Raw genomic sequence first — 108,910 nt, 5'->3', positions numbered from 1 at the left:
CCTCGAAATCGAAGGTCTGCGCGGGGCCGATCGGCAACGCGTCGCCGAGGATCGCGTCGGCCACGCGGGCCTTGTGGAATGCGGTGTCGCCCCAGCTGCCGGACAGCGCCCAGATCCGTTTCATGAAAATCTGCAGGTCGAGCTCCCACGTGTAGCCGATCGCGCCGTGCACCTGCATCGTGTGGCGCGCGGCCAGTTGCGCGGCCGAGGTCGCCGCGAGCTTCGCGTGCGACACGAGCACCGCGCGCTGCGGGTGATCGTCGGCGATCGCCCGTGCGGCGCGTGCCACCACCGGACGCGCGAACTCGTAGCGGATCGCGACGTCGGCGAGCAGGTGCTTGAGCGCCTGGTACGAGCCGATCGCCTTGCCGAACTGCTTGCGCTGCGCGCTGTAGTCGATCGCGACGTCGAGCACGCGCTGCGTGAGGCCGAGCAACTGCGCGGCAACCGCGAACGCGCCGTGATCGAGCGCACGGTTCAGCAGCGGCGCGGCATCGTCGGCACTCGCGACGCGCGTGGCCGCCGACGGTTCCCAGTCGAGCGTGAACAGGCGCCGCGACGGGTCGACGCTGTCGACCGCCCGCCACGCGCACTGCGCGGGATCGACGCGATGCAGGTCGCCGCGGTGCTCGCACAGCAGCGTTTGCGCGACGTGCACGTCGGCCGCATACGGGTTCACCGGATGCACGAGCGCGACGCGCGCGCGCCCTTCCGCGATGTCGCGCAGCAGCGCATCGCGCCAGTCGCTTTCGGGCAGCCGCGCGAGCACGCCGGCCGACACGAGCGCCGTGTCGAGCAGCGGCTCGGGGCTGCCGAAGTAGCCGTAGGTCTGCGCGAGCAGCGCCCATTCGACTTCGGTCAGGCCAAGGCCGCCGTGCGCTTCGGGCACCGACACGGCGGTCAGCCCCTGCGACGCGAACAGCGACCACAGCGCGTCGGAGCGGCCCGTCGGCGTGGCCCACAACTCGCGGATCAGCTCCGGGGTCATCTCGGTCATCAGCAGGCGCTTCACGCTGTCCGCGAGCGCTTCCTGGTCTTCATCGAATACGAAATCCATACGATGTCCGTTCAGTGAGGTGTCGCCGGCGCGCTCACGCGCGCGGCATGCCGAGCATCCGTTCGGCGACGATGTTGCGCTGGATCTCGTTGGTGCCCGCGTAGATCGGGCCGGCCTGCGCGAACAGGAAGCCGTCGAGCCAGTGGCCGAGCGTCGCGTGCTGCGCGGCCGTCTGCGGGACGACCTCGCCGTGCGCGCCGAGGATGTCGAGCGCCGTCTGATGCATCCGCAGATCGAGCTCCGACCAGAACACCTTGTTGGTGCTCGACTCCGCGCCGATATGGCCGCCCTTCAGCAGCCGGCTCGCGGTCGCGTAGGTCGACAGCGCGTAGGCCTGCGCGTCCATCCATGCGGACACCACGCGTTCGCGCAGCGTCGGATCGCGGTCCGCGCTGTCGCGGTGCGCGAGATACAGGTCGCGCAATGCCTGCGCGGTGCGCTGGAAGCGCGCGGGCGAACGCAGCATCAGCCCGCGCTCGAAGCCGGCCGTCGCCATCGCGACCTGCCAGCCCGCGCCTTCGGCGGCGAGCCGGTTCTCGACCGGCACCCGCACATCGTCGAAGAAGATTTCCGCGAAGCCCGTCTGCCCGTTCAGCTGGCGGATCGGCCGCACCGTGATGCCCGGCGTCGACAGCGGCACCATCAGGAACGTGAGCCCGTGGTGACGCGACGATTCCGGATCGCTGCGGAACAGCCCGAACAGCCAGTCGGCCCACACCGCGCGGGTCGACCAGATCTTCTGGCCATTGAGCACGTATTCATCGCCGATGCGGATCGCGGTGGTGCGGATCGCGGCCATGTCCGAGCCCGCGTTCGGTTCCGACCAGCCCTGCGCCCACACGTGCTCGCCGGCCGCCATCGCGGGCAGGAAGCGCGCCTTCTGCGCGTCGGTGCCGAAATCCATCAGCGTCGGGCCGAGCAGGAAGATGCCGTTCTGGTTCACGCGCATCGGTGCGTCGGCGCGCCAGTACTCTTCCTCGAAGATCAGCCACTCGATCAGGTCGCAGCCGCGCCCGCCCAGCGCGCGCGGCCACGTGACCATGCTCCAGCGCCCCGAGTGCAGCGTGCGCTCCCATTCGCGGTGCGCGGCGAAACCTTCCTCGGTGTCGAAGCTCGGCAGCCGCTCGCGCGGCACGTGCGCGGCGAGCCATTCGCGGATTTCCGCGCGGAACGCCTGTTGCTGCGGCGTGTAGGTGAGGTTCATGCGCGTGCCTCCTGCGCGCTTGCCTGCGCGTCGAAGCGCGCGTCGCGCTTCTCGACGAACGCGGCACGCGCTTCCGTCGAGTCGTTCGTCATGTACGCCTGCAGCGTGAAGCCCTGCTCCCAGCGGTATTTGTCCTCGAGATCGCCGTCCTCGACGCCGTTCAGCGCCTCCTTCGCGAGCCGCACCATCGCCGGGCTTTTCGCCGCGATCTTGCGGGCGATCGCGAGCGCCGCGTCGCGCAGCGTGTCGCGCGTGACGACCTGCTCGAGCGCGCCAAGCCGGTAGGCTTCGGCCGCGTCGATCATGTCGCCGGTGAAGTACATCGCGCGTACCTTCTGCACCCCGAACAAGCGCTGCAGATGCGCGCCGCCGCCCATCGCGCCGCGGTCGATCTCCGGCACGCCGAAGCGCGCGCAGTCGGCCGCGACGACGATGTCCGCCGCGCCGCAGATGCCGATCCCGCCGCCGAGCACGAAGCCATGCACCGCCGCGATCACCGGCTTCGGGTTGCGGTGCACCGCGCGGAACGTCTCGTAGTTGCCCGCGTTCACCGCGACGATCCGCTCCGGATGCGCGGCCAGTTCCTTGATGTCGACGCCCGCGCAGAAGCCGCGGCCTTCGCCGCGCACGACGATCACGCGCACGTCGTCGTCGTCGCCGAGCGCGTCGAGCGCGCGCGCCAACGCGTGCCAGCCCTGCGCATCGAGCGCGTTCACGGGCGGTTGGGCGATCACCAGTTCGGCGATGCCGTCGGCGCGCTCGATCCGGAACGGCGTCGCGCCGCCCGGTTGATTCGATGCAGTCATATCCACAGCCTCCCTGTGATGTTTTTTACGCAGCCTGTACCGCTGCCGCGCCGCGCAACGCGGCCAGCGCATCCAGCCGCTCGCCGGCTTCCGCGACGATCCGCGCGATCAGCGCGTCGCACGATTCGATCGCGCCGATCATCGCGGCCGCCTGGCCGCTCGGCAGCACGCCTTCGTCCGGCCGACCCTCGACGATCGCGCGCTGGATCAGGAACGGCGCGTTCGCCGCCATCAGCGTCTGGCTCGCCGTGTAGTCATGCGAGCGCAGCGCCTTGATCGCGAGGCCGAGCATGTCCGTCGTGCTCAGCCCGTTCTGGCGACGCCACGCTTCGGCCGTCTTCAGCGCGAACCACGTGCGGCGCAGCGGGCCGAAGCGTTCGAGCTTCAGCAGATACGGGTTGTCGATCATTCGTTGCGGCAGCCCGTCGAGCGCGTCCGACACGCGAATGCGCGCCGGGTCACCGACCGCGACATAACGATCCAGCGTTGCGCGCGGCACCGGCGATTCGGCGCTCATCAGGAAACGCGTGCCCATCGCGATACCGGCCGCGCCGTATGCGAGCGCGGCAGCCAGCCCGCGCCCGTCGAAGAAGCCGCCCGCCGCGACCACCGGCACCCGCACCGCGTCGAGCACCTTCGGCAGCAGCAGCGTGGTCGGCACCGAACCGGTGTGGCCACCGCCTTCCGCGCCCTGCACCGTCACGATGTCCGCGCCGAGCTCGACCGCCTTTGCCGCATGCTTCGGCGCGCCGACGGTCGGCATGCAGACGATGCCGGCGTCCTTGAAGCGGCGGATCGTCTTCGCGTCCGGCCCGCGGCCGTAGCTGACCGCACGCAGCCGGTGCTTGATCGCGAGATCGACCACCTGTGCGGCGTTCTTCTGGAACATGTGGAAATTGATGCCGAACGGCTGGTCCGTCAGCGACTTCACCTTCAGGATCTCGGCCTCGACCTGCTCGGGTTCGAGCGTCGCGCCGGCCAGGAAGCCGAAGCCGCCCGCGTTGCTCGTGGCGGCGACGAGCCGCGCATCGGCCACCCAGCCCATCGCGGTCTGCACGATCGGGTAGCGGCAGCCGAGCAGGTCGCACAGCGGCGTATGCAGCGGGCTTTGAAGCGGGCTTTGAAGCGTCGGGCTCATGCGGCGGCTCCGTTGACGGCGACCGGTGCGGCTTCGCGCTGATCTTCGTCGCCGGCCTTGCGCTGCGAGCTGGCCATCTTGCGTGCGTCGTACCCGCCGAGGCGGTCGCCGCTGACCAGCTCGTTGTGCGCATGCGCGAAGTGATGCCATGCGAACGCCGCGTCCATTGCCGCGCGCTTGCCCTGCAGTTCCTCGACGTGGTTCAGCGCCTGCTTGGTCAGCGTGAGGCCGAGGCGCGGCATCGTCGCGATCTTCGCGGCGATCGCGTAGGTCGCGTCGCGCAGCCGCTCGCGCGGCACCACGCGGTTGACCATCCCCATCTGGTACGCGCGCTCCGCCGGCATCCGCTCGCCGAGAAACAGGAATTCCTTCGCGATGCGCGGATTCAGCTCGTACGCATGCGCGAAATACTCGACGCCCGGAATCCCCATCCGCACGACCGGATCGGCGAAGAACGCATCCTCCGACGCGACGATCAGGTCGCACACCCACGCGAGCATCAGCCCGCCCGCGATGCACGCGCCCTGCACCATCGCGACGGTCGGCTTCGGCAGGTCGCGCCAGCGCCGGCACATCCCGAGATACACTTCCTGCTCGCGCGCATAGAGGAATTCGCCGCCTTCCTTGTCGACGTGGTCGTACCACAGCGATGCGCGGTCGAACGACTCGTGGATGTCGCGGCCCGGCGTGCCGATGTCGTGGCCCGCCGAGAAATGCTTGCCGGCGCCCGCGAGCACGATCGCCTTCACCGCGTCGTCGTGCGCCGCGCGCCGGAATGCCGCGTCGAGCGCATACGTCATCTTCGAGTTCTGCGCGTTGTGATACTCGGGGCGGTTCATCGTGATCGTCGCGATGCCGTCCTCGACCGCGTAGTCGACGACACCGTCGCCGAACGTTTCCTGGGTCGCTTCCATATCGGACCTCATCCGCGGCGCGGCGCCGGGTTGTTGCGCACGATCGTCGCGCGCAGGTTGTGAGGGTCGAGCGCACGCACGATGCGGAGGTCTTCCGCGCTCGGTGCGGCCGTCGTGCCGAGCTCCGGCGCGGCGATCAGCGGGAAGCCGGTCGCGTCCTGCACCTCGTCGAAGCTCACGCCCGGATGCAGCGAGCGCACGCGGATCGCGTGGTCCGGCCCGCCGAAATCCATCACGCACAAATCGGTGACGATGCTGCGCAGGTCGACGAAGGTCTTCATCCCGGGCAGCCGGCGCGCCGGGTTGTAGCCCACCGTGCACACCATGTCGACTTCGCCCGCGACGAACGTGCGCTTGCCGTGGCCGCTGACGAAGAACGAGTTCGCGTGATTCGTCGAGTTGCCGGGGAAGCCGCGCGCGCCGAGCAGTTGCGTCTTCGGGCGTGCGTAGTCGTCGCCGAGCCACGAGATGTTCGCCTGGCCGAAGCGGTCGATCTGCGTCGGCATCACGAGCGCATGGCGGCGGCCGTGCCACAGACAGTCGAACACGCGTTCGTAGGTCATCCAGCCGCTCGCCTTCACGCGATAGCCGTCGGGACGCGGCCCGAGCGGAATCGGCTCCTCGACGAGATACGCTTCGCCGTCGGTCAGCATCAGCCCGTTGTTGTACGCGAGCCGTGCGAGGCCGGCCGCGAGCCGCGGGCCCGTGCCGATGCCGGTCGCCAGCACTTCGCCGTCGTCGCGCCAGAGTCGCGCGGACGCGACGATCATCAGTTCCGCGAGGGAATGGTCGAGAGATTCGCTCACAGGCGCTCCTTTACAGAATCGGCAACGGCAGCGTCGTCACGTGCGACAGGCCGCCGACGCCTTCGAGGTACTGGCGTTCGTCCTGGCCGACCACGTCGCGCAGGTACGCCGCCGTCTTCGCATCGTCTTCCGCGCTTGCGCAGTACGCGCGCAGGTGCGGCAGGTCCCAGCCGTAAGCCGGCCCGCACGAGGTCGGGTGCGCGCCGCCCGGCGCGTGCACCACGCCCGTGACGAGCGAGCGCTCGAACGGATTGCGGCGCGCGGCGTCGAGGTCGTCGCTCGCGAGCGACGCGTCGACCGTTTCCGCCGACACGTAGCAGCGCTTCGCCGCACGCGCCATCCACGCGTCGAAGAACGGATCGGGGCCGTCGATGCGCGTGTTGCCCATCCGGTCGGCCGCGTTCGCGTGCAGCAGCGCGACGTCGAGTTCGATCGCCGGCATCGCGAGCAGCGTCTCGCCGTCGTCGTACGGCGACTGCACCGTACGCAGTTGCGGTGCGTGATCGAGCAGCGCGGTGCCGAGGCCGGCGCGCGTGGGCAGGAACGGCAGGCGCGCGGCCGCCGCGCGCAGGCCGAGCTGCAGCATCCCTTCGTCGAGCTCCAGCACCTCGATGCGGCCCTGTTCGCGGGCCCGGCGGAAATGCGGTTCGAGCGGGATCACGTCGAGCGACACGAAGCCGAACACCGCCTTGCGCACTTTGCTGGCCGCGCACAGCAGGCCGATGTCGGCGCCGCCGTACGCGACGATCGTCAGGTCCTTCAGGTTCGAGCGCGCGATCTCGCGCACCAATGCCATCGGCTTGCGCCGCGGCCCCCATCCGCCGATGCCGATCGTCATGCCGTCGGCGAGTTGCGCGACCACGTCGCGCGCGGACATCGTCTTGTCGAGAGGTTTCATCGTCATCGTGCTGGCTTACCGGTATCCGATGCTGAAGTCGTGGCCCCACTGGCTCACCTTGGTCGCCTCGAACACCGCGTGCTTCGACCAGTCGACCGTGAGGCCGCCGAAGCCGTATTCGAGATCGAAGCCGCCGGGGGTCTTCATGTAGAACGAGATCATCTGGTCGTTGCAGTGCCGGCCGAGCGTCGCCGACAGCTTGACGTCGTGCGCGGCCACCCGATCGAGCGCGCGGCCGACTTCGTCCATCGAGTCGACCTCGGCCATCACGTGCACGCAGCCCGACGGCACGGCCATCTCGAACAGCGCGACGCTGTGATGGCGCGCGTTGCGACAGTGCATGAAATGAATGCGCTTCTCGGGTTCGGCGGGATCGGGCGTGAATTTCACGCGGTAGATGTCGGACAACTCGAAGCCGAGCACGCCGCGCACGAACGCGTCGGTCGCGTCGAACTGCGGCGCGGGCAGCACCGCGTGGCCGAGCCCCATGTCGCCCGTGACGAAACGCGCGACGCCCAGCGGCGACACGAAGCGGCGAAAGTCGCAGCGCGCGCCCCAATACAGCTCGTGGCGGTTGCCCGACGGGTCGGTGCACCACGCCATCGCCTGCACGCGGCGCAGCGCGGCGTCGTCGCGCGTGGCGCGCACCGCTTCGACGCCCGCCTGCTGCAACGCAGCCACCGCGGCGTCGAACGCGGCGCCGTCGGGCAATTCCCAGCCCGACGCGAAATAGCGGTCGGTCGAGCCGGGGACGATCACGTAGCGGAAATCGCGCTCGTCCATCTTCAGGTACAGCGCGCCGTCGGGCGCGTCGAGCGCCTGCATGCCCAGCACGTCTTCGGCGTAGCGGCGCCACGCGTCGACGCGGGTCGCCTCGACGACGACGTAGCCGAGTGCACGGACATCGATCATGTCGGCCTCCTCCAGGTTCAGAATCCGTTGTTCGTGAAAGGATTCTGGCCGCTCGGGGATGGCGTCACATCGTCTGTTGGGACGAGAGGCGGAGGGTCTTTTAGAACGGGACCGACGGGGAAACGACCGGGAATCGGACGCGCGCTAAAGCCCGGCGGTACGGGCTGCAAGCGGGCGATACGCGACGTAGGACGCGGCAGATGGAACGAAGCAAGCGGCGGGAGGTTGCCGCGCTGCGGCAACGCTGATCAGTCGAACGGGTTCAGCAGGCGGACGCCGGTGCGGGCGAAATCGTCGACATTGCGCGTGACCACCGTGAGATCGTTGATCAGCGCGGTGGCGGCGATCAGCTTGTCGAGTTCGTGGGTCGGATCGGGCACGCGCAGATGGCCCCACATCTGGCTGGTCTCGATATCGACCGGCAGGATGTTCGACGCATAGCCCGACAGGACCATCGCCATCCAGGCCTCGAGGACCGACGCCTGCTGGTGATCGCCGCGGTGACGGACCAGATCGACGCCGCGCCGAAGCTCGGCCACCGTGACGACCGACAGGTAAAGCGGGCTTGCGTCGGCCTCGGCCTGACTGAAGAACGCGCGCACGCCACGGTTGGTGCGCTTGCCCTTTCTGATCTCGCTGATGACGTTCGTATCAATCAAATAGGCCGGATGATTCACTGCTTTTTCTTTTGATTTCAATTGGTTAGATGCACATTTCGGCGGAAAATTATCGGCCAGAGTGTGCATCTTGCCGCCATAAGAATCAAGCACTTACCCATGTGTTCTGAACAGCCTTCGACGGCTGACTCATCGCCCGTCTCATCAATCCGGCTCTGGACATTGGTTGAAACATCCGACGCGAGTCAAACAGCATAGTTGTAGTGTTTGCTCGTTTCGTAGTCGTATAACGAAATCGAGTTCCCACTGACCGTGCCGCTGAAGTGCTTCCTAGAATCGTAGTCGTACCCATCGAAGTTGCTGTTCTTCAGGTTCAGATGTACGTGCTTCGAATTATGGTAGTCGTAAAAATCCAGCGAGGTGCCACTGCTTCCTGTGAAGTAACTTGACGTCGTGTAGTCGTACCCGTTCAGGGAGCCATTCCCCACACTGGCAGAAATGCTCTTATATCCTCCTGAAGAATAGTCGTAGACCGATGTCACATTTTTCCGAAGCGCCGCGGCTCCCACTGCCGCAGCAACGCGCGCGCGTGTAGTGTCTTTCATGATCTTCCCCGGTCATATGATCCTGAGTTTTCGACTTGTGCCGACAGCGCATCTGAGTACTCTATCTTGCTTGCGCGCGGCTGCCCGAAACACTACGCCCGGATCCGGAGAATGTCACTACGGATCCGACGTGGGCACCGTCCCGTCAGCCAGATAACGCTTCAGTATTGCCCGAGCCATGCAGACGTGCGACTCCAATCATTGCGACCTACAGGGTTTGGAGGACGATTCCACTGGATACAAGAACAGTTGACAGGCGCGAGAGCGACACGATACGGGTTTGTGCAATCGTCACCGTCGACTCACATGAATCGGTGCACCGCGGAGCCGTCTGCCTCCGTAGTGGGAGAAGCTCTATCCGCTGCCTTCGAAGTAGTGACTTCGCCTTACATCACATGCCAAGAACCACAAACCTACGCCACAACCTACGCTTATGGTTCCGTGAACGGGATCGTCTTTCATCGAACATGATAGTTCCGTCCTAAGGATTATCGTAGAATCTCACGAATTCGTCGAGCCGCTCTTGCGGGTCGCGGTTCTAAATATCTACCCGACGGGATACGCTCGGGTGCCGACGCATGGGGATAGCAGATGTACCAGAAAACTGAGGCCGCGTTCCGGGAGCAGAACAAAATTACTGAGGCCGAATGGGAAATAGCCAATATAGACTGGAACACACTTTCTGCGATCGGAAACCATCACGAGTCGCAAAAAAATTCTTTGTCGCGAATCGCTGAGGCGATGGCCCGCGATCTCCAGAGTATTGATCGGGTTCACTCCGTGAGATTTCGTGTCAAGGACACCGATCATCTTTTAGTCAAGATCATTCGAAAGCGCGTCGAAGGTAGTGATAAATATGCTGACATCAACCTCGAAAACTACCAAGAGAAAATTACCGACCTAGTTGGTGTAAGGGCCTTACATCTGTTCAAAGAAGACGTGTTCCGCATCGATGTCCGCATTCGAGAGGCGTGGCATTTGGCGGAGGCCCCACCGGTCGCCTACGTTCGCGGAGGTGATCAGGGAGAGAAGCTCGAGGACGCAGGGTTCGACGTCAAAGTCCACAAAGCCGGTTATCGGTCCGTTCACTACATTGTATCCACAAGTCCCGGGCGACAGATAGTCTTTGCAGAAATTCAAGTCAGAACAATCTTTGAGGAAGGCTGGGCTGAAATCGATCACACCGTGAAATACCCCAATTTTTCCGATGACGAGACTGTTGCTGAATTCTTGGGCATCTTCAATCGCCTAGCTGGTGCAGCAGACGAAATGGGCGGCTTCGTAAGACGCATGACCGAATCGGTCAGGGAAGTCAGCGCGATTGTGGACCGGGAAGCAGCTGCTGTTGCACACGTAATTAATCCGCCTCCTACATCGACTTACCTGCCTGAAAATTTGAGTAAGTACGCGACATTTCTGACCTTCACTGATGCCTTCAATAAAAACTCGTCCCGACGTAGCAAAAAGGGATTGACGCAAGCTTTTCGAATCTCTGATCCAACAGACAAGACCTCCGGAGACTTTGTAAGCTTCACGATTCTTGACGGCGATCGAGAACTGCCTGGCAGAATCTCGCGAACTGCTTTGGCTAATCTCCGGAACCATGGGGATGGCGACGACTTGGCCACGTTCGAAGCCCATAAAGAGCGGATTAGGCATGCCACCTATGTGATGCTCAGACTGAATCCATCGTCGAATCTTATCGCGCTCGGATCCAACAACTTTCAGCATCCGGGGTCAGAGGATTTACGCTCGTTTATCCACTGAAAATCACTTTGGTGCCGTCTCCATGTCGTCAGCCGGATAGAGCTGCAACATCACGCGCGCCGCCTCGACATTCGGTGTCGTTAGCCATTCCTCCCAGTCGTCCGGCCGCAGGATTACGACCGATCGCTTCTCGTCGTCAGGCTTGTGCATGCGCGACATGATCGGATGGCCGTCCGCATTGACAGTGATCATCGACATCGCATGGTGCACGTCGCCGTCCAGCCCCTTCAGGGTGCGCCAGATGCCGGCGACGCACATCGTCGGACGGCTGGCCACGCCGATCTTTTGCCATACACACGGACCCAAAGCCCACTTCCCCTCGCCATCCTGCCGCGCATCCGGATAGGACGGCTCGATCACGTAGCGAGCGGGAATCAGACAGCGGCTTCCCGACTGCCACGCCGGCCCGTAGAGCGGCGATTTGCCGAGGTTGTCGTCTCGCACATTCATCGTGCTGCGCATCATAGGAGGCTTGCGGCCCTGCTCCTTCGCCTTCTCGACATTGGCCTTCTGCAGCGCGCGCGGCCAGAAACCGAAACCGGCAATCAGCGGCTTGAATTGCCCGTCGACGAAGCCAACGATCGGAGCGTCGTAGTCCTGGTATATCTCCGGCTTCCACGGCGTCCAGCGGTACAGGTCGCGAAAATTGTCGATCTTCAGCTCGCTCAAGCCCGGATCCTCGCCGGGTGCAACGTAGTTCGTGCACATCGGGGCCCCCTATTTTCGTTCTTGACGGGACCATCTTACCTCGCGATACACTGTATAACCATACAGCACCATATCGCATCATGAAACCACGCTGGGCCTATACCTGGGAGTACACGGACCTCGAGTCTGGCGAGCGCCGGCGCACGTACGTCCCGGTTACGCGTGGCGAGTTCTTTTCCCTTACCGACCAGTTCCTCGACGAGTCGGATGCGCGCGCGATCGAGGAAACGCGAGTCGACAGGAACGTCGTGCCGCTCGCTGACCCGTATCGAAATCACGCGCCGACGATGCCTGACTTCGTCGCACCGTCGGAAAGCGAGCTGCGTGAGCTCTGGCGCACCAATCGCGACCCGGAGGTACGGCGCCTGATCCTCGAAATTGTGGCGCTCCGAAAATCGCTGGAGAAGGTGATGGACTGGTGGAAAAGCGCAGCCGATGCCGGAAACGACCGCGGCGTGCTAGGCGGCCCGTTCGGCCATTTCCAGAAGCTCTACCACCTGCTGCGGGAGGAAATGCGGCGCGCCGGGATGATGTAGCGCGAGCGCCCTCCTGCGATTTCCTGGGTCAACGTGCGGCCGCCGTCAATGCGTCGTAGTCGCGCTCGCACTGCTGGCCGGCGATGCGGGCAGAGTCAGCGTACTCTGCCAGCTCGCCCGCGCGCTGGTCAGCGCGGCTGAGCACGTCGGCAAGCAAATCGAGGGCGTCGCCGGCTGCCGGGCTTCCGGCTGTAGCGGTGGGATGGCGGGCGGCTGCGACGAGCTGATGGACGCGCTGCTGCAGGCTGCCAGCGGCAGCACGAGCAGCAAAAGCGTCCGCCAGAGCGGTCGTGCGTTGTTGGTTCGCATCATTTGCAATCTCCGATTGAGCCGCGGTGCGGCGTTGTTCCTCGGTGCGAGCGGTCTCGACCGCCCTCGTTTGCGCGGTCGCTGCCTCGGACTTCATATCGGCGATCCGGCGCGCGCTGATCAGGTGCTCGACCTCGAAGCCGGCCGACGCGCCGAGCAGCGCGGCGATCAGGTACGGAATGGCGATTCTCAGCATCACAGCCCCCTCTCGCAGAGCGCGCGCTCGTCGGCGCGCCGTTTCACGAGGCCGGGCAGCACGCGTCCGCCGGCAGTCACCCACTGCGGCCGGCCGCTGTCCGACTCGTTCATTGCCCGGCAAGCACCTCGCCAGTCGCCCGCGTTGAACCGGCGCGCGGTCGAGCTTGCGCAATACGCGCCGGCGCCGATGTTGTAAGCGAAGCTCACCGCGGCCGCGAGCTGGTAGGTGCGGCCCTTCAACACCGGCGTGCACTTCAGCACCGGCTCGGCATGCACGATCAGTTGCTGCTCGAGCGACGCGCGGCACTCGGCGTCGGAGTATTCCTGCCCGACGACGACGCTCGTCGTATCGCCCATGCACTTCGTCGGGATGCCGATCGGATCGCGATAGCCGACGTGCCGGATCCCCTCGAACTGCGGGACGACAGAAATGAGAAGGGCCGCTGTCGCGGCCCCCACTACCCCCACCAGAGTCTTCCTCGGCGCATTAGCCATCTGCTTTCTCCACGCGCGTCATACGCGCAAGCGCGACCAGCACAAAGCCGGTGGTTGCAATCCAGCGCGCCCAGCCGTGCGGCAGCGCGTCCTTCAGGTCGTCCGGCAGCTCATGCCAAGCGTCGAGCAGCGCCGGACCAGCGCCGATCGCCACGGCCATCAGGCTCGACAGCCGCACCGACGAGAGCTTGTGCGCCCGGCGCCAGTCGTCGATCAACTTCAATTTCATCGCGATCATTCCTTCCCGAGAATTGCCCTCGTCTTGCGACGAAGCAGGATTTCGATGTACTGCGAGCCGACGATGCCGAGAGCGCTGCCGATCCCGAGCAGCGCGAGCGGATCGAGATTCGGGATCTGCAGCAGCGCGACGCCGGCCACCATCGAGGTAGCCGAACCCATCAGCGCGCGACCGACGATCACGCGAAACGTGAGGTGCTCGCTGCTGACGAGCAGCTTTGCGATGCCGATGAGAGCGCCCATGATGATCAGCTCCAGAAACGTCTTCTCGTGCTCTTGCATTCCGTCTCCCCGGAAATGAAAAAGCCGCCACAGAGGCGGCTGATGTCTGGCGGATCGACGAGCGATCAGGTGGCATTGCCCCACTCGAGATAACTGAGCATCGGATTTTGTGCAGCGCCCCGGGCGACCATGCCAACGTATTTCTGAGTCAGCAGACCAGTCGAAGTGATGTCGATGACGCCGCCGACGTTGACGCCGTTCACGTAGAGGTAGACGCGCGTGCCGCGCGCCACGAAAACCACGTCGTCTCCCACGGCAGGAACGACGCTTCCGCTCGATCCGATCGCCGTCAACGTGCCATTCACGCACTTATAGATCTGGTACTTCGATCCTGACGACCAGCGCACACCGATCCAGTTGTTCTGATCGATCACGCGCACGGCCAACGGGAACGCGTTGCCGGTCGCGGGCACGGCTGCCACTGTGCATCGCGCATAGTGATCGACGCTGGACAGCGGGATCGCATAGACCGTCTGCGTAGTTCCGAGGAACGCGCAGGCGTTAGAGCGCACGCCGATCTGGTTGGCCGTACCGATCACGACGTAGGGCGCCGTTCCATCGAGGTAGGAATCTGCCCGCTGGAAGCTATCGCTGCCGGACGGTACCGGCTGCGCGACCGTCGAGTGCACGTCTTTCCCGGTCGCCGCCTGCCAGGCAGCCAGCGTCGAATACAGCACACCGTCCTTCTGAAACTGCGTCCCGAACGGATAGGTGTTGTTGTCGATCGTGCCGAGCGTGACCACGCCGCCGGCCGCGACGCTCGTGCCAAGGTTGTACAGCCGCGGCGCCGGGTTCCCGAGTGCCGGCAGCACTTTCAGGTTCTGGACGTTGAGCGCGCCCTTCGCGACTCGGATGAAATCGTAGGTGGCGTTCGCGGCGTTGATCGTGACGGTATCGCCATTGATCGTCAGGTTGAAGTTGCTGGCGGTCACGTCCGAGCGATACGCAGCGACGAGCGAGCTGAAGCCGAGCGTCGGGATCGTGAACGTGTTCCCCAATGAGGTTGCCGACACGTCGGCCGTCAGGCTCGGGTTGTACGTGATCAGGTTGTAGCACGTGCTGCCCGGCTGGCAGTACTGGAACGTGACGGCGCCCCCGGACAGCGAGACCATCGAATTGACGTTCGTGAACGTCGCGCCGGTGATCGTTGAGCTGGTCGCCTTCGACGTGACGCCCTGCTGCATGTTGCGGAACGTTTCGTTGAGGTGCGTGACAGTACCGAGCAGGTCCGATGCGCTCGCGCCGTGATAGTCGATGCCAGTGTAATTGCGCCCCCACGTTCCGTCGTATAGGTTCGCCTGTGTCGTCACTGTCATGCCGGCCACGGTAGCCGCGAAGATCACGACGCCGTTCGCCGAGCCTTCGAGATCATCGAACCCGCTGATGAACTGAGCATTTGAGAACGATGTGTTCGGGCCGAACAGCGCGCCGTGACGGTTGCCGCCGATCGTCTGGAAGTTGCGCACCGTATTGCCCGTGCCGTAGCACCCGATATTGCCATCCTGGTGCCCGTAGTGCTGGAACGTCATCCCGTCGAGCGTGATGTTGTTCCCGTTGCACGTGAGGCCCTGCGTGCGTGCCGAGTAGCTGATCGTGCGGCCGTTCGATGCCGGGTTCGAGCTGTCGGACAGCTGCACATAGAGCGTCGCCGTGGTGCCCTGCCAGTTCGAGCAGTATGCGGAGCCGGGCATTGCCACAACGTTCGCGATGCTCGTCGTCTGCACAAGCGCCGTCGTGCTCGAGCTGTCCCACACGTTGCCGGAGAACTTGACGTTACCCGGCAGCGCGATCGTACACTGGTAGACGTTCGTCTGGCCGGACGTGAGCGTCCATGCGCCGGTCGTGATGGTGTCCGCACCTTCGAACGTCACTGGGCCGGCGCTCGAGCTGCCGAAGCCGACGAGCGACAGATTGTTCTCGTTGCGCGTGAGCGTCTGCTTGAATACCGACCCGCGGCGGATCCCAATTATCGAGCCGGCCGGGATGGACGGAAGCGCGTTGAGCGGCGCGAGCGATGCCCACGGCTGCGACGGCGTACCCGGGTTCGAATCCGAGCCCGTCGTCGGGTCGATGACATAATTGAATGTCAGGGCGAGCGTGACGGATGCTGTACGTTTAAACGCCGGCTTCGGCGCGGCGCTGATCTGGTGCGCGCCGTTTCCGACGAGTGGCCCGACTACAGCGCTGAAGTTGCCGTTCGCGTCCGCCGTAGTCGACGACGCATAATTGCCGTCGATGTAGAAATCGACGCCACAGTTCGCGGTGACGCCGCGTCGCGAAATCACGCGGCCACTGACCGTTGGGCTGTCGGTTTCTGTCAGCGGATCAGTCGGCACGACCAGTTGAACGGTCGTTTCCGGAGCATCAAGAATTCCCATGGTGATCCTTCACGCAATGGTAATGGTGGGCTGCTGCGTAATGACCCCGGCAGAGTTTCGGGTAACCTGCGGCTGCGTGACAGTCTTCGTGACACTGCCCTGAACGTAGGTGGCATGCCAGGCATCCACCGCACCAGGGAAAGCGGTACTGGCGACGTCAGTCGTGAAAGTTCCCGTGGCGCCATCCGGCCAAACGATGCTGGCCGTGGCAAGGGCATTGTTTGAGTCGTACGTGGCACTGACGAGCCGAAACGACGTGGAGTATGCCCATTGAAGAAGCCGCTGATTCAGCGGGCTTTGCACGATGATGCCGCCTGGTGTCGATCCGTCATGCACGTGCAGCGTGCCATCATCCGTATTGTGGGTGACTTCGCTCAATGCGCCGGTGAAGGCTGCAGTCTGAGCATTGTTGCCGCGACGCAGCTTAAGCACGTTGCTCATGCGATTGATCCCATGTCGAAGGTTTGAATCGCCGGGTCGGAAATTGACCCGAGGTCAGTCACGCCAGCCGTAAAGAGATTGGCTGCCGCAGCACTAGTAGCAGCGGCCGCTGCGGATGCGGCCGCATTATTTGCTTGCTCAGTAGCATCTGCGAGAACGCCATCAGCCTGCTGATTGATCTCTTGGCTTTTTTGAGCCAGAAATTTTTGAATTGATGGAACCTCCACTTGTCCGCCGGTCGTGGTGTACGAATCCGTCGGACTACCGTTGACGAACTTGTCGATCCGCGCCGCATTCTGTTGGAAAAGCTGGTTAACTGCAGGAAGTTGATCAGGGGGAGTGCTCATCGTTTTCCCATCAAGCTCGAAGTCGGGTTAGGTGCCGGTGTACTGCACAAAGCACAGTGCGTAGAACGGCGGCAGAATGTCGATCGATTCGCCTTGGCCGGCGTTCTTCGTCGTAATACCTGTGCTTGCTGGTTTGACGGTCAGGCCTGTGCTTTCTGGGTTCACGGTCAGTCCAGTAGACGACGCTGACGTCGTATAGGTGTCGGCCTGGGCGTTGTTGTATGGTCCGTTGCCTTGGCCGTAAGTTGTATCGACGACACCGACGCGGCCGATCACAACCTCATGAGCGTGTGGTTCCTCGGTGGTACCGTGAGCGTGTGGTTCCTCGGTGGTGCCGTGAGCGTGTGGTTCCTCTTCTACGTCGTGGTTGTGCGCTGGCATTTGACTTACGTTCAGCGTCACCGAGGCATTGCCTCCCGTGTCGCCAACGGCATACGCTCCGCCGGCTCCGACGACGAACTTATCGGTCAGGTTGATCGTCCCATTCTGGCCATCGGCCAGATGCCACCCAGGGCCGAAACGAGCCGGAATGCCCGCCACAGAGCCTGCCCATATCTTGATGTCGCCCGGCTGCGGGCCAGCGGCGGCCTCGACCGCAGTCGAGATCATGTTCTCGATCGCGAGTGCAAGTTGATTCCGCTTCGTCTTGTCGGGCGTGACGTTGCCAGCCGAAAGCACGTTCAGCAGCTCCATCATCACCGTGTTCATGAACTCCGACCTCAACACGGTGCGCGGCACGCTCGTCTGCGGGTTGCCATCGGTGAAGAAGCCCGGCGTTCCCAAAGTAGACATCGCCGGCATTTCCGCCGCGACAGTCGGATCGTCGTATTGGTACATCGAATATCCTGATGTCAGAGAGACTGCAGCGCAGACGGAAGCTGCACATTCACGATTTGATCGAGAAGGCTGGCACCGTTAGGGTCCAGCATCCAATAGAGCACTGCTGAATCCGCGAATTGAACGACGGTGTGGGCCGGCGCCAAAGTCTCAAATTCACATTCGAGCACCGCGTTGCCCCAGTACTGCGCGGCCCCAGGCGTGTCATTGAAAGGTATCCAGACTGTCCAAACATGGGCCCATTCGGAACCTCCCATCGGGTCGCCCATACCCGAAGACCCCATCCCGAAGGGCGCTTGCTGTTCGATGATGATCGAGCAGCCGATCAGTGCGGCTTGGCCGTAATAAAACGCAATCGACTGGCCGCCGTTATTCGCCAATCGCATAACCACTTGCGCCTGGCGATTCGAAATCGTCGGAGACTCGCCGGCGCATGGATCAGGCAGCCCAAGGGTTTCCTCCCACTCCGGAAGCAACTCATAGGCGGTGCCAGGGAACGCGTCGACCAACAAGTAGTTAGCGCGGGCCGTCTGACGTTCGTAGCTGGGCGCCAGACCAGATAAAACCTGCGTTTGCACGGCGTCGTCCGCTCTGGGCCAAATCCGCCCACGCGGGAGCAATCCTTGCAGCGCCTTCAGGAAGTCGGCTGCAGTGAAGTTCGGTGCGAGCATGGATCCTCAGTCATACGTCACTGCTGCCAAAACTGGAAGCTGGCCGATGCCACTGGAGATATTTCCCGGATACGTCGTCGTAGTCGTACCAACCACGCCCTGAATCTGGTTAATCAGGAATCCGCTCGTACCAGCAACGGAGCGGATAGCTGCTGAAATGTCATCGCGATTGACTGTCCCAGCCTTAGGATCGCCGTCCCGGAAGAACACATCCGAAATCGCCGAGAAGACTGCCTGTCGGGTTGCTGTCGTTGCCGATGCAAGTCCGCCAAGGCTGATCGTTATGCTGTTTGCAATAGGCGCGCATGAATACAGGAGAGCTGTCACCGGCTGAACGGCAACGATCGCATCGGCGACAATCAGTTGATCCCCCGACGCGACGGTATCTCTAGGAACACCCCCGGGCCCTTGGTCGTACTGAGAGACACCATTGGTACCTTGCGGGAATCCTCCATGCGCAGCCTCGGCCGTGTCCCACATTGTGTAGAGCACCACCGTTCCAGCACCAAACCCGTTCGGCGCGCACCAGGCACGAGTCACGCCAGGAACGTCGGTCGCCCACTTCACGTAATCCCGCGGATCGCCCCCCTGCGGCGTATTCTGAAAGGCCTCAAGCATGCGGCCGCGCAAACTATCGTTCGTCTCAATGTCATCGCCGGCGGCCACATTTCCGGTAATCGTGCCGCTCGTCTGAATGCCGCTGACTGCGGCTCCGAGCGATACGGCTGTGCCAACGTCCGCATTGCCCGACGAGCCGGCGACGTCAGCTACGATCGTCACCGAGACCGTTCCGCCGGAACCGACTGTTCCAGTCGTCGATACCGTATATGAAACGCCATCACCGCGAACGACAGGCGTCCCCGAGCTCAAAACTGCGTCCGTTGCGCCCTGGAACTGAGCCGTAAGTTGCGCCTGAGATGCGACCTTTCGATAAACCTTCTTCAGCGCGGCCCAGCCCTCCAGATATTCGTCCTCTGCGGTAAACGGGACCGCCATCTTGGCGATCCAGTCCAGGTAGCCGTAGTGCAAGTTGGACATCCCGGCTTGCACTTTGCCGATGACCCGGAGCACTGCCATCCGGAGCAGCGCGTCGGCACCTTGGAGGGATGACGAAATGTCGGCCGCCACCTCCGACATCAAAGTGGAAAGCGTTTTTCTTTGGAATGGCATATCAGGAGAGCTGTTTCCAGGCCCATGCGTACGTCATGGAGATCTGCGAGCCGTTGGGTTGATATAGGACGATCTGCGCACCGAGAAACGTGTCGCGCACCCACTGCGTCTGCGCATCGATGCTGGCCACCACACCATCATCGACCAGCCACTGCAGGGCCTCGAAGATGTAATCGCGAGCGTCGCTAAGCACTTCCTGCGTTTGCTTTGACCGATCGAGCAACCATAGGCGTGATCCTATGGGCTTGTCCTCGCCAATATCGCCCCACCACCCGCGAGGATCGCCGGACCCATCTGGAATCGCGTCATCCGGATTGGCAGCGCGATCCGTGAAGAGGCTGATAAGTACGGCGCTCGGTAAATCATTGCCAGTAACGAGAGCCGGTGCGACGAACTCCCAATCACCACGGCTATTGTCCACGTCCCAGATAACGGTGATGTCGGGCATGTATTACTCCAGCTGATTCGGAGCGTTCGACGTACGCGTATCGCCGCCACCTTGCACACTCACAACATCGTGCGTATGCGTGTTTGCAACTTCTCGCATACCGGCCATCGTCCGCGTGTTCGTCTCGCAGTTGTCCAGCACGTCGCCCTTTACCTTGAGCAATTGTGTGTCTGCGAACACTTCCGGCGCGTTCGTCAGCGTGATTGGCTTGCCGCCACCATTCACGATGATCCCTGACGCTGTCAGATATACCGCCTGCCCCTTGTCGTCATGGATTGCGACCTCCCCTGTCGCGAGCCCCGTCATTCGAAATTTCGCATTCGATGTCGCGATCACGATTCCATCGTTGCGATCGCCATTTTTCGACCCGACGATCGCTTGCGATCCTGCCGGCGGGTTGGATACATACCCGTATTCGGCAAACCGCGGCAGGTCAGGAAGAAGCTCAAGCCCATTCACGCGGACCTGAACCATCTGCACTGGTTTTGTATCGTCGACAAGCGCGATCGTCCCTCGCGCCAGCATCAACAACACCCGGCGCGCAAGCCTGTTGAGATCTCCCAGCATCACCGCTCCGTAGGGGGCTGCGTCAATTCGTCCATCGGCAGCGTATCGAACGCTACTGGCTCAGGCAGGAAGCCCTGTCGCGGCCCGAACACCAGCTCTGCATGCGTTCCGTTCTCGTTGAGGATGTATGTCACCTCCGCAAGCAGGAGCATCGTGCCGTCGGGCACCCCGACAGCGGGCGCCGACACCGGGTAATTGATGTTTGGAGTCCACGGAACACCATCGGCGTCGCGCCAGTTATCCGCCAACACGCGGACGCGCCGAGAGCGGCCATATGAACGCGACGCCATCCAGTTCACGCGCTTCTCGATAAACCGAGGATCCGTCGCGCTAAGCTCCGCGACAAAGTAGATCGGACGAAGCCTATTCGTCGTGCTTTTTGCGATCACTGTGACGGCCGGTAGGTTCGTAACGCCTTCGTCTTCGGCGCCCATGCTGTATGCGCTGAGAACCGCATTGAACGTACTGAACGTGCCGAGCGTCGTCTTCGTGCACGTGATCGCCTCGGTGTTTTCGCCGACTGCGACGCCCGAGTCGCCCTGCTCGGCTCCGGCGATTGAGATCGTCAGCTCACCCTTTGCGCTCTCGAAGATCAAGACTCCGCAATAGCGTGCATACCGCTCGATCACCTCCCATGCGGTCTCGGTGATGCTTACAAGCTGACGCGGAAGTGCTGGAACCTGGTCGAGAATCGCTTGCGTGCCGTTGTCAGGCACAACCACACTTACCGAATATGGCTCCACGATCGTCTTGCACAGCGCAACAAGCGACGTATTCGGATTGATCTTGTCGATACGGCAGGAGCAATCGACTAGATCAGCCAGCTTTCCGCGGCCCGAAATGACGATGTCGTGCGTGCGCGGGGTCATGATCGATTCGACAGTCTCGACATACCCCGTCAACACGACATCGTCTCCGATCGAAATCGTGACCGGCGCCCCTTCACGCGATACCAACTTCAGCGTGTTTGCATCGGACGAGCACGTGAGGACGAAAAACGAGGTCGCAACTTCGATTGACCGTGTGATGCGAACGGCCTTCCACCCGGTGAGCATCAACCCATCTTGCGTAAGCAAGACGCGCACTTCAACTGCCGCGGGCTTAGGGCCCACGGCGTCGACGATACGGTCTGCATTCGGCATCAGAAACTACCAGGTGAGTATGCGTATTGATCGCCCAATGGCGCCTGCTGACGGTCCGTCTTTATGTCAGTTTCGACGTTCGACGTTGATGTCACGTTTGCGCTCGTTCCAGCCGGCGGATTCTTGTGGACGATCTCGATGCGGACCTTCCCTGGTTCGGCACTGGCAGCGGCCGGCTGCATATCCTCGTTTTGATCCGCGCCCTGGCTACGACTGCCATTGGTCGCGCCGTCGGCGCGGCCATACAACGGCGGGACGCGCACTTCCGCGAGCTGCGCATCAAGACCTTGAGCGATTGCCGCTCGGCGCACGTTCTCTTCAGGATTGCCGTGCCGCTCATACAGTGTTGAGATTCGCATCGCTGCGGTTGCGGCATCATTCGACTCTGCCAAAGCACGACCGGCATTCGACTCGTGGTGCTGCAGCTCCCAGAGCGAGTAGCCGAGCTGCTCGTCGCGAGAAGCAAGTGCAAGTGGCCGTCCGAAATTCTGCTCGTAGATCTTCTGCCGCGCCTTGTCCCACTGGAAGAGGCCAACATGTCCAGTATCATTTTCCGCGCGCTCATTGAAGCTGCTCTCGCGATAAGCGTTCGCCGCCATCCCTATCGCACGCTCACGCGAGAGGCCGTGGTTGACATACCACTCGACCATCGACCGAGCATCCTCGAGGCGAGCGCCATTTCCAACGATGGTCTTGTCGTTGAGCTGCGCCATCGTATAGCGGCCGTTCCCTCGAAGCGCGTTCCCGACGCGCTCGAATCCATCCCAGAGCCTCTGCTCGGTGCCGTCAGAGCCATTCGGCTGAGATGGCGGCCGACCGCGGCCGGCCGACGCATCGAAGAAGAACTGAATCCCGTTCAACAGGGAATTCAGTGCCGGTTCCAAGCCGCTCAAGATGGTCGTCTTCAACCGGTCGTATGTGATGCCCAGCTTTGCCGAGGCATCCGCATACTCGCGCGCACGCTGAATATCCTGCTCGTTCGGAATGTACGCCTTCGCTGCCTGCAGATCGGCCGCTACCTGGGCCGGCCCGCGATTCAGGAAGTCGATTAGCGATCCTGCCCCTGCCGCGTTCAGGAAATTCTGCGCGCCACCATATTTCCCTTGCTTCCTGAGCGATTCCGAATACGCAGCGAGCTTTTCCAGCACGGTCTCGATCGAATCCAGTCGAGCCGGATTGGTCGAGACACCTGCGGCCTGGTAGCGCTTCAGCGCCTCCCGGTTCCGATTGTTCAGAGCATCGCTGTAGGTTTGCCGGACCTGCTCGACGCCCGCATTCGCCTGCTCAGGCGAGAGACCCGCCAGGCGTCCCGCATATTGCACTCCATAGGCCGTCGTCGTCGGCAAGCCGGTTCGAATGCCGAGGTTGTTCATCGAACGTACCGAAGATGCCCATTGAGACTCGAGTTGCGCGATCTTCATCGTCAGCGCCGTAACACCGCCGATGATGCCGGCCTTGCCGACGAAGCTTGCGATCTCGGAAATCGCTCCGCTGTTAGACGACAAGCCGAGCGAGATCGTTCGCCCGAGGTTGCTCAGACCGCCCGTCCTCGCCTGCGCCTGGAGCTTCGCCAGGCTGTTCTGGACCTGAGCGATCGGGCCAGACGCCTGGTTCTTCGCGGTAATCGCGATCGAAATTCTGCTTGCCATAGAGCCGCGCAAAAATCAGTTCGAAAGAGCCTTGAAGGACGTCGGCATGAACGCCGGATGCACCGGGTTCGCCTGTGCAACGAGTTCATCTGCTCGCGTCGGATCACGATAGATCCGCGCCGCAAGAGCCAATGCAGGCATCGGCGCCGGAAATTGAAACGCCTCGATAGATGCCAAGCCGGCGCCACGCTTGTTCAGATCAGCGACGACCGCGCCACGTAACGTCGACAGCCCTTCATAGGTCTCGTCTTCCCCGTTGTCGCCAGCGATCGTCATCTCGGCGTCAATCAGTCCAGTGACAAAATCGCGCACGCGCGCCGCGTCGTCACTCGACGTCGGCTGATAGGAGGCAGACGCCTGGGCGACAGCACCGATCGATGCACGACGGAACAGGGAGCTGCACGCCGTCTGCATGCTCCCCATCGCCGACCCAATGACAGAATTCGTCGTTACAGCCGACGGAGTGAACGTCGAGAGCGTCGATAGAAGTCGCATCGAATCGCTCGGATCGCTCGTCGCCGCCAAAACAGCAGCCGTTACCCCTTGAACAGCCGCGGTGAAGCCATCAATCGTCGGCGCGCTGAAGCTGCGCGCTGCAGAATCGAGCGCTGCAGCAGCTGCGCTCACATTCGCCCTGGCACTTGTCGCACTGTCAGTTAATGACTGCACCGTCTGCCCCGATTGCGCGGGCGCACTTGGGCTTTTGCTAAACGTCGGGACGGTCGAGCTTCCGAAGAAACGGCCGAATTCGCCCGGCAAGCTGAAAAGCAGCTGAAACAGATTGCGCGCGTCTCCGACTATGCCGATCGCAAAGTTGTACCAACCCAGGGCAGTGTCCACGACAGCGCCAAGCACCGCGGCTCCGTAGGAGATCTCATTCAACGCCGCCTTCGCAAAATCGACCGCTGCCGCGACGTTGAGCCCGGTCACGGCATTCAGCACCGACTGGAGCGTAGCGGTCTGAGCTGTCGGATACGTGCGTTGTCCGCTCTGGACAAACTCGAAATGAAACTCGAAGTAACGTCCAGCTTCCCAGCGCTCTATGCTCCGGAATCCACCAATGTTCACGGTTAGACGACCAAGCGTTGGATGCACCAGCTCGCCATCACCGATAGTCTCGACCGCAGCGATCATCAGGTCGCGTTGCGCGATGACGTCGTCACCGATCACAAATCCATACATGCGGATCCGACGCGCGCCGCGGCCGAGATCCTCAATCCATGGCGTATCACGTTGCGGATACTCGTGCGTCTGATTGCGGCGCCCAAACGACGATTCACTTCCCAACGATACGAACGGAACGCCCCGATAAGACGCCGGCCGAAGCTGTTGGAAATAAGACTGAGCAGATCCACCCAGACGCCCCGCAAGCGACGATGCCAGATTGGAAATGCCCGATACCGTGCTCAGCACTGCACCAGCGGCGCCCCCGATATTCATCCACTCACCCCAATTCGCTTGCCGAGGCGTCGCGCTCTTTCTATCCAGCGCAGGGTCTCGGTTTCAGTCATGTTCTCGACCGCATCCGGATCGAACCGCATCATGTGAGTCAGTTCTGCAAGGCGGTCATCCCACCATTCCGGAATCGAGACGCAATCGGCGATCAGTCGTCCGAGTCCGGTGACCGCCGAACCTGAAAACCGCTGAAAAAGGCGACCGCCTCGAGGAAGTCACGCGCGCACATTGCACGCACCGAGCTTTTCGGCACCTTCCCGATCAGGCTGATCAACGCCACCATACGCGCGAATGGGCCGCCCGCAGACTCGGCCTTGCGCTTTTGCTGGTTCGTCGGCTCACAAAGCGTCAGCGACGCCAGATTCAACGCGCTATCTTCCTTGGTCAGCTGAACCGGCTTCGTCAACTGAATGACGATCTCGTCCGGGCTACGCTCTGGATTGCGCGCGGCATCATGACCGAAAGAAGCGATGAAATCTTCGGCCTCATCAATCTGGCTGCCGTACATCTGGTCGATGACGTCCACAGGAGCGCCGCTCAGCATCGCGATCAACGCGATCGACGTGCCATAGACGCCCGCCGACCGCTCGGCGGTCTCGTAATCGCCAGCGAGAGGCTCCCGAAGCGTGATTTCGGTCACGACCTTAGCGTCATCACCTTTTCCGCAGGGAATCGGCTTGCGCAGGACGATGGTTTTCGTATCGCTCATCGCCTACTGCTCCGTGACCGCGCCCTGCAGGCCTTCCCAGCGGCACGTGAATTTCGCTTCCGTCGTGTCGACTTCCTGCGCTTCCACGGTCCACATGTTCCGGCCGATGACGGTTTTCCCGTTTGCGAGTTCGAGGACCAACGTAACGCTTCGCATCGCATTGAATGCAGCGAGGCTCAGGCCGCCGGAATCGCGAATCGACGCGCTGATATACGGCGCCTTCGGCATTTCGCTGAAACCATGCACCGTGTCCTGGCCGGCTTTCGACTCACGCGTGACACTACCGACGTCGTACTTCAGCTCGGCTTCGACCTGATAGTTCACGCCATCTGCGGTCAAGTAGGCGGTGCCGGCAATGAGACCAGTGTTGTTCGCCATAAATGGCTCTCCAGAGATAGAAACGCCGCCCGGTTAGGGGCGGCGCATTGTCGTGAAGCGCAGAGCCGATCAGGTCTGGTTCACGGACAAACGGAACTGCGCGAGGAGCGCGAAGATACGCAGCTGATTGATCAGGGTCCCCGGCCACAGAACGTCGACACGGTTCGGGTTCGAAGCGTTCTGCTCGACGATCAGCGCTTGCGCAAAGACGTCACTGCCTTGGACGTACCCTTCGTACTCCATCTGGCGGTATTCCGCGATCTGATCCGCCTTGATGATCTTCGGCGTGACGATCGCGGAACCCGGCGCAAATCGTGTACCGTCAGCGGCCAGCTTCACCCGCGCGTACTTCGATGTGACCAGCGTGCGCAGGCGCCGCAGAACATAGGCAAGCAGGAACATCGTTTCGATCTCGAGGTAGCTGTTGTCCGGCTGTCCAAACGCGTTCGTCTGATACGTCGTGATCAGATTTTCGATCGCGACCGTACCGTCGTCGGCCACCGTGAACGTCGAAATGCCGTCGTACAGCAGTGTATTACGCTGGCTCAGGTTGAAGCGCGATTGCAGCGGCGGCGCCGAAATGCCAGTGAGAGCCACGGTCTGCATCGGGATCCCCGGATCGGCGCGCACGCTGATCGCGGTCACCGCTGCGACTGCGGCCGCCCATTGCCACGCAGGCGTCGGCGAATCATTGAACCCCATCACGGTTTCATGCTGATTGTTCCGTGCCGTGCCAAACGTCGTCAGACCGCCCCAGGTCGCGCGATACCCGTAGAACGCGTGGCCGAACACCTGCTGTTGCCAGCTCCAGCGACCTGTCGAGTCGTTGAGGAACGCCTTGATCGCATCCATCGATGCCGTGTCCGTGAACGCGCACGCGATGAAATCGAATGGCATGTCGAGCAGATTGCCGAGCGCCGTCGTGAGCGACGGATTCGTCGCGCCGCCCGCCATTGCGGTGATCGTCGCCGTCAAGCCAGTCGGAAGAATCTCGCCGCCCGGAGCGCCCTGCTTGTTGAACCGGATGTCGATGTCGTTCCCGACGAGCCCCTTGTTGTCGGCCGTCAAGGTGACGGTGTTCGTCGCCGCAACTGCAGTGACCGGCATCGATGGGATGAGGTTGATCGCCGCAGCGATGGCGGTCGCGATTTGCGCCGTCGTCATACCTTGCGTCACCGGTACCGAAACCAGCTGATCTGCGACATAGAGCGCGATCGTGCCATTCGCCGTCGGCGCTGCGGCGATAGAAATCGATCCGGTTGCCGCAACGGCGCCAGCGGCATCTGCTACCGGCAGACACCAGACTTCGCCGAACTGGTCATTTTGGCGATACGTCCCAGTCATCAACGCAAGCACGGAGCTCGCGCCGAACTGCGCGTTTGCATCGCCCGTGCCCGCCGAGAGCAACGGAATATTCGCCGTCGCAGCACCGGCTATCATCGGGCCGATCAGCAACGCGCGCTGGTTCGTCACCGCGGTATTCGCGCGCGAATTGTCGATTTCAGCGAAGAACAACGGCGTGCGGTCGCTCTGCGGAATCTGCTTGAAAGGGATAGTCATTGTTCGTCACCTCCGCCCACCGACGTCCCGCCAACTTGTTCGATCACGACGTCGCCATCATTGGCCACGCGCGTCCAGAAAATGTCGCCATCCGGAACCTCGATACCTTCGGGCGGCAGGAATTGCTTCGTCACCGGATGCCTCACTTTGAGGCCCGGTGCAGGTTTGACGATCATTCGTCGCTCCTATTGAGAAAATGTGGCTTTGACGAAGCCTTCGGCACGTCCGTCAGGACCTTCCGTCCGAGGCGCGGGCTTCACGGCATCTGGGAATGGGGGATTCGGATACGTGCCGGTTGGATCTGCGACATTGACCAAGTCCGCAGTCAGATCGATCTCCGCGAGCACTGCCGTGACGTCCGGATAGAACGTTTCGTACATCTGCACACCTAGAGCAATCAGCAATCCGCCGACATGCTGACTACCTTCCGCAGTCATTTCGGTTTTCGTCTTGACGAACGGGAAGTCCTGCGCAAGCGCGCGAAGCGGCACGCTCTTGAAAATCGCTGCCTCAATTTCGGCCTGGAGCCGTTCTAGCGCGAGAAGCACATCAGGGCCCGAATTTCCGGAAGCCTCTACGAGGATCTCGAAGACGCTCGTGGTATCGAACGAAGTCTGGCCGCTATTCCCCTTCGATCGCTTCTCTTCGGTTCCGTACCGCACCTTGACGGCAGGAAGTCTGTCCGAAGTGACGTTCCAATCGCCCGGCGAGAAGAGATTGATGCCTTGGATCGTCGCGAGAACCGACAGCAGGATGGCTCGAAATTCAGCTCTAGCGGTCGGATCAGACATCGCGCTGCCCCGTGACGTTTAGCATCAGGCGCGCTCCTCCCCGTCCGTCAGGATGAACTTCGCGCACCACCCATTGCTCGCCGGTACTTTCGACGATCAGCCAATCGCCTTGCTGCGGCTGCACATTCGCAGGGAACTGCGACAACTGGATGCCCAGCGTCGGTTGCGATGTCGACACCATCGATCCCGTTTCGACATTGACGGCGAAATACGACTTGTCGTACACACCGCTGATCTCGAATGAACCGCCGGTCGCAGGAAGGTATGTTGCCCGCTCGCCGAAAACTCCCTGCAGAGGACCGATCACCAGGGCATCCCAGTTGACAGGCATCAGGCCTCCGAGCGACCGCTGAACAACACTTCCGGACGCGTGCAGATGTGGAGCGGGTAGCTCGACACTTCCATCTTCCACCACTCGTTGCGGTCGCGATCCATGATCGGCACGACATAGACCGGCTTGCCCGGGGTGTTGACCCACTGGAACGATTCACCCGGTGCCAGAGCACGGCGGAAGATGCCCGGCGCGCCGACCGGGAAGAACTTCACTTTGTCGTCCGGAATCTTGATCGTCGTGTTGTCGTCCGAACCGCGATAGTTCAACCACGTGATGTCGCCAAACTCGAATGCCTTGAATGCGCCGCCAGCGCCGCCACCGCGAATATCACGCGCATCGCTCCAGTTCACGAACGTCCGGATGACGTCCGGATGGTTGACGAACGCGTCGTAGAACGCATCGCCAGCGAGCGCAAAAACCTTCGTCGACGGCGTGAAGGAGCCCTGCGCCTTACGTGCCATCGAACGCGTGATCTGATTGCAGATCGGACGCAGCGAGTTCGCCGTGCCTGCCCCGAGGTTGAAGCCGACTTCCGTCGGCTTCGTGATGCCAAACTCCTGAAACCAGTCGTAGCGAACGGTTCCGTCGGAATCCGTGAACAGACCTTGCACAGCCGCGAGACGCTGGAATTCCCAGGTGTACTCGATGTTCTTCAGCAAACCCGTTGGACCCGCGAGCCGGCGCGCGACTTCGTCCTGCACCTGCATCAGCTCCGATTCGGTGCCGAACGCACGGATGTTCTGCAGTTCGTTCGCGTAGATCGTGTCCGAGTGGCGCAGCCGCGGAACGTCGAAATAGCGCGCTTGCCGCTTCTCGGTCGTGCGCTGCGTGCCTTCTTCGCCGCGCTCGCTGAGCGGGATGACAACAAGCTGGCCCTGCCGTTGCTCGACGACGAGCGCGGTGGTACGGATCGGATCGTCTGCGAAGATATTCAGCTCGCCCAGCGCTTGCGGCTGATACGGGTACTTGTCGACCGCCGCTGTCAGCGAAACGGTCGAGAACGGATCCTGGTTGAAGATGTCAAGCGATGCCATTGAACGGCTCCTTCAAATGAAAAAGCCGCCCGAAGGCGGCCTGTCTATTCGTGTCGGGTTGGATCAGCGGGCGATGATCTGCTGGGTGAGTAGCTGCGCGAGCGCGGCCGCCTGTGCGGGTGCATCCATCGATGTGTCCCACACCAGTTCCGACGTGTTGATCTCGCATTCACGAACGACCACCGCGCCCGGCGTATCGTTCAGCGTGGCGTCGACGAGGCCGAAGGAGATCCCTGCGGCGACCTGCGAGCCATCGGTGGCAGTCTTCGTGCACGGCACCCACTTCCCGGATCCAGCGGCAACCGTTACCGTGAAGCTGTCGCCCGGAACGAAAGCCGTGCCGCCAGCGGTAATCGTGAAGCCGATCCCACCTGCGCTGAATGCAACGCCCGCCGTGCCATGTCCGATTTGCTTGCCCGTCGGATCGGAAACGACGAAATGAGTCGCGTCGTCGAATTCGACGGTATATGCGCCGGCCATCGCTGCAGCGACGGTGATCGCGCCGAACGTACCGTTACCGGTATTGGTGCCCAGGGCCGCTGCGACCGCCGTTGTGCCGACGGTCTGTTTGCCCATTACCGTGCCGGGATAGACCTTGACCGCGCCTGTGAAGGTGCCGCGATCGATATGGCGGTGTCCGCGAGGCTGCGAAACCAGAAAACCGCCTGGATGCCAGGATTCGTAAAGCGGAGCGCGAGAAACGTAGCTCATGAGAATTCCTTGAGAGGGTTGAGACGATTACGCTTACGCGCGCTTTCCGGTGACCTTGGAGAATGCCCGCTCCCAGCCGGAGGCCGCTTCGCGCTGCGGATTGCGGTGCACTTCGCCGCCCGCGCCGAGTTGCGGGTTTCGAGACGTACGCGCCTGCGATCGCGCCGAATGCAAGCTCGAGTCTGCAGCCGGCGATGCCCGAAGGATCGCGAGCGCTTCTTGACGCGTCATGCTCGTGTTGAAGGCGAGATTGGCCGCGAGCTCGACATTGCGTCCGGCTGCTTTCGAGCCCATGATCGCTGCGCAACGAGCGCGCTCGCGACGACGGGCGCGGGCGACAGCGCTCTTGCCGCGCATTTCTTCTTCGTCGTCTTCGTCCTCGGCTCGCTCCTCGTCTTCATCGTCAGCAGCGCACTTGCCCTTCTTGCCCTTGCCCGAGTCGTCTTCCTCGAGCTCGTCGTCTTCGGCGCCCTCGTCGTCGCGCTCGTCGTCCTTGCGATCGTCTTCGGCGCGCTTTCCCTTCTTGCCCTTCGAGCCGTTGCTGTCGCCGTCGTCGCGGTTGCGGTTGCGGTCGTCCGACTCGTCTTCTTCCGCGCGTTCGTCGTCGCGCTCGTCGTCCTTCCGATCATCTTCGGCGCGTGCTCCGCGCTTGCTGCCAGCGAGATGGGCGAACGTAAGCCCGCTCGCCATGAGGGTGCGAATACCCATATTTGAAACCTCTTGGGGTTTGGGAGATGTCAGCCCAGCTCGGCGAGCAGGGATCGAAACGCTTCGTCCGGCGCCATCACGGCGTCGGCAAAGCCGATCTCGACGCCAGCGGCACCGAGAAACGTTGTTGCCTGCGTCTTTCGAACGACGTCAGCAGAGAGATTGCGATTTCGTGCGACCGTGGTGACGAACAACTCGCCCATTTCATTGACGTCGGCCTGGAAACGCTCCAATGCCTCTTTCGTCAGCGGGCTGAACTGATTCCCATCTGCCTTCCGGTCACCATATTTGATGATCGTGACCGTGAGACCCGCCTTGTCGATCGCCTTACTCTGATCGAGATGCATGCAGATGACGCCGACGCTACCGGTGCCACCAGTGCGCGGCACTGTGATCTGCTCGCATGCACTCGCAAGCGCATATGCCGCGCTGTACGCGCATTCATTCAGGATCGCGAGCGTCGGTTTGATACTTCGCGAGTCGTAGATCAGGTCGGCCAGGTCGAAGCATCCGGCCACCTCCCCGCCAGGCGAATCGATCGACAGCACGATCGCCTCGACGTCTTCATCGTCCAGCGCCGCGAGGAAGTTGTGCCGGATTGCGTTGTACCCGAGCATCCCAGAATATGGGCGCAGATTGCTGCTTTTCTGGACCAGCGTGCCGGACACGTCTATTACGGCAATTCCCTGTTCCAAATCATATGGAGTTTCCGCCACCTGCTGACTCGGGCCGTCGTCCCACTCGTCATAAGCCATCGGCTTAACCACGAGCGGTGCGCCGCCTGCAAATTCGATGTCAGAGATACCGAACCGGCTGGCCAGCACCCTGGCGATCACTTGCCCTTTGCTGGGATGAATCGCCAATGGCACGTCGAAGACACGCGCTGCTGAGAACGGGTAATTTTTCATTGCGGTTGCGGTTCTTCTTCAGGGGAGGACGCTTCTTTAGCTGTTTGCATTCCAGCCCAGCTCGGCGGTTCCATGCCAAGGCGCCGGAACGCTGCGAGCTCGATCGCGCGCTGCGCCAACACTTCTTCCCAGTCGAGGCCCTGCTCGGCACATTCGCGCTTGAGCGTGGAAAGCCCAGCATCCATGCCGAGCACTGCGCCCTGTTTCTCCTTCACCGGATCTACCCAGCCGCGCGCCACGCCGAGCCAATCGCATCGTGAGTACGCAGTCGCCGCCTCGACGAATTCCGGTGCATCGCTCGGGAGCACGTCGTCAAGGTCGCCGCGCTCGATGACTTCCTGTAGCCATGTCGCATACAGCGGCGTCGCGGTACCGATCTTGTACTCGGCATTGCGACGACTCAGCGTCTTCCAACTTTCGAGAAGTGCGGCCCGCGCACTCGAATAATTGGTCTTGCTCCAGTCCTGCGTAATCTGCTCTGCTGATACGCCAAGCGCAGCGGCGATTGAGCGCAGCATCTCGTGCGCAAAATCTTCGAATCCGCTGTGCGGGTGCGCAGCAGCAACCTGCTTGATTTCTTCGCCCGGCGCCAGCGTCGGGACGCGGACGTTGTTGAGCATTGCGGGACGCTCTTTCGACCAATCGGCCCGGAGATCCTGGTAGAAGCCCAGATCCCCGCCGTCGCTATCCATCGCAGCCTCGATCATCGCCGGATCGTATGGGCTTGTGACATACGTGCCGAAGATCGTTGCCACCGTAGCAGCTTGGAGTTCGACACCGTAATAGCGCGCCAGCATTTTCGCGTGCGCAAGTACCGGCGTGAATACGCCGATACCTCTGTTCTGGCCAGCACGGTCACGCTCGAAGTCGTGAATAACGCGACGCCAGCCGTCATCGTCCTCGCGCTCAACGCGTTCCCATTCCATCGATTCGACGGCGTTGTACCAGTCGTTCTGGTGCGCCTTTCGAATGTGATACGCCAATGGCACGCCGTCATCGTCGATTTCGACGCCTCCGCGCAAATACTTCTGGTCGACCATCTGATACGGATTCGACAACCGGTCCGGATCGACGACCATGAACGCTGTCGCATATTGAGCCGCGCCGCGGCCGACGCGATCGGGCTTCCAGTAGTTGACGAACAGCGACTCGCCATCGATGAGCTTGTGTCGCAGCGACAGGCGCATCTGTTGCGAGACCGTCAGCTGTCGCGAGACGTCGTTGTAGCGCCCGATGTCTTCAGAGAATCCGCGCCAGAGCGATTCGATAGCCTGCCGAATCTCGTCCGCCCACAATGCATCGAACTTCTTGCTGAATCGCGAAAGCGCGCGCCAGTCTGGGTTTGCCGACAATCGAAGGTGCGCCCCAACTGTGTTGTCAAGGATCCGCGTGATGCCGCCACTCGCCCAGCCATCGTTCCGCACAAGATCGCGCTGACGCGCGACTATGCGATCCCGAAACTGGTTGATTTCCGAATCCGGCGATCGGATGTACGGAAACCACTGGCCCATCTCGGCCGTCTGGATATTCGATGCCTCGTACGGAAAGAGGCTCGAATACGGCGGTTGCGTGATGCCAGGCCCCCCCCATCCGACAGAATCCGCGCGCGCACGATCGCCGGCCGGCGCATCCCCGAAAGGCTGGCCCGAACTGTCGACGATGAGAGATGGCATTAAAACAGCACCCTACGTGCTCGGTGGTAGCGAGGAATGAGACCGAGAGCCATTTGCAGCATCTCGATCGCTTTTCTGATCTGTGCGAGATCGCTTTGCTGATATGTGACCGACTTCGTCCCGTCCCCCTGGTTATACGTGGCCGTCACGATCTTCGTGCCCGAGGAAAGGTCGAAATAGGCCGCCTGAAGTGCGGCCAATCTCGACTGCATATCCGCAGTGCTCATTCCGTCCGTGATTGCCATTGCTTTCCTATGCGAGACGATTCGTCAGTTTCTTCCTGGGCGGCTTGACGTCGGCCGGTGCTGCAGTCGGCGCGGCCGGTTGGTCAGATGCCGGTTGCGGCACCCAAGCCTTTTGTGAAGCGTCGTAATCGAGCGGCATCGCAACGAGGTCAGCGCGCCGGTTCAGCTTCAGACCGAGGTGAGTCAGCCCGCACAGCGCGGCATACGCGTACACGCGGCAGTCCAATGCCTCGTTTGCGCGCCCGGACGGCAGCTCCCAGATCCGGTACTTCTGCCCGTTCGTGACTTTCACAACGGACCGCTCCGACGTCAGCTGCTCGAAGTAGCCAATGTCCCGATCGTTCGGGAAGTGCATGTAGCCAGGCCCGGCCTCCTCGACGTGGAGGCGGTTCCGAATCGTGTCCTTTGCCGCATTCACGCCGATGATCACCGGCCGGAACGATGCCTTCGTCTTCCGCGTCGGCCGCTTCACTGGCCAGACTGGATTGCGCTTGCCGCTGACAGCCGATTCGCCCTTGATCGCCCAGACCTTCCGGCCAAGCCGCGCCTTCGAGAAGTCGTAGACCTTCTGCGTGTGGTGGCCGCCGGAGTCGATACAGACTGCCATCGCCTCGAACGGCCGGCCGTCCGCGCGATACCAGATGCGATTCAGCAGCGCATCGAGCCGCTCCCACGGATCGGGGGTTTCCATGTCGCCCTCGATCACCTCGTAGGCGATCGACCAGCTTTCCTCGTTGCGCCCCCAACCGACGACCTCGACTTCGAAGCGATAGTCTTGGGTGTCGACGCCGACGGTAACCACCGCGACGCCGTCCGGCACTTCCGCGCCCCATCGCTCGCAGCGCGAGACGAGCGCCTCGAGGCGGAGGGCCTTACCAGAGTTCGGGCGATACGGCAGGCCGGCCTGTGTGTTCCACCAGGTCTGCTTCTTGTCTTCGTCGCCCTGTGCCTTCAGCCATTTGTCCGCGATGTCGGACGGTTTGTCCTTCTGCCATGGGCTAAACAACTTGCTGGCCTGAAAGCCGGCATGCTCGTTACTGACGGGCCACGAGCCGCAGTCGGGGCATTTCGCTCGATAGACGGCGTAACGATCGTCCGCCCACCAGTCCCATATCGCGTCGACAGCTGCTGCATCGTCGCCATCGCGCCAGGCACGATCGTAGTCGTCGAGTGGTACGTGCCGGCTGCCGCAGCAGTCGAATGGCTTCGTCTGATGCCAGCGCGCCGACTGCAGCGCCCGGAGACGATCACCTTCCGACCAGCCGACACCGCAGCTTTCACAATAGACGCGCGCTGTCTTGGGATGGTGCTGGAGCACCGTTCCCTTGTCGTCCTTCGTCTTGTCCCACTCGACATGCTTGAAGAAGTCCGGGAACTGACGATGTCCGCAGTGCGGACACGCGAGCGACGCGCGCCGTTGATCTGATTCCTTGTAGCTGGCCTCGATCCGACTTTCGTCTTCGACCGTCGGTGAGCATGCGCGCACCGAAAGCCAATTCACGCCGAACGTCGCTGTCCGCTCTTCCGCGAGCGCGATCGGCTCGCCTTCGCGCGTCACCGGATATTTGTCGACCTCGTCGGCGAGGATGACTCGCACCGGCCGGCGCGCGAGGTTGTCAGGACTGCCGGCGCCCGCGAGTGCCAGAAAGCCACCGGGAAACGCCTTGAAGAGCAGCGTTTCGTCGGCATTGCGAGTCTTGCTCGTTCCGACGAGCTCGCGCAGCACCGGCGTCACCCGAATCATCGGGCTGATACGCTCCTTGCTGAACTGCTCGGCTGCGGCCTCTTTCGGTTGCAGCAGCAGGATCGGACACGGATCCAGATGCGCGAAGTAGCCGAACACGTTCTCGAGCAATGCAGTCTTTAGCAGCTGCGTGCTGACCATCGTCGTAATGACGTGCACGCCTGGCTCAGTGACCGCGAGCATCGGGCCGCGCGCGACCTCGACGGTCGACGTCTCCCAGTTGCCCGAAGTGCTGCCCGCCTCTTTCGCGAGCTTCCGGTACCGATCCGCCCACTCCGGTACGCTTATCCGTGGCGGCGGCGTCCACGCGCGGCGGACAGCCGCGCGAAGCCGGTTACCCTTCTCGCTCGGAGAAATTGGCTTCGGGCTCGCCGAGCTGGGCGATTTGCTTATGGACATGCGCGGTTAGAGCCTCGACAACTCGGTCGGCCTCGACGCCCAGATCGGCTGCCAACAGCGGTCCTACTCTGGTCGGCCAGTTAAGCCACGCATCGCGCTGCGCCCGGAACTCCTCGAAGAGGATTGCAGTTGCGGTCTCCAGATCAACGAGTGACCCGGACTTCTGTTCGAACTCGAGCTGCCGCAGCAGCGCGAGGTAGTTTTCCTTCTTCGCGAGCGCGTCCGCGTAATCCAGCATCTCGTCGCCGGAGTCGACGTGTCGACGCGCGGCATCGGCCGCAGTCTCACCGTCGCGGACCTCGAAACGCTCGCCGGTTCGCGCCGGCCGCGAACCGCGAACCGACTGCGAAGCCTGCGAACCAGGGTTCGCACTTTGGTTCGCACTGTTCGCACCTGCGACATTGCCTTCGCGCCACGCTGTTCCGACGAGCGCCGCATCGAGCGATTTATCGTCGAAGGCCTTGAGCCTATTGAGTTTCAGCGCTTTCCGGACCAGCGTGTCTGACACGCCTTCGCGACGCGCGAACTCGCGAATTGAAATGCCCTGGGGCATGGGTGCGAACCCCTTTCGAACTTCATAGCTGGGGAAAATTCGCGGTGCGCAGTGCCCGCGGCGTCAGAAGGGCGCCGGAAGGACCCGCCGGTCGGCAGAGCGCCCTGTCTCCGTTGCGCGAGCGCAACAATTGATGCCGAAACGTGTCATTTTCGCAACATTTCAGAGTTTCGCGGTCGCGATGGCCTGGCGCATGGCCAAGTCGAACTCGCTTTCGAACGTTTCATCGACGATCTCGAACGCCCGCTCGCCAAACTCGAGGTGCTGATGCACCGGACGGGCATCGCCGAATCGAATTAGGAGCTTGAGGTGCCCGCGAGGATCAGCCGTGCGCACGACTGATCCTCGCTTCCCTCGAACCTTCGTGACCCGCACCGCTGGCGGTCTCTGCCAAACACCGCCAATCGTTTCGCCTGATGACGTCTTGATGCTCCCGATGAAGACATCGGGCCGGGCCTGCAATCGCTTCAACGCAGTCTTGCTGAAGTTGCCGTATTGGTTGAGGAGCGACTTGTCCTTCGGGTTGAGCCATGTCTTCCCCGATCCAAGCAGCTTGTGATCGCCACCGAATTCATACGGTGCCAGGTAAGCAGCCGCGATGTCCTTCACAAACACGCGCGCTTCGAGGTCGCTTTTGCGCGCCCCCTTCACTGCAACCGAATTGACGGTGAAAGGCGTCGGCCGATCGAAGACCTCCGGCATTGCATATTTCTCGGCCGCCTGTGCCCTCTTCGCCACCGCGGTCAATGCCATGGCAGTGGCAAACGGAAGCTGGTCCCTCTCAAGCGCGGTCAGCGACTTCCTCAATCTCGCGATGTCGTCATCGACGATGATGTCGAACATGGCGCGCGCCTCATTTCAGCCATGCAGACGGCAGCACATCAGCACCGGGATCGGCGGCGTACAGTGGGACATCAAGCATCATCCTCGAGGGAGAGCCCGGCGGGAACGCCGTCACTGTCACGAGTGCGATCGATCCTTCGGGAAACAATGCCGCGTCGGTGGTCGCATCCGCGATGATCGCGGCGACTTTCCGCGTGCCGTTTTGCCAGATCGACGAGCGCACGAACGCAATCTCGGCCAACAACTCATCAGCACTGACTCGCGGGGCGCTCGCCTCTGCCTTCTTCGGAGAACGCGCCATTTCAGCACCAAAAATAAAAATGCCCGGCGAACCGGGCGGAAGTCGATCACTCGACACGAGGAGACCCAACGAGGCCGAAACGCAAAAGCAAAAAGCCCGCGAACCTTTCGGCTTGCGGGCTTTTGAAAGACGCATCTTCCCGGGACAAAATGTACGCTAGAAAAATTGAGACTGCAAGCACTTCATTCTCGTGTCCTTCGGGGCTAGGCAATCTTGACGACCTTCAGCGCGCCCAAGAAGAACAGTACGATCGAGGTGGCTGAGAGTATCCATACAATCCCGGAGCCTATCAAATAGCGCGTCGGCACTCGCAAATGCCCCAGCGGCTTCCGGTTCAGCAACACTTCAGCCCATCGGAGAGGCAATTTGAACAAGCAAAGGAATGCAATCAGGTAGGAAGCGACCATCGTTACAAGCGCGACCATCAAGCCGGCGACAAACAGGTGAACTGCCTGGAGCGCGACTGTATGGACAGTCGGATCATTACTATATGCTTGCGCAATTGCAGAAGCACCAGCGAGGCCGGCGCCGTTGAAAATCGCGAGGTGTTTCATCACCTCGAAGCCCCAGTCAATGACTCCCTGCGTCAAGGCATCGTTCGCTGATTCGATTCGCGCGCCTAGGAGGGTGCGCACCTCCTCCGGCAATTGGTTGTAAAACATCTTTGCGGCCAATTCTTTGTTCGCGTCCTTCACTCGCATTCTTTCATCCCCGTAACGATTGGAACATTGACACAGCAATGTCACGCAGCACTATCAGTTCCTAGACTGTCATTTTCGCGCGTCCTCCTATTTGGGCGGCTGCAATTCAACAAAATGACGGCGTAAGTGCGGGATATAGCGCTCATGACCGACGCCCGCGCGGTCAGTGTATCGGACAGGCCGGCCCGTGATGAGGCTCGTTCGATCCATCGTGCTCGGATGGAGGCAAAGCGCCATGCCCGGCGGCGGGACGGCGATCGGCACACGTCCGTCCTTCGGAGCCGGCGGGCGCGCGTTCCGATCATAGTATTGCCAGTTGACACAGAGCTTCATGCGGTCACTCCCTCTATGATTTCGACAGCACGAAAGACAGCGTGCCCCAGCGTCAGCGCAATCGTGTATTCGAGCGACGCTCCGCGCGATGTCTGCCACCCTTCGAGCATGGCGATCGCATCGCAATCGACAAGATGCTTGATGTCCGTCCGCATGCACTCTAGCCACCCAGCCGATGGGTCGGCGTTCAGCTCGGCTGGATTGATGACCTCATAGCCGAGCGCACGGAGGCGCGCGGCCTAGGCATGGAACGTTGGAAAATTGAAATGAGGATGGCCGGTCATTGGGCCAGCGATGTAGATTTTCACGCCGTCTCTCCCACCTTGACCAGATGCTTTGCCAGCAGCAGGGGCAATAGCGCATCCTTGGCTCCCTGATATGTCGCATGCTGCGCGCCGGCGCGGCCATTGCTCCAGACGTTCGCGCCGCATTCCTTGTTGCGCATGCTCACGGAGATCGCCGCGCGCTGCTCAGCAGCCAGCATGTCGACGCACAGCTGCACCTGCTCAGACTGTCGATCGTCAGCCCACTGATATGCATCCTCGTCATCCTCCTCGTCCGTCGTCGGCGTCACGTAGCCGCGGCAGGTCCGGTCCTCCGGACGGTAAAAGTGCGACAGCGTCTCGGCATGTGACTGGCGGATTTGCCAGCGGTACCAGGTCAGCAAGAGTTCTTCGATTTGTTGGCTCTGATCGGGCGTCATGTTCGTCCTGGTGTCGAATTTGGATTTATCGCAATCCGGCTGCGGCGCGGTGCTTGGAATACGGGCCACGGATGTACTGATCGAACCGGGCTTTTGCGCGGGCGTCGTGGTCGAGCTCGGCGCGGCTTTCAATGCAGCAGCGGGCTCGGACGAACTCGGCGGCGTCGGCCGGCGTGTTCGCTGGCTGGCCGATCGATCGCATCCACTCAAGGAATGCAGGCTCGTTCGCCCAGAGGCCCGCGAGCCGCGCCAGCGGGCCGCCCTTTGGATGTTGTGCCGTGCTCATCACGGCATCACTCGAAAAGGAATGCCCCAGTACAGCATCCAGTCGATGAGCGACTCGCGCAGCTCGACGCCGCGCGGGAACGGAAATTCGATTTCCCCGTTATCAACCTCGCGCCCGACCACAGGGCAACCGCTAAACGCGACCAGTCGGTCCCCCGATACGTCGTCAGCCCGACGCGTTGCACTGTCTGCCAGCGGGGCCGGAATCGACGACAGTTCGATGCATGTGATTTCGCTCAATTGCCACCTCCGACGTTCCATTCGAGATCGCCGCTCGCCAGAAACGGAGCCAGCGTCTTCGCGTTCCAATTCACCGGCACCTCGACCGGATACGTGCCGTCCGGATTCCACGCGTGCGGCGCTGCCTGATTTCGGTATTGCTCCGGCACGATCACGTCGGCATAAATCCACGCGGGCGCTGGTTTCGCCGGTGTTCCTTGGCGAACCGGACCGCGGAGGCGAACCGCGCGACATTCGAACGTCACCCAGTTCGCACGGCAGTAGCGCCAGTGCCGTACGGCCGGCAGAGACATCTTCACGACAAGTCGCACGCGTCCTCCACGATTCCCATCTTTCGGGCGCGCACTGGCGCCCATTCCTCGTATGCCCGGTCCCACACATCGAACTTGACCTGTCTCGGCGTGCCGACGTGGTTCTGGTCGATCCAGGCGTGGCATGCGCCGCAGCCGGGAACCGTGAACTCGTTCTTTGCCTTCAGCCAGCCAGCTTTCCCGTGGCGCGATTGGTTCGAGTGACACGGCACCACGGTTTCGTCGATCGGGTTCCGCCGACAAAGGCCCGGCACGCGCAGGTAACACGGCTCGCCGCGGCAGGCCGCCAGATACTTCGAGCCTTCGGCAACTGTCGGCCGCTTCGCTCGATGCTTCATCGCGGTCTTTCGCGGGGCCTGTTCTGGCAGAGGTGAGCTTTTCCGGGACCACGAACCACGCGCCATCGGAGTCTTGCGCGGCCCGAAACCTGAGCGCTTCATGCAGTCGCTATCCCAAAGAGCGCGCTGGCCGCGATGTCCCGTTGCGCCGCGCCGGCGCGCTTCGAGGCATTCGCGCGTCGCCGCGCCATCACTCGCATGTATTCGTCTGGACGGTTATTCCGCAGATCCGTCATGCGATCGCGGAATTTCTGACCAGGCGTGCGTGGCACCGGCCGGGGCGCATCCTTCCGCTTGCCGACGGCATAGACACGCGCCGGGTATCCGCTTGGGCAGAATCGCTCCCACCGCGCGATATGGACCTTCCCGGACGCATGCAATGCCTTCAGGTGCTTCATGACAGTGCGTCGGGAGATGCCCGTTTTCGCCGACAGTTCAAGCGATTCCATGGGGCCTTGTGCCAATACACGCAGGATTGCCGACGCGTTCGGATCACGGACCCGAGCATTCCTGTTCGGCCGAACGCCCAAGCCGATTTGCAAACCATGCGTCAAGACGGCCTCGACGCGCCGGCCGTTGAAGAGATCCAGGTATTGCTTCATCGGGCCGTCTGCAACCCATACGCGACGCAGATCCGCCTCTTCCTGCTCGCTCCATTTCCGCCACGGGCGCTTGCCTTCCATCAAACCTCCTTGATCGTGATCCCATGCGTCGCCAGCATGGTTTTCCGCTTTTGGATGTACGTTGCGTTCTTTCGGGTGATCGGCGACTTCACGTCCTCGATCACCTGCTTTCCCGTGGCACCGTCGACGTAGACGAAATCCGCCACGTATTTCGAGGCGCGTTCCCACGTCCCGTTGTCTCGCTGCATTCGCGCGGTCAGAACGAACGGCACCTGGAGCCGCAGATCCCGGATCAGCCCAGCCGCCTGCATTTGAACGAGCTCGAAATAGCGCGAACGCTCTTTCTCGCTATCGAAGCGAATGCCGTCGTGCTCGCACTTCCTGTTGTGGTACTTCGCAGCCGTGGCCGGCCTCGTCAGACCCGCGATGGCCTTCGACAGGGGCACCGGGGCACCGATCTGCGCCGCCGCGCCCGCTGAGCGAGCGATGCTCGAGGCGATCGCGGGGGCGCCGACGCCGTCCGCGATGTCGTCGAATTCGGACGGCGGCTGAACGCCGGTCTGCTGCATCAGCTGCCGCGCCGCTGAGCTGCGGCCTACGGCCCAGCTATCCCGCACCCGTGCCGTCCCTACCGTTTGCACATCAGCGTCGATCCGCATTGGCCAAGTTGTTCGCTTCGTCATGCCTTCTTCTCGCTGTCGACGTATTTCCGCAGCTCACGGCGCGCAATCTCCGCCGCCGCGTCCCCGTGACGCTCGCGCACCGACCCGATCAGCGCACGCGCCTTACCGTTTCGGCCCACGCGCGCATCGCGCACTGCAGCCATGAACCGATCGAGACATTCCTTCGGCGTCATCTCTGGCTCGGCTCGTCGTTGTAGAAACGCCAGAGGCGCTCGTACACCTCGCCCCCGTACTTCGATTCGGCAGCAAGATCCTGATCGCGCCACACGCCGGGCCCTGCCGCCTTGAAAACGCGACGGCGATACGAAACCGCGTTTTCCTCGTTGCCGCGGACGATGCCGAGCTCCGCCCCGCGCGCCTCGATGCCCTGCGGCGTTTCATGCCACGCACCGCGGGCGCCGGGCGCAGTGCTCGCCGCCTTGGCGATCCGCATGCGACCCGTCGTGTCACCGAACCCCTTGGGGCTGACCAGGTAGTCGAATCCCGCATGCGGCGGAAGATCGACCTTGTCCCGAACAGCCGGGAAGTAGCGCGCCGCCGCCTCCAAGTCGCCTTTCAGGTGCGTCAGGAATGCGCGGATGGCGCCCGCCCTGGCCTCGACGAACACCGCGGCGTCCACCGTGCCGACTCGCTCCCCGAGCGCCTCGTTGAACGCGCGGATCACGGCAAGTTCGACATCGCTGTACGCGGTCTGGAATTCGTCCATCCAACCGCCCGCGTTCAGCCAGGTGGCCGCATGCGGGATGAATTGCGGGTTTTGCCACTGCTCCGAAGTCTTGGCCCGCCCCAGACCTGCCATCAGGTCGTTGAAGAGCTGCTCGTCCGGGTTGCGCTTGGCAAACGCCTTTTCCGCCTTGTCCTTCGATCGCTTCTTCGGGTAGGCCGCCCAAAAAATATCGAAGCGTTCGCGCAGCGAGCGCGAAAGGGTTTCTCTTGGAGTTGTCTCTTGGTCTTTTCTCTTGGAGTTGTCTCTTGTGGTTATTGAATCGATAACCCCTTCCTTATCGTTTTGATAACCCCCCGTGTTCGTTTCGATAACCCCACTGTTATCGTTTTGATAACCCCCCAGCTTCGCCAGATCGACCTTCGCCTTGCCCAACCACTGCGACACATCCTTGTTGATTGCCAGGCTCGCCGCATATCTCCCGGCCATCTTCAGGACGACGCGCATGTCGACCAGCTCATCGATCGCACCGGATACGTTCGGAGGGAGCACCCCGGTCTTGGTGTGAAACTGCGTCAGGCTGATCTCGTCACTGGCCTTGTCATAGCCATACGTTTGACGCATCAGCACCAGAAGCACCTTGTAGTGCCGCTTGCCGAGATCGGCCAGCGCAAGCGCTTCGAGGATGCCGTGAGACACGCGGGTGTACCTTTCTTCCGATTGAGAGGACCGTGGGCGTTCGGATAGCTGGATTACTTCCGCCAGCGCCATATCACGCCACCGGAAGGCCGAGTAGCTCTTGCGACTTGCCCGTTGCCATGCACTTGCGCAGGCCGCGCTTCACCAAGCGGCCGGCATCGAGCAGTTCGCGTGCGCGACCGCACACGCTGGACAGTTTGAGATTCGTGCGCGCCGAGACGTCCTCGCGGGTGAGCAATGTCTCGGGCGAATCGAAGCAGTCCATCACCATCTGCTGCGTAGCCGAAAGCTTGGCGACCGAAATGGAGTGGAAGCTGTCTTGTTGCGTCTCGGAGACGCGGTGCCCGGTTCGGGCGCTGAAAAAGTCATCCATGCGGCTCTCCTGCGGCCGTAGCCGCTCAGGACTACTAAATCGGATCACAAGAGCTCGAGCGAGAACGCTTGTGATCGGATTCAGTACGCCGGCCGGAGCCGGCGTGCCTTACTGCTTTGTTGCCTTGTTTGCCTGAAGAAACAGACACCCGGCTGTCACGAACGCCTGCATCTTCTCCGTGCTTTTCTGTGTGCCTTTCTCCAACTCCTGTAGCAGTGCGTTTCGGTCATTCCCCACCCGTCGCCGGGCGTCCTCTACGGCCTTACGGCCTATCCGAAGCGCCTGTTCCTCGGTCATTTCATATTGGCCCTCTGCTGAATCACCTCCTCCATCAACGTCAGCATCGCCATGCGCGCCAGATATTGCGATATGGCTCGATTGCCGACGACCCCTTCAAAGCCCGCGATCAATCGAGCCGGCAAGTCCTGGCGCGCCTTCCCATGACGATCAACCGAATTCCGATTGAGCATGTTGGAAAGGTGCGACGCCGGGACCTCGAGGCGCTCGGCCAGCGTTCTTTGCGTCATGCCGCGTTCGACTCGCTTTTCCCATGCGAGACACACGGCATCACGGAAGGAACGGCATTCCGCGATCGATTCCTGCGGCACAAACTCAGCCTGCTCCGCACGGGCGCCGCTTGCAGGCTGGTGGTGAGGCTGTAAAAGCATCAAAGCTCCATAGAAAGAAACAACCGGATTACCACTGGAATTACGACTCGGCCGAGGCGCAAAATTTTTTGCATCAACCGCCAACCTGGATGCGAACCACCGCCATGCGAGAATCGAAGCCTCTGACCTCTTCAACCACCACACAACGGGGTTCGCATGACCGTCGCCACACAACAGCAATTAACGAAATCACCCCTGTTCGCGCTTCAGGTCAGAATCAAACCGCTTCCGACCAATCCGCAGGCACGCCTGCTAGAGGCAGCGGTCGCACACGGACTTACGTTCTCGTCGACTCCATCACGCGCAGTAGCGTCTTTCGTTCGACATCTCCGCGAATATCACTGGGACGTGCTCGAGGTTCTCATCTGCAAAGTGACTGTTCCGGAACAAGCGCACGGGCATCCGCATCTCGAACGACTTCTAGCCGTCGCGCTGCAACACGGCGTAGCCGCCGAAGTCGCACCTGCTGCGTTTTCGTCAGATCCTGGCCAAGCATCGTGAGAACGGAGAGCGTCGAAAGCTCAGACGCTCTCGCGTACGACCCACAAAAACCGACGACTTCGGGCGATGCGCTCATATCAACCGCCTTTTCGCTGATCACCGCAGTTGTAGCCTTTTGGCACGACGCGCCCGGTCGCCAAGCACTCGACAACGAGCAGCATGGCTTTCGGGTCGCGGCAGCCGTAGACCTCGATCGGAAATTCGCGGCCTGGCGCCCGCATCTCGATGACGAAGCTCGAACCGATCTTCACGGTGATCGAACAGCCTTCGCGCGGGTAGTCGTCGCCGCAGTACACGTCGGTAACGCCATCGGACATTTACTCGCCCTCCTTTCGATCCGGCACGCCGGCCGGTGGCTGGACATCGTCAGATGCGTCGGCGCGCCCAGACAAATCGGCCAACTCCGGCCAGATCAACTGCCAGTCGCTCGGACGGAGATCTCGGCGACTCACTTCTCCTGCCGTGATGCGTTCAATAGCAACGCACTTATCGATGGCGACCGGCCTCCGGCCGGTGAGCCACTGATAGATCAACCCTTGGCTAACGCCCAGTTGCTGGGCGAACGAGGCCTGAGTGACCTTTCGCGACGAGAGATAAGTTGAGAGATCCATGGACCGATACTAGCTACGCTATTACGTCGTGTCAATAGCAAGGCTAGTTGAGGCGGGTAATAGCATTGCTACACTTCAGCCATGTCAGAAAAGCGCAAAACCGAAGACAAAGAGACTCCTCCCTGGCAAGCCGGGGAGGCAGAGGCGCTGGCCAAGCTATTCGAAGAGAACAGCGAACTATCGCAAGGGGAATTTGGGGCTCGCTATGGCATCGGCACCCAAGGGATGGTCTGGCAATACCTGAACGGGCGGCGGCCATTGAATATCGCCGCGGCCACAGCATTTGCCATCGGCCTCGGCGTCAAGATTCCTTCATTCAGCCCGAGACTCGCCCAAGAAATTGAGCGCGCCTATTCGCAAGTTGCGAACGATGGGCGCCACCAACTCAGCGATGCGGCGGCCCAGGTTATCGAAGCCGTTCGGCGCGCCGACGAAGCCGGCGAACCCGATACGACGTTCAAGTTGATACTTCGCATGCTGCCGGCTCCGGACGAGCCGTTCGATATGGACGAGGATCCGCGCTGATCGGGGTAAGGCTGCAGTCCCGAAGCACTGCACGCGTTCTATTCATTACGATACCCGTAGTCACACCGGGAGCAACAATCCCGCGCCCTGAAAGCTCGACGAGCCAGTCATATGCGGCATCGGCGCTTGGCTCTATTACGCGCACCAGCAACCCCAGCCTCTCCGACACGCGACAGCTCGTCACAATCGCTAAGTCCCCGGGCCTGCAGCGCAGGCGCTTCATCGCTTCTTGTTTCATTCGCCGCCCTCGTCTTCGCCAGCACCAAATCACTGTATGAATGTACAGTAGTTTGCCAAGAAAATGGGGAGCTTTCAACTGGGTCGGCATGCCGCCAATGCCTTCAGCGCGCAGCAGACGCATTGCAGAAAATTTCCTAAAATCGCCTCGAAAAAGTGCTCTCTTGGGCCTGCGAGCCTTACTGCGCTTGGTGCGTCACGATGTCAACAACATCGCTGAAATTTCCCATGTACAATGCTTCCCAATGAGGTTGGAATGTGTTGTGTTACACAATCCACTCGACGCCGTTCCCTCCTGCCCTCGCCAAGCTCTTCTTCGAGGTGGCGTTGCATCCGTGTGGAGGGCTTGTCGACCAACTGGAGGGCGTCGCGGACGCCATTAGCCAGCTCCAATGAGGGCTTCGAAGGAGGATCTTCATATGGATCAAGACTTTATCTCAAGCGTTCAGAAGGTTTTGGAAGCTGATAAGCGCTTCAGCAAGAGCGTTGCTGAAGGCATCCATATGGCATTCGACTCCCTTCGTGAGCGGCAACGCACGTTCGAGAAAAAGAAGAATTCAATCCAAGAGGAAATCGACCGTGGATCAAGGCTCACAAAGCATCGAATATCTTTATGACTTCGCATACCTCGATAGAGGACGCATCGATTTTTACTTCGCACAATTATTCGAAGACGGGGTCCTGACACAGACGAAGCGAATTGCGAAAGATTCGACCTCTGATACAGCCAAACTGGGCGGGTCGATCAAGGTTGTCTCCGGCGAAACGGGTAGCACCGAGGTGGTGGAACGTGGGCTTGAACGGCTTTTTGATCCCAGTTGGCTCGCCCCTATCGAGGTGCTCAATCGCCTAGATGAACTCAAGTTTGTGCACCGTGATTTCACGAAAACGCCCATCGGCGGCTTGTTCCTTGCGAGCGGCATGCTGAGCGTGATCGATATTCGAATGCTGAAGGAGATGTGGTCGGACTTCGCCGATGCATTCCTGCATAACGAGCTTGACGGCCTCGCTCTTCCCCCAAAACAAAAGCAGAAATTTATGGCAGACGGGAAGAAAACCTACGATCGGCTTGCAAAAATTCTTCAGAAGTTGCCGCACGCGATCCAAGCATCATTCAAAATCGGTGAAGATACCCTATGGTCGACATTGCGGGCGGAAAGCATGCTGATCAACCCGGACGACCTCGCGCTGAAGCACGGCTCCCAAGTGCCGGGCCAATGGTTTGTTTTGGGCATCATCGATGCTCAACCCGGCGTCGCTCGGGCCACGGATAACCCAAGTTCTTCCGGACTTGATTCCGCGATGTCACAGATGTTGGAGGGCCTTCGAGAAATGATGGGCCGTCCGGCTGTTGCATATGGCGTTACCCCCATTGCCATCTTTCGCGCAGTGCGGCCTAATTCGGCATAGTCCTCGTTAGAGCGAAAATTCCCCAGCCCCGCCCTGAGCGGGGCTTTTCATTTCTGCCGACGCTCGAATCCCTCCCTCCAGAGCGTTGCACCCACAGACGTTAGTAGCGCGATCTCGTCATCGCTCAACCGATTCCACGCGCCGGCCAGCCATCCGGCGAAGCCCGCGCACGTATGGCCAAGATCAACCGTCGCCCTGCCCTCGATGTTCAAACGTTCGAAAATTGTGATCACGTCGGAAGGGGTCATGGTGGAATCCTTTACGGTGTTCGTCGCACTTCGGCGCAGCTAGCTCGGCTCGACTTTATCGCCCATATCCGAGCGGAATCGAAGTAACTGCGCCGGGTCGTCACTTATTGAAACCATCCTGCGGGCCTTCAGCTCATCACGAATCTCGCGCAGCAGCTGAACCGCCTCATCGATCTTCCAGTACCAGAGTATCCCCTCTCTGAGCGCCAGGAAGACAAGGATGCCGATGACCACGGCGACGGCCAGCCACACAAAGCTCCACATATGCGATCCCCCGTGTTTTGTCCGATCTTACACCGAGGTGGCGTTAAGGCTCCTCAAAGGGACTGCAGCGGCGGCTGATGCTGTTACAAATTTCCTCTCAGCCCAACTAGCGTAGCTATTGCATTAGTCGAATAGCGTAGCTATTATTCAATCCAACGCAGCCCGAATCGCTGCGCCACCGCCCAGGCGGATCGCTCCTTAGACGGCCCGGAGATGTTGCGCCGGCATCGTGAAGACAATCGACGTTTTTGATCCGGGACCCTCTAGGGAGCAACCGGACGGCTCCACGGTGTGGCCGAGAAACGGGGTAGCGCCCGACACCTAGCAACTTTCATGAGATGGGCCCTGTTGTGGCGGACGTGGTCTGGCCGCGGCGAGGGAGCCAGAGGACGCCAGAGTCGGTCGCGACGCACGTGGCGGTTCGCGAGATAGCTGGAGTACGGACCGGAGGGGAAAGCGAAGCCGGAAATCGCAGCAGCGGCCCATGCCATGAAAGCTGCTCTCTCAAGAGCGCGGAAGCAAGGATTTGACCTAATGAGCATTCAGGAATTGCGGCCCGACGATGTTCCGTCGGGCCGCGCATCCTAGGTGAGTTTATGGAACAACTGGACCAACGCGATTGCGAGCTTTGCAACTCTAGTCGCCAAGTCCAACCACTTCCCCACCTCTTCTACGTTTGAGCTTTTCATGGTGTTACCCAAGAAATGCCCGTACCGGTACAGGCGTTTGACCTGTGTGTACTTGTAGCGCGCCCTGGCTGGCGCGTGCGAGTCACTTCCTAGGATCGCTCCTCGCAACGTCATCGAAGGTGGATAAGGCATCGCCTCATTCCGGTGACAACGTTCGGCATTCGGATTGGCACGACGACGTCTCGCCCGTTACGGCCGGCGGCGCCGATTTGTCATCGGACTTCTCCAAACACCTTTAGCGGCTTGCGGGGCCGCAACCGGGATTCGCAGTCCCAGCGCGCCTAGCATAGCAAACTCGGCGACTGCCGCCAGCAAACGTACCCCCCGCGATCTAGAAAGCGCTGATCGGGCGACATTGACTGCCAGTGCCCCTCGTTGAGCGCTGTCTCAGCTTCGCATTCCTAATCGGAACAACCAATTCCGCTACGGCGGGCAATCACACCACACCGGGGAAATCGTGAGCCAAATCGCACGCGACCTTATCGAGCTGCGCCGTGACGCACCGGACTCATCTGAGCTTCGACGCCTGGCACTGAATCTCATCGCACCTGGCGTCGCGAGCCAGCTCGGCGGCATCTGACCACAACCACATCGAGGACCGACCATGAACACGACGGACCAACCGACGGCTGAATCCCTGATCACCTGGAAACGCACGAAGCCTGACTCGCGCGCCCATCGCCTCGCACGAAAGGCATTCCGGATCACCCGCAACGTGCTCGCGGTCCTCGGCGTGTGCTTCGTCTACCTCCTCGTTCTCGGCTACTTCCAGTATCAGGACCAGGCGGCGCAATACGAAGTCCAGTGTGCAGTCTCGCGCTGCATGTGAGCCGATCATGAACTCAATCAAGCACACGCCCGGGCCGTGGATGCGGCATGCGCTCTACCCGGAAATCCTCGTTTCATCGCATGCGCCGACGCTTTCCCTGCTCACGGTGGATTCCGCTGGCGCCGCCCGCTTCATCAGCCCGCATGATTGCCGGCTGGCAAGCGCCGGCATCGACACTGCCGAAGCGCTGCAATTGGTCCTGCAGGAGATTCCGTCCGAGTCACTGAAATCCAGCATCCGGTTCGTGGCCGAAGCCGCACTCGTGAAAGCTGGCTATCTGACCGTCGAGCGCCCGCGCGATCCACCGACTCACATCCGAATCTGCGGGGAGAATCTGTGATGCACACTGATAACAGTCCCCAGCTTGTATTTCGGAAATACAGACAATCGCCTGTATTCAGCAAAAGACGCCATTGGACGCCTTTCGTGGCGCTGGCGGTGTTCTATCTGCTCGCGGGCGCGATCGCGCAGCCGATCGAGCGACTGATGGGGATCTGGTCATGAAAGACCTGCTGATCCTCTGGGCCCGCGCGTTCGTCGCGCTCGCCGCCGCCGTCAGCCTGTACGCCGCCGTGCTCGCGCTTCTCGATGACGACGCGCAGCCGGCCGCTGTCAGCACTCAGCGAGGTGCCTGACATGGTGACGTACCACTACAACTACGGAGTTCCTGCGCTCGCGGTGGCCTCTGAGGTCGTGGACGACTTCGGGAATCTGTGGGATCTCGGCCCGCCCGACCCGGTGTTCTGGCTTTGGAACGCGGAGCCGATGCTAGCTGCAATGGATTTCGTCCGCTCGGGCGAGGTGCATTGACCATGGCCGGCCCGCTTCCCGTCACCGACGCCATGATCGCGCGCGAGTTCCGCCTGCAGCGCTGCCGCGGATCGGCCGTCGACGCGATCACGAACCCGCTCGTCCGCCGCTGCCTCGCGCTCGGCGCCGAAGCACGCGCCGCCCGCGAAGCTTCGGTCGAGTCTTCCATGTATCGCGACGCGAAGTCTCGCGCCGCCAACGACATCGACTAGACCAAGGGCGGAGAAAGATGCCCCGATGCCACGTTCGTTGCCTCCACTGCCAAGCTCGTCGCTGCCTCCCTCGCCTGCTTTCCCAATACGTCCGGCCACCCCGATGTCGACTCTGCGGGAAGCGGCTCTACAGGGTCGATCGCTGGATGAATCGGCGAGACACCCGAAAGACGCGCTGCGACTGCTCCGGCTACTGGTTTCCCCACCGCCGCGGCTCCCTCTTTTGCTGGTTGCGTACCGACGGATCGGAGCGCTATCCGGGCGATCCGGATTTCGCCGACCGCAATTACGACCCTGTTGCCGCCTGATCTCAACCTCCTACACAGAGGACACCATGTCACTTTTCACGTCGCTTTATCCGCTCGCGCAAAACGCCTCGCTGACGATCCTGGTCGTTGCCGAGGGTGACCAGCTGCGCGTCAATGTCATGCCGAAGTCGAAAGACGAAAAGGCCGAACAGACGCTCTACCCGCTGTCGCTCCTGGCGTCCCCCGAAGAACTCGATCGCGACTTTGCCGAGGCAGTGCAAATCTACGCGCCCGGCTCGCAATCGGTGCTCGAGCAGGCGCGCGCCGCGAGCGCGGCGAATGCCGATACTGACGCGCCGCGGGCCCTCCCGGCTCCCGCCAAAGGAAAGCCTGGCCGAAAACCGAAGGCGCAGACGGCCGCAGCGCCGAGCAGTAGCGACAGCCAGGCGGCGAACGCGGGCGCACCCGACGACGGCGCGACGGAAGTCGATCCCCGCCAAACGTCACTGTTGGAAACCGGCGACGGCGAAGCGGCCCAGACGGGCGGCGGCGACACGGCTCCGGCCGCGCCGACCGACGCCGCGCCTGCCGCGGCCGATGACGAAGGCCTCGATCTGCTCTGAGGAAACGACATGCAAACCGAAACTCTCATCCGCGAATTCCGCTACAACGGCGCGCGCCTCACCGATCCTTCGCCGGCCTTTAGCCTCCATCAAGTACGCGACTTCTACGGCAACACCTATCCCGAGATAGTGAACGCCGAAATCGAGGGTCCGGAAGTCATCGGAAATCGCAACGTATATACGTTCCGCCGCGCCGTCGGCACGAAGGGCGTGGCCATGACGCTCGAACAGCTGCGCGTCGAGCTGGTCGGCGGCACGCTACGCAAGGGCGCCGAGCACCTGCTCTCGCCGGCCGAAGCGTCAGTCGATCCGATGCGGCGCTTCATGCTCGCCGCGACGTCGACGGCCAACGGCACCCGCTTGACGCCGCCGCTCACCCATATGCCGGTATTGCCGTGAGCTTCGCGCCGCTTGCCATTCCCGCGCTCGACGACGTGCCGGCCAGCTACACGATCGGCATCGGGCGGACCTTCGCACGCGAACTGACGCTCTCGCTGCTCGATACGCACGTCATCACCGAGGCGGATCTCGAAAAGCGGCCGAAGAGCGAACTGGAGATCGCCTCCCGCGCGCTTTCTCGCCGGTGGACGCACATCACCGACGGCATGCGGTATTTCGACTGGCAGCTTCACATCGATCCGAAGCCCGACGGATCCTTCTACCACTCTCCCGACACGCCCGACAGCTTGTGGGCCTCGATCCGGACGACGGACGGCCCGGTATCGTGCCGCCACGTCTACATTCGCGACGGAATACAGGCTCTTGAAAATGTCCGCGCCGGCCTTGGCCAAACCGTCCTCGCGGCGCTCTATGACGCGTTTCGCATGTTGCCTGCCTCCATCACGCCGGGCCATGCCCTGGGAATGGCCGAGTGGTTGTATTGGTACGGCGAGGCCGATGAATCGCTGGCACTCGACGAAATGATGGCCTGCTACGACGTCAAGTCGGTGGACGAACTCAAATCGGTAACCGACGTCTTCACGCGCTCCCAATTCTTCGACGTGATGCCCGAGTGGGTCGCACTCCCAAAGTGAGTGCTGACACGTCGACAGGTTCAGCTCGCTGCGAAGCGCGACGACTATGCGCAAGAGGTCGTCGACGCGATGGATTCGCTTTGGAACATCGTTCGTTTCTACGGTCCGTTTGCCGACCTCCGCAGCGAGGACATTGGCGCCGAACTCATCGACTTTGCGCTTCTGGTTCGGTGGAGTGACGACGACGAGATAACGCGCGTGGTCGACGATTTCCTACATCAGGCGGCCGACGGCGACTATGTCACCGCAGGATCCGTCACGCCGCTGAAGATTGTCGGAGACGAGTTCGCAAACTGGTTGAAGGCGATGGAATCGACCGCGCTGCTCGCGAAGGCCGTCGAGCGGGTTCTCACGCTATTCGAGGCCCGCGAACGCCAACTCTCCCGAATCATGGTGCGCGTATGAAGACAGTCACGATCAGCCAGGAAGGCGACGACCAGCTCGAGCTGGATTCCGGGTTTCTCTTCTACAAGTCGCGGACGAGCTCGCATATCTATGCCACGCGCCACCCCGCGCGCGTCGTCGACGGAAAGCCGATGCTTCTGGCCGGTACGCCGATCACGCTCGAGCAGCTGGCCGACATCGCTGAAATCGCGGCGCGCAAAACCAGTTACCGAGGCTTCGTGCACGACCGAGTGATTTACCTCGGTCCGAACAAGCTCGCATGGTGGGTGCCCGCGTGCAAGCGTCAGGTGTGGTTTCAGACAAAGGACGCGATTGGCGAGCGCGCCGGCGACGCCAATCACCCGCCACTTGTGTTCATCGTCGATCGCAACGACTGGTCCGTATTCGCACTGCGAGAAAACACCCGGCCAAGCGCGGAGACGCGGCTGTACACCGCGCCGTATTACAACGTCTGGGAAGACGGTGACATCTGCGTCGGCAACGTGACGACTCCCGAGCGAATTGACATGGACAGCATCAAGCCGTTCGAAGACGCGTTCTTTCGCAGTCGCTTCACCCACCCGAATAACAAGCAACTTATCCACAGACGCGGGGGCGCCGAGCGCCTGTGGCTCGATTTACTTGATGGTGCCGAATTCCCACTTGACCGCCTGATCGACGCGAAGAAAACGCTCGCGGAAGCGATCGGCACTACTTCCGACAAGGATTGAAAATGGAAAAGCTGCTCGCTGAATTTCAGGACGCAACTAAAGAAGGGCTGCAGGGCATCGCGGCTGCACTGGAGCGATTCTCGGCCGGAGTCGCCGACGAGATCCGCCGCGCTCAACCACGCGCGATCGCCGCGGCCGAGGATGACGAAAATCTTCCGCTCGACATCGCGCTGTTCGACAGTGCCCCGATCGTCGCCGTGCCGAAGCACGCGAAATTCGTACCGTTGCAGGACGTCGGCCACCGATTCCTCGCAACCGCCGAAGGCATTTTCGTCGAAGTGCGCCGCCCGTGGCTCCACGTGATCCAGCTGTTGACGAAGCTCCCGGATAATTCGCCGCGGCCGCCGTATGGTCTGATCATGCCGAAGATCGAGCTCGCATTCGGCCGGCTCGGCGTCGCGATCCCGTTTGTTCAGGGCTTCGCCGAGGAAGCGCGCGCAGCGCTGCCGAACGAACACGCGGCGTGGATCGTATGGGACGCCGAGGCGAAAAAACTCGAATACAAGGCGTTGCACATCACGACGTCGTCGCCCGGCGCAATTGCCTTCGAGCGTCCGGAGTTGCAGCCCCACGAGTCGCTCGCGATCGACCTGCATAGCCATGGAACGGGTCCGGCGTTCTTCAGCGGCACCGACGACGAAGACGACGCAGGCGAGGTGAAGATCTCAGGCGTGATCGGTGGCCTCGGCGACGGCAACACGCCGAGCGTCGCCTTCCGTCTCTGCGTGCTCGGCATCACGATCCCGCTGAAGGTGCCGGCGGAAGCCGTCTTCAAGGTACCGGAGCCCGCATGACGCACATCACGCCCGCTCACTTTCTCGATCGGCGTGTCGACGTCGTGCTGGTCGGTTGCGGCGGCAACGGCTCACAAATGCTCACCGGCCTTGCGCGACTCAATCACGCATTGACGGCGCTCGGTCATCCCGGCCTGCGCGTGACGGCGTTCGACGGAGATACCGTGAGCGAGGCGAACATCGGCCGGCAGATGTTCAGCCCGGCCGACGTCGGCCAGTTCAAGAGCGTCGTTCTCATCCACCGCCTCAATGCGTTCTTCGGGCTCGACTGGATCGCCCGGCCGGTGCCCGCCGGCCCTCAGGAACTCGTCCACACCGGGCCCGGGATCGCGATCATGTGCGTCGACAGCGCCAAAGCGCGCGCAAAGCTCGCACCCGTCCTGCACCGCACGGCGGCATACGTGATGGACCTCGGCAATCGTGCGAGTGACGGCCAGGTGGTGTTCGGGACCGCCAGAAATCATGAGGGGTGCGGTGCGCAGCTGCGCTGGCCCTATGACGTGCTGCCCGAGCTGGTCGATGAATGGGCCCCCGAGGACAACACGCCGAGTTGCGGACTTGCGGAGGCGCTCGAGCGCCAAGAGCTATTCATCAATCAGGCGATCGTCACGCCGGCGCTCGGCATCCTGTGGGAGTTCTTCCGCCATGGGCGGCTCACGTGGTGCGGCGCGTTCGTCAACCTGAAGACCGGGCACGTAAGGCCGCTGCCGGTCCCTGAAGAGGAGAGCGCTCAATGAGCTTCGAATACATCCGCAAACACTACGGCGTGCCGGCCGAGCGTGGTCGCCAAGTGAAATGCTACGGCGAACTTGGGGTCATCACGAATGCCGATGGCCACTATCTCTGCGTCGTCATCGATGGAGACAAAAGAGAGGAGGAGCGCCGCTATCACCCCACTGACCACGTCGAATACGGGGAGCTCGTCGACGCGCCGGCGCTCCGCGAGTGGCGCTGCCTCGCGCCATGGCGCGACGAATCCGAGAGCGATGCTTGGTTCACGGTAACGGCCAGTACGCGCAGCAAAGCCAGATACAAAGCCTTCCTCGACCTCCGCGACGTATGCGATATGACCGGGAAAGACATGATCCGGATCCGCGTGCGCGCCGATCCGAGGCTGAAGCCGGGTCGCGTGGTATTCGTGCCGCCATCCGACGATCCGGACGTGCCGTTCTAGAGAGGCTCGAAATGAAATGCCTCGAGCTCGAACTCGTCGGCGGCTTCCACGTCGGCCCGCTGTTCGTGCCGGTGAAACGTCGTGCGCCACTCATCACCTCAGGAAAAACCGCCGGCCGTCGGCGCCGCATGCGCGAACGCCGCGCCATGCCGCCCTGGGTGAAGCTGTCCGATCTCCGTCCCTTTTACCGCGAGGCAAAACGCCTGACGCGTGAAACGGGCGAGCTACACGTCGTCGATCACATCGTGCCGCTCGACGGCGAGATCGTCTGCGGACTCCACGTGCCTCACAACCTGAGAGTCACTCACTGGCGCGTCAATGCCGTCAAGGCGAATCGCTATTGGCCTGACATGCCCTTCGAACAACTGGACATATTCGAGTGAAAAAGATCCTTCTGGCGCTCGCTTGCGCCTCCGCATTGGCTGGCTGTAATGATGCCGACGTCGCATCTAAGAACCTGTCGACCGCCGCCGACAACTTCGAAATTAATCGCCGCATCGTGTTCTACAACGGCTTTACCGGCGAATACATGCTGACGATCGAGGGAATGTGCTCGAAGGACAATTCCAGCACCGACGGCAAGCTGGCGATCATCTGCAAGACCGGTCCGAACGAATACAAAAAACACTTCCTCGGTCTTTCGAACAACGTGACCTATTTCATCGAGCAACTCGATGCGGCGCCGGCCAGCACCTACCACTACAAAGTGGTCTTCAAACCTTCGGTAATCGTTCCCGACATAGTGGTTCGGTAATGCCACCTGGCCCGTGCTAAGGCTGCCATATGCGAGCCGAGCACCCACCCTTGAGGCCATACCTCGAACGCGTGAGGACACGCATGACGGAAGACATCGAAACGTTCCTCGGCACTGTGGCCGAGGCGACAGCCAAGACGGTCGCGACGCGTATTGGCCTGCCGCATTTTGACGTCGTGAAGGCGATCAACAAGATGCACGCGGCCGGCCAGGTCGAGCGCGAGAAGCGCGCGGGCGGCGGCAATGAGTACGTGTACTGGCTCTCGCGCAGCGCGGCACCGGCACAACAGGTTGTCGAGGCCTCGCCCGAGACCGCGGCACCGGTCGCGGAAACCCCGGCCGCGCTGCCGCCGATCGACACGCACGACACCGCGCGCTTCATCGACGATCTGCGCGCTGAGATTCAGCGCCTCACCGCTGAGCGCGACGCCGCGCAGCTGAAGGCGGAAACCTGGCGCGCGAACGCTGCGACGCTCGAGGCCCGCATCGACGAGCTGACGCTCGGCCCGGTCGGCGCACCCGCGCCGCTGTTCGTGACCGTCGGCCGCAACAGCAAGCCGCAGCGACACGAATCGCTCGAGAAGGCCCAGCGCCGCGGGCGCGCCCTGGTGCGCAGCGAAAAGGAATCCGAGGTGCTAGTGCTCGAGCCGGTCGGCCGGATCGTGCGCGGCACGGAGTGGATGCCCCGATAACTTCAGGACCACACCATGACCACCCCCTCTTTCCTCCAGCGCTGGCGCGCCGCCATCTTGGGAAGTCCGGCTATTGCCGAAAAGATCTCGGACGCTGAGTGGCTTCGGCGATGCGCCGCACGGTTCGTCCAACGCGCCGGCGTCGAGCAACAGATCGCCGATTCGTTCGCCGAATCGTGCTTCGAAAATATCGCCGACTTCGGTTTCGAGAACGACCCGGAAGGTGCGGCGGATTGCGAAATGTCCTACTGGAGCGAATGACCATGACCACCGATAAGAGCTGCGCTGATGCGCTGACGGACGGCCAGATCGACGAACTGTTCTTCGCCGCGAAGAAGCACGGCATGAAGGAAGCGTTCCGCCGAACTGCGCGCGACCTCCTCGCCGCGCCCCCTGTCGAGCAGCCCGCAGCAGCGCCGATCGACGACGAACTTCGCATCGAGGCGATGGCCCGCGCGATGAACATCGCGACGGACGGCCACGATCGCTACTGGACCGGCTTCGTCCCGTCGGCCGGCGCAGCCCTTCGCGCACTGCTCGAGCTTCAGGCCGCACCCGCGCCGGCGGACGAGCGGGAGGCGATCCCGGCCGGATGGAGGCTGATGCCGCCATCGCTGACGCAATCAATGCGCATGGCAATGGCTAAAGCCGCCACCGAATACATGCAGCGCACTGGCGGAAACAGCCCGGACGTGATCTATGAGGCTGCACTCGCCGCCGCCCCGCAGCCTCCTGCGCAGGCAGACGCTCGCGAGGGGCTGACGGACGAGCAGTGGGAAGAACTGCGCCTCATCGCGCGCACGTACAACGAGAAGGGTTTCCCGAAACATGCCCGCGAGTTCTTTGCCCGCGCCTTTCTCACTATCCATCCGGCCCGGTCGGAGCCGCGCGCCGAGGTGACGGCCGCTGCGCGCGACGTGCTCGTCGAGCGGCGCCGCCAGATCGAGCGCGAAGGCTTGACGCCCGCGCACGACGACCAGCACAACGATTGCGAAATGGCACTCGCGGCGATCGTCTACGCCGAGAGCGCGGTCGGCTATCACCCCAGTTGCCCCGACACGTGGCCGTGGTCGCCGGATTGGTTCAAGCCGACCACGCCGCGACGCGATCTCGTGAAGGCCAGAGCACTCATTCTCGCCGAGATCGAGCGCCTCGACCGCGCCGCTCCCGCAGGAGGTGCGTGATGGCGAATATTGCACCGCGAGCCACGGTCGAAGTGCGTGCGCGGATGGACTTCAGCGAAAACGAGCTCCGCGCGCTCGAAGCACTCACCGGCTATGGCATTCACTCATTCCTCGAAGTCTTCTACACGAAACTCGGTAAAGCGTACATGCAGCCGCACGAAGCCGGCCTGCGCGAGCTTTTCGCTTCGGTCAACGCTCACGTTCCCCCAATACTGCGCCGAGCCGACGCGGCGCGCGAAGCGTTTGGAGAGAAGAAATCATGACCGTCTACGTCGACGACATGTATCGCCACCCGATCGGCGAATTCAAAACGGCAAGCGGGCGCGTCTACAAGATGTCCCACCTCATCGCAGACACCTCTTACGAGCTGCTCGCCATGGTCCGAGCGATCAACGTCAACCCGAAGTGGATCCAGCACCCCGGCACGCGCGACGAGCATTTCGACATCGCGATCAGCAAGCGCGCCGCCGCGATTGCCGCCGGCGCAGTGCCGATCACCTTCGAGCAGTGCGGTGCGATGAACAAACGCCGAAAGGTTACCGGCGCGCTCGGTTCGCCCGACGACGCGATCGATTGGCTCAAACAGTTTGTTTCGGCCCGTCGGGCGGCTCGCGAAGCAGCATAGCCGGTCATGGGAGACGCATCATAACGCGCGCCACCCGCATATCAGGCGCGCTTCAGATCGCCAGTCCAGTTTTCGGCGTACTCGTCGAAGTTGTCGTAATCGTGATGGCCTTCCACGTCAAACCAACCGTTGCGCGATGCTTGGCTAATCGCCTTTCGACAAACGGTCTCCAAACCGCCTTCCTTCGCTGGGCGCCAGAGTTCGGGAGGGAGATTGATACCAAACGTGATCCGATCGCGCTTGCCGGCAGCGCTCCATCCATTGAAGTGAATGCTGGTGGGACGGCCGTCTTGCCTGCAAACGACGTCGGCGTGAAACGTGCGTTCATCACCGTTCACGTCGATCTTGAAAATGTATCCGCTTGCGAAGAGTTCGTCGGACATCTGGGTCTCCTTGGTTTTGTGTCTCGAGGCAATCGTAGCATCGCCGATCGGCCAATTTGGCTCAGAAGATTATCAGATCCCGCCATCCTCGACGCCCATCTCATCGAATGGAGCCGCTCGTGAAAGAACGCCCGATCCTCTTCAGCGGCCCGATGGTGCGCACCATCCTCGAAGGCAGGAAGACGCAGACGCGCCGCGTGATGAAGCGCCAGCCGCCCGACGACGTCGCGCCGATCACCGTGTCGCGCTACCACCCCACGATCGTCGACCGGCGCGGCGAGGAAGCACCGGGCGCCGAGATATTCGGTGCATCCAGCGATGACGGCGAATGGGGCTGCAAGTCGCCATTCGGCGAGCCCGGCGACCGCCTGTGGGTGCGCGAGTCGCATGTGCAAGTATTCGAGGTCGACATTCCTGCAGGGCGACCAACGGGGCCGATCGGCACGATGGGGTCACCGGCCAAACCCGACTGGAATAGCCGCTTCGTCTACTCGGCAGATGGCCCGATGCCGAATGTGCAATGGCATCACGTCGGCGACAGCCAACCCGTTCGTTGGACCCCGAGCATCCACACGCCGCGCGCCGCCTCGCGCATCACGCTCGAGATCACCGGCGTGCGCGTCGAGCGTCTGCAGAGCATCAGCGAAGCGGACGCCATCGCAGAAGGCGCCGTCTACACGGACTTCGGCATCGAGCCGCCGACGGGATCACTCAGCCTCGACGGCGGCCGCACCTTCCATCCTGTCGTGCGCGGCACGCAGCGAAACGGTTGGCACATGGGCGACGCGACGAGCCATACGCGGTGCATGGGTTCTGCCAAATACGCTTTCGCGAACCTGATCAATCGGCTGCATGGCGGCGAAAACTGGAATCTGAAAGGCCCTGGACTGTGGGAAGCAAACCCGTGGGTCTGGGTCGTCGAATTCAGGCGCGTCGCCTGAACCTCTCTTCCGAAAACTTTCTCGTTCTCAATGGGGATGAATATGAAAATCCGCCTGAGCGATTGGCTCACCCGGGAATTCAGCCCGGCGCCCGCGATGCGCACGGCCTCACGATGGATCAAGGATGGCAAGATCTATCCACCCCCGATCAAGGTCGGGAACGCGTACTACGTCGAGCAGAACGCCGTGTATCAAGATAGCGCCCGCCCTCGTCTCGCCCACAGGATTGCATGATGGCAGCACGCCCTCGCGTTCGCACTCGTGCGAACTGGCCCGCGCACCTCCACGAGCCGCGCCCGGGCTACTTCACCTGGTACGACCCGCGTACGAAGAAAACACACATTCTCGGCCGCATGCCCCTCGCACAGGCGATCTACGAGGCGACCGAAGCGAACATGCTCGTCGCAACCGGAAAGTCAGCCAAGACGCTTGCTGAGAGAGTCGAGAGCGATTCGCCGACGTTCAGCGAGCTGCTCAAGAAGATGCCGGTCTCCGAGAAGTACAACACCGCCCAGAGTCGGAAACTAGCAGATGGTAGGCTCGAAGCGAAGATCGGCAAGGTCAAGTGCGCTGACCTGACGACGAAGCACTTCGCGGACATCATTGAAGCAATCCTCGCAGAGGGTAAGACCGCGATGGCGAAGGTCGTGCGCGCGCGCGCAACGGCGATATGCCGGCGCGGCGTGTCGCTCGGGTGGATGAACACTAACCCCGCGGCCCTTACCGAAGGCGTGAAGTTCAAGACGAAGCGCAGCCGGCTGACGCTGGAGTCGTTCCGGAAAATCCTGGAGCAGGCGCCGAGGGTGACGAGCTGGCTGGAGAACACGATGCTGCTCGCCCTCGTGTCGGGACAGGACCGATCCACCTGCGCTCGATGGGAGCGATCGTGGATCAAGCACGGTTACGCGCGCGTGACGCGACAGAAAACCGGGGTTGTCGTCGAGATCCCGACGTCGCTACGGCTCGATGCGATCGAGTTGACGCTCGCCGACGTGATAGCGCGCTGCAAGAAGACCGGCGTTATCAGCCAGTATCTGATCCACTACACGGGGACGAAAAACGGGACAGTGCCGGGCGCAGCGGTCGGCCTCGGCGTCATTTCGGCAGCGTTCGCGCGCGCTCGCAAGAAGGCTGGTATCCCGGATGAGAACGCACCGTCGTTCCACGAAATCCGGAGCCTTTCGAAGCGGCTGTATGACAAGCAGGGGAACGTCGACACGAAGGCGCTGCTCGGCCACATGTCGGACACGTCCGCCCAAACCTACGCAGATGCGCGAGGAATTGAGCCTATTCGCGTGAAGGTGAGTTCTTAACGAATTCTGAACAGATTCTGAACACGCCCTTGTGCGACAAGGGTTTCAGGCCGATCGAATGTTTCAATCAAAAACACACCTGACCTCGCCGGAATCCTGAACACGTTGGAAATCCGCGTCTTCGCCGACGTCCGGCATGCTCATCAGCACCTGCGCGAATGTCCGTCGCTTCGGCCGGCCGAGCGCATCGGCCAGAATGGCCCGATGTTCGGCCTCGGCGCTCCTGCCGTTGGCCGCAGCCTGCTCGCGCAGGCTCTGAACGATACTGTCATCCACGTTACGCACCAGAAGATTTGCCATGGGTTCCTCCATCCAGATTGCTATCAATGATAGCGCGTCGACGGTGAATTGCAAGCATTGCTATCATCGTCGCGACCGGAAGGAAGACGGTGGTCGGCGTTGGCCGGCGGCAGCGGACGGTATGAATCTACCCGCCCTCCGCCACCGGCCGACGCGTCGAACTGCTGTGACACAAGGTAAGCGCGATCGACGCGGCAAGAAAGACGGCCGAATGGCCAGTCATTTTTACTGACGGGCCGCCGAGGCACGCGCAACGTCCGGCGCGGAGCGAAGCGAAGCGGCCCCGATCGTCGCGCGGCCCGGACCATCGAGGCCCGCTCTCGACCGGCCCCGGGAAATCAACGGCTTGCCGCCGCGTGCCCGACGCCGGCGCGCGTCGAACCCGCGGCCCTTCGCACGATCACCGCCAGCACCGCGATCAGGACCACGGATGCAACCGGCCACATCGTGCCGGTGATCACCGAGACGAACGCCTGCGCCGGCGCGATCCACGCGAGCGCGATGACGGCGATGTCGATGCGGTCCGGCCGCACGTTGCGGCAGTCGAGCAGCAGGAAGATGACCGGCAACACCAGCCACAACAGGTCGTAGTACATGTAGTACGGCTGCACGAGCAACGTCGCCGCGGCGAGCGCCGCCGCGCGCAGTTCGTAGCGCGCGGCGCGCATCCACACGTACGCGACGGCTGCGACGGTCATCACGGCAACGCTCGCATGCACGCCGTACGCGAGGGGAAGCGGCGCGCCGGCGGCCCGCACCATCGCGAACAACGACGGCATGCCGCGCCAGAACGTCACGCCGTACTCGACGACACCGCGATTGAAGATCGGCAGGAACGCGATGAATGCCGTCCACGCATCCGTCCCGAATGCAGCCACGGAAGCCGCGACGAACGCGACGCTGAACATGCCCGCCGAGACCAGCGCTTTCCAGTGCCGCCCGCACATCAGCGCAAGCGGGAACAGCACGCCGTATTGCGGCTTCATCATCAGCAGCGCAATGCACGCACCCGCGACGATCGGCCGCGAGCGGAGCAGCAGCAGCGCCGCGCCGGCTGCTGCGACGGTCAGGAACGCATTCTGCATCGTGAGGACGGCGCCGATCAGGCCAGGGAAAGCGGCGATGGCCAACTGCCGCTGCGCATCGAGCGGCCGCGCCAGCCGCGCGACGACCGCCGCGTAGCAGCCTATCGTCAGCAAGCCGAACACCACGATCGCGCGACCGAAGGAGAGAAGACCGAACGGCATCACGACGAGCAGGAAGGTCGGCGGATACGGCCACGGTGCGAACTCGCCGGAGGGCCGCAGTGCCGCCTCGATCGGCTGAAGCCATTGCGGCGAGAAGATCGCCGTCGCGCCGTGTTCGAGCGCGACGCGCGCCGCGGCCCAGAAAATCGCGAAGTCCGACCCGACCATCGGCGCGGACCGATCGTGCAACCGGTAGTAGCGGATGATCCAGACGACGACGGCAATGATCTGCAGCGCCAGCGCCACGGCCGCATACGTGCCGACGCGTCGCGCGTCGACTGCACGCTCGCCCCCCGATCCACGCATCGTCTCCATCCGCCACCCCGTATTTTGTTCCGATGAAGTATAGGTGTTGCCTTTCGCGCTGAAACATCATGTTGCACATCGGTCCGCAGCGGTCGCGACCGTTTGATACCATCGGAACACAAGACCGGCGATCAACGCCGCGCGACGCGCGCAGAGACCTTGCATCGACGCGGACCATCCGTGCCTGACATCCCGATCCAAGCGATCCAAGACACGAGACGCCCTTCTGTGGACCCGATTACCCCTTCTCTGCACAGCCTGTTCTCCCCGACACCCGACAAACTCTACTTCCCGGCATGCGTCGCGGCCGTCGCGATCATCGCGTGGCTCGTCGCGCGCCAGGTGCCGTTCTACCGGTCGGCCGTCGACAAGTCGCTGTCGATGCGCTACCACAACCTGGACGGGTTGCGCGGCATCCTGGCCACCTCCGTCGTGTTCCATCACTTCGCGTGCAACCAGGATTTGCTGTCGACCGGCACCTGGGGTGCCGTCCCCGGCTTCCTGTCCAATCTCGGGACGATCCCCGTCGCGATGTTCTTCATGGTCACCGGCTTCCTGTTCTGGGAACGTGCATGCACGGGCACGCTCGATGTACGCACCTTCTTCGTCGGTCGCGTGCGCCGACTCGCGCCGCTCTACCTGTTCTACGCGGCCATCATCGTCGCATGCACGTTGTACTGGTTTCCCGGCAACGTCGTCGGCGCGCCCATGCAGTTGCTGGCCGACCTGCTCAAAGCCGTTTCGCTCGGCTGGTTCGGCACGTTCCCGATCAACGGCGCGGAGCAAACCAGCCATGTGAGCGGCATCTGGTGGACGCTCGCGTACGAATGGCGCTTCTACGTCGCCGTTCCGTTTCTGGCCTGGTTCGTCGCCACGCGCGCGTGGCGCAAGCTGCTCGCGCTCGCCGTCGTCACGGCCTGCGCCGCGCTGTTCGGCAAGCCGGGCAGCATGGCACTGCTGTTCGCACTCGGCGCGGTGGCCTACGAGGTCGCGCGGCACCGCGCGATCCGCGCGCTGCTCGGCACGAAATCGGCGGCCACCGTCGCGCTGCTGATCCTCGCCGTCTCGCCGTACCCGGCCGAACGCTATTCGATCGAAGGCGCACTGCCGCTGCTGCCGGTGTTCCTGTGCGTCGCGTGCGGGAACACGTTCTACGGCGTGCTCAGGACCCGCCCGCTCGCGCTGCTCGGCACCGCCAGCTTCAGTATCTACATGATCCACATGGTGATCGTCTATCTGATCGTTCATGCGTTCAACAAGTTCGTATTCCCGATCGATTCCGCCAACGACGCGAGCATCTGGGCGCTTGCGCTGGCATGCGCGCTGATCGCCGTCTTCTGCTCGCTGCTGACCTACCGCTACATCGAGCATCCGTTCATCGCGAAGCGCAGCCCCACGCGCGCAGCACGTCCGACGGCCGAACCTGCACCTGAGCGTCGCACGGCTACGCTGTGACAACTCGCGTGACACACGCGGCTCAGAACCGGTACGAGATCCCGATCTGCAGCACCGGATACCAGCGGTAGCGCGACATCATGCGATTCAGCTCGTCGAGACCGCTGGCCGCGAGGATCTGGCTCTTCTGTGGACCGGCCGCGGCGGCGAGCGCCGGCGACAGCGTGTACGAACATCGCGGGATGCCGTATGCGACGCCCAGGTCGGCGACGAACCCGAGCCCCTTCGATGCCGGCCGGTGCCCGTAGCCGATCCCGAAGTACGGCATCACGTCCGGATAGCGCGCCTTCGCGACCGCGAACATGCCGGGGAGTGCCGGATACGTCTTGCCGGCGAACACGTACGTGCCGTTGGTCGGCACCGATACGCCGGTGATTTCGTCGTCGTTGAAGCGCAAGCCGAGCGTCGCGCGAAAGCCGCTGCCGCGCCACGGGAAGATATCCGCGTACAGCCCGCCTTGCCGCAGCTTGATGTCGTCCTGATAGCGATTGCCGGCGACCGAGAAGTCATGCGACAGGTTGATCGCATTGAAATCCGCGTGTGCACCCAGGATCGAATTGAAGCTCACGGCCGCGCCGACCCCAACCCCTTGCGTGCCGCCCTGCAGGTAGATCTCCTGCGCGTGTGCGCTGGCCGCGAACAATACCGCCAGCGCTGCCCATTGGTTCACTGTCATTTTCATGAGCGTCTCCCCGACTCGCGCCGGGGACGCGCCGCCCCGCCGCGTGCGGTCTCCGCCGCCACGCGTGACGCGTTCCCCGGCACGACACCCCGCAAGCAAGCTTGCTGTTTGACGGATCGAACGCACACTGCCCTTCGTGTCGCCGATACGACGCATCACGCGTCCGACGCGACGGGCGTCAACCCGCGGCCCGATCCGATCCCCGATGTTTCGATGTCGTTGCGTGCCGCTCCCGCGATGCGTTTTTCCGACCCGTCGCGGTACGAGCGGCACCGACGTCATCGCAATGCGTGTGCCATGCGGCGCAGACCCGTGCGGAGCGGGGCTTCGCATCAAACATCTGTTGTTATGCGTAATCGGGTTGGAGGAAATGTTTCAGGCGTGCATCGTTTTCTCGGCGTTTCGTCGCAGCACGCGTGATCGGGGACATCCCGCAGCGAACGCCGCAAGCACGTCAGGCAAGCGTGGGAGGTCGTCGAGATGTCTGCGTCGCGGCGGAATGCGGGCGAGCGAGATCGCATACAGTCGCCGAAACGTTTCATCGACGCGACGTCGGGCGCGGCCGCGCGCGAGCCGGACGTATGATCGCTTTGCGCGAATCAGGGGGAATACGGAGGGCAAGCCATCGGATCGCAACGCACACCGGAGGGATCCGAGCGCTCGCGCGCGCGGCGGCTCAGCCGCGTGACGAAACGGATGAGGTCGCCAAGGTAGTAGCGCTGCTCGAAGTCGACCGGCCGGTGCGCGTGCGTATGCGATGTCCGTTCGATCAGGAAGACGGGACTGCCGTGCGCGATCGGCAACGCGAGCTGCCGCGCGACGGCGGCGTCGGGTTCGACGCCTCGACGGTCGACGAGCCGCGCGCTCGGCGTTCGTCCGAGCGCATGGATGTCCTCGACGAAGCGGTCACGATGTCAACCGCAGATCCAAGCGCCGATCCAAGCGCCAAGCGGCAGGCTATAACCCGTACCCGCCGGACACATTCAGCTGCTGCCCGGTCACATAATTCGCGCGGTCCGACGCGAGAAACACCGCCGCGCGCCCGATGTCGTGCGCCTTCCCCCAGCGCTTGAGCGCGAGCATCTTCTGCGTGTCGTCGATCCACGCCTGGTCGAACTGCCCCTGCGCCATCAGCACCGGAAACATCCCGGCCTCGATCACGCCGACGAGGATCGAATTCGCGCGAATCTCGTAGCGGCCCTCCTCGCGCGCGAGCCCTTTCACGAGCGCCTCGTTCGCGGCTTTCGGCGCGACCGACAGCCCGTCGCGATCGGGCCAGCGCAGATGGCCGGCCGAACCGAGCGTCACGAACGACCCGCCGCCCGACGCGCGCAGATGCGGCAGCGCCGCCTTCGCCGCGTTGAAGAAGCCGACCGTCTCGACCTCGATCGCGCGGCGCCAGTCGTCGTGCGTCATGTCGCCGATATGGCGCTGGTTCACGAACGGGCCGGCGGCCCACACGATCGTATGCACGCGGCGGTGCACTTCGATTGCCGCGGCGAGCGCCGCGTCGACCTGCGCGGGGTCCGTCACGTCCGCGCGATGCAGGCTGACCGCAACGCCTTCGCCGCGAATGTCGCGCGCGACGCGCTCAGCCACGTCGGCCTTGCTGCGATAGCCGAGCGCGACCGGCACGCCGGCGCGCGCGAACTCGAGCGCGACGCCCTGCCCGATCCCGCCGCTACCGCCGAACACGAGCACCGCGCCCTGCGGAAATCCGTTGTCGTTCATGCGTTGATCCCGTTGATGTGTGGCAGCGCCGTTCAGGCCGCCGCTTCGGTGGCCGCACGCAGCCGGTATTTCAGCACCTTCCCGGCCGCGCTGGTCGGCAGTTGTTCGACGAACGTGAAGTGCCGCGGCACCTTGTAGTTCGCCATGTTGCGGCGTGCCCAGTCGTTCAGTTGGTCCGCGTCGGCATGCGCACCGGGACGCAGCACGACGTACGCATGGCCGACCTCGCCGAGGCGCGTGTCGGGCACGCCGACCAGCGCGACCTGCGCGATCGCCGGATGCGCGGCGAGCAGCCGCTCGATCTCGGCCGGATAGCAGTTGAAGCCGCCGACGATGAACATGTCCTTGATCCGGTCGGTGATCTTCAGGTTGCCGTTCGCGTCCACGCAGCCGAGGTCGCCGGTGTGCAGCCAGCCGTCCGCGTCGACGGTTTCGCGCGTCGCGTCGGGCTGGTCGAAGTAGCCGCGCATCACGTTGTAGCCGCGCACCCAGATCTCGCCCGTCTCGTCCGGCCCGAGCGCCACGCCGCCGGGCCCCGCGATGCGCAGCTCGACGTCCGGCATCGGCCGGCCCGACGTATAGGCGACGGTTTCCGCATCGTCGCCTCGACGGCACAGCGTCGCGAAGCCGCACGATTCGGTGAGCCCGTAGCCGGTCAGCACCGTCTCGAAGCCGAGTTCCGCGCGCATCCGCTCGATCAGGCTCGGCGCGATCGCGGCCGCGCCCGTCACCGCAATGCGCAGCGACGACAGGTCGCGTGTCGCGCGATCGGGCGCATCGAGCAGCGCGTAGTACAGCGTCGGCGGCCCGGGCAGCACGGACACGCGCTCATCGGCCACGCGCCGCAGCACGTCGGCCGGCTCGAATACCAGATGCGGCAGCACGGTCGCGCCGCTCGACAGCGCGGCGAGCCAGCCCGCCTTGTAGCCGAACGTATGGAAGAACGGATTGACGATCAGGTAGCGGTCGTCCTGACGCACGCCGGCGATCTTCGCCCACGCCTGCGCGGCGCGCAGGTTCTGCCCGTGCGCGGTCATCACGCCTTTCGGGCGGCCGGTCGTGCCGGACGTGAACATCAGGTCCATCACGGTGTCGGGCGTCACCTGCGCTTCGCGCTCGCGCACCGCGGCGATCGATACCGCCGCGCCGCGCGCGAGAAAGGCGTTCCAGGTCTCGTCGTGCGCGCCGGACGGCGGCTCGCCGTCGAACACGACGACGCGCTCGAGCGTCGCGGGCCGGTGCGGCGCGAGCATCGCCGGATACGATTCGCCGAGGAACGTGCCGCAGCAGAACAGCAGCCGCGCGCCGCCGTCGTGCAGGATGCCGCCGACTTCCATTCCCTTCATCCGCGTATTGACCGGCACGAGGATCGCGCCGACGGTATGGATCGCCAGCGCCGCGACGATCCATTGCGGCAGATTCGGCGCCCACACGGCGACCCGGTCGCCGACATCGATGCCGCTCGCGAGCAGCGCACGCGCGGCTTCGACGCGGGCGGCGTCGAGCTCCGCATAGGTGAGCCGGCCGTGCGCCGACTCGATCGCCGGATGCGCGCCGTGGCGCTCGGCGGCCCGTGCGATCAGCGCGGGCGTCGTCAGGATTTCGTTGTCCATCGTCATTGGAATCGCAACAGGGTTGCCGGGCACGCCGTCGGCGCGCCGCGGCTCAATCGGGGAACACCACGCGCAGCACGTCGCTCGCGGGCCGTGCGCAGCAGGCAAGCGTCCAGCCCGCGGCGATTTCGTCGTCGTCGAGCACATGGTTGCTGTCGAGCGCCACCTCGCCGCGCTCGATCCGGCACATGCACGCGCCGCATTGCCCCATCCGGCAGGAATTCGGCGCGGGCACACCGGCGCGCAGCATCGCGTCGAGCAGCGTTTCGCCGGGCGCGCTGTCGAACGTGAACGCGTCGCCGTCGAGCACCGTCTCGATCGCCGCGCCGTCGCCGGTCTCGGCCGCCGTCGCGGCCGACGCCGCCGTATCGCCGTCGGCCGGCGTATCGGGCAGCGACGCGAAGCGCTCGACATGCACGCGCGCCCGCGGCAGCCCGAGGCCGAGCATCGCGGCAAGCGCGCTCTCCATGAACAGCGCGGGCCCGCAGATGAACGTCTCCTGCTGGCTGAACGGCCGCGCGAGCTCCTCGAGGTGCCGCTGCTGCGGCACGCCCTGCACGCTGTCGAGCCAGTGGATCACGCGCAGTCGACCCGGATGACGGTGCGCGAGCTGCTGCAGCTCGTCGCGGAAAATCACCGAGCGCTCGTCGCGGTTCGCATAGATCAGCGTCAGCATCCCGCGTCCGTGCACGAGCGCCGATTTCACGATGGACAGCACCGGCGTGATGCCGCTGCCGCCCGCGAACAGCAGCAGGTCGCCGTCGAGCGTGCGCGGCGTGAAGACGCCGGCCGGCGGCATGACGTCGAGCGCATCGCCCGCACGGATGCGGTCGCACAGCCAGTTCGACGCGCGGCCGTCGCGCACGCGCTTGACGGTGATCTTCGGCGCGGCATCGATGCCGGGCGCGCTCGACAGCGAGTAACAGCGTGCAACGGTCGCATCCGCGCACGGCACGTTCAGCGTCAGGAACTGCCCGGGCCGGTACGCGAACGCGTCGCGCAACGCGGCAGGCACGTCGAACACGAACGAGCACGCGTCGTCGCTTTCGGCAATCACGTCGGCAACGGTCAGCCGGTGGAAACGGGAATCGTTCGAGGCAGTACTCATCGCCGGTTCCTCATGCCAAGCCGGCATCGTGCCGGCCCGCTTCGCGTGCGGCGGCCCGCGCCGGGCTCGACGCGCGCGCCGGCGCGATGCACGCGAATGCGTTCAGCACCTGCGCTACCGCGCCGCCGATCAGTTGCATGAGCGCATGCATGATCGTTGTGTACACAACCTTGCCGATGCTGCGGTTCATGGTGCATGTCATGGGTGGTCTCTTTCCGATGCGGTAAAACACACGCGCCGCCGTCACGCGGCCACGCGGTTCGCGGGCGCGCCGGGCGTCGTGTATGCGCCGTCGAGATAGACGAGCGGATCGACGTCCCCGCTCATCAGCACCTCGCGGATCCGGCCGATGAACACCGTATGCGTGCCGTATTCGAAGCGGCCGTCCTGCTCGCACACGAGGCTCGCCTGCGAATCGTGCAGATACGGAACGCCGAGCGGCGACGTGTGCCAGTCGCCGGTCGTGAAACGCGCTTCACCCTTCAGGCGGCCGCTGCAATCGATCGCGATGCCTTCATGACGCGCCGACAGCACGTTCACGCAGAACGGCGCACCCGCGTCGAGCGGCGGATACAGCGACGCATTGCGATTGATGCAGATCAGCAGCGACGGCGGATCGGTCGACAGCGAATCGACGGCGGTCGCGGACATCGAGTAACGCCGGCCGGCGTGCGCGCTGCTGATGACCGTGACGGAGCGCGCGAGGCGGCGCATCGCGAGCAGCATGTCGGTGCGCAGTGGATGGGTATTGAGTTCGCTCATGATTGGACTCCGTCAAGTTCAGTCGGGGACGGCCAGGGTGCCCGGCCGCCGGCGTCGGCCGCTTGCGCGGCCAGATGGTCGGCGGCGATGAATCCGAAGGTCATCGCCGGACCGAGCGTCGAGCCCGCGCCGGGATAGCTCGCGCCCATCACCGATGCGCTGGTGTTGCCGATCGCGTAGAGGCCGTCGATCGGCGCACCGTCGGCGCGCAGCACGCGCGCATGCGCGTCGGTGACGAGCCCGCCTTTCGTGCCGATGTCGCCCGCGTCGATCCGCACCGCGTAGAACGGCGCTTCGTCCACCGGCCCGAGGCACGGGTTCGGCTGGTTCTGTGGATCGCCGTAGTACGTGTCGAACAGGTTGTCGCCCTTGCCGAACGCTTCGTCGACGCCGGTGGCCGCATAGCGCGCCATGTCGCGCAGCGTGTCGTGCAGACCCGCCGCATCGACGCCGATCCGCGCGGCGAGCGCGTCGATCGTGTCGGCCTTCACGAGCACGTCGCGGAACGCGTGCGGAATGCGCGCGTCGGGCATCATCGATGCCGGCATGATCGGCCCGCACGGATACTTGCGGCGAAAGCGCGCGTCGAACACCATCCACGCCGGCACGCATGCGCCGGTGCGCGCATGGTCGCGATACATCGCCGGCACGAATTCCGAATACGGTGCGGCTTCGTTGACGAAGCGCTTGCCGAGGCCGTTGACGATCACGCAGCCCGGCAGGTTGCGTTCGACGAACAGCGCGCGCTGCTTCTCCTCGCCGGCGACCCCGACCGTCGGCGCGCCCCACACGTGCTCCATCAGCGCGAGCGCGCCGCCGAGCCGGTGGCCTTCGGCGATCGCGTCGCCGGTGTTGGCCGGCGGCGTCGCGCTCCACTGCATCTGCGTCGGGTGCGGCAGATAGCGTTCGCGCATCGGCTGGTTGCGCTCGAAGCCGCCCGCGCCGAGGATCACGCCGCGCCGCGCCGCGATCGTCACCGGCTGGCCGAAGCGCTGTGCGCGCACGCCCGTCACGCGGCCGTCGACGTCGAGCAGGTCGCGCATCGGCGTGTCGAGCCACACCGGCACGTTGCGTTCGAGCAGCGCGCGGCGCAGCCCGCCGATCAGCGCGTTGCCGAGCGTCAGGCGCCGGTCGCGCCGCGTGCGGCGGCGCACGCCGACATCGAGCCAGTAGCGGCCGAACTGCGCGATCGCGAGCTTCATGAAGCCCGGCCCGCGCGAGAACAGCGTATGCGCCTCCTTCGACGTCACCGCGACGCGCCCGCCGATCAGCGTGCCGGGCGACGGCGGCCGCAGCCGGTCAAACTCGTCGCCGAGCAGCGCGCCGTCGAACGGCAGCGGATCGAGCGCGCGATAGCCGGGCATCGCCCCCGGCAGCTTCTGGAAATAATCCGCGTACTTCGGCAACGCCTGGTAGCGCACCGGCGTCTTCGCTTCGAGGTAGCGCAGCATCTCGGGCGCCTGGTCGAGATACGCATCGAGCCGCTCGGGCGACGATGCGCCGGCCGTGCACGCGTCGAGATAGCGGCGCGCGGCTTCGCGCGTATCGGTCGCACCGAGTTCGGCGATATGGTGGTTGCACGGTATCCAGATGCCGCCGCCCGAGACCGCCGACGTGCCGCCGTACAGCGCCGTCTTCTCGATCACGACGACGGACAGCCCGCGGTCGGCCGCGCGGCAGGCCGCGAGCAGCGCGCCCGCGCCGGAGCCGACGACCACGACGTCGGACACGTATTGCTGCGCTTGCGTGTCGTTCATCGCCGCCTCGTCAGATGAAATAGTCCGTGTTCTCGCGGCCGAGCATCACGGCGCCGAGATTCTGGCCGAAACGGTCCACGTTGTTCGCGTAGTGCGCACGGGCCGCATGCAGGTCGAGGAAACGGCGCACCAGCGGATTGCGGTGATAGATGCCGTTGCCGCCCGCATAGCGCAGCAGCGCGTTCGCGGCCTGCGCGCAGCGCTCGGCGACTTGCGCGGACTGATAGCGGAAATGCACGCGGCGCTCGATCGACACGGCCGGGCCGCCCGTCACCGACGCCATCAGTTCCGCGAAATTGCGCTTGAGCAGCACCTTCATCTCGTCGATCGCGACGGCCGCGTTCGCGCAGGCGTTCTGCGCGCCCGGATCGTCGGTCGTCTTCGCGCCGCTGTTGGCCGACACGCGCGTGGCCGCATAGCCGGTGAAATCGTCGAGCGCGCCCTGCAGCGCGCCGATGCACGACGTGCACACCGCCCGCACGAAGATCTGCGCGAACGGCAGCTTGAACAGCGGCGCGTCGTTCACGGCGAGGCCGGGGCTCGTGCCCATCATCCCGTCGATCGCCTTGTGCGTGCGGTAGGCGGGCACGAACACGTCGTCGACGACGATGTCGTGGCTGCCGGTCGCGCGCAGCCCGAGCACGTCCCAGTCCTGCTGGATCCGGTAGTCGGACTTCGGCAGCAGGAACGTGCGGTATTCCGGCGGCTGGCCGGCTTCGGCCGGCGGCACCAGCGCGCCGAGGAACACCCATTCGCACAGTTCGCTGCCGCTCGAGAATTTCCAGTGGCCGGACAGCCGGAAGCCGCCTTCGACCGGCGTCACGCGGCCGACCGGCATGTAGGTCGACGCGATCAGCGTCGCCGGATCCTTGCCCCACACGTCCTGCTGCGCGCGCTCGTCGAACAGCGCGAGCTGCCAGTTGTGCACGCCGACGACGCCGTACACCCATGCAGTCGACATGCAGCCGCGCGCGAGCGCCATCTGGATGTCGAAGAAGGTCTGCGGATCGAGCTCGTGGCCGCCGTAGCGCTTCGGCTGCAGCACCTTGAAGAAGCCGGCGGCCTGCATGTCGGCGATCGTCTCGGCCGGGATGCGTCCCCGGGCTTCGGCTTGCGCGGCGCGGCCGGCGAGCGTCGGCGCAAGCGCCTCGGCCCGGGCGATCAGCGTGGCGGCCAGTGCGTTCGAATCGTTGTCGCGATGCACGAATGTCTCCTGATATGCGGAGCGCGCGCGGCGGCGCTCACCCCGGTCTCTGTCTAAGTGATTCGCAGCGGCGGGCGCCGCGAGCATGGATTGCTGCTGCCGATGGTCGGCCGCGCGCGGCCGCGCCGCATCGTCCGAAGGGACGACGAGCGCGATCCGGCCCGCATTACGCGCACGCGCGCTCCTGCTCCTTGTTGAAGAACGGGATCACGTGTTCGCCGATATTGCGGATGGTTTCCATCTGCGCGTCGTGCGGTACCGTACCCATCTGGCACAGGAACAGCACTTCGTCGACGCCCGCTTCCTGCAGGCGGCCGACGTAGCCGATACAGTCGTCGACCGTGCCGTACGCGTGGTTCGGGTTCATCATCGCGAGCGCCGGATCGGCGAAGTTCACGACGACTTCCTCGGACGCGAAGCGCGACCGGATCACCATCTCGCCGGTGTCGGCCTGCACGAGGTCGTCGCCCCACTTCGCCGGGTCCGGACGCTCGCCGCCCGTGTACCAGTACGCGAGCGACTCCATGAAATAGCGCTGGCCGCGGATGCCGATCTTGCGGGCCTTCTGGCCGTCGGCCATCACGACCGTCGGGCACAGCGCGGCGAGGTGCTGGGTCGGGCGGAAGCCGACCTGGTCTTCCGGCTTGCGGTTCGCCCACGCTTCGCGATACACCGCGTTCTTCTTCGCGACTTCATCGGGGCCGCCGAAGCCGAGCACCAGCGCACCCATCCCGCGCTGGCCGGCGCGCAGCAGCGCATCGGTGTTCGTGCACGCGAGGTACATCGGCGGATGCGGATCCTGCATCGGCTTCGGGTGGATCGGACGCTTCGGAATCTTGATGTATTTGCCGTCGTGCTCGATCTCGTCCTGCACGAACATCTTCGGCACGAGGTACATCGACTCGTCGATCATCGGCTGCAGTTCGTTGAGGTCGTAGCCGAACGCGCCCGCTTCCTGCTGGCTGCCGCCCTTGCCGACGCCGAAATGCACGCGGCCGCCCGACAGGATGTCGAGCAGCGCGACACGCTCGGCCACCTTGATCGGATGGTTCATCGCCGGCGGCAGGCACACGACGCCGTGACCGAGCCCGATGCGCGTCGTGCGGCCGGCCAGGTACGCAAGGAAGGTTTCCGGCGCGCTCATGTGCGCATAGTTGGTCAGCGACGTGTGCTCCACGCACCAGATCGTGTCGAAGCCGACCTGCTCGGCCAGCAGCGCCTGTTCGACCGTCTCCTTGAACACCCGGTGATCGCCCTCGCGCGATGCGTCGGTGGTCTGGGCTTCGTAGATGAGGGAAAACTTCATTGCGTGCGTCTCCATGTATGTTGGACGAGTCGGGGTCGTGCAGCCGCCCGCACGATACGGACGAATAGCGACGGTCCACGGATGGGAGTGTCGGCGCGCGGGCGCACGGAGGCATCGTCTGTTCGGAGTATCGGCACGCGTGCGGGGACAGAGGGCTTTCACCGTCATCCGAACAGACTGCGTCGCGGCCGGCACCGCGCGCTAGCATCGAACGACGGTGCAGTACGAGCCGCACACATCACGACAAGGGAGAGAGGAAATGAAGGTATCGATGCTGCTGTATCCGGTCGACGACATCGACACGGCCTTGCCGCTGTTCGTCGACGGACTGGGGCTGAGCGTGAAGTTCCGCGACGGCGACCGCTATTGCGCGCTCGACGGCGGCCCGCTGACGATCGCGCTCGTGGCCGGCGACGAACAGATCGTCGAGCGCGCGGCGCTCACGCTGCGCGTGGACGAAGACGACGATCTCTATGCGGCGATGGCGCGGGTCGTGAAGGCCGGTGCGTCGGTGCGCGTGCCGGTGCAGGCGGGGCCGCACGAATACCGCGCGGTGCTGGAGGACAAGAACGGCGCGCTGCTCGTGATTTCGCAGAAACGCGCCGCGTGACGCGCGCGCGGTGACGACGCGGGTTGTGCGGCCGGGCCCGCGGGACACCGGCCGGATCCCGCGCGGGCGCCGGGCCGCTACTGCTCGGGCGGGTTCCGCCGGGCCGTGGTCATCGCAGTCATCGCCGTGCAGGCGCTGAAGATGGCCGTCGACCAGGTAGTCGACCTGATCGCGGTGCGGACGATCCAGATGACCATCGAGCTCGGGAACTGCGCACATCCGGCTAACGGCAATCGTGTGAAGAAGCTCGCGATGGTGTAGTCCGTATCGCCCTCTGAGCCAACGGGCTCATTTCGCCTCGCCCAGGCCAAACGCGGATGCGGTGCTGGGCGATATCCGAACCTTGATCACCCCTCAGACCGCTCTACGACCACCTCGCTGATTTGCAGCACGGGTTGGATATCCGTGTAATTGGCTATGTCGGCCATGATCTCCTGCGCGTGCGGGTCGCTGGCAGCCTGGAAGGCTTCGACGGACGTGCAGACGAAGTCGCACTTGGCCACGTAGACAGGATCAGTGCCGGGAGCACCGCCTGCGATGCCCTTGTCCACCGTGTAGTACAGACACGCAGCGCCGAGCCGCTGTTTCACCATGGGCATATGCCGCTCGCGGTAGTAAGCATGATCGAATCGCGCGCCTGCGGCGTACGGGTACATGACACTGACTTTGATCATCGGGGTCTCCTGTTGCTGGTCAGCAAAGCGGTGGAACAATTCAGCGGCTCCGAAATATGGCGTCCATTATGCAATTGGAGGCGAGCAGCACGAGCCAGGTGTCGTCGAGGACCGGTTCCAAGGGGGAATGCCGATCACATGTATTGGGATGAGTGCGTCGATGAATTCATCGCGGAGTGGCCTGTTGCTTACAGTTCCCGGGATGCAGAACGCCAACGAGCGGGAAGGAAGCACTGCCGTCCTTGAAGTGCACGCCCAAAATTACCTTGCCGCCCCCGGCGCCCGCAAGTCGCTGGTCTCCAGCAGCTCGAGCAGCGTGCCGGCAGGCTGGCTGAGCCGTTTCGCGGCGAGCGCGATGAATTCGACGTCGGGCAGCGTGGGCAGACCGTCGCCGTTGACGGGCGGCGCCAGCCCGCGCGCCGACAGGTACTGCGACGTCGCGGTGAGCCCGAGCCCGGCCCGCGCGGCCGCGATGCAGCCCGGCTGGCTGCTGCTCGAACACACGACTTCCCAGCCGATCCCCTTCTCCGCGAGCGCGTTCAGCACCACCGCGCGCGTGACGCTCGGCTCGGCCACCAGCACGAGCGGCAGCGGCCGCTCCAGGTCGACCACCGTGCCCGGCCGCGCGACCCATTCGAGCCGCGCGCGCAACAGCGGCGTGCCGCGCCGCTCGCCGAGCCGCCGCTTGCCGATCATCAGGTCGAGCGCGCCCGCATCCATCAGTTCGTAGAGCCGGCTCGTCATGCCGGTGGTGATCTCCAGCGCGACATCCGGATGCGCGGCGCGGAACGCCGCGAGCACGTCGGGCAGCGCGACCAGCGCGAGATCGTCCGACGCGCCGAGCCGCACGCGCCCTTGCAGCCGCGGCTTGCGGAACTGCGATTCGGCACGGTTCAGCGCCTGCAGGATCACGTTCGCATGCACGAGCAGCGCCTCGCCGTCGGCCGTCATCGCGATCGAATGGGTGTCGCGCACGAACAGCCGCCGCCCGACGCTCTCTTCGAGGCGGCGGATGTGTTCGCTGACGCTCGACTGGTTGAGCCCGAGCTGCCGCCCCGCTTCGGTGAAGCTGCGGCAGTTCGTGACGGTGGCGAACGTCTTGAGCCAGACGGGATTGAGCATGCCCGCATTCTCATCGGCAATTCCGATGACAGTCAATGTCTTCAGGCCGCTTCCCGATGACGACCGGAATCGGTACCATCGGACGCTTGTAGACCGGCCGTGCGCCGACGCGGGCCGCCGCGCCGCCGCCCGGCCACGGTCGCCGCCCCTCGAATCACGTCATGTCCCGCGAACCCTCACACTCCGCGCTGCTGTGGATCGTCGCCGCCGCGTTCTTCATGCAGTCGCTCGACACGACGATCGTCAATACCGCGCTGCCGTCGATCGCGCAAAGCCTGCATGCGTCGCCGCTCGCGATGCAGCCGATCGTGGTCGTCTACACGCTGACGATGGCGATGCTCACGCCGGCGTCCGGCTGGCTCGCCGACCGGTTCGGCACGCGCCGCGTGTTTTCGCTGGCGATCCTCGTGTTCTCGCTCGCATCGATCGGTTGCGCCGCATCGCACACGCTCGGCCAGCTCGTCGTCGCACGCGCGCTGCAGGGCATCGGCGGCTCGATGCTGCTGCCGATCGGCCGGCTCGCCGTGTTGCGCCGCGTGCCGGGCGAACAGTACGTCGCGGCGATCGCGTTCGTGTCGATCGCCGGCCAGCTCGGGCCGATCGTCGGGCCGACACTCGGCGGCTGGCTCACGCAGGCGATTTCCTGGCACTGGGTGTTCATCGTCAACGTGCCGGTCGGCGTGGTCGGGTTCATCGCGGTGCAGCGCTACCTGCCGCACGACCACGCGACGCAGCCGCCGCCGTTCGACTTCGTCGGCTGCGCGCTGCTGTCGGTCGCGATGATCGCGCTGTCGCTCGCGACCGATCCGCCGATGCCCACGCATCGCACCGGCTGGGCGATCGCGCTGGCCGTGCTGGGCGTCGCGAGCGCGCTCGCTTACCTGCCCCATGCGCGCCGCCGTGCGCAGCCGCTGTTCCGGCTCGGGCTGTTCCGCGAGCCGAACTTCGGTTCGGGATTGCTCGGCAACCTGCTGTGCCGGATCGGCACAAGCGCGGTGCCATTCATGCTGCCGCTGCTGATGCAGGTGCAGCTCGGCTACACGCCGCTGCAGTCGGGGATGATGATGCTGCCGGCCGCGATCGCCGGCGTGATCGCGAAGCGCTGGATCGCGCCGCTCGCCAGACGCTTCGGCTATGCGACGTTTCTGGTCGTGAATACGGGGATCGTAGGCTGCGCGATCGCCGGGTTCGCGCTGATTTCGACGCGACCGGCGCCGGTGCTGGAGATGGTGCTGCTGATCGTGTTCGGCGCCGCGAACTCGATGCAGTTCGCCGCGATGAACGCCGTGACGCTCAAGGGGCTGTCGCACGCCGACGCCGGCAGCGGCAACAGCCTGTTCACGATGATGCAGATGCTCGCGATGGGGCTCGGCGTGTCGATCGGCGGCGGGCTCGTGAACCTGTTCGCCGCGCATTGGGGTTCGATGGCGAACGGCTTCATGCTGTCGTTCGCGTGCATGGGCTCGGTCACGCTGCTGTCGTCGCTCGTGTTCCGGCGCATCGACACGGCCGCGCCGCCGCGCCCGATCGCGCCACGCCCGTCCGCGTAAGCGGCGCGGCGAGCCAGCGGGCGCCGCGCCGTCAGTTCGCCTGGCGGCGCTCGACCACGCGCTTGAGCACCCAGCGAATCGACGAGCCGTCGGCCGGCGGCTGCGCGACGCGGTATTCGTCGACTTCCAGCACATATTGATAGCCCGGCTGGTACGCAAAACCCTCGATGCCGGCGTACCACAGGCTCCACGGCTCGGCCGGGCTGCTGCGCACTTGCAGGCAGTCCATCGGCGCGACGCCGGTGCAGCGCGCGGGCTGCGGTGCAACATACACGGTTTTCGTCACCGGGCGGCCGTCGGCCGGGCGCGCCGCGCGCGCGTCCGTCGCGGCCGTTGCGCCCGTCGCCGCCGCGTCGGTCTGGCAGGCGGTGAGCAGCGTGCTGCCGGCAATCACGGCCGCGCCGAGCAGCGTTCTGGTGTGGCGATTCATCTGATGATGTTCCTCTGGAAGCGTGGGCGGGCCGATTAGACGAGCGCCGCTTCGCGATAGTTCACAAATAGCTTACAGATGGCGTGCCGCCACCCTCATTCGTAGGATGCCGTGCGCGCGTCGACGCGCTACCGTATCCTCGTGCAGGTGTGTGTGCCGCCGCGGGCGGTCGGGCCGCACACACGCGTATGCATACGCACCAGCACGCCCGGCGCACCGCGACCCGGCGGCTGCAACAGGAGACAACCCGAATGACCACGGCGCCCCCGGCCCTTCCCCCGAGCCTCGCGCAATCGACGCTGACGCTCGAGCAATTCGACGCACTGCTCACGAAAATCTACGAAGGCCCGCTGGAAGACGTGCCGTGGGGCGGCGCACTCGAACAGATCCGCGTGCACCTCGACGCGAACTACGTGACGATGATCCTGCGCTGGCCCGCCAGCGGTCACGCGGGGCTGATGATCAATGCGTCCGAGCACAGCGCGCCGCTGCCGGGCGTCGCGTCGTACAACAACTACTATTACGCGCTCGATCCGTTCGTAAACCTGCCGAGCGATCGCGTCGTCACCGTCGACGAGCTGCTCGGCGTCGGCGTGTGGCGCAGCAGCGCGATGTATCGCGAGTTTCTCGAGCCGTTCGACGTGGGCCACCTGATGGGCGCCGACCTGCGCACGGCCGACGGGATCGAATGCCGGTTTCGCGTGTGCCGCTCGCATCGCGGCCGGGCGTTCTCGACGACCGACAAGGCCGTCTGCAACGCGCTGCTGCCGCACCTGAAACGCGCGGTGCGGCTGCATGCGAAGTTCGGAATGGTCGAATCGGAGCGCACGCTGTACGCGACCACGATCGACCGGATGCTCGTCGCGACCGCGATCCTCGACGAGCGCGGCGCGATCATGAAGACCAATTGCGTCGCGGACGAGATCTTCGCCGAATGCGACGGGCTGCGCGTGCGCGCCGGCGTGCTCGAAGCGTCGTATCCGCTGGAAGACCGCAAGCTGCAGAAGCTGATCCGGCAAGTGCTCGCCGAGCGCGCGGGCGGTGCGCCGACGGTCGCGCAGGCGATCGCGGTCACGCGCCCGTCCGGCAAGCCGCCGCTCGGCGTGCTGATCCGCACCGTGCCGCTCAGCGAATGGTCGGAGGACAATCCGCGCCGGCCCGCCTGCGCGATCTTCATCCGCGACGCGGAGCGCAAGTCGCAGGCGTCGCACGACATCGTGCGCAAGCTGTTCGATCTCACACCGGCCGAGACCACGCTGGCGCTCGCGCTCGTCAACGGGGCGACGCTCGAGGAAGCCGCCGACGAGCTCGACATCAGCAAGAACACCGCGCGCTCGCATCTGCGGGCGATCTTTTCGAAGACGGGCGTCACGCGGCAGGCGACGCTCGTGCGGACGTTGCTGAACAGCGTGTTGTCGCTCGGGTAACGTGCGCGAAACGCGGACGGCTCGGCCGCGTCCATCATGCCGCGGCATGCGTTGCGTTCTTCGAAAGCAAAGCGTGGTGCTTGCCCGATCGGTCGCTGTAGACGCGCTACGTTTCGGCATTCCCTTCTCCGTCGAATCCGCCTAGTCCGTTTCAACGTCGAAGCGCACGCCACCGCGCCCTAATCTGTCGTTCCGTACAACGCCGCAGGAGACCGGCATGGAAAGCTTCGCAGGAAAAGTCGCCGTCGTGACCGGCGCGGCCACCGGCATCGGACGACAGGCCGCGCTGTGTTTCGCGCAGGCCGGCGCGCACGTCGCGCTGCTCGACACCGTCGTGGCCGCCGCCGAAGACACCGCGCACGCCATCACGCAGCTCGGCGCGAAGGCGATCGTGCTGCGCACCGACGTCTCGATCGCCGACGACGTACGCGCCGCGATCGATACGACGGTCGACACGTTCGGCCGCCTCGACGTCGCGTTCAACAACGCGGGCATCGCCCCGCGCGGCGCGCCCGTCGCCGAACTCGACGAAGACGAATGGGACCGCACGATCGCCGTGAACCTGAAGGGCGTGTGGCTGTGCATGAAGCACGAATGCCGGCACATGCTGCAATCGGGCGGCGGCGCGATCGTCAATACGTCGTCGATCATGGGGCTCGTCAGCGGCCCCGGGCTGTCCGCGTATTCGGCCTCGAAAAGCGGCGTGATCGGCGTCACGCGCGCGGTCGCGATCGACTACGCGCGCCACGGCATCCGCGTGAACGCGGTATGCCCGGGCGGCATCGCGCATACGGCGATCACCGACCGTCCGGAGAACCGCGCCGACATGGCGCAACTGGTGCAGGCCACGCCGATGGCGCGGCTCGGCGAACCGCGCGACATCGCGGAAACGGTGATGTGGCTGTGCTCGCCCGCCGCGCGCTTCGTCACCGGTCAGGCGGTCGCGGTCGACGGCGGCTTCACCGTGTGGTGATCGTGTATTACCATCGGCGCTTCCTCGACCGCTTCGTCGCGCCGCCCGCGCCCGCCCGGCCACGGGCGAGCGCCACGCCTCGCTTCGCATGACCTCACCCGTTCCGTCCGACGCCGCGCTGCGGCCGCTGCCCATCGATTCACTGACCGTGCCGGCCGCGCTCGACGGACGCGCGGGCACGAACCGCTCGACCAGCGCACATCCGCAGATCGCGGCGACCAACGATCTCGACGCGGTGCGCGCGTGGCTCGCGCGCTTCGTCGATACGCCCACCACGTTCCAGAACTATCGGAAGGAAGCCGAGCGCCTGCTGCTGTGGGCCGTGATCGCGTGCGGCAAGCCGCTGTCGTCGCTCACGCACGAGGATCTCGTCGTGTACCGGCAATTCGTGCTCGCGCCGGCGCCCGCCGATCTGTGGTGCGCGAACGGCGGCCGCAAGCATCCGCGCGGCGACCCGCGCTGGCGGCCGTTCTACGGGCCGTTGTCGGCGGCCAGCCAGCGGCAGGCGATGGTGATCCTGAACGTGATGTTCTCGTGGCTCGTGCAGGCCGGCTACCTGGCCGGCAATCCGCTCGCGCTGTCGCGGCAGCGGCAACGACGGCCCGCGCCGCGCGTCGCGCGCCATCTCGGCGCGCCGCTGTGGCAGGCGGTCAAGGATGCGATCGCCGCGATGCCGCGCGACGATGCGCGCGCGTCGTTTCATGCGGATCGCGCGCGCTGGGTGTTCGCGCTGCTGTATCTCGGCGGGCTGCGCATCACCGAAGCCGCCGACACGACGATGGGGCATTTCTTCGCGCGACGCGACGCAAACGGGCGCGATCGCTGGTGGCTCGACGTGACCGGCAAAGGCGGCCGGCAGCGGCTCGTGCCGGCCACGGCCGAGATGATGGCCGAACTCGCGCGCTACCGGCGCGCGCACGGCCTGCCGCCGCTGCCCGCCGACGGCGAGCCCACGCCGCTCGTGCTGCCGGCCGGTCGCACGCGAAAGCCGCTCACGCGCGCGGCGCTGCACCGGATCGTGAAGCAGGTATTCCGGTTCGCCGCCGACCAGCTGCGTGCGCAGGGTGAAGCCGGCGCAGAACAGGCGCGCGTGCTCGAACAGGCGTCCGCGCACTGGCTGCGCCACAGCGCGGGCTCGCACATGGCCGACGGTCGCGTCGACCTGCGGCTCGTGCGCGACAACCTCGGGCACGTGTCGCTGACGACGACCAGCCAGTATCTGCATGCGGACGACGACTGGCGGCACAGCGAAACCGAGGAGAAGCACCGGATCGACTGGTAGCCGCAATGAGATGGAAAGTTTCATGAAAGACTCCGAAGCATCGCGCTCGGCCGGAAGCGGCCGTTCATTTCCTTGAACGACGCGTGCGGAAGAAATCCGTCGCGTGATCGGCAAATAAATTTGCGCCGCGCGCTGGAGGCATCGATGGACGCGCGCGCCGCGTTGTTTCCCGTCTGTCACAACCCGGCAAAACTGCCCTTCGACAATACGCATCACCGGGATCCCGCTCGTTTCCGGCCCACGCCCGGCCGCGCACGCGCACGCGCAGGCCGGGCGGTTCCTCATCTCGCGTCCCAACAACGAAACTACGATCATGTCGAACCCGGACAACTTCCCAGCCGAGCCGAACGAGCCGGCCGCTTCCGTGTCGCGTCGCGGCTTCCTGAAACTGGCCGGCGTATCGAGCCTCGCGACCGCCGCGGGCGGGCTCGCAGCCGCCCGTGCCGCCGCGTCGAACCCCGACGGCACGCCCGAACAGGTTCACCTGACGTGGGGCAGCGACCCGACGTCCGAAGTCACGATCTCGTGGGCATCGCTCGCGCCGGCCGTCAATCCGCGCGCGCGCATCGTCGCCGACGGCGACGCGGCGCACACCGTGCACGGCGTGCAGCGCCTCTACACCGACGGCCTGAACGGCGAGACGGTGTTCACGTATCACGCCCGCGTGCACGGGCTGAAGCCGAACACGCGCTACCGCTACGAACTGACGGCCGACAACGACAGCAACGCCGCGCAACCGTTCTCCGCGACCTTCACGACCGCGCCGCGCGGCCGCGCGCCGTTCCGCTTCACGAGCTACGGCGACCTCGCGACGCCGAATGGCGCGTGGGTGCTGTCGTCGCCGCAAAGCCGCTTCGCGGTGCAGGCCGTCGAGCAGTTCCAGCCGCTGTTCCACCTGCTGAACGGCGACCTCTGCTACGCGAACCTGAACCCCGCGCATCAGCCCGAGGTGTGGCGCGACTTCGGCAACAACAACCAGACCTCGGCCGCGAATCGGCCGTGGATGCCGTGCCCGGGCAATCACGAGATCGAGTTCAACAACGGCCCGCAGGGCCTCGACTCGTATCTCGCGCGCTATACGCTGCCGGAGAACGGCACGCGCTTCCCGGGCCGCTGGTACAGCTTCCGCGTGAGCTCGGTGCTGTTCATCTCGCTCGACGCCGACGACGTCGTGTACCAGGATGCGGCCGCGTTCGTCGGCGGCCCGGATCCGCTCGTGCCGGCCGCGAGCACCGGCCGCCCGCCGATCGCGCCGGGCACGTCGTTCTACGTGCGCGGCTACAGCAACGGCGAACAGACGCGCTGGCTCGAGCACACGCTGCGTCACGCATCGCACGACGACGACATCGACTGGATCGTCGTGCAGATGCACCAGGATGCGCTGAGCTCGTCGAAGACGGGCAACGGGTCGGACAAGGGCATCCGCGAGGCGTGGCTGCCGCTGTTCGATCGCTACGGCGTCGATCTCGTGCTGTGCGGTCACGATCACGACTACGAGCGCAGCTATCCGGTGCGTGGCTGCAATCACCGTACGGGCGTCGATGCGGCGACCGGCGAAGTCGTCGAGACGCTGCAGCCGCGTCCGGTCGGCACGGCCGATCCGACGCGCACGACGTTCGACACGAGCGACGGTACGATCCACCTGATCCTCGGCGGCGGCGGCACCAGTGCGCCACTCGATGTATACGGCGAGAATCCGGCGACGGGTTACGCGCAGGCGAAAATCTTCACGAAGCCGAACCGGCCGGTACCGGGCACCGCCGCGAACACGTTCGTGCGGCACGGCGCCGATGCGCTCGAAGACGCGATCTGGTCCGCGCGCCGCGATACCGGCACGGGCTACGGGATCGCCGTGTTCGACCACGATCCGGGCCAGCCGGGCGGCCAGACGACGATCACGATGCGCTACTACCACGCGCCGGGCGCGGATCAGAAACCGACCGCGCAATACGAGCTGTTCGAGACGATCGAGTTGAGCAAAAAGCGACGCGGGCATTGATGCGTCGATCGCCCGCTGCGCGTGATGGTGTAGCGGGCGGCGGAGCGCTCATGCCGCGCATCGCGGATGAAGCCCCCCTTAGCGTCGCGCGACGCGTATCGGGAATTTACGGAAGGGTCGCGGCGGTCGGCTGCCTCAGCGCCCGAGCGCCGTCGCCTAGCTTCGCGATTCCAGCGCGATACGCACGGCCAATCCGGCCAGCACCGTGCCCATCAGCCAGCGCTGAACCAGCGCCCACACCGGTCGACCGGCAAGAAACCCCGCGATCGCACCGGCCATGCACGCGATCAGCGCGTTGACGCAGAGGCTGACCACGATCTGCACGCAGCCCAGTGCCAGCGATTGCGTCAGCACGCTGCCATGCCCCGCTGAAATGAACTGCGGCAGCAACGACAGATACATCACCGCGATCTTCGGGTTCGCGAGGTTCGTCACGAAGCCCATCGCGAAAAGTTTCGCACTGCTGTCATGCGGCAATTGCCGGACCTGGAACGCCGAGCGGCCGCCGGGCTTGAGCGCATTCCACGCGAGATACAGCAGGTAAAGCGCACCGCAGAAGCGCAACACGTCATATGCATACGGCACGGTCAGCACCAGCGCGGTGATGCCGAACGCTGCGCAGAACATGTAGGCGACGAAACCCAGCGCCACGCCGCCGAGCGACACCAGGCCCGCGCGGCGGCCCTGGCAGATCGAGCGCGAGATCAGGTAGATCATGTTCGGGCCGGGCGTCAGCACCATGCCGAGCGACACGAGTCCGAATGCAATCAGGGTAGGCAAGGCCGGCACGGCGATCTCCTTCGAGGCGATAGAATCAGCGGCGAATGTCCACCAATGTATTGCATGTCGACATGCGTCGGCATGAATAAATTGCAAGTGCATGATGAGCGCGTTTCATCGCGCCGCGTTGCTCGCTACTTGCCGTTTTTCGCCCGCGGCCGGGTCGCCTTGCCTGCCTTGCCCGCGTTGGCGCGCTGCGCGCCGACCAGCTTCACGAATTCATCGGCGACCGCGTTGCCGGTCGCGCTCCACGCCAGGCGCACCGAACGACGCAGCCGGGGCGACAGCTCCAGCACGCGTCCGCCGAATCGCGTGTAGGTCAGCGTGATGCGCGGGACGATCGACACGCCCATGCCCGCCTCCGCCATCGACAGGATCGTCCGCATCTCGACGACGTTGAACGCGGCGCGCAGCGCCGCACCGTTGCGGGCGAAGTAATCCGCGATGACCGGCCCGCACCCGGCTTTCGAGAAAATGAACGGCCCCGCCGACAACACTTTCGCCGACACGCTCTTGCGGCCGTCGAACGCGTCGTGCGCGGCCACCGCGACAAAATCCTCGTCGAGCAGCGGCAGCTCGTGCGCGAACGTCTTGGTGCCCGCTACGACGCCGATGTCGGCCGTAGCGTCGTCGATCCATCCTTCGACTTCCGCGTCCGTGCCTTACATTGCTGCTTGCCGGCCGACACCCTCGTCGGCGAAGGCACGATTTCAAAGGCGTGAAATGGAAACATGGGTGTTGCTGGGCTGCGGGCTCGGTGTCGGTCTGCTGATTGCGATCTGGGGCGTCTGGTCGCTCAAGTGAAGGCGCGTGCGGCGAAGTCTTCGCATTGACGCCTGCATCGGCACGAAGCGCGCGGCACGCTACGCCGGCCGCGCCGCCCCCGCCATCCGTTGCCGTTCCGCCGTCACTCCCCGCCCCATTCGCCAAGACGCGTTAGACTGCACGGATGGAACAATGCCGCTATTGCCAGAGAATCCGCGATGAATGGGATTGCCACGGGGACGAATGCCGCCGTGCGATCGCGAAGGCACTGCGCCGACAGCGTGCGGGCCTGCCGATGGTGCCCGACCGCATCCGCAACGAATTGCCGTCCGGCGCGCCGACCCAGCAGGTGATCGCCGTCCTGTCGCGCCAGCGCCTGCGCGCGCGCCGCGGCAACGAGGAACGCCGCGAGCGCAAGGAAATCGACGACGCCGACGGCGTCTGATCCAGCGCAGCCCCCGAGTTCCCTCCCGTCTACCGGCGCCGAGCCGCCGGGCGCCCGCCCATGCACGAACGACGGATCGCCGCCTTCCTCCGCTGCACTCGCAGATCCCGCAATAGCGATTGGGGTCGGAGCGAGTCTATCCCAATATTATTGCCTCGCCGGCAATGATCTTTCACCGGAATGCAGGTTTACCCTAGGTCCGCCGAAGCCTACGATGTAATCAATCGCTTACGACATGGTGTCGCCGGCGAAGTCAATAGAACATCGGAGGTCATCATGAAATCGCTCGTTTCCGCAGTCGTCGCCGCTGTCGCCCTGTCCGCCTCGTTCGGTGCATTCGCCCAAAGCACCGTGACCCGCGCGCAAGTGCGCAACGAACTCGTCCAGCTCGAAAAGGCCGGCTACAAGCCGAGCCAGTCGAGCCCGTACTACCCGGCCGACATCCAGGCCGCAGAAGATCGCGTGCATGGCGCAGACGCCACCGGCTACGGCGCACAGCCGGCTCCGGTCGTCCAGGGCGGCGCGCCTGCCGTCAAGGTGCAGAACGCACGCGACTCGGTCTACTTCGGCCACTAAGCGTGCCGCCACCGCGCGCTTCGCGCGCGGTTCGCGAATGCAACGAGCCCGTCCCGCGACGGGCTCGTTGCGTTTACGCCGCTTGCCGGCTCGACCGTCGACCATCGACCGCCAACCCCGCGAGCCATCAGCCGGCGCCGCCCGACGCAATGTGACCGTCCGGTTCCGTGCCGAGTGCGCCACCCAACAGTTCCTGATAGCGCACGCACGCACGCTGCGCGGATCCCTTCGCCGCATACATCGCCGCATCGGCCTTGACGAGCAGCTCCTCGGCCGACGTGCCGTCGGCCGGATATTCGCTGACGCCGATGCTCGCGCCGACGGCCAGGTGCCTGTCGCCGAATTCGAGCTCCTCGGCCATCACGAGCTGGATGCGCGACGCGATATCGCCGATCACCGCAGACGAGCGCACGTCGGAAATCAGCACGATGAATTCGTCGCCGCCGAGCCGCGCGGCCATGTCGCCGCTGCGCAGCACCTGGCTCAGCCGTTTCGCGACGGTGACGAGCGCCCGGTCACCGGCCGCGTGTCCGTGCTGATCGTTGATCTGCTTGAAGCGGTCGAGGTCGACGAACATCACGGCCAGCCCTTGCCCCATCGCGGCCGCATGCCGGATTGCCGCGTCGAGATACTCCATGAAGAGCAGCCGATTGGGCAGCGCCGTCAACGGATCGTGGCCGGCGAGGTGCGTGAGTTCCTGCTGCTTCGCACGCAGCATCGCGACCTGCGTGCGGATCTCGACACGCATGCTGTCGAAACAGCGCGCGAGCACGCCGATCTCGTCCGAACGCGCAACGGGCAGCCGCTCCGCGGCCGGGTCGTCGAACACGTGCGTCGCCGCGCGCGCGAGCATCTGCAGCGGCCGCGTGATCGCGCTCGCGAACAGGATCGCCAGGATCACCGCCAGCAGGCTGGAGATCAGCACCATCCGGATGATCCGGTCGCCGAGGATCGCGGCCGGCGTCAGCACGTCGGCGAGCGGACGCGCCATCCCCAGCACGACGAAGCGGTTGCCCTCGTTCTTGCCGAACGGCGTTCGCACGAACGCGAACATCTCGCCCGGCGCCTGGTCGGGTTGCAGCAGGCCGTTGAGCGTCACGTACGTGCGCGGGCCGGTAAATAGCGTACGCGTGCCGGCAAAACTGTCCTGCATCAGCACGCGCCGCCCGCGATCGAAGCCGAATGTCTGCGATGGATCGGGATGCACGAGGAAATCGCCCCATTCGTTCGCGAGGTACACCGAGTAGTCCTCCGGCAAATCGCGTTCGAGTCGCTGGAATACACGCGAGAGCGCAATGTCGACGATCAGCGCGCCGACGACCCGGCCGGACGCATCGACGACCGGCGTCCCCACGCGCAGGATCGGCAGCCCTTCGGCCGCATGCGAACCGGTCTCGTGATTGATCGCGATCGGCGACAGATAGATGTGCCCGGGTGCGGTCGCGAGCGTATCGAACACGTAGGAAAACTGCCCCTTCTCCTGGAACGCACGTTCGGGCAGCACGACGACGCCGCGCGTGTCGCGATCGACGCGGATGCGCTCCAGCCCGAATTGCCCGCTCGCGATCAGGCGGATCTGCAGGTATTCGGGGTGATTCTTCATGAAGCTGTAGTACACCTGTTCGAGCCGCGTGCGCGCGCCCCGATCCGCGTGTTCGTCGCGCGCGACGAGCGACGACGACGGCAACTGCGCGAGCACGAGCGCATCGTCGGCGACGTCGGCCAGTGCGGTCGCGAAGCGCTGGCCGAGCAGGTGGGTCGACATCAGCAGGCTGTGCTGCGCTTCGTCCACGAGCATCGTCCGGTTCGCGCGATACGCGTAGTAGCCGGTCGTGCCGGACGCGATCACGCCGATGCACGCGAACAGCACCGACAGTTTCGACGTGAGCCCGAGCCGGATCATTTTTCGAACCGCTCCGGGCGATCGCCCGACACGATGCGGCTCCACAACGACTCGCGCCGCGCAATGTCCTCGACCGGCTGAATCCACACGAGATGCGGATGCCCGGCCGCGAGACCGGGCGGCGCTTCGAGCGTGTTCGCGAGCCCCTGGCGGGTGGTCAGCAATGCACCGACCGCCGGTTCGAGCATATAGTTGATCCACGCGAACGCGAGTTCGCGACGCTGCGCACCGCTCGTGACGGCCCAGCAGTCGAGCCACGCGAGCGCGCCCTCGTCCGGAATCACGTAGCCGACATCCACGCCGGCGCGACGCAGCAGTTCGACCTGCTGCGTGCCGTAATTGCCGAACATCAACGCCGCGTGATGCTGGACGAACAGCGCGGTCGCTTCTTCAGGCAGCGTGTAATACGTGAGCAGGTTGCGGCGCAGGTCGACCAGCTTGCGCGTGACGGCCAGCGTCTGCGCGGGCGACAAGTGGAACGGGTCGGGATAGCCGAGCGCGAGCGCGGTGAACGAGAAGTTGTGCTGCGCGCTGTTGAAGTCGAGCACCCTGCCGCGATAGCGGGAATTCCACAATTCAAGCATCGAGCGCGGCGCGACCGCCACCTGCTTGCGATCGTAGATGAGGCCCATCGACGAATACGTGAACGGAATCCCGTAGGTCCGGCCGTCGTGCACGAGGCCGCCGATCAACGCGACGTGCTGGAAATTCGGCAGTTGCCGCCGGCGGTTCGGGATACGCGACAAGTCGATCGGCGCGAGCAGGCCTTCGCGCGCATAACGCTGGAGCTCCGCCGTGTTGGCCGCGAGCACGTCGTACGGAGGCGGGGACGCGCTGTGCATGTGACTCCACAGCGATTCGTCGGAATCGACGAACGTCACCTCCACATGCGCATGAAATTGCGTCTCAAATGCATCGACCACATCCTGGTCCGCATAGCCCGGCCACGCGAGCACGCGCAGGATGGTGTCGGCGGCACTGCCGGCCGACGCCGCGGTTGCGGCCCACGCCGGCACGCAGCACGCGCCGAGCGTCGCGACGAGCAGCAGCCGACGCAAAACGCGGCGCGCACGCCGACGCACACCAGTAACCGTGACCAGTGGCTCCCCGTATAGATTCCCGGCCTGCATTCGACTGTCCTTTTTTGAGCCGATGCGAGATCGTCAACGAGACCATAAAAAATACGGCCGCGCAATTGGAAGAAGCCACACGCGAATCGGGAACGCACGTCATTCGTCGGATCGTATTGCGTGCATTCGCATCGATGCGAATGCGAATACGAATCAGCGCCAGGCCTGCGTGAACTCCGCGATCACGCGCGACAGATGCGCACGCATCGCGTCGCGCGCACCATTCGCATCGCGCGCCATGATCGCCGCGAAGATGCGCTGGTGATCCTCCTGCGACGCTTCGCGCAGCGCGGTCGAGTGAAAGTGTTCCTCGATCTTGTCCCACAGCGGATCGCTGCGCGCGCAGTCCCACATCGCCGTGACCATGTGCAGCAGCACGGTGTTGCCGGTCGATTCCGCGATTCGCAGATGGAACTGACGATCGGCTGTGTCGTATGCAGCCTTGTCGTTCATCTGCTCGCGCATCGTCGTCAGCGAGAAAAACAGCCGGTCGAGATCGGCGTCCTTGCGCTCGGTCGCCGCGAGCGCCGCGACTTCCGCCTCGATCAGCCCGCGTGCGCGCAGCGTCTCGATCGGACCGGGGCCGCGCGGCACCTCGAACGTCACCGGGCGCGCTGCGTCGGCCGCCGACACGTAGATGCCCGAGCCGACCCGCACCTCGACGATCCCCTGCACCTCGAGCGCGATGATCGCCTCGCGCACCTGCGTGCGGCTCACGCCGAACTGGTCGGCCAGACTGCGCTCGGACGGCAACCGCGCCCCGGCCTCGAACGCCCCGGCCGCCACCATCGCGTGAATCTCGCGCGCAAGGCCGATATAGGAGCGGTCCGCGGCTTCGGTGTCGCGGCTGGCGGGCAGGCTGGAAAGATCGGTCATCGAATGGGCTCGCAACGGCTTGCCGGCGCACGTGCGGCGCCAGATCGACAAAATGGTACACCAATTTTGCCAGCTGGCCACCAGCCGCGGTGCCGGGCCTAAGGTACGCGCGTGCGGGATCCGCAGAAAGACGGTGGACAACCACCGAACAACTGGTAAACCACTATCCCGCCGAACTGGCATACCAATCATAATGCGCTCACACCGACGACGGAACCGGCATGCCGCCGCCGGTCGTCCGATGCATGAACCGCCAGTCAGGAGCTGCTCCAGTGAAGATGTCCTTCCGTTGGTACGGCGAGTCCGATCCGGTCTCGCTGCAATACATCCGTCAGATTCCGGGCGTCACGCAGATCGTGTCCGCGATCTATGACGAACCCGTGGGCGAAGTGTGGCCCGCCGACAAGATCGCCGCGCTCAAGGCGACGATCGAGCAGGCCGGCCTGCGCTTCGAGGTGGTCGAATCGGTGCCCGTCCACGAGGACATCAAGCTCGGCAAGCCGAACCGCGACCGCCTGATCGACAACTACCGGCAGACGATCCGCCATCTCGGCGCGGCCGGCATCCGCGTGATCTGCTACAACTTCATGCCCGTGTTCGACTGGACGCGCACCGAGCTGTTGAAGACGCTCGACGACGGTTCGACCTGTCTCGCGTTCAGCACCGCCGCGGTCGACCGGATCGACCCGAACGACGGGATCGCGCTGCCGGGCTGGGATTCGAGCTACCGGCCCGACGAGCTGCAGGCGCTGCTCGCCGACTATCGCAACGTCGACGAAGCCGCGCTGTGGGCGAACCTCGAGTACTTCCTGAACGCGATCATTCCGGTGGCCGAAGAAGCCGGCGTGAAGATGGCGATCCACCCGGACGATCCGCCGCGCCCGATCTTCGGGCTGCCGCGCATCGTGAAGAACCGCGACGATCTCGCGCGGATCCTGCGCATCGTCGACACGCCCGCGAACGGGCTGACGCTGTGCTCGGGCTCGCTCGGCGCGGGCCCGCAGAACGACGTCGAAGCGCTCGTGCGCGAATTCGGCGCACAGGGCCGCATCCATTTCGCGCACATCCGCAACGTGAAGGTCGACGCGAACGGCGACTTCGAGGAAACCGCGCACCTGTCGAGCTGCGGCTCGCTCGACATCGCGGCGATCGTGAAGGCGTATCACGACACGGGCTTCACCGGCTACGTGCGTCCCGATCACGGCCGCATGATCTGGGGCGAAACCGGCAAGCCCGGTTACGGCCTCTACGACCGCGCACTGGGCGCGGTGTACCTGAACGGCCTGTGGGAAGCGCTGGCGAAGTTCGATGCCACGCCGCACGTGCAAACGCAAACGCAAACGCAAACGCAAATGCAAATGCAAATGCAAACGCAACTGCAAGCGTCGCGCTAACCCGCCCCTCCCGAGGCGGCCGGCGCAGCGGATCGCCGGTCGCCCGTCACGACATTCCGCGCGGAGACTTCAATGCCACGCATCCGATGGACCATGATCCTGATGTGCTTCCTGGCCAACGTCATCAACTTCATCGATCGCGCGAACCTCGCGATCGCCGCGCCCAGCATCCGCGCCGATCTCGGGCTCGATGCGGTCGGCATGGGGCTCGTGCTGAGTGCGTTCTTCTGGACGTATGCGTTCCTGCAGTTGCCGGCCGGCTGGTTCATCGACAAGGTCGGCGTGCGCGTGAGCCTCGCGCTTGCAGTTGGATGGTGGTCGGTATTTACCGTCGCAACCGGCGCCGCGCGCGGCCTCGCGCAGCTCGTCGGCGTGCGCTTGATGCTGGGCGTCGGCGAAGCGGCCGCGATCCCGTCGTTCGCGAAGGTCGCGTTCAACTGGTTCCCGCGCAGCGAACGCGGGCTCGCGAGCAGCATCTTCGACAGCGGTTCGCGCGTCGGCTCCGCGCTGTCGCTGCCGCTCGTCGCGTGGCTGATCTCGATCGTCGGCTGGCGCGGCTCGTTCGCGATCACCGGCGCGATCGGCATCGTGTGGGCGCTCGCGTGGTGGTTCATCTACCGCGACCCGGAACGCTATCGCGCGATCGCGCCGGACGCGGTCGATGCGCTGCTCGCGCAGCGCGGTGCGCCGGTCGTTGCGAACGCAACCGACGGCCCGAAGGTGTCGTGGCTCGACCTGTTCCGCTACCGCACCGTGTGGGGGATGATGATCGGCCTGTTCTGCCTGAACTTCGCGATCTACTTCTTCATCACGTGGTTCCCGAGCTACCTGCTGCAGTCGCGCGGCTTCTCGCTCGCGTCGCTCGGCACGTGGGGCATGCTGCCCGCGCTGCTCGCGATTCCAGGCGGCTGGCTCGGCGGCTACGTGTCGGACAGCCTGTTCCGGCGCGGCTGGAGCGCCACCGCCGCGCGCAAGACCTGCCTCGTGCTCGGCATGCTGCTGTCGTCGTCGATCGCGCTGTCGGCGTTCGTCGAGAACGTGTGGGCCTGCCTCGCGCTGTTCGCGCTCGCTTATGCAAGCCTGTCGTTCGCGGGTGCGAACGTGTGGACGCTGGTCGGCGAAGTCGCACCGACGCCCGCGCACGTCGCTTCTCTCGGCGGCATCCAGAACTTCGCGGGCAATCTCGCCGGCATCTTCATCACGACGTTCACGGGCGTGATGCTGTCGATCACGAAGGGCTCGTTCGTCGTGCCGCTCGCGGTGGCCGGCGCACTGTGCGTGGTCGGCGCGCTGTCGTACCTGTTCGTCGTCGGCAAGGTCGAGCCGCTGCCGCCGCTGCGCAACGGCGCGAACCCACGCAACGCGGAGCCGAACGCGGCCTGATGCGGCGCAAGCGGTGCAAGTAACGGAAGTAACGGAAGTAACGCGACAGCGCGATGGGCCGCGGCCGTCGCGCTTTCCTTTTCGGGCCGCTCGTCGGACAATGACCCGCGCCCGCCGGCGCGGCGCCGCACCGGCCCGCGCGGCGGCCACGTGCCTGCGCCCGCGCCGATGAAACGCTACGAAACCCTCGCCCATACGATCGCCGACGAAATCCGCAACGGCAACATCGCGGTCGGCACGCGCCTGCCGTCGCTGCGGCAGATCATCGCGCAGCATGGCGTGAGCCAGTCGACGGTGTTCCGCGCGTACTACCTGCTCGAACAGTGGGGGCTGCTCCGCGCGCGCGAGCGCTCCGGCTACTACGTCGCGCCGGGCGCCGGCGCCGACCCCGACGCGGCCCCGCCCGCGAAACGCCGCGCGACCCGCGCCGGCGCCACGCGCAAGGTCGACATCAGCGATCTCGTGTTCTCGGTGCTCGATGCGGCGACGCAGCCCGGCATCGTGCCGCTCGGTTCCGCGTTCCCGTCGCCGCAGCTGTTTCCGCTGCCGCGCCTCGCGAAATCGCTCGCGCAGGCGACGCGGCTCGTGAGCCCGTGGAGCACCGTCGTCGACCTGCCGCCCGGCAACGAGGCGCTGCGCCAGCAGATCGCGCGACGCTATCTCGCGACCGGCGTCGCGCAGCCCGTCGACGAGATCGTCGTCACGAACGGTGCGCTCGAAGCGCTGAACCTGTGCCTGATGGCCGTCACGCGGCCGGGCGACGTCGTGGCCGTCGAATCGCCCGGCTTCTACGCGGCGCTGCAGGCGATCGAGCGGCTCGACCTGCGCGCAGTGGAGATTCCCGTCGATCCGCGCACGGGCCTCGATCTCGACGCGCTCGCGAACGCGCTCGAGCGGCACGACATCCGCGCGTGCTGGTTCATGACCAATTTCCAGAATCCGACCGGCGTCACGCTGTCCGTCGACAAGAAGCGCGCGCTGGTGGAGATGCTGGCCGCGCGCAACGTGCCGCTGATCGAGGACGATGTGTACGGCGAGCTCCATTACGGCCCCGACTACCCGCTGCCGGCGCGCGCGTTCGACCGGCACGGGCTCGTGATGCACTGCAGTTCGTTCTCGAAGACGCTCGCGCCGGGCTACCGGATCGGCTGGACCGCCGCCGGCCGTTTCGCGGAGAAGGTGCAGCGGCTCAAGCTGATGACGACGCTGTCGGCGAGCATTCCCGCGCAGGCCGGCATCGCGAACTACCTGGAGCACGGCGGCTACGACCGCCACCTGCGCAAGCTGCGCGGCGCGCTGCAGACGCAGCTCGCGCGGATGGACGACGCGCTGCGGCGCTGGCTGCCGCCGGGCGTCGAATGGGTGCGGCCGGACGGCGGCTATTTCCTGTGGCTGTCGTTTCCCGACGCGATCGACGCGATGGAGCTGCACCGGCAGGCGATCGCGCGCGGCATCAGCTTCGCGCCGGGGCCGCTCTTCTCGGCCGCGCACGGGTTCGAGCGCTGCGTGCGCGTGAACTTCGGGCATCCGTGGAGCCGCGACATCGAGCGCGCGATCCGCGTGCTCGGCGAGCTGATCGCCGAACCGGCGGTGCGCAAGTCGGGTTGATCGCATCGCGCGCAAGCTGCGCGCCGCCTGCGTCACGCCCATGCAGCAAAGCCGCGCGCGCGTTACAGTGCCGATCCCGCCGCTCCTTCACGATTTCCCCATGAGCCGACTGCCCTACCTCGATCACGATGCGCTGCTGAAACTCGCGGCCGAAGCGGCACATGTCACGCAGCCGTGCACGTGCACGAAAGCACCGCTCGCCGGCTGGACGACCCTGCCGCTGTCGTTGCCGGACACGCAACTGACCGAGGTGGCCACGCTCGCGCCGCCCGGCGACGCCGAGCCGAGCTACGACGAATATCATCCGGCCGGCACGCGCTATGCGTCGGACGACGCGCCGATCGCGCCGCGTCATTTCCCGTACAACCGCTGCAACGTCAGCCGCTGCGTATCGTGCGGCCGGCCATACCTGCGTTATCAGGAAGGCGGCGGCTACTTCATCGACCAGCGCATCCGCGCGCTGAATCCGGCGCTGATCGTGGACGCTTGAACCCGCCACGGGCATGCGTGCATGCCCGTCCGTTTGCGCCGGCGTCGTGCCGGCCGATCTGCTGCGCCCTTTCCATCCCGATCTGCTGCTTGTCCCGCCGCCCGGCGTTCCCTACGCTGTCTCCCGTTGCCCGACACCCGTCGCAACCTCCCTGTCGAGCGGCGCACACCCCGTGCGCCGCCGCTCATCTCGCGTATCACGTCATGTACCGATATACCGATTTCGACCGGGCGCTCGTGCACAGCCGCGCCGCCCAGTTCCGCGACCAGCTCGAACGATGGCAGCACGGCACGCTGAGCGAGGACGCATTCCGGCCGTTGCGCCTGCAGAACGGCTGGTACGTGCAGCGCCATGCGCCGATGCTGCGCGTCGCCATGCCGTACGGCGAACTGTCGAGCGCGCAGTTGCGCGTGCTCGCGCGGATCGCACGCGACTACGACGTGCCCGACGACGCCACCTATCGCGCCGCCCGCGACGCGCAGGCGCTGCTCGGCACGCTGCGCCTGCCGACCCGCAACGCCCACTTCACGACCCGCACCAACGTGCAGTTCAACTGGATTCCGCTCGCGAAGGCTGCCGACGTGATGGACCTGCTCGCGACCGTCGACATGCACGGGATCCAGACGAGCGGCAACTGCATCCGCAATATCTCGTGCGACGAACGCGCGGGCGTCGCGCCGGACGAGGTCGCCGATCCGCGGCCGTTCGCCGAAGTGATGCGCCAGTGGACGACGCTGCATCCGGAATTCGCGTTCCTGCCGCGCAAGTTCAAGATCGCGATCACCGGCGCGGCCGAGGACCGCGCGGCCACCGACTGGCACGACGTCGGTCTGAAGCTCGTGCGCAACGACGCGGGCGAACTCGGCTTTCGCGTGAGCGTCGGCGGCGGCATGGGACGCACGCCGATGATCGCGACGCTGCTGCGCGCGTTCCTGCCGTGGCAGCACGTGATGAACTACATCGAGGCGATCGTGCGCGTGTACAACCGCTACGGACGCCGCGACAACAAGTACAAGGCGCGCATCAAGATCCTCGTGAAGACCGAGGGGCAGCGCTATCTCGACGACGTCGAGGAGGAGTTCCGTCAGATCGTCGAACTCGACGGCGGCCCGCACACGATCCCGCAGGCCGAGTTCGACCGGATCGCGGCGTCGTTCGTACCGCCGCGTGTCAAGCCGCGCACGCTCGACCTGCAGGACGCCGACACGCGCATGGCCGCGCACGCCACCCGCCATCCGGCGTTCGCACGCTGGCTCGCGCGCAATGTGGCCGCGCACCGCGACCCGGCGCTGCGCATCGTCACGCTGTCGTTCAAGCGCCGCGTGCAGGCGCCCGGCGATGCATCGCCGGAACAGCTCGACGCGCTCGCCGACCTCGCCGAGCGCTTCTCGGCCGGCGAGGCGCGCGTCACGCATGCGCAGAACGCGGTGCTGCCCTGGGTGCACGTCGACGACCTGTTCCTGCTGTGGGAACACGCGCGCGCCGTCGGGCTCGCGAGTGCGAACGTCGGGCTCTTGACCGACATGATCGCGTGCCCCGGCGGCGACTTCTGCGCACTCGCGAACGCCCGCTCGATCCCGATTGCCGACGCGATCGCCGAACGGTTCCAGGATCTCGACATGCTGCACGACGTCGGCGACATCGACCTGCACATCAGCGGCTGCATCAACTCGTGCGGCCACCATCACAGCGGGCACATCGGCATTCTCGGCGTCGACAAGGACGGCGCCGAGTGGTACCAGGTCACGCTCAGCGGCTCGGACGGCTCGAGCGCGAGCGGCCCCGCACGGCCGGGCAAGGTGATCGGCCCGTCGTTCTCGGCGGAAGAAATCGTCGATGTCGTGGATGCGCTCGTCAACGCGTATCTCGATGCGCGGCTCGACACCGACGGCCGCGCCGAGCGATTCATCGACACGGTGCGCCGCATCGGCGCGGAACCCTTCAAGGCGGCCGCGAACGACGCGCGTCACCACGCGGAGCACGCATGAAACCGACCGACGACAACAACGCGAACGCACGCATCCGGCTGCTGACGCCTGCCGAGCACGCCGGCGACGCGGACACGCCCGATACCGCGACGCCGGACCGCCTGACGATCGGCAACGACGAGGAACTGCCGCCGCTCGCCGCACGGATCGCGCAGGCCGCACGCATCGACCTGCATTTTCCGTCCTTCACCGACGGCCGTGCGTACAGCCAGGCGTACCTGCTGCGCAAGCGCTTCGGCTTCACCGGCGACCTGCGTGCAACGGGCGACGTGCTGGTCGACCAGTTGCTGCTGATGGAGCGCACCGGGTTTTCGAGCGCGGTGCTCGGCGGCGATACCGACATCGCGGCCGCGCGCCGGCAACTCGACCGGTTTCCGGGCTTCTATCAGCGCGATGCGAGAGGAACGGTGCCGCGGCAGGACGCCGCGACACAGGCAGAGAAATGACAACGGGCGGCTCGCAGGCCGCCCGTTCGATACACCGCATACACCACATACACCGCGCCCGCCGCGAAGCGGGCGCCGTTCAGCGCGCCGCCACCGGCCTGCCGAACCCGCCGAGAATCTTCTTCTCGAGCGCGATGTAGTCGTGGCCGAAGTGGTGGTCGCCCCCCGTCTTGATCACGTCGGCGCCGGTGTTCGCGAGCGCCGGGCACATCGTGTCCTTCTCTTGCGCGCCGTAGAAGCACTGCACGAGCTGCGACGGGACCTTCGCAATTTCCGGCGCGACCTTCAGCGCGTTGTCGCTCGCGGGCATCCCGAGCCAGCCCGTCACGCGGATCTGGAAATCGGCCGCCGGCGCGAAGCCGAGCAATGACATCACCGCGACCTTGTCGCGCAGGTCGGCCGGCAGCCGGTTGTACGCGAACGGCATCACGTCGGCGCCGAACGAGTAGCCGACCAGCGCCACGCGGTCCGCATGCCAGCGCGCCATGTAGGTGCGCATCACGCGCGCCAGGTCGCGGCTCACTTGCGCGGGCGGCCGCTCGCTCCAGAAGTAGCGCAGGCTGTCGATGCCGACCACCGACACGCCGTCGCGCTGCAGCGCCTCGCCGATCGTCTTGTCGAGATCGCGCCAACCGCCGTCGCCCGAGATCACGATCGCGAGCCGGCCGCTGCCGCCCTTGGCCGGCAGTTCGACGAGCGGCAGGTCCGACACGTCGAGCTCGTCGCTCGCACTGGTGTCGTGCAGGTGCGCGGTGACGAGCGACACGAGCTTCGTGGTGTCGCCGGCCGCCGTTTCGACGAAGCCGGGCATCGCGCGGCGCACGATCGTCGCATCCGGCGGGCACGGCTTGAAGCGCGCATCGAGCTTCACGGCCGGGTCGACCGACACGACGCCGGCAATCGTGTTTTCCGGCGCCATCGACAGGATCTGCTTCGCGATCGCGCCGCCCTGGCCCACGCCCGCGACGATCGGCGCGTAGTAACGCGACGACTGCGCGAGACGTTCGAGCTGGTGGCTGACCGCTTCGGCGTCGCCGTCGAGGTGGTGACAGGTTTCCTGCTTCGCGGCGAGGTTCGCCGCATAGCGCTCCGAATCCACGCCGACCGTCATCGCCCCCACTTTCGCGAGCGCATCGGCAGCCTGCTGATCGGCCGCGCTCCAGCCGGCCTCGCGCGAGAACAGCACGACGAAGCCGCGCAGCGGCCCGTTCGGCTTCGTCACGGTCACGGGCCCGTAGCGGCCGCCCGACACGGTTTGCGCCTTCATGGCGGGCGGCTGCGTGGCGCACGCGGCGCCGGCCAGCATCATTCCCGCGCAGACGAGTGCCGCCTGCGCGATAACCTTCTTCAACATCATGAACGCCGACCTCCAGCCAGCAGGGACAGATCCGCGAGCGTGACGAACACGCCGACCGAGCCCGAGGCCGCGAGATAGCGCGGCTCCCAGTGCGGCTCGAACTTGCTCTTGAATGCACGCAAGCCGCGGAAGTTGTAGAAGCGGCCGCCGAAGCGCCAGACCATCAGCCCGAACCGGTGCCACGGCGACGGCATCTTCGCCGCCCCCATCCCCGAGAACGGCGCGATGCCCAGGCTCAGCTTGCGGAAACCCGCTTCCTTCAGATGCAGCGCGAGCTGCGTGAACAGATACTCCATCGCATACGGCGACGCTTCCGGCAGATGACGCATCACGCCGACGGTCGCCTCGGTGTTCAGGTCGGTCGTCATGAACGTGACGAACGCGATCGGCTTGTCGGCCTGGCGCACGAGCATCACCGACTGCGTCGCGAGATAGCCGTCGTGGAACGCGGCCACGGAGAAGCTCTTCTCGCGCGCGTCGCGGCTGTCGAGCCAGCCGTTGGAGATGTCGCGCAGCGCCGGCAGCGCGGCCGGCACGTCGGGCGGCGCGATCACCTCGACGGTCAGCGCGTCCTTGTCGCCGCGGCGCAGCGCGTAGCGCAGGTGCGAACGGTTCGAGCCCTTCAGGTCGAACTGGTCGAGCGCGATGTGCGCTTCCTCGCCGAGCTTCATCAGCGTGAGCCCCGCGTCGAGATACAGCGGCAGCGCGTTCGCGCGCACCTGGTAGAACGCGGCGCGACCGCTGTGCGCATGCGCGAGCGCAATGAACTTGCCGATCAGCGCCGGCCATTCGTCGCGCGGGCCGACCGGGTCGTGCAGCGCGGCCCACGTGCGGCCGTATTTCGCGTACATCAGGAACGCGCGGCGCGACTCGGAGAACAGGAACGACTTGTCGCCCATCAGCGCGAGGCCCGCATCGCTGCACTCCTGCGCGCGGATGATCTGCTCGGCGTCGAGCAGATCCTGTGCGACGGGCTTCACGAAGCGGCCCGGCGCCGGGCGCAGCAGTTGCCACAGCGCGAACATCGCGACGAACACGCCGGCGGCCAGCGTCGCCCGCAGTGCGCGCGGCGCGCGGGCGTCGAACGAGAAATGCGACCACAGATCGCGCGTGTACGGCACGTCGCGGAACGCGAAGCACAGCACCCACACCGCGAGGATCAGCACCATCGTCACCGACACGAACCAGCTCACCGTGAAGCGCTCCGCGAGCAGCGACGAATGACGGTTGAAGCGGCGGCGGCTGACGAGCAGCAGCACCAGCAGCGTGCCGAGCACGCCGGCTTCGACGAATGCGAGGCCCTTCGCGAGCGACAGCGCGAGGCTCGCGAGCGTCAGCGCGAAGGTCATCCACCATGCGCCGTCGAGGCGGCGCAGCAGCCCGCGCGCGACGAACAGCAGTGCGACGCCCAGCACGCTGCAGATCACCTGCGAGCCTTCGAGCACCCACAGCGGCACGACGTTGCGCAGGATCGCGATCCGGTGCCAGAACGCGGGCGTCGCGCTCGAGATCACGAGCATCCCGCCGACCGCGAACGTGACGAGGCTCAGGAACAGCGGCGCCAGTTGCGACACGCGCGCGGCCTGCCGCGACACGAGCCGGCGCCGCATAGCACGGCCTTCGAAACCGGCCAGCAGGCCGGCCGACAGCACGAGCGGCACGCCGAAGTAGATCGCGCGGTACGCGATCAGCGCGGCGACCATCGCGTGCGGGGGCACTTCGCGGCCCAGCGTGAAGACCATCGCGGCTTCGAACACGCCGATCCCGCCCGGCGTGTGGCCGATCATCCCGAGCAGCAGCGCGGCCGCATAGACGGTAATGAAGGTCGGGAAGCCGACGGACGCCGCGGGCAGCAACACCCACAGCGTGAGGCCGGCGGCCACGACGTCCAGCACCGCATAGACCACCTGCGCGACGAGATCGCGCCGCGCGGGCACGTCGAACGCCAGCCATTTGAAGCGCGTGACGACCGGACGCGCGGTGTTGCCGCACATCGCGACGATCACGGCCAGCACGATCAGCAGCGCCGCGCCGCTCCACGTGAGCACGCCGGGCGCGACGTGCAGCATCGCGGCGAGCGTCTGCGGCACGCAGACCATGCCGACTGCCGTCATCAGCACCAGCGCGAGCGCGAGCGTGCCGCTGGTGAACACGGTCATCCGGCCGATCTGCGCGGGCGTGACGCCCGACACGCCGTACACGCGGGCGCGCACCGCGCCGCCCGTGAGCGCGCCGAAGCCGGTCGCGTTACCGAGCGCGGAGCCGGCGATCGCGCCGATCCACAGCGCGGCGCGCGGCACTTTCGCGGCGACGTAGCGCAGGCCGACCGCATCTCGGGCGACGAGCGCGAGATAGCTGAGCGCCGTCGCGGCAAGCGACGCGCCCCATTCGCCGACGGACATGTGGCGCAGCTGGCGGATCACCGAGCGGTAGTCGACGGATTCGGACAGGTGCTGGAAAACCACGATCAGCAACAGGCCGATGCCGAGCGCAAGCAGCGGCGACAGCACGCGCTCGTTGCGGATCAGCGCCGAGACACGGGCGATCACCGCCGCGGTACGGCCGGGCGGACCAGGGTGGCGGGAAGACATAGATTGTTCAGTGGCGGTGCATAGCTTGTCGCGGCGCGGGGGGCCTGGCGGCGACGAATGTTGATTGTTCTGCGCGGGCGGTCGGCCTGAGTGGAGGCAGGCAGCACCTGAATCAAAAATTACGAGTATACGGAATTTATATTACAGAATCTTTCGATCTCGCACCGGGCCGTTCGGGCGCGGCGGTGCATCAACGGCGCATCAAAATGATGCACAAGCTGCGCATCATACCGGGAACCGATTGGGATTTTTCAGCGGATGACGGGCGGATTCCGCATTCGGGAGAAATTCTCCGCGAAACGCCGCGCGCACGAGCGCAAAATCGCGAGCGCACGCGGGTTTCGGGAACGGGGCCGGATCACTGTTCCCGTCATTTCGCCCGCTCGTGCTCCGCCAGTCCGATCGCCTTGTAGTCGTAGGTCGGGTAGAACGCCGTGCGGTATGCGCCCCACGCCGTCTCCTCGAGCACGCGATTGACCTCCCGCAGCCGCGACGCCGGCAGCCGCAACACGACGATCTGCCCGATCCCCATCGTGACGGTCCAGCTCACCACCTCGACGCCCGGCGGCGGGAACGCCTTGTAGAACCCCTGCCGCGCGAGCTGCGCATTCAGCTCGGCGAGCGGGCGCGACTGGTCGTGCTCGAGGAAGACGGTCAGCAGCACCGCGTTGTCGGGTGTCGCGGATGCCGACGCGGCCGGCACGGTCGACGTCTGGCCGTAGGCCGGCGCCCCGCCTATGGCGGCGGCAACCAGCGCCGCGGCGATCGCCAGGGTTCGAAGCGGGAAATGCGGGAATGCCGTCATGACGCGACTCCGTGACTGAGGGAAGGGAGCTGTCATCATGCGCCGCCCGGCGACGCGCTGCGCTGGCGGAACAGCGAACGGCGAACCACGAGCGGCGAGCGCCGGACGGCGCCCGCCGCGCCACGGTCAGTACACGTCCCGCATGTAGCGGCGCGCCTTCGCGAGCCGCGCGACGTAGTCGTTCGCGGCTTCGTCCGACATCCCGCCGTGCTCGGCCACGACCGCCTTCAGCGCGGTATCGACGTCCTTCGCCATGCGCGCGGCGTCGCCGCACACGTAGAAGTGCGCGCCCTCCTCCAGCCACGCGTACAGCTCGGCGCCCTGCTCGCGCATCCGGTCCTGCACGTAGATCTTGTCGGCCTGGTCGCGCGAGAACGCGAGATCGAGCCGCGTGAGAAAGCCGCTGTCGCGCATCGCGGTCAGTTCGTCGCCGTAGTAGAAGTCGGTCTGCGCATGCTGCTCGCCGAAGAACAGCCAGTTGCGCCCGCGCGCGCCGCGCGCCTGCCGCTCGTGCAGGAAGCCGCGGAACGGCGCGACGCCGGTGCCGGGCCCCACCATCACGACCGGCACGTCGCCGTTCACCGGCGGCCGGAAATGCGCGGACTTCTGCACGAACACCGGCACGCGGCCGTCGCCGGCGCGATCGGCGAGGAACGTCGACGCGACGCCTTTGCGTGCGCGGCGGCCGTTGTGATAGCGCACGGCCGACACCGTCAGGTGGATCTCGCCCGCGTGCGCGCTCGGGCTCGACGCGATCGAATACAACCGCGGCTGCATCCGCTTGAGTATCGACACCAGCTCCGTGCCCGACAGCTCGACTGGAAACTCGTGCAGCACATCGGCAAGCTGTTGCCCCCACAACCATTGCTTCAGGTCGGCCTTGCGGTCGTCGCCCAGCAGCGCCTTCAACGCGCCGTTCGTGCTGCGCGATGCGATGAAGGCCAGCGTGTCGGGATGCGGGCGCGTGATGTCGAAGTGGCGCGCGAGCGCATCGCCGAGCCGCAGCTCGCCGACGCCCGCGACCGACACCGGCGCATCGGCCTTCAGCGCGGTGACCGACAGCAGTTCGTCGACCAGCTCCGGGCAGTTGGTCGGCCATACGCCGAGCGCGTCGCCGGCTTCGTATTCGAGGTTCGCGCCTTCGGTCGACAGCGACACGTAGCGCGTGTCCTTCGCCGCGCCCGGACGGTTGAGCCGCAGGTTCGCGACGAGCTTCGACGGCGCCGGATGCGCCTTGGTCGGCAGCAGCCCCGACGCGCTCATCCCGGCGGACGGCACCGCGTGCAGCGCCGCGTCGGCCTCCTTGATCCGCGCGATCACGCGTTCGAGCCACTGGTCGGCATCGCGCTGGAATTCGACGTCGCAGTCGACACGCGTGCAGAGGCGCGCCGCGCCGAGTTCCGCGAGCCGTGCGTCGAGCCGGCGGCCGTGGCCGCAGAACTGGTCGTAGTTGCGATCGCCGAACGCGAGCACCGCGAAGTGCACGCCTTCCAGACGCGCGGCGCTGCCGGCCTGCAGCGCGTCCCAGAACTCGCTGCCGTTGTCGGGCGCATCGCCGTCGCCGAACGTGCTCGTCATCAGCAGCACGTATTGCGCGCCGGCCAGCGACGCCACGGGGTAGTCGGACATGCATGCGGTGCGGATCTCGAAGCCCGCGTTCATCAGCTGCGTCGCGTAATCCTCGGTCAGCGATTCGATGTTGCCGGTCTGCGACGCCCACAGCAGCACGACCTTCGGCCGCGCGCGCACGATCCGCACGCCGCCGGGCGCGGCGGCGTCGGCCGGCAGCGCCGGCGCCGCGGCATTCGCGGCATGTGCCGGCAGCGAGCGGCTGAACAGCCCCGCAAGCATCCCGTCGAGCCAGAACCGCACGGGCGGCGCGAGCGGCGCGCCGGCCGGCAGCACCGGCACGCTGCCTTCTCGGCGCCCGGCGCTGGCCTTCAGCCCGCTGACGAGGCCGGCCACGTACAGGCGCTCCGCATCGGTCAGCGGCGGCGGCGCGAGATCGGCCACGCCGAGCGCGGCTGCAAAAGTATCGAGGTCTGCCATGTCGGATTCCAGTGAAGCCGTGATCGGCGCGATCGCGGGCGCGGGTGGTGCATCGTCCGCGTGTGCGTCGGCGGGCGCCGAGTCGTCGTCGGTCGACGCGAACGCGTCCGCGTCGACGCGCGTCAACGCGACCGCGCAATATTTCAGTTCGGGTTGCTGCGATTCCGGATCGATCGCGTCGTTCGTGACCGCGTTGATGCACAGGTCGTCGCCGTACACGTCGTTCCAGTGCATCGGCGCGAAGCAGTTGCCGCGCCGCACGCGCTCGGTCACGACGGCCGGCAGCACCGCGCGCCCGCGCGCCGAGCGAATCTCGACGCCGTCCTTCGTCGCGATGCCGAGCGCGCTCGCGTCGTCCGGATGCAGTTCGACGAACGGGCGCGGGTTCAGCTTGTTGAGCATCGCGACCTTGCCCGTCTTCGTCATCGTGTGCCACTGGTGCTGCAGCCGGCCGGTGTTCAGCACGATCGGGAACGTGTCGTCGGGCAGCTCGGCCGGCGCGACGTGAGGCCGAGCGAAGAAGCGCGCCTTGCCCGACGCCGTCGGAAACGCGATGCGCGGCGCATCGTTGCCGTCCGCGGCTGCGCGCGGCGTCTGGCTCACGCCGTCGTTCAGGTAGCGGATCGGGTGCCGCTCGCGCGCGGTGCCCGGCGCGACCGGCCATTGCACCGGGCCGTCGCGCAGCGCCGCGTGGCTCGCGCCGCGCAGGTCGTAGCCGGTCGCCGGATTCGAGAAACGCACGATCTCGTCGAACACGTCGGCCGCCGACGCATAGTCGAACGCATCGCCGAAGCCCATCGCGCGCGCGACTTCCGCGACGATGCGCCAGTCGGGCAGCGCGTCGCCGGGCGGCGCGACCGCCGCGCGCATCAGCGTCATGTTGCGCTCGGAGTTGATCATCACGCCGTCGCCCTCGGCCCACAGCGCACCGGGCAGCAGGATGTCCGCGTAGCGATTGGTTTCGGTGTCGAGGAACGCGTCCTGCGCGATCACGAGTTCCGCGGCCTGCAGCCCCGCGATCACGGTCTGCCGGTTCGGCACGGTCGCGACCGGGTTCGTGCAGATGATCCAGCACGCCTTGATGTCGCCGGCCGCCATCCGTTCGAACAGGTCGACGGTGCCGTTGCCGGTGTCCTTGCGCAGCGTGCCGGCCGGCACGCGCCACAGGTTCTCGACGAAGCGCCGGTCGTCGTCGGACGCCACCGAGCGCTGGCCCGGCAGCCCCGCGCCCATGTAGCCCATCTCGCGGCCGCCCATCGCGTTCGGCTGGCCGGTCAGCGAGAACGGGCCGCTGCCCACGCGGCAGATCTTGCCCGTCGCGAGATGCAGGTTGCAGATCGCGTTGGTGTTCCACACGCCGTGCGTGCTCTGGTTGAGCCCCATCGTCCAGCAGCTCATCCAGTCCTGCGCGTCGCCGATCCATTGCGCGGCCGTGCGGAGGTCGGCTTCCGCGAGCCCCGTGAGTTCGGCGACACGCTCGGGCGTGTAGTCGGCGAGGAACGCGGGCATCGCGTCCCATCCTTCGGTGTACGCATCGATGAACGCGGCGTCGGTGCGGCCGTTCGCGTGCAGCAGGTGCAGCAGCCCGTTGGTCAGCGCGAGATCGGTGCCCGGGCGGATCTGCAGGAACAGGTCGGCCTTGTCGGCGGTGCCGGTGCGGCGCGGATCGACGACGATCAGCTTCGCGCCGGCCTTCACGCGATCCATCATCCGCAGGAACAGGATCGGATGGCAGTCGGCCATGTTCGCGCCGATCACGAAGAACAGGTTCGCGCGATCGAAGTCCTGGTACGACCCGGGCGGGCCGTCCGCGCCGAGCGACTGCTTGTAGCCGGTGCTCGCGCTCGCCATGCACAGCCGCGAATTCGACTCGATGTTGTTGGTGCCGACGAAGCCCTTCGCGAGCTTGTTCACGAGGTATTGCGCCTCGATCGACATCTGCCCCGACACATAGAACGACAGCGCATCGGGCCCGTGCGCGTCGAGCACTGCGCGCAACCGCCGCGCGGTTTCGGCGATCGCGTCGCGCGCCGACAGCGGCACGAGATCCTCCTCTCTCGCGCGGCGCACGAACGCGCGATCGAGCCGGCCGGAGCGGCGCAGCGCGACGTGCGCGGACGAACCCTTCGTGCACAGCCTGCCGAAGTTGGTCGGATGGTCGGCGTCGCCGGACACCTTGACGACTTCGCCATCCTCGACGTGCAGCACCATTCCGCAGCCGACGCCGCAGTACGGGCATACGCTCTTGACGGGGGTGGCGGTCATGTGCGCTCCGGGACGGTCAGGCTGCAATCCACACGAAACCGTCCTCGACCCGCGACGGATACGCACTCACCGACTTCTCGGGCGCTTCCAGGCATTCGCCGGTGCGCAGGTCGAAGTGCTGCTTGTACAGCGGCGATGCAACGACGACGCGCTCGCCCAGGCTGCCGATCAGCCCGCGCGACATCACGGCCGCCTGCGACACCGGGTCGACGTTGTCGATCGCGAACACGCCGCCTGCTTCGGCATGCGCGACGTGAAACACCGCGACCTGCTCGCCGTTGACGAGCGCGCATACGCCGGTGTTCGGCACGATGTCGTCGAGCGGGCACACGCGGGTCCAGGACAGGGGAAGACGATCGTTCATGATGGGCTCCTTGGTAAAGACGCGGGTGTCGGTCAGGGTCAAACGGTTGCGGATTCGGTCACGGCCTGCGTCGCGGATTCGGCGACGACCGGAATCGAAATGGGCTTGCCGCGCACGCGCTCGTCGGGCGTCGCGGGACGGATCTGGCCGCGCGTCTCGACGAACGCGATGGTCGTGTCCGGCGCGTCGCTGTTCACGAAGTGGCGGAAGCGCTTGCGCGTGTCCGGATCGGTGACGGCCTTCTTCCATTCGCATTCGTAGGTGTCGACCACGTGCTGCATGTCGGCTTCGAGCTCGGCCGCGATCCCGAGCTTGTCGTCCACGACGACGTCGGTCAGGTAGTCGAGCCCGCCTTCGAGGTTGTCGCGCCACACGCTGGTGCGTTGCAGCCGGTCGGCCGTGCGCACGTAGAACATCAGGAAGCGGTCGATGTAGCGGATCAGCGTCGCGCGGTCGAGATCGGACGCGAGCAGTTCCGCGTGGCGCGGCTTCATCCCGCCGTTGCCGCACACGTACAGGTTCCAGCCCTTCTCGGTCGCGATGATGCCGACGTCCTTGCCCTGCGCTTCCGCACATTCGCGCGTGCAGCCCGACACGCCGAACTTGATCTTGTGCGGCGCGCGCAGCCCCTTGTAGCGGTTCTCCAGGTCGATCGCGAGGCCGACCGAATCGTCGACGCCGTAGCGGCACCACGTCGACCCGACGCACGACTTCACGGTGCGCAGCGCCTTGCCGTACGCATGCCCCGATTCGAAGCCGGCCGCGATCAGCTCCTCCCAGATCGACGGCAGCTGCTCGACGCGCGCGCCGAACAGGTCGACGCGCTGGCCGCCGG

General features: G+C 64.7%; 129 protein-coding genes and 2 pseudogenes (2 of these 131 cut by a window edge). 45 read left to right on the top strand and 86 right to left on the bottom strand.

Annotated features, from left to right (window positions below):
• The 10 genes from O1Q03_RS00905 to O1Q03_RS00860 form a co-directional block, all read right to left on the bottom strand.
• Positions 1–1,057, bottom strand: partial view of an acyl-CoA dehydrogenase family protein gene (locus O1Q03_RS00905; protein ID WP_269501138.1) — the 5' portion only. The gene continues 11 nt to the left of window position 1, outside the view; 1,057 of the gene's 1,068 nt are visible here — the first part of the coding sequence; its start codon is at positions 1,055–1,057; its stop codon lies off the left edge, out of view.
• A 34-nt stretch (positions 1,058–1,091) separates the two neighbouring features.
• Positions 1,092–2,261, bottom strand: a complete 1,170-nt coding sequence (locus O1Q03_RS00900) for an acyl-CoA dehydrogenase family protein (RefSeq protein WP_269501137.1) — start codon at positions 2,259–2,261, stop codon at positions 1,092–1,094.
• A complete protein-coding gene (locus O1Q03_RS00895) occupies positions 2,258–3,067 on the bottom strand; it encodes an enoyl-CoA hydratase family protein (protein WP_269501136.1) in 810 nt (269 codons plus the stop codon). Before O1Q03_RS00895 ends, O1Q03_RS00900 begins: the two co-directional genes overlap by 4 nt.
• A gap of 25 nt (positions 3,068–3,092) precedes the next feature.
• Positions 3,093–4,205, bottom strand: coding sequence for an NAD(P)H-dependent flavin oxidoreductase (locus O1Q03_RS00890; protein WP_269501135.1), 1,113 nt, complete (start codon positions 4,203–4,205; stop codon positions 3,093–3,095).
• Positions 4,202–5,119, bottom strand: a complete 918-nt coding sequence (locus O1Q03_RS00885; protein ID WP_269501134.1) for an enoyl-CoA hydratase — start codon at positions 5,117–5,119, stop codon at positions 4,202–4,204. Before O1Q03_RS00885 ends, O1Q03_RS00890 begins: the two co-directional genes overlap by 4 nt.
• An 8-nt stretch (positions 5,120–5,127) precedes the next feature.
• Entirely contained in the window at positions 5,128–5,925 is a 798-nt protein-coding gene (locus O1Q03_RS00880; RefSeq protein ID WP_269501133.1) for a CoA-transferase subunit beta, read from the bottom strand.
• Positions 5,926–5,935: 10 nt separating this feature from the next.
• Positions 5,936–6,829, bottom strand: a complete 894-nt coding sequence (locus tag O1Q03_RS00875) for a CoA transferase subunit A (RefSeq protein ID WP_269501132.1) — start codon at positions 6,827–6,829, stop codon at positions 5,936–5,938.
• A 9-nt stretch (positions 6,830–6,838) separates the two neighbouring features.
• The gene (locus O1Q03_RS00870; protein WP_269501131.1) at positions 6,839–7,735 is read right to left on the bottom strand and encodes a VOC family protein; all 897 of its coding nucleotides are present in this window, start codon (positions 7,733–7,735) and stop codon (positions 6,839–6,841) included.
• 248 nt (positions 7,736–7,983) lie between these two features.
• Entirely contained in the window at positions 7,984–8,394 is a 411-nt protein-coding gene (locus O1Q03_RS00865; RefSeq protein ID WP_269501519.1) for a type II toxin-antitoxin system VapC family toxin, read from the bottom strand.
• Between the two features lie 203 nt (positions 8,395–8,597).
• Positions 8,598–8,957, bottom strand: a complete 360-nt coding sequence (locus tag O1Q03_RS00860; RefSeq protein WP_269501130.1) for a hypothetical protein — start codon at positions 8,955–8,957, stop codon at positions 8,598–8,600.
• Positions 8,958–9,548: 591 nt separating this feature from the next.
• Between O1Q03_RS00860 and O1Q03_RS00855 the strand changes: the two genes are divergently transcribed.
• Positions 9,549–10,724: a RelA/SpoT domain-containing protein gene (locus tag O1Q03_RS00855; RefSeq protein WP_269501129.1), complete on the top strand. Its 1,176-nt coding sequence runs from the start codon at positions 9,549–9,551 to the stop codon at positions 10,722–10,724.
• Between the two features lie 3 nt (positions 10,725–10,727).
• Here the strand turns inward: O1Q03_RS00855 and O1Q03_RS00850 are convergent, their stop codons facing one another.
• Positions 10,728–11,432, bottom strand: coding sequence for an SOS response-associated peptidase family protein (locus O1Q03_RS00850; protein ID WP_269501128.1), 705 nt, complete (start codon positions 11,430–11,432; stop codon positions 10,728–10,730).
• 80 nt (positions 11,433–11,512) lie between these two features.
• On the opposite strand from O1Q03_RS00850, the gene O1Q03_RS00845 reads away from it, so the two are divergent.
• Positions 11,513–11,968, top strand: a complete 456-nt coding sequence (locus O1Q03_RS00845) for a hypothetical protein (RefSeq protein ID WP_269501127.1) — start codon at positions 11,513–11,515, stop codon at positions 11,966–11,968.
• Positions 11,969–11,996: 28 nt separating this feature from the next.
• On the opposite strand, the gene O1Q03_RS00840 is transcribed toward O1Q03_RS00845, so the two are convergent.
• The 46 genes and pseudogenes from O1Q03_RS00840 to O1Q03_RS00615 all read right to left on the bottom strand — a co-directional run bounded on the left by O1Q03_RS00840 (position 11,997) and on the right by O1Q03_RS00615 (position 45,218).
• Positions 11,997–12,473 (bottom strand): DUF2514 family protein, encoded by a 477-nt coding sequence (locus tag O1Q03_RS00840; RefSeq protein ID WP_269501126.1) that lies wholly within the window; start codon positions 12,471–12,473, stop codon positions 11,997–11,999.
• Complete coding sequence (locus tag O1Q03_RS00835) at positions 12,473–12,970, bottom strand: lysozyme (protein WP_269501125.1); 498 nt, start codon at positions 12,968–12,970, stop codon at positions 12,473–12,475. The genes O1Q03_RS00840 and O1Q03_RS00835 overlap by 1 nt, the downstream gene beginning before the upstream one ends.
• Positions 12,963–13,208 (bottom strand): DUF7940 domain-containing protein, encoded by a 246-nt coding sequence (locus O1Q03_RS00830; protein ID WP_269501124.1) that lies wholly within the window; start codon positions 13,206–13,208, stop codon positions 12,963–12,965. Before O1Q03_RS00830 ends, O1Q03_RS00835 begins: the two co-directional genes overlap by 8 nt.
• Positions 13,205–13,489: a holin gene (locus tag O1Q03_RS00825; RefSeq protein WP_269501123.1), complete on the bottom strand. Its 285-nt coding sequence runs from the start codon at positions 13,487–13,489 to the stop codon at positions 13,205–13,207. The genes O1Q03_RS00830 and O1Q03_RS00825 overlap by 4 nt, the downstream gene beginning before the upstream one ends.
• A gap of 65 nt (positions 13,490–13,554) precedes the next feature.
• The gene (locus O1Q03_RS00820; RefSeq protein WP_269501122.1) at positions 13,555–15,867 is read right to left on the bottom strand and encodes a hypothetical protein; all 2,313 of its coding nucleotides are present in this window, start codon (positions 15,865–15,867) and stop codon (positions 13,555–13,557) included.
• A gap of 9 nt (positions 15,868–15,876) precedes the next feature.
• The gene (locus O1Q03_RS00815; protein ID WP_269501120.1) at positions 15,877–16,308 is read right to left on the bottom strand and encodes a hypothetical protein; all 432 of its coding nucleotides are present in this window, start codon (positions 16,306–16,308) and stop codon (positions 15,877–15,879) included.
• A complete protein-coding gene (locus O1Q03_RS00810) occupies positions 16,305–16,655 on the bottom strand; it encodes a hypothetical protein (protein WP_269501119.1) in 351 nt (116 codons plus the stop codon). Before O1Q03_RS00810 ends, O1Q03_RS00815 begins: the two co-directional genes overlap by 4 nt.
• 27 nt (positions 16,656–16,682) lie before the next feature.
• Positions 16,683–17,492 (bottom strand): hypothetical protein, encoded by an 810-nt coding sequence (locus O1Q03_RS00805; protein WP_269501118.1) that lies wholly within the window; start codon positions 17,490–17,492, stop codon positions 16,683–16,685.
• A 14-nt stretch (positions 17,493–17,506) separates the two neighbouring features.
• The gene (locus tag O1Q03_RS00800) at positions 17,507–18,163 is read right to left on the bottom strand and encodes a YmfQ family protein (protein ID WP_269501116.1); all 657 of its coding nucleotides are present in this window, start codon (positions 18,161–18,163) and stop codon (positions 17,507–17,509) included.
• A 6-nt stretch (positions 18,164–18,169) separates the two neighbouring features.
• Complete coding sequence (locus tag O1Q03_RS00795) at positions 18,170–19,333, bottom strand: baseplate J/gp47 family protein (protein WP_269501114.1); 1,164 nt, start codon at positions 19,331–19,333, stop codon at positions 18,170–18,172.
• Position 19,334: 1 nt separating this feature from the next.
• Positions 19,335–19,781, bottom strand: coding sequence for a phage GP46 family protein (locus O1Q03_RS00790; protein ID WP_269501113.1), 447 nt, complete (start codon positions 19,779–19,781; stop codon positions 19,335–19,337).
• 3 nt (positions 19,782–19,784) lie between these two features.
• Positions 19,785–20,348 carry a phage baseplate assembly protein V gene (locus O1Q03_RS00785; RefSeq protein ID WP_269501111.1) on the bottom strand — a complete coding sequence of 188 codons (564 nt, stop codon included), beginning with the start codon at positions 20,346–20,348 and terminating at the stop codon, positions 19,785–19,787.
• A complete protein-coding gene (locus O1Q03_RS00780; RefSeq protein WP_269501110.1) occupies positions 20,348–21,490 on the bottom strand; it encodes a phage baseplate assembly protein in 1,143 nt (380 codons plus the stop codon). Before O1Q03_RS00780 ends, O1Q03_RS00785 begins: the two co-directional genes overlap by 1 nt.
• A complete protein-coding gene (locus O1Q03_RS00775) occupies positions 21,490–23,139 on the bottom strand; it encodes a phage tail tip lysozyme (protein ID WP_269501109.1) in 1,650 nt (549 codons plus the stop codon). The genes O1Q03_RS00780 and O1Q03_RS00775 overlap by 1 nt, the downstream gene beginning before the upstream one ends.
• A gap of 15 nt (positions 23,140–23,154) precedes the next feature.
• Positions 23,155–24,579, bottom strand: a complete 1,425-nt coding sequence (locus O1Q03_RS00770) for a DNA circularization protein (protein ID WP_269501108.1) — start codon at positions 24,577–24,579, stop codon at positions 23,155–23,157.
• Between the two features lie 163 nt (positions 24,580–24,742).
• Positions 24,743–25,303 carry a phage tail assembly protein gene (locus tag O1Q03_RS00765; protein WP_269501107.1) on the bottom strand — a complete coding sequence of 187 codons (561 nt, stop codon included), beginning with the start codon at positions 25,301–25,303 and terminating at the stop codon, positions 24,743–24,745.
• A 3-nt stretch (positions 25,304–25,306) separates the two neighbouring features.
• Positions 25,307–25,681, bottom strand: a complete 375-nt coding sequence (locus O1Q03_RS00760) for a phage tail tube protein (protein ID WP_269501106.1) — start codon at positions 25,679–25,681, stop codon at positions 25,307–25,309.
• A 69-nt stretch (positions 25,682–25,750) separates the two neighbouring features.
• Positions 25,751–27,241 (bottom strand): phage tail sheath subtilisin-like domain-containing protein, encoded by a 1,491-nt coding sequence (locus O1Q03_RS00755; RefSeq protein WP_269501105.1) that lies wholly within the window; start codon positions 27,239–27,241, stop codon positions 25,751–25,753.
• The gene (locus tag O1Q03_RS00750) at positions 27,238–27,417 is read right to left on the bottom strand and encodes a DUF2635 domain-containing protein (RefSeq protein ID WP_269501104.1); all 180 of its coding nucleotides are present in this window, start codon (positions 27,415–27,417) and stop codon (positions 27,238–27,240) included. Before O1Q03_RS00750 ends, O1Q03_RS00755 begins: the two co-directional genes overlap by 4 nt.
• 9 nt (positions 27,418–27,426) lie before the next feature.
• Complete coding sequence (locus O1Q03_RS00745; protein ID WP_269501103.1) at positions 27,427–28,032, bottom strand: hypothetical protein; 606 nt, start codon at positions 28,030–28,032, stop codon at positions 27,427–27,429.
• The gene (locus tag O1Q03_RS00740) at positions 28,025–28,363 is read right to left on the bottom strand and encodes a head-tail joining protein (protein WP_269501102.1); all 339 of its coding nucleotides are present in this window, start codon (positions 28,361–28,363) and stop codon (positions 28,025–28,027) included. The genes O1Q03_RS00745 and O1Q03_RS00740 overlap by 8 nt, the downstream gene beginning before the upstream one ends.
• Positions 28,363–29,400 (bottom strand): major capsid protein, encoded by a 1,038-nt coding sequence (locus O1Q03_RS00735; protein ID WP_269501101.1) that lies wholly within the window; start codon positions 29,398–29,400, stop codon positions 28,363–28,365. Before O1Q03_RS00735 ends, O1Q03_RS00740 begins: the two co-directional genes overlap by 1 nt.
• 63 nt (positions 29,401–29,463) lie before the next feature.
• The gene (locus O1Q03_RS00730; RefSeq protein WP_269501100.1) at positions 29,464–30,111 is read right to left on the bottom strand and encodes a head decoration protein; all 648 of its coding nucleotides are present in this window, start codon (positions 30,109–30,111) and stop codon (positions 29,464–29,466) included.
• Between the two features lie 33 nt (positions 30,112–30,144).
• Entirely contained in the window at positions 30,145–30,819 is a 675-nt protein-coding gene (locus O1Q03_RS00725; protein ID WP_269501099.1) for a hypothetical protein, read from the bottom strand.
• 29 nt (positions 30,820–30,848) lie between these two features.
• Positions 30,849–31,727, bottom strand: a complete 879-nt coding sequence (locus O1Q03_RS00720; protein WP_269501098.1) for a S49 family peptidase — start codon at positions 31,725–31,727, stop codon at positions 30,849–30,851.
• On the bottom strand, positions 31,724–33,400 hold the full coding sequence (locus O1Q03_RS00715) for a phage portal protein (RefSeq protein WP_269501097.1): 1,677 nt from the start codon (positions 33,398–33,400) through the stop codon (positions 31,724–31,726). Before O1Q03_RS00715 ends, O1Q03_RS00720 begins: the two co-directional genes overlap by 4 nt.
• Entirely contained in the window at positions 33,400–33,645 is a 246-nt protein-coding gene (gpW, locus tag O1Q03_RS00710; RefSeq protein ID WP_269501096.1) for a gpW family head-tail joining protein, read from the bottom strand. The genes O1Q03_RS00715 and gpW overlap by 1 nt, the downstream gene beginning before the upstream one ends.
• Before the next feature lie 7 nt (positions 33,646–33,652).
• Positions 33,653–35,788 (bottom strand): phage terminase large subunit family protein, encoded by a 2,136-nt coding sequence (locus O1Q03_RS00705; protein WP_269501095.1) that lies wholly within the window; start codon positions 35,786–35,788, stop codon positions 33,653–33,655.
• Positions 35,724–36,341: a hypothetical protein gene (locus O1Q03_RS00700; RefSeq protein ID WP_269501094.1), complete on the bottom strand. Its 618-nt coding sequence runs from the start codon at positions 36,339–36,341 to the stop codon at positions 35,724–35,726. Before O1Q03_RS00700 ends, O1Q03_RS00705 begins: the two co-directional genes overlap by 65 nt.
• A 162-nt stretch (positions 36,342–36,503) precedes the next feature.
• Positions 36,504–37,184: a hypothetical protein gene (locus tag O1Q03_RS00695; RefSeq protein ID WP_269501091.1), complete on the bottom strand. Its 681-nt coding sequence runs from the start codon at positions 37,182–37,184 to the stop codon at positions 36,504–36,506.
• A gap of 10 nt (positions 37,185–37,194) precedes the next feature.
• Positions 37,195–37,620: a hypothetical protein gene (locus O1Q03_RS00690; RefSeq protein ID WP_269501090.1), complete on the bottom strand. Its 426-nt coding sequence runs from the start codon at positions 37,618–37,620 to the stop codon at positions 37,195–37,197.
• Between the two features lie 68 nt (positions 37,621–37,688).
• Entirely contained in the window at positions 37,689–38,186 is a 498-nt protein-coding gene (locus O1Q03_RS00685) for a hypothetical protein (protein WP_269501089.1), read from the bottom strand.
• Positions 38,187–38,515: 329 nt separating this feature from the next.
• A pseudogene (locus tag O1Q03_RS00680) lies at positions 38,516–38,743 on the bottom strand (DUF4406 domain-containing protein); the annotation flags it as partial.
• Positions 38,744–38,823: 80 nt separating this feature from the next.
• Positions 38,824–39,222, bottom strand: a complete 399-nt coding sequence (locus tag O1Q03_RS00675; protein WP_269501088.1) for a hypothetical protein — start codon at positions 39,220–39,222, stop codon at positions 38,824–38,826.
• 25 nt (positions 39,223–39,247) lie between these two features.
• Positions 39,248–39,508, bottom strand: coding sequence for a hypothetical protein (locus O1Q03_RS00670; RefSeq protein WP_269501087.1), 261 nt, complete (start codon positions 39,506–39,508; stop codon positions 39,248–39,250).
• Positions 39,508–39,747, bottom strand: coding sequence for a hypothetical protein (locus O1Q03_RS00665; protein ID WP_269501086.1), 240 nt, complete (start codon positions 39,745–39,747; stop codon positions 39,508–39,510). Before O1Q03_RS00665 ends, O1Q03_RS00670 begins: the two co-directional genes overlap by 1 nt.
• Positions 39,744–39,902, bottom strand: a complete 159-nt coding sequence (locus O1Q03_RS00660) for a hypothetical protein (RefSeq protein WP_269501085.1) — start codon at positions 39,900–39,902, stop codon at positions 39,744–39,746. Before O1Q03_RS00660 ends, O1Q03_RS00665 begins: the two co-directional genes overlap by 4 nt.
• Positions 39,903–40,042: 140 nt before the next feature.
• Positions 40,043–40,498, bottom strand: a complete 456-nt coding sequence (locus O1Q03_RS00655) for a nuclease domain-containing protein (RefSeq protein ID WP_269501084.1) — start codon at positions 40,496–40,498, stop codon at positions 40,043–40,045.
• Positions 40,495–41,079, bottom strand: coding sequence for an ArsR family transcriptional regulator (locus tag O1Q03_RS00650; protein WP_269501083.1), 585 nt, complete (start codon positions 41,077–41,079; stop codon positions 40,495–40,497). The genes O1Q03_RS00655 and O1Q03_RS00650 overlap by 4 nt, the downstream gene beginning before the upstream one ends.
• A complete protein-coding gene (locus O1Q03_RS00645) occupies positions 41,079–41,702 on the bottom strand; it encodes a DUF1064 domain-containing protein (RefSeq protein ID WP_269501082.1) in 624 nt (207 codons plus the stop codon). The genes O1Q03_RS00650 and O1Q03_RS00645 overlap by 1 nt, the downstream gene beginning before the upstream one ends.
• A complete protein-coding gene (locus tag O1Q03_RS00640) occupies positions 41,699–41,875 on the bottom strand; it encodes a hypothetical protein (RefSeq protein ID WP_269501081.1) in 177 nt (58 codons plus the stop codon). Before O1Q03_RS00640 ends, O1Q03_RS00645 begins: the two co-directional genes overlap by 4 nt.
• A complete protein-coding gene (locus O1Q03_RS00635; protein WP_269501080.1) occupies positions 41,872–43,137 on the bottom strand; it encodes a replication protein in 1,266 nt (421 codons plus the stop codon). Before O1Q03_RS00635 ends, O1Q03_RS00640 begins: the two co-directional genes overlap by 4 nt.
• 1 nt (position 43,138) lies before the next feature.
• Positions 43,139–43,438, bottom strand: coding sequence for a hypothetical protein (locus O1Q03_RS00630; protein WP_269501079.1), 300 nt, complete (start codon positions 43,436–43,438; stop codon positions 43,139–43,141).
• Between the two features lie 293 nt (positions 43,439–43,731).
• Positions 43,732–44,106: a helix-turn-helix domain-containing protein gene (locus O1Q03_RS00625; RefSeq protein ID WP_269501078.1), complete on the bottom strand. Its 375-nt coding sequence runs from the start codon at positions 44,104–44,106 to the stop codon at positions 43,732–43,734.
• Between the two features lie 578 nt (positions 44,107–44,684).
• Complete coding sequence (locus O1Q03_RS00620) at positions 44,685–44,924, bottom strand: hypothetical protein (protein WP_269501077.1); 240 nt, start codon at positions 44,922–44,924, stop codon at positions 44,685–44,687.
• Positions 44,925–45,218: a transcriptional regulator gene (locus tag O1Q03_RS00615; protein ID WP_269501076.1), complete on the bottom strand. Its 294-nt coding sequence runs from the start codon at positions 45,216–45,218 to the stop codon at positions 44,925–44,927. It lies immediately after the preceding gene.
• Positions 45,219–45,299: 81 nt separating this feature from the next.
• Here O1Q03_RS00615 and O1Q03_RS00610 point away from each other — a divergent pair, with 81 nt between their 5' ends.
• The 3 genes from O1Q03_RS00610 to O1Q03_RS00600 all read left to right on the top strand — a co-directional run bounded on the left by O1Q03_RS00610 (position 45,300) and on the right by O1Q03_RS00600 (position 47,390).
• Complete coding sequence (locus O1Q03_RS00610) at positions 45,300–45,743, top strand: helix-turn-helix domain-containing protein (protein WP_269501075.1); 444 nt, start codon at positions 45,300–45,302, stop codon at positions 45,741–45,743.
• Positions 45,744–46,399: 656 nt separating this feature from the next.
• Positions 46,400–46,597, top strand: coding sequence for a hypothetical protein (locus tag O1Q03_RS00605; RefSeq protein ID WP_269501074.1), 198 nt, complete (start codon positions 46,400–46,402; stop codon positions 46,595–46,597).
• Entirely contained in the window at positions 46,560–47,390 is an 831-nt protein-coding gene (locus O1Q03_RS00600; RefSeq protein ID WP_269501073.1) for a hypothetical protein, read from the top strand. The genes O1Q03_RS00605 and O1Q03_RS00600 overlap by 38 nt, the downstream gene beginning before the upstream one ends.
• A gap of 47 nt (positions 47,391–47,437) precedes the next feature.
• Here the strand turns inward: O1Q03_RS00600 and O1Q03_RS00595 are convergent, their stop codons facing one another.
• Positions 47,438–47,638 (bottom strand): hypothetical protein, encoded by a 201-nt coding sequence (locus O1Q03_RS00595; RefSeq protein WP_269501072.1) that lies wholly within the window; start codon positions 47,636–47,638, stop codon positions 47,438–47,440.
• Between the two features lie 39 nt (positions 47,639–47,677).
• Complete coding sequence (locus tag O1Q03_RS00590; RefSeq protein ID WP_269501071.1) at positions 47,678–47,902, bottom strand: hypothetical protein; 225 nt, start codon at positions 47,900–47,902, stop codon at positions 47,678–47,680.
• Between the two features lie 1,293 nt (positions 47,903–49,195).
• On the opposite strand from O1Q03_RS00590, the gene O1Q03_RS00585 reads away from it, so the two are divergent.
• From O1Q03_RS00585 to O1Q03_RS00490, 21 genes are all read left to right on the top strand, one after another.
• A complete protein-coding gene (locus O1Q03_RS00585) occupies positions 49,196–49,420 on the top strand; it encodes a hypothetical protein (RefSeq protein WP_269501070.1) in 225 nt (74 codons plus the stop codon).
• Between the two features lie 7 nt (positions 49,421–49,427).
• On the top strand, positions 49,428–49,760 hold the full coding sequence (locus O1Q03_RS00580; RefSeq protein WP_269501068.1) for an acetyl-CoA carboxylase: 333 nt from the start codon (positions 49,428–49,430) through the stop codon (positions 49,758–49,760).
• On the top strand, positions 49,760–49,924 hold the full coding sequence (locus O1Q03_RS00575) for a hypothetical protein (RefSeq protein ID WP_269501066.1): 165 nt from the start codon (positions 49,760–49,762) through the stop codon (positions 49,922–49,924). Before O1Q03_RS00580 ends, O1Q03_RS00575 begins: the two co-directional genes overlap by 1 nt.
• Positions 49,921–50,055, top strand: a complete 135-nt coding sequence (locus O1Q03_RS00570) for a hypothetical protein (protein ID WP_269501064.1) — start codon at positions 49,921–49,923, stop codon at positions 50,053–50,055. The genes O1Q03_RS00575 and O1Q03_RS00570 overlap by 4 nt, the downstream gene beginning before the upstream one ends.
• Before the next feature lies 1 nt (position 50,056).
• Complete coding sequence (locus O1Q03_RS00565; protein ID WP_269501063.1) at positions 50,057–50,230, top strand: hypothetical protein; 174 nt, start codon at positions 50,057–50,059, stop codon at positions 50,228–50,230.
• 2 nt (positions 50,231–50,232) lie between these two features.
• A complete protein-coding gene (locus tag O1Q03_RS00560) occupies positions 50,233–50,442 on the top strand; it encodes a hypothetical protein (RefSeq protein ID WP_269501062.1) in 210 nt (69 codons plus the stop codon).
• 334 nt (positions 50,443–50,776) lie between these two features.
• Positions 50,777–51,313: a PRTRC system protein E gene (locus O1Q03_RS00555; RefSeq protein ID WP_269501061.1), complete on the top strand. Its 537-nt coding sequence runs from the start codon at positions 50,777–50,779 to the stop codon at positions 51,311–51,313.
• Positions 51,314–51,322: 9 nt separating this feature from the next.
• Complete coding sequence (locus O1Q03_RS00550; RefSeq protein ID WP_269501060.1) at positions 51,323–51,712, top strand: PRTRC system protein C; 390 nt, start codon at positions 51,323–51,325, stop codon at positions 51,710–51,712.
• The gene (locus O1Q03_RS40070) at positions 51,709–52,347 is read left to right on the top strand and encodes a PRTRC system protein F (protein ID WP_442865724.1); all 639 of its coding nucleotides are present in this window, start codon (positions 51,709–51,711) and stop codon (positions 52,345–52,347) included. Before O1Q03_RS00550 ends, O1Q03_RS40070 begins: the two co-directional genes overlap by 4 nt.
• Positions 52,348–52,752 carry a hypothetical protein gene (locus O1Q03_RS40065; protein ID WP_442865723.1) on the top strand — a complete coding sequence of 135 codons (405 nt, stop codon included), beginning with the start codon at positions 52,348–52,350 and terminating at the stop codon, positions 52,750–52,752.
• On the top strand, positions 52,749–53,462 hold the full coding sequence (locus O1Q03_RS00540) for a PRTRC system protein B (protein ID WP_269501059.1): 714 nt from the start codon (positions 52,749–52,751) through the stop codon (positions 53,460–53,462). Before O1Q03_RS40065 ends, O1Q03_RS00540 begins: the two co-directional genes overlap by 4 nt.
• Before the next feature lie 2 nt (positions 53,463–53,464).
• Entirely contained in the window at positions 53,465–54,256 is a 792-nt protein-coding gene (locus tag O1Q03_RS00535; protein WP_269501058.1) for a PRTRC system protein A, read from the top strand.
• Positions 54,253–54,993, top strand: coding sequence for a PRTRC system ThiF family protein (locus tag O1Q03_RS00530; protein ID WP_269501057.1), 741 nt, complete (start codon positions 54,253–54,255; stop codon positions 54,991–54,993). Before O1Q03_RS00535 ends, O1Q03_RS00530 begins: the two co-directional genes overlap by 4 nt.
• Entirely contained in the window at positions 54,990–55,430 is a 441-nt protein-coding gene (locus O1Q03_RS00525; RefSeq protein ID WP_269501056.1) for a hypothetical protein, read from the top strand. Before O1Q03_RS00530 ends, O1Q03_RS00525 begins: the two co-directional genes overlap by 4 nt.
• An 11-nt stretch (positions 55,431–55,441) precedes the next feature.
• The gene (locus O1Q03_RS00520) at positions 55,442–55,813 is read left to right on the top strand and encodes a hypothetical protein (protein WP_269501055.1); all 372 of its coding nucleotides are present in this window, start codon (positions 55,442–55,444) and stop codon (positions 55,811–55,813) included.
• Positions 55,810–56,184, top strand: a complete 375-nt coding sequence (locus O1Q03_RS00515) for a beta-sandwich lipoprotein (RefSeq protein WP_269501053.1) — start codon at positions 55,810–55,812, stop codon at positions 56,182–56,184. Before O1Q03_RS00520 ends, O1Q03_RS00515 begins: the two co-directional genes overlap by 4 nt.
• Before the next feature lie 83 nt (positions 56,185–56,267).
• Complete coding sequence (locus O1Q03_RS00510; RefSeq protein WP_269501052.1) at positions 56,268–56,876, top strand: 1-pyrroline-5-carboxylate dehydrogenase; 609 nt, start codon at positions 56,268–56,270, stop codon at positions 56,874–56,876.
• A 15-nt stretch (positions 56,877–56,891) separates the two neighbouring features.
• Positions 56,892–57,137 (top strand): hypothetical protein, encoded by a 246-nt coding sequence (locus O1Q03_RS00505; protein WP_269501051.1) that lies wholly within the window; start codon positions 56,892–56,894, stop codon positions 57,135–57,137.
• Positions 57,138–57,139: 2 nt separating this feature from the next.
• Positions 57,140–58,060, top strand: a complete 921-nt coding sequence (locus O1Q03_RS00500) for a hypothetical protein (protein WP_269501049.1) — start codon at positions 57,140–57,142, stop codon at positions 58,058–58,060.
• On the top strand, positions 58,060–58,323 hold the full coding sequence (locus O1Q03_RS00495) for a hypothetical protein (protein WP_269501047.1): 264 nt from the start codon (positions 58,060–58,062) through the stop codon (positions 58,321–58,323). Before O1Q03_RS00500 ends, O1Q03_RS00495 begins: the two co-directional genes overlap by 1 nt.
• Positions 58,320–58,685 (top strand): DUF4031 domain-containing protein, encoded by a 366-nt coding sequence (locus O1Q03_RS00490; protein WP_269501046.1) that lies wholly within the window; start codon positions 58,320–58,322, stop codon positions 58,683–58,685. The genes O1Q03_RS00495 and O1Q03_RS00490 overlap by 4 nt, the downstream gene beginning before the upstream one ends.
• Positions 58,686–58,726: 41 nt before the next feature.
• On the opposite strand, the gene O1Q03_RS00485 is transcribed toward O1Q03_RS00490, so the two are convergent.
• Positions 58,727–59,068 carry a hypothetical protein gene (locus tag O1Q03_RS00485; RefSeq protein ID WP_269501045.1) on the bottom strand — a complete coding sequence of 114 codons (342 nt, stop codon included), beginning with the start codon at positions 59,066–59,068 and terminating at the stop codon, positions 58,727–58,729.
• A 119-nt stretch (positions 59,069–59,187) separates the two neighbouring features.
• On the opposite strand from O1Q03_RS00485, the gene O1Q03_RS00480 reads away from it, so the two are divergent.
• The 3 genes from O1Q03_RS00480 to O1Q03_RS00470 are packed head-to-tail and all read left to right on the top strand — an operon-like array spanning position 59,188 to position 61,322.
• Positions 59,188–60,009 (top strand): hypothetical protein, encoded by an 822-nt coding sequence (locus O1Q03_RS00480; RefSeq protein ID WP_442865727.1) that lies wholly within the window; start codon positions 59,188–59,190, stop codon positions 60,007–60,009.
• A 42-nt stretch (positions 60,010–60,051) separates the two neighbouring features.
• Positions 60,052–60,243 (top strand): excisionase, encoded by a 192-nt coding sequence (locus tag O1Q03_RS00475; protein WP_269501043.1) that lies wholly within the window; start codon positions 60,052–60,054, stop codon positions 60,241–60,243.
• Positions 60,243–61,322 (top strand): phage integrase Arm DNA-binding domain-containing protein, encoded by a 1,080-nt coding sequence (locus tag O1Q03_RS00470; protein WP_269501042.1) that lies wholly within the window; start codon positions 60,243–60,245, stop codon positions 61,320–61,322. Before O1Q03_RS00475 ends, O1Q03_RS00470 begins: the two co-directional genes overlap by 1 nt.
• A gap of 63 nt (positions 61,323–61,385) precedes the next feature.
• On the opposite strand, the gene O1Q03_RS00465 is transcribed toward O1Q03_RS00470, so the two are convergent.
• Together O1Q03_RS00465 and O1Q03_RS00460 are read right to left on the bottom strand one after the other, a co-directional pair.
• Positions 61,386–61,622: a FitA-like ribbon-helix-helix domain-containing protein gene (locus tag O1Q03_RS00465; protein ID WP_269501041.1), complete on the bottom strand. Its 237-nt coding sequence runs from the start codon at positions 61,620–61,622 to the stop codon at positions 61,386–61,388.
• 338 nt (positions 61,623–61,960) lie between these two features.
• On the bottom strand, positions 61,961–63,175 hold the full coding sequence (locus O1Q03_RS00460) for a glycosyltransferase family 87 protein (protein WP_269501039.1): 1,215 nt from the start codon (positions 63,173–63,175) through the stop codon (positions 61,961–61,963).
• 228 nt (positions 63,176–63,403) lie between these two features.
• Here O1Q03_RS00460 and O1Q03_RS00455 point away from each other — a divergent pair, with 228 nt between their 5' ends.
• Positions 63,404–64,630, top strand: coding sequence for an acyltransferase family protein (locus O1Q03_RS00455; RefSeq protein WP_269501038.1), 1,227 nt, complete (start codon positions 63,404–63,406; stop codon positions 64,628–64,630).
• 22 nt (positions 64,631–64,652) lie between these two features.
• On the opposite strand, the gene O1Q03_RS00450 is transcribed toward O1Q03_RS00455, so the two are convergent.
• The 10 genes from O1Q03_RS00450 to O1Q03_RS00405 all read right to left on the bottom strand — a co-directional run bounded on the left by O1Q03_RS00450 (position 64,653) and on the right by O1Q03_RS00405 (position 74,793).
• The gene (locus tag O1Q03_RS00450; RefSeq protein WP_269501037.1) at positions 64,653–65,312 is read right to left on the bottom strand and encodes a hypothetical protein; all 660 of its coding nucleotides are present in this window, start codon (positions 65,310–65,312) and stop codon (positions 64,653–64,655) included.
• Between the two features lie 599 nt (positions 65,313–65,911).
• Positions 65,912–66,115 carry a hypothetical protein gene (locus O1Q03_RS00445; protein ID WP_269501036.1) on the bottom strand — a complete coding sequence of 68 codons (204 nt, stop codon included), beginning with the start codon at positions 66,113–66,115 and terminating at the stop codon, positions 65,912–65,914.
• Between the two features lie 154 nt (positions 66,116–66,269).
• Positions 66,270–67,043 (bottom strand): SDR family NAD(P)-dependent oxidoreductase, encoded by a 774-nt coding sequence (locus O1Q03_RS00440; RefSeq protein ID WP_269501035.1) that lies wholly within the window; start codon positions 67,041–67,043, stop codon positions 66,270–66,272.
• A gap of 32 nt (positions 67,044–67,075) precedes the next feature.
• Positions 67,076–68,662 carry a FadD3 family acyl-CoA ligase gene (locus O1Q03_RS00435; RefSeq protein ID WP_269501034.1) on the bottom strand — a complete coding sequence of 529 codons (1,587 nt, stop codon included), beginning with the start codon at positions 68,660–68,662 and terminating at the stop codon, positions 67,076–67,078.
• Positions 68,663–68,708: 46 nt separating this feature from the next.
• Positions 68,709–69,764 carry a ferredoxin--NADP reductase gene (locus tag O1Q03_RS00430; protein WP_269501033.1) on the bottom strand — a complete coding sequence of 352 codons (1,056 nt, stop codon included), beginning with the start codon at positions 69,762–69,764 and terminating at the stop codon, positions 68,709–68,711.
• Between the two features lie 10 nt (positions 69,765–69,774).
• Complete coding sequence (locus tag O1Q03_RS00425; protein WP_269501032.1) at positions 69,775–69,954, bottom strand: hypothetical protein; 180 nt, start codon at positions 69,952–69,954, stop codon at positions 69,775–69,777.
• Positions 69,955–70,007: 53 nt separating this feature from the next.
• Positions 70,008–70,526 carry a flavin reductase family protein gene (locus O1Q03_RS00420; protein WP_269501031.1) on the bottom strand — a complete coding sequence of 173 codons (519 nt, stop codon included), beginning with the start codon at positions 70,524–70,526 and terminating at the stop codon, positions 70,008–70,010.
• Positions 70,523–72,283 (bottom strand): FAD-dependent oxidoreductase, encoded by a 1,761-nt coding sequence (locus tag O1Q03_RS00415; RefSeq protein ID WP_269501030.1) that lies wholly within the window; start codon positions 72,281–72,283, stop codon positions 70,523–70,525. Before O1Q03_RS00415 ends, O1Q03_RS00420 begins: the two co-directional genes overlap by 4 nt.
• A gap of 10 nt (positions 72,284–72,293) precedes the next feature.
• Positions 72,294–73,487 carry an acyl-CoA dehydrogenase family protein gene (locus tag O1Q03_RS00410; protein WP_269501029.1) on the bottom strand — a complete coding sequence of 398 codons (1,194 nt, stop codon included), beginning with the start codon at positions 73,485–73,487 and terminating at the stop codon, positions 72,294–72,296.
• A gap of 166 nt (positions 73,488–73,653) precedes the next feature.
• Positions 73,654–74,793 (bottom strand): LLM class flavin-dependent oxidoreductase, encoded by a 1,140-nt coding sequence (locus tag O1Q03_RS00405; RefSeq protein ID WP_269501028.1) that lies wholly within the window; start codon positions 74,791–74,793, stop codon positions 73,654–73,656.
• A 259-nt stretch (positions 74,794–75,052) separates the two neighbouring features.
• Here O1Q03_RS00405 and O1Q03_RS00400 point away from each other — a divergent pair, with 259 nt between their 5' ends.
• On the top strand, positions 75,053–75,403 hold the full coding sequence (locus tag O1Q03_RS00400; RefSeq protein WP_047849869.1) for a VOC family protein: 351 nt from the start codon (positions 75,053–75,055) through the stop codon (positions 75,401–75,403).
• 105 nt (positions 75,404–75,508) lie between these two features.
• Entirely contained in the window at positions 75,509–75,664 is a 156-nt protein-coding gene (locus tag O1Q03_RS00395) for a hypothetical protein (protein WP_269501027.1), read from the top strand.
• An 86-nt stretch (positions 75,665–75,750) separates the two neighbouring features.
• Here O1Q03_RS00395 and O1Q03_RS00390 read toward each other — a convergent pair whose 3' ends face one another.
• On the bottom strand, positions 75,751–76,077 hold the full coding sequence (locus tag O1Q03_RS00390) for an EthD family reductase (RefSeq protein ID WP_269501026.1): 327 nt from the start codon (positions 76,075–76,077) through the stop codon (positions 75,751–75,753).
• Positions 76,078–76,338: 261 nt separating this feature from the next.
• Complete coding sequence (locus O1Q03_RS00385) at positions 76,339–77,199, bottom strand: LysR family transcriptional regulator (RefSeq protein WP_269501025.1); 861 nt, start codon at positions 77,197–77,199, stop codon at positions 76,339–76,341.
• Between the two features lie 161 nt (positions 77,200–77,360).
• On the opposite strand from O1Q03_RS00385, the gene O1Q03_RS00380 reads away from it, so the two are divergent.
• Positions 77,361–78,749 (top strand): DHA2 family efflux MFS transporter permease subunit, encoded by a 1,389-nt coding sequence (locus tag O1Q03_RS00380; protein ID WP_269501024.1) that lies wholly within the window; start codon positions 77,361–77,363, stop codon positions 78,747–78,749.
• A 31-nt stretch (positions 78,750–78,780) separates the two neighbouring features.
• Here O1Q03_RS00380 and O1Q03_RS00375 read toward each other — a convergent pair whose 3' ends face one another.
• Positions 78,781–79,179: a DUF4377 domain-containing protein gene (locus tag O1Q03_RS00375; RefSeq protein ID WP_269501023.1), complete on the bottom strand. Its 399-nt coding sequence runs from the start codon at positions 79,177–79,179 to the stop codon at positions 78,781–78,783.
• A gap of 251 nt (positions 79,180–79,430) precedes the next feature.
• Between O1Q03_RS00375 and O1Q03_RS00370 the strand changes: the two genes are divergently transcribed.
• The 4 genes from O1Q03_RS00370 to O1Q03_RS00355 all read left to right on the top strand — a co-directional run bounded on the left by O1Q03_RS00370 (position 79,431) and on the right by O1Q03_RS00355 (position 84,860).
• Positions 79,431–80,606 carry a helix-turn-helix transcriptional regulator gene (locus O1Q03_RS00370; protein WP_269501021.1) on the top strand — a complete coding sequence of 392 codons (1,176 nt, stop codon included), beginning with the start codon at positions 79,431–79,433 and terminating at the stop codon, positions 80,604–80,606.
• A gap of 217 nt (positions 80,607–80,823) precedes the next feature.
• On the top strand, positions 80,824–81,579 hold the full coding sequence (locus O1Q03_RS00365; RefSeq protein ID WP_269501020.1) for an SDR family NAD(P)-dependent oxidoreductase: 756 nt from the start codon (positions 80,824–80,826) through the stop codon (positions 81,577–81,579).
• Between the two features lie 88 nt (positions 81,580–81,667).
• Entirely contained in the window at positions 81,668–82,861 is a 1,194-nt protein-coding gene (locus tag O1Q03_RS00360; RefSeq protein WP_269501019.1) for a tyrosine-type recombinase/integrase, read from the top strand.
• Between the two features lie 313 nt (positions 82,862–83,174).
• On the top strand, positions 83,175–84,860 hold the full coding sequence (locus O1Q03_RS00355) for a purple acid phosphatase family protein (protein ID WP_269501018.1): 1,686 nt from the start codon (positions 83,175–83,177) through the stop codon (positions 84,858–84,860).
• A gap of 156 nt (positions 84,861–85,016) precedes the next feature.
• Here O1Q03_RS00355 and O1Q03_RS00350 read toward each other — a convergent pair whose 3' ends face one another.
• Entirely contained in the window at positions 85,017–85,649 is a 633-nt protein-coding gene (locus O1Q03_RS00350) for a LysE family translocator (protein WP_269501016.1), read from the bottom strand.
• A gap of 125 nt (positions 85,650–85,774) precedes the next feature.
• Positions 85,775–86,302: pseudogene (locus tag O1Q03_RS00345) on the bottom strand (LysR family transcriptional regulator substrate-binding protein); the annotation flags it as partial.
• 287 nt (positions 86,303–86,589) lie between these two features.
• On the opposite strand from O1Q03_RS00345, the gene O1Q03_RS00340 reads away from it, so the two are divergent.
• Both O1Q03_RS00340 and O1Q03_RS00335 read left to right on the top strand, forming a co-directional pair.
• A complete protein-coding gene (locus tag O1Q03_RS00340) occupies positions 86,590–86,850 on the top strand; it encodes a hypothetical protein (protein ID WP_006760082.1) in 261 nt (86 codons plus the stop codon).
• Between the two features lie 276 nt (positions 86,851–87,126).
• On the top strand, positions 87,127–87,426 hold the full coding sequence (locus O1Q03_RS00335; protein WP_269501015.1) for a DUF4148 domain-containing protein: 300 nt from the start codon (positions 87,127–87,129) through the stop codon (positions 87,424–87,426).
• Between the two features lie 127 nt (positions 87,427–87,553).
• Here O1Q03_RS00335 and O1Q03_RS00330 read toward each other — a convergent pair whose 3' ends face one another.
• The 3 genes from O1Q03_RS00330 to O1Q03_RS00320 all read right to left on the bottom strand — a co-directional run bounded on the left by O1Q03_RS00330 (position 87,554) and on the right by O1Q03_RS00320 (position 91,335).
• Entirely contained in the window at positions 87,554–89,329 is a 1,776-nt protein-coding gene (locus O1Q03_RS00330) for a diguanylate cyclase domain-containing protein (protein WP_269501013.1), read from the bottom strand.
• On the bottom strand, positions 89,326–90,459 hold the full coding sequence (locus O1Q03_RS00325; RefSeq protein ID WP_269501012.1) for an extracellular solute-binding protein: 1,134 nt from the start codon (positions 90,457–90,459) through the stop codon (positions 89,326–89,328). The genes O1Q03_RS00330 and O1Q03_RS00325 overlap by 4 nt, the downstream gene beginning before the upstream one ends.
• Positions 90,460–90,612: 153 nt before the next feature.
• Positions 90,613–91,335 (bottom strand): FadR/GntR family transcriptional regulator, encoded by a 723-nt coding sequence (locus tag O1Q03_RS00320; RefSeq protein ID WP_269501011.1) that lies wholly within the window; start codon positions 91,333–91,335, stop codon positions 90,613–90,615.
• A 272-nt stretch (positions 91,336–91,607) separates the two neighbouring features.
• Here O1Q03_RS00320 and uxuA point away from each other — a divergent pair, with 272 nt between their 5' ends.
• The 6 genes from uxuA to O1Q03_RS00290 all read left to right on the top strand — a co-directional run bounded on the left by uxuA (position 91,608) and on the right by O1Q03_RS00290 (position 98,644).
• The gene (uxuA, locus tag O1Q03_RS00315) at positions 91,608–92,729 is read left to right on the top strand and encodes a mannonate dehydratase (protein ID WP_269501010.1); all 1,122 of its coding nucleotides are present in this window, start codon (positions 91,608–91,610) and stop codon (positions 92,727–92,729) included.
• 72 nt (positions 92,730–92,801) lie between these two features.
• Positions 92,802–94,112 carry an MFS transporter gene (locus tag O1Q03_RS00310; protein WP_269501009.1) on the top strand — a complete coding sequence of 437 codons (1,311 nt, stop codon included), beginning with the start codon at positions 92,802–92,804 and terminating at the stop codon, positions 94,110–94,112.
• 168 nt (positions 94,113–94,280) lie between these two features.
• Positions 94,281–95,720, top strand: coding sequence for an aminotransferase-like domain-containing protein (locus tag O1Q03_RS00305; protein WP_269501006.1), 1,440 nt, complete (start codon positions 94,281–94,283; stop codon positions 95,718–95,720).
• Between the two features lie 100 nt (positions 95,721–95,820).
• Positions 95,821–96,210 (top strand): hypothetical protein, encoded by a 390-nt coding sequence (locus O1Q03_RS00300; RefSeq protein WP_269501005.1) that lies wholly within the window; start codon positions 95,821–95,823, stop codon positions 96,208–96,210.
• Between the two features lie 203 nt (positions 96,211–96,413).
• On the top strand, positions 96,414–98,198 hold the full coding sequence (locus O1Q03_RS00295) for a nitrite/sulfite reductase (RefSeq protein ID WP_269501004.1): 1,785 nt from the start codon (positions 96,414–96,416) through the stop codon (positions 98,196–98,198).
• Positions 98,195–98,644 (top strand): DUF934 domain-containing protein, encoded by a 450-nt coding sequence (locus O1Q03_RS00290; protein ID WP_269501003.1) that lies wholly within the window; start codon positions 98,195–98,197, stop codon positions 98,642–98,644. The genes O1Q03_RS00295 and O1Q03_RS00290 overlap by 4 nt, the downstream gene beginning before the upstream one ends.
• Positions 98,645–98,723: 79 nt before the next feature.
• On the opposite strand, the gene O1Q03_RS00285 is transcribed toward O1Q03_RS00290, so the two are convergent.
• The 6 genes from O1Q03_RS00285 to nirB form a co-directional block, all read right to left on the bottom strand.
• Complete coding sequence (locus O1Q03_RS00285) at positions 98,724–100,001, bottom strand: virulence factor family protein (RefSeq protein WP_269501001.1); 1,278 nt, start codon at positions 99,999–100,001, stop codon at positions 98,724–98,726.
• Positions 99,998–102,592, bottom strand: coding sequence for a bifunctional lysylphosphatidylglycerol flippase/synthetase MprF (mprF, locus tag O1Q03_RS00280; RefSeq protein ID WP_269501000.1), 2,595 nt, complete (start codon positions 102,590–102,592; stop codon positions 99,998–100,000). Before mprF ends, O1Q03_RS00285 begins: the two co-directional genes overlap by 4 nt.
• Before the next feature lie 370 nt (positions 102,593–102,962).
• Positions 102,963–103,397: a hypothetical protein gene (locus O1Q03_RS00275; protein WP_269500998.1), complete on the bottom strand. Its 435-nt coding sequence runs from the start codon at positions 103,395–103,397 to the stop codon at positions 102,963–102,965.
• Positions 103,398–103,523: 126 nt separating this feature from the next.
• Positions 103,524–107,711 (bottom strand): bifunctional nitrate reductase/sulfite reductase flavoprotein subunit alpha, encoded by a 4,188-nt coding sequence (locus O1Q03_RS00270; protein ID WP_269500996.1) that lies wholly within the window; start codon positions 107,709–107,711, stop codon positions 103,524–103,526.
• A gap of 16 nt (positions 107,712–107,727) precedes the next feature.
• On the bottom strand, positions 107,728–108,075 hold the full coding sequence (nirD, locus tag O1Q03_RS00265) for a nitrite reductase small subunit NirD (protein ID WP_006761456.1): 348 nt from the start codon (positions 108,073–108,075) through the stop codon (positions 107,728–107,730).
• Positions 108,076–108,113: 38 nt separating this feature from the next.
• Positions 108,114–108,910, bottom strand: the 3' portion of a protein-coding gene (nirB, locus tag O1Q03_RS00260) for a nitrite reductase large subunit NirB (RefSeq protein ID WP_269500995.1). It continues 1,801 nt past the right edge of the window; only the last 797 of its 2,598 coding nucleotides appear in the window; its start codon lies off the right edge, out of view; the stop codon is at positions 108,114–108,116.

Source organism: Burkholderia sp. IMCC1007 (assembly GCF_027257875.1).
Taxonomy (GTDB): Bacteria; Pseudomonadota; Gammaproteobacteria; order Burkholderiales; family Burkholderiaceae; genus Burkholderia.
This window is presented reverse-complemented; position numbering and strand designations above follow the sequence as displayed.

Bases quoted from the DNA above. Each gene is read 5' to 3' on its own strand.
- O1Q03_RS00520 (WP_269501055.1), top strand. From the start codon at position 55,442: ATGAAATGCCTCGAGCTCGAACTCGTCGGCGGCTTCCACGTCGGCCCG.
- O1Q03_RS00495 (WP_269501047.1), top strand. From the start codon at position 58,060: ATGGCGAATATTGCACCGCGAGCCACGGTCGAAGTGCGTGCGCGGATG.
- O1Q03_RS00805 (WP_269501118.1), bottom strand. From the start codon at position 17,492: ATGTACCAATACGACGATCCGACTGTCGCGGCGGAAATGCCGGCGATG.
- O1Q03_RS00745 (WP_269501103.1), bottom strand. From the start codon at position 28,032: ATGTCTGATCCGACCGCTAGAGCTGAATTTCGAGCCATCCTGCTGTCG.
- O1Q03_RS00440 (WP_269501035.1), bottom strand. From the start codon at position 67,043: ATGAACGACAACGGATTTCCGCAGGGCGCGGTGCTCGTGTTCGGCGGT.
- O1Q03_RS00895 (WP_269501136.1), bottom strand. From the start codon at position 3,067: ATGACTGCATCGAATCAACCGGGCGGCGCGACGCCGTTCCGGATCGAG.
- O1Q03_RS00690 (WP_269501090.1), bottom strand. From the start codon at position 37,620: ATGCGTCTTTCAAAAGCCCGCAAGCCGAAAGGTTCGCGGGCTTTTTGC.
- O1Q03_RS00340 (WP_006760082.1), top strand. From the start codon at position 86,590: ATGGAACAATGCCGCTATTGCCAGAGAATCCGCGATGAATGGGATTGC.
- O1Q03_RS00305 (WP_269501006.1), top strand. From the start codon at position 94,281: ATGAAACGCTACGAAACCCTCGCCCATACGATCGCCGACGAAATCCGC.
- O1Q03_RS00295 (WP_269501004.1), top strand. From the start codon at position 96,414: ATGTACCGATATACCGATTTCGACCGGGCGCTCGTGCACAGCCGCGCC.
- O1Q03_RS00785 (WP_269501111.1), bottom strand. From the start codon at position 20,348: ATGCTGGGAGATCTCAACAGGCTTGCGCGCCGGGTGTTGTTGATGCTG.
- O1Q03_RS00725 (WP_269501099.1), bottom strand. From the start codon at position 30,819: ATGGGTATTCGCACCCTCATGGCGAGCGGGCTTACGTTCGCCCATCTC.
- O1Q03_RS00460 (WP_269501039.1), bottom strand. From the start codon at position 63,175: ATGCGTGGATCGGGGGGCGAGCGTGCAGTCGACGCGCGACGCGTCGGC.
- O1Q03_RS00370 (WP_269501021.1), top strand. From the start codon at position 79,431: ATGACCACGGCGCCCCCGGCCCTTCCCCCGAGCCTCGCGCAATCGACG.
- O1Q03_RS00300 (WP_269501005.1), top strand. From the start codon at position 95,821: ATGAGCCGACTGCCCTACCTCGATCACGATGCGCTGCTGAAACTCGCG.
- O1Q03_RS00500 (WP_269501049.1), top strand. From the start codon at position 57,140: ATGACCACCGATAAGAGCTGCGCTGATGCGCTGACGGACGGCCAGATC.
- O1Q03_RS00365 (WP_269501020.1), top strand. From the start codon at position 80,824: ATGGAAAGCTTCGCAGGAAAAGTCGCCGTCGTGACCGGCGCGGCCACC.
- mprF (WP_269501000.1), bottom strand. From the start codon at position 102,592: ATGTCTTCCCGCCACCCTGGTCCGCCCGGCCGTACCGCGGCGGTGATC.
- O1Q03_RS00635 (WP_269501080.1), bottom strand. From the start codon at position 43,137: ATGGCGCTGGCGGAAGTAATCCAGCTATCCGAACGCCCACGGTCCTCT.
- O1Q03_RS00705 (WP_269501095.1), bottom strand. From the start codon at position 35,788: ATGTCCATAAGCAAATCGCCCAGCTCGGCGAGCCCGAAGCCAATTTCT.
- O1Q03_RS00415 (WP_269501030.1), bottom strand. From the start codon at position 72,283: ATGAACGACACGCAAGCGCAGCAATACGTGTCCGACGTCGTGGTCGTC.
- O1Q03_RS00610 (WP_269501075.1), top strand. From the start codon at position 45,300: ATGTCAGAAAAGCGCAAAACCGAAGACAAAGAGACTCCTCCCTGGCAA.
- O1Q03_RS00585 (WP_269501070.1), top strand. From the start codon at position 49,196: ATGAACACGACGGACCAACCGACGGCTGAATCCCTGATCACCTGGAAA.
- O1Q03_RS00505 (WP_269501051.1), top strand. From the start codon at position 56,892: ATGACCACCCCCTCTTTCCTCCAGCGCTGGCGCGCCGCCATCTTGGGA.
- O1Q03_RS00860 (WP_269501130.1), bottom strand. From the start codon at position 8,957: ATGAAAGACACTACACGCGCGCGCGTTGCTGCGGCAGTGGGAGCCGCG.
- O1Q03_RS00775 (WP_269501109.1), bottom strand. From the start codon at position 23,139: ATGGCAAGCAGAATTTCGATCGCGATTACCGCGAAGAACCAGGCGTCT.
- O1Q03_RS00845 (WP_269501127.1), top strand. From the start codon at position 11,513: ATGAAACCACGCTGGGCCTATACCTGGGAGTACACGGACCTCGAGTCT.
- O1Q03_RS00885 (WP_269501134.1), bottom strand. From the start codon at position 5,119: ATGGAAGCGACCCAGGAAACGTTCGGCGACGGTGTCGTCGACTACGCG.
- O1Q03_RS00765 (WP_269501107.1), bottom strand. From the start codon at position 25,303: ATGAGCGATACGAAAACCATCGTCCTGCGCAAGCCGATTCCCTGCGGA.
- O1Q03_RS00360 (WP_269501019.1), top strand. From the start codon at position 81,668: ATGACCTCACCCGTTCCGTCCGACGCCGCGCTGCGGCCGCTGCCCATC.
- O1Q03_RS00525 (WP_269501056.1), top strand. From the start codon at position 54,990: ATGAGCTTCGAATACATCCGCAAACACTACGGCGTGCCGGCCGAGCGT.
- O1Q03_RS00850 (WP_269501128.1), bottom strand. From the start codon at position 11,432: ATGTGCACGAACTACGTTGCACCCGGCGAGGATCCGGGCTTGAGCGAG.
- O1Q03_RS00675 (WP_269501088.1), bottom strand. From the start codon at position 39,222: ATGACGCCCGATCAGAGCCAACAAATCGAAGAACTCTTGCTGACCTGG.
- O1Q03_RS00695 (WP_269501091.1), bottom strand. From the start codon at position 37,184: ATGTTCGACATCATCGTCGATGACGACATCGCGAGATTGAGGAAGTCG.
- O1Q03_RS00310 (WP_269501009.1), top strand. From the start codon at position 92,802: ATGCCACGCATCCGATGGACCATGATCCTGATGTGCTTCCTGGCCAAC.
- O1Q03_RS00375 (WP_269501023.1), bottom strand. From the start codon at position 79,179: ATGAATCGCCACACCAGAACGCTGCTCGGCGCGGCCGTGATTGCCGGC.
- O1Q03_RS00875 (WP_269501132.1), bottom strand. From the start codon at position 6,829: ATGACGATGAAACCTCTCGACAAGACGATGTCCGCGCGCGACGTGGTC.
- O1Q03_RS00580 (WP_269501068.1), top strand. From the start codon at position 49,428: ATGAACTCAATCAAGCACACGCCCGGGCCGTGGATGCGGCATGCGCTC.
- O1Q03_RS00335 (WP_269501015.1), top strand. From the start codon at position 87,127: ATGAAATCGCTCGTTTCCGCAGTCGTCGCCGCTGTCGCCCTGTCCGCC.
- O1Q03_RS00530 (WP_269501057.1), top strand. From the start codon at position 54,253: ATGACGCACATCACGCCCGCTCACTTTCTCGATCGGCGTGTCGACGTC.
- O1Q03_RS00820 (WP_269501122.1), bottom strand. From the start codon at position 15,867: ATGGGAATTCTTGATGCTCCGGAAACGACCGTTCAACTGGTCGTGCCG.
- O1Q03_RS00810 (WP_269501119.1), bottom strand. From the start codon at position 16,655: ATGAGCACTCCCCCTGATCAACTTCCTGCAGTTAACCAGCTTTTCCAA.
- O1Q03_RS00720 (WP_269501098.1), bottom strand. From the start codon at position 31,727: ATGAAAAATTACCCGTTCTCAGCAGCGCGTGTCTTCGACGTGCCATTG.
- O1Q03_RS00565 (WP_269501063.1), top strand. From the start codon at position 50,057: ATGGTGACGTACCACTACAACTACGGAGTTCCTGCGCTCGCGGTGGCC.
- O1Q03_RS00760 (WP_269501106.1), bottom strand. From the start codon at position 25,681: ATGGCGAACAACACTGGTCTCATTGCCGGCACCGCCTACTTGACCGCA.
- nirD (WP_006761456.1), bottom strand. From the start codon at position 108,075: ATGAACGATCGTCTTCCCCTGTCCTGGACCCGCGTGTGCCCGCTCGAC.
- O1Q03_RS00275 (WP_269500998.1), bottom strand. From the start codon at position 103,397: ATGACGGCATTCCCGCATTTCCCGCTTCGAACCCTGGCGATCGCCGCG.
- O1Q03_RS00380 (WP_269501024.1), top strand. From the start codon at position 77,361: ATGTCCCGCGAACCCTCACACTCCGCGCTGCTGTGGATCGTCGCCGCC.
- O1Q03_RS00900 (WP_269501137.1), bottom strand. From the start codon at position 2,261: ATGAACCTCACCTACACGCCGCAGCAACAGGCGTTCCGCGCGGAAATC.
- O1Q03_RS00475 (WP_269501043.1), top strand. From the start codon at position 60,052: ATGAAAATCCGCCTGAGCGATTGGCTCACCCGGGAATTCAGCCCGGCG.
- O1Q03_RS00355 (WP_269501018.1), top strand. From the start codon at position 83,175: ATGTCGAACCCGGACAACTTCCCAGCCGAGCCGAACGAGCCGGCCGCT.
- O1Q03_RS00750 (WP_269501104.1), bottom strand. From the start codon at position 27,417: ATGATCGTCAAACCTGCACCGGGCCTCAAAGTGAGGCATCCGGTGACG.
- O1Q03_RS00405 (WP_269501028.1), bottom strand. From the start codon at position 74,793: ATGAAGTTTTCCCTCATCTACGAAGCCCAGACCACCGACGCATCGCGC.
- O1Q03_RS00540 (WP_269501059.1), top strand. From the start codon at position 52,749: ATGAAGACAGTCACGATCAGCCAGGAAGGCGACGACCAGCTCGAGCTG.
- O1Q03_RS00625 (WP_269501078.1), bottom strand. From the start codon at position 44,106: ATGCTTTTACAGCCTCACCACCAGCCTGCAAGCGGCGCCCGTGCGGAG.
- O1Q03_RS00555 (WP_269501061.1), top strand. From the start codon at position 50,777: ATGTCACTTTTCACGTCGCTTTATCCGCTCGCGCAAAACGCCTCGCTG.
- O1Q03_RS00870 (WP_269501131.1), bottom strand. From the start codon at position 7,735: ATGATCGATGTCCGTGCACTCGGCTACGTCGTCGTCGAGGCGACCCGC.
- O1Q03_RS00430 (WP_269501033.1), bottom strand. From the start codon at position 69,764: ATGAGTACTGCCTCGAACGATTCCCGTTTCCACCGGCTGACCGTTGCC.
- O1Q03_RS00330 (WP_269501013.1), bottom strand. From the start codon at position 89,329: ATGATCCGGCTCGGGCTCACGTCGAAACTGTCGGTGCTGTTCGCGTGC.
- O1Q03_RS00420 (WP_269501031.1), bottom strand. From the start codon at position 70,526: ATGAGCGAACTCAATACCCATCCACTGCGCACCGACATGCTGCTCGCG.
- O1Q03_RS00835 (WP_269501125.1), bottom strand. From the start codon at position 12,970: ATGGCTAATGCGCCGAGGAAGACTCTGGTGGGGGTAGTGGGGGCCGCG.
- O1Q03_RS00620 (WP_269501077.1), bottom strand. From the start codon at position 44,924: ATGTCCGATGGCGTTACCGACGTGTACTGCGGCGACGACTACCCGCGC.
- O1Q03_RS00735 (WP_269501101.1), bottom strand. From the start codon at position 29,400: ATGGCATCGCTTGACATCTTCAACCAGGATCCGTTCTCGACCGTTTCG.
- O1Q03_RS00435 (WP_269501034.1), bottom strand. From the start codon at position 68,662: ATGACGATGGACAACGAAATCCTGACGACGCCCGCGCTGATCGCACGG.
- O1Q03_RS00470 (WP_269501042.1), top strand. From the start codon at position 60,243: ATGGCAGCACGCCCTCGCGTTCGCACTCGTGCGAACTGGCCCGCGCAC.
- O1Q03_RS00645 (WP_269501082.1), bottom strand. From the start codon at position 41,702: ATGACGAAGCGAACAACTTGGCCAATGCGGATCGACGCTGATGTGCAA.
- O1Q03_RS00550 (WP_269501060.1), top strand. From the start codon at position 51,323: ATGCAAACCGAAACTCTCATCCGCGAATTCCGCTACAACGGCGCGCGC.
- O1Q03_RS00840 (WP_269501126.1), bottom strand. From the start codon at position 12,473: ATGCTGAGAATCGCCATTCCGTACCTGATCGCCGCGCTGCTCGGCGCG.
- O1Q03_RS00780 (WP_269501110.1), bottom strand. From the start codon at position 21,490: ATGCCGAATGCAGACCGTATCGTCGACGCCGTGGGCCCTAAGCCCGCG.
- O1Q03_RS00510 (WP_269501052.1), top strand. From the start codon at position 56,268: ATGACGGAAGACATCGAAACGTTCCTCGGCACTGTGGCCGAGGCGACA.
- O1Q03_RS00890 (WP_269501135.1), bottom strand. From the start codon at position 4,205: ATGAGCCCGACGCTTCAAAGCCCGCTTCAAAGCCCGCTGCATACGCCG.
- O1Q03_RS00425 (WP_269501032.1), bottom strand. From the start codon at position 69,954: ATGAACCGCAGCATCGGCAAGGTTGTGTACACAACGATCATGCATGCG.
- O1Q03_RS00650 (WP_269501083.1), bottom strand. From the start codon at position 41,079: ATGGAAGGCAAGCGCCCGTGGCGGAAATGGAGCGAGCAGGAAGAGGCG.
- O1Q03_RS00730 (WP_269501100.1), bottom strand. From the start codon at position 30,111: ATGAGCTACGTTTCTCGCGCTCCGCTTTACGAATCCTGGCATCCAGGC.
- O1Q03_RS00290 (WP_269501003.1), top strand. From the start codon at position 98,195: ATGAAACCGACCGACGACAACAACGCGAACGCACGCATCCGGCTGCTG.
- O1Q03_RS00485 (WP_269501045.1), bottom strand. From the start codon at position 59,068: ATGTCCGACGAACTCTTCGCAAGCGGATACATTTTCAAGATCGACGTG.
- O1Q03_RS00640 (WP_269501081.1), bottom strand. From the start codon at position 41,875: ATGACGCCGAAGGAATGTCTCGATCGGTTCATGGCTGCAGTGCGCGAT.
- O1Q03_RS00670 (WP_269501087.1), bottom strand. From the start codon at position 39,508: ATGAGCACGGCACAACATCCAAAGGGCGGCCCGCTGGCGCGGCTCGCG.
- O1Q03_RS00770 (WP_269501108.1), bottom strand. From the start codon at position 24,579: ATGAATATCGGGGGCGCCGCTGGTGCAGTGCTGAGCACGGTATCGGGC.
- O1Q03_RS00655 (WP_269501084.1), bottom strand. From the start codon at position 40,498: ATGAAGCGCTCAGGTTTCGGGCCGCGCAAGACTCCGATGGCGCGTGGT.
- O1Q03_RS00450 (WP_269501037.1), bottom strand. From the start codon at position 65,312: ATGAAAATGACAGTGAACCAATGGGCAGCGCTGGCGGTATTGTTCGCG.
- O1Q03_RS00800 (WP_269501116.1), bottom strand. From the start codon at position 18,163: ATGCTCGCACCGAACTTCACTGCAGCCGACTTCCTGAAGGCGCTGCAA.
- O1Q03_RS00575 (WP_269501066.1), top strand. From the start codon at position 49,760: ATGCACACTGATAACAGTCCCCAGCTTGTATTTCGGAAATACAGACAA.
- O1Q03_RS00595 (WP_269501072.1), bottom strand. From the start codon at position 47,638: ATGACCCCTTCCGACGTGATCACAATTTTCGAACGTTTGAACATCGAG.
- O1Q03_RS00700 (WP_269501094.1), bottom strand. From the start codon at position 36,341: ATGCCCCAGGGCATTTCAATTCGCGAGTTCGCGCGTCGCGAAGGCGTG.
- O1Q03_RS00560 (WP_269501062.1), top strand. From the start codon at position 50,233: ATGGCCGGCCCGCTTCCCGTCACCGACGCCATGATCGCGCGCGAGTTC.
- O1Q03_RS00285 (WP_269501001.1), bottom strand. From the start codon at position 100,001: ATGATGTTGAAGAAGGTTATCGCGCAGGCGGCACTCGTCTGCGCGGGA.
- O1Q03_RS00855 (WP_269501129.1), top strand. From the start codon at position 9,549: ATGTACCAGAAAACTGAGGCCGCGTTCCGGGAGCAGAACAAAATTACT.
- O1Q03_RS00465 (WP_269501041.1), bottom strand. From the start codon at position 61,622: ATGGCAAATCTTCTGGTGCGTAACGTGGATGACAGTATCGTTCAGAGC.
- O1Q03_RS00795 (WP_269501114.1), bottom strand. From the start codon at position 19,333: ATGCCATTCCAAAGAAAAACGCTTTCCACTTTGATGTCGGAGGTGGCG.
- O1Q03_RS00615 (WP_269501076.1), bottom strand. From the start codon at position 45,218: ATGGATCTCTCAACTTATCTCTCGTCGCGAAAGGTCACTCAGGCCTCG.
- O1Q03_RS00790 (WP_269501113.1), bottom strand. From the start codon at position 19,781: ATGCCCGACATCACCGTTATCTGGGACGTGGACAATAGCCGTGGTGAT.
- O1Q03_RS00605 (WP_269501074.1), top strand. From the start codon at position 46,400: ATGGATCAAGACTTTATCTCAAGCGTTCAGAAGGTTTTGGAAGCTGAT.
- O1Q03_RS00535 (WP_269501058.1), top strand. From the start codon at position 53,465: ATGGAAAAGCTGCTCGCTGAATTTCAGGACGCAACTAAAGAAGGGCTG.
- O1Q03_RS00570 (WP_269501064.1), top strand. From the start codon at position 49,921: ATGAAAGACCTGCTGATCCTCTGGGCCCGCGCGTTCGTCGCGCTCGCC.
- O1Q03_RS00385 (WP_269501025.1), bottom strand. From the start codon at position 77,199: ATGCTCAATCCCGTCTGGCTCAAGACGTTCGCCACCGTCACGAACTGC.
- O1Q03_RS00390 (WP_269501026.1), bottom strand. From the start codon at position 76,077: ATGATCAAAGTCAGTGTCATGTACCCGTACGCCGCAGGCGCGCGATTC.
- O1Q03_RS00590 (WP_269501071.1), bottom strand. From the start codon at position 47,902: ATGTGGAGCTTTGTGTGGCTGGCCGTCGCCGTGGTCATCGGCATCCTT.
- O1Q03_RS00325 (WP_269501012.1), bottom strand. From the start codon at position 90,459: ATGCAGGCCGGGAATCTATACGGGGAGCCACTGGTCACGGTTACTGGT.
- O1Q03_RS00270 (WP_269500996.1), bottom strand. From the start codon at position 107,711: ATGACCGCCACCCCCGTCAAGAGCGTATGCCCGTACTGCGGCGTCGGC.
- O1Q03_RS00740 (WP_269501102.1), bottom strand. From the start codon at position 28,363: ATGCCTGTCAACTGGGATGCCCTGGTGATCGGTCCTCTGCAGGGAGTT.
- O1Q03_RS00320 (WP_269501011.1), bottom strand. From the start codon at position 91,335: ATGACCGATCTTTCCAGCCTGCCCGCCAGCCGCGACACCGAAGCCGCG.
- gpW (WP_269501096.1), bottom strand. From the start codon at position 33,645: ATGGCAATCACGGACGGAATGAGCACTGCGGATATGCAGTCGAGATTG.
- O1Q03_RS00830 (WP_269501124.1), bottom strand. From the start codon at position 13,208: ATGATCGCGATGAAATTGAAGTTGATCGACGACTGGCGCCGGGCGCAC.
- O1Q03_RS00630 (WP_269501079.1), bottom strand. From the start codon at position 43,438: ATGGATGACTTTTTCAGCGCCCGAACCGGGCACCGCGTCTCCGAGACG.
- O1Q03_RS00400 (WP_047849869.1), top strand. From the start codon at position 75,053: ATGAAGGTATCGATGCTGCTGTATCCGGTCGACGACATCGACACGGCC.
- O1Q03_RS00685 (WP_269501089.1), bottom strand. From the start codon at position 38,186: ATGCGAGTGAAGGACGCGAACAAAGAATTGGCCGCAAAGATGTTTTAC.
- O1Q03_RS00755 (WP_269501105.1), bottom strand. From the start codon at position 27,241: ATGACTATCCCTTTCAAGCAGATTCCGCAGAGCGACCGCACGCCGTTG.
- O1Q03_RS00815 (WP_269501120.1), bottom strand. From the start codon at position 16,308: ATGAGCAACGTGCTTAAGCTGCGTCGCGGCAACAATGCTCAGACTGCA.
- O1Q03_RS00715 (WP_269501097.1), bottom strand. From the start codon at position 33,400: ATGCCATCTCTCATCGTCGACAGTTCGGGCCAGCCTTTCGGGGATGCG.
- O1Q03_RS00490 (WP_269501046.1), top strand. From the start codon at position 58,320: ATGACCGTCTACGTCGACGACATGTATCGCCACCCGATCGGCGAATTC.
- O1Q03_RS00825 (WP_269501123.1), bottom strand. From the start codon at position 13,489: ATGCAAGAGCACGAGAAGACGTTTCTGGAGCTGATCATCATGGGCGCT.